The organism is Lysinibacillus sp. RC46 (genome assembly GCF_041262385.1).
Classification (GTDB): domain Bacteria; phylum Bacillota; class Bacilli; order Bacillales_A; family Planococcaceae; genus Lysinibacillus.
This window is the reverse complement of record NZ_JBGCCF010000020.1, coordinates 1-98,039: the sequence shown is the minus strand read 5'-3', so window position 1 is coordinate 98,039 and position 98,039 is coordinate 1. Positions and strand designations below refer to the sequence as shown.

Genomic DNA, 98,039 nt, shown 5'->3' with positions numbered 1-98,039 from the left:
CCTAGTGACGTTAATGACAGAATTGCCAAATTTACCAATTCACCAACAACCAGAGATTTTAAATAATTACATGCCTTGGTCGAAAAAAATCCAAGTCACATGTGCAAAATAGCCATCTATCCGAAAAAATAGGATAGATGGCCATTCGTCGTGCGTACCGAGAAGGTGCGCTTATTTTTTATATTTCGGGCTTACTTTTTAACAAACAATTGAGACCAAATTAACTAATCAGGTTTTCTACAAACAAATAAAACCTTTTTATTTCGCTATATTATATTTCTATTATTGTTTCGGAAACCTTTGTTCCATATGCAAGATTTTCCACCCAAAACATTCGTTGTTCTGCCCCACCGATATTTATACCAAAATAAAAGGATGGGTCTATAAATAATTCTTGGCCATTATTTAAGTTTAATTGAATACTATCACAAATAATTTGTTCCCTATTGCTTACTTCCAAACCATAAATGATAATACTTTTAACAGTATTTTTAGTAGACATAGAATCTGTCAATACTATTTGATTTACTGAGGTTTTACAAGGTTGCATGTCCTCATCAATTTCAAATTTGTATCGTATTGAATCAACTATATTAACACTAAGTTTTGAATATTGATCCATGGATTCAAGTTCTAAAAATTGTTCCCCAACTTCAAAATAATAAAAACGCATATCTGGATAGAAGTTTGCAATACCATCTTCAATATCGACAAAACCAACTAAGTAAATATCTTGAATCGAACTATTCTTAAAGATATCTGTAAGTTTTTCCAACATAATAACTCTCCTTTTATTAAGGACAAATTGAATACCAATATCCATACCCTTACTCGTTTCTCATAGAGTAACAAATTCACCATTCTGTTTGGTCACAACTGTCATAGCATTGCCCCAATATATAACATCAATTCCAATATCCTTTAAAAATTCATCGGATATCTGAAGACAATTCTGTGTATCCTCAGTTCCATTAAAATAGTGTTTCAAATAATTATTCATTGTTATCGCCACGAGCCAAAGATTTTCACTAGTTATTATGATTCTTTTGTAAAAAACTATTTCTCACCCTGCAAGATCAAAATAAGAGCATTTAACAATTCATTTTTCTATTTCTAGTATCAAACTTTCTAAATTTAAAATATCTTTATGAAATTCATTATTTAATACTCTTATTTCCTCGATATATAACTTAGATTTATTCACTACTACTGTTTTGAGGTTCTCATAACTAACTTGTTTATCTTTCCAAAACTGATGAATTAAATTAGGCATTTCTTTCGTCTCTATTGCCCCACTTCCTTCAGGTTTATCAGCAAAAACTTTACTTATTTTCACTATATTTTTTTCTTTTATTAGTTCAATCCAAATCTTAGGCTTTTCAATATCACTTATTAAAACATAGCTTTTAGTTTTCAAAATTAATAACGATTTTAAAAAATAATACAACCACCAATAAATAGAAACTGAAAATTCATCAATATCTTCGGGGATAAAAATACCATAGGTTTCATTATCAATTTCAAATTGAAAATATCCATCTGCCCCATTGAGCTCCATTTCCTCTACGCTATCATTTTTAAATATTTTGAAACTCATGTTGAACATCATTTTCCACCTTATTTAGTCATTTTTCTAATATCCTCAATTGTAAATTTGTATCTTCTATATACACCTACCAAATTGATCATCTTTTGTGTATTTCTTGTTCATATATATCCATTTTTCACTCTAATCACACTTAAATATGAAAGTTCTTTTTTGTACAAACCTGTAAGAAATTCAGAGTCAAGCGCTCATCTTCACTTAGTCAAACAAAGTTATATACCCTTCACTGCTAAGACTATCTATTTAAACTTTTATTTTGTATCCACTCTCTAGCTTTTTCCCCCAGTAAAATTATTGGATTTTCTTGAGTACCGATATTGATGCTTTTAATAAAAGCTTCCTCTAAACCTTTAATACCTACTAATGTTGTCCCTTTTAGCAAAGTCTCTTCAAATGAAGATGAACTAATGTCTACATTTTTTAAATTTGCATTTTGAAAATCTGTAAGATCTAAGGAACAAGAAATTAGCTTTGAATTCTCTAGATTGGTGTTTAAAAAAATTGCTTCAGAACAATCTGTTTTAGCAAATCTTGCATTTTGGGCATTTGCATTTGTAAAATCTGCGTAAGATACATCTGCTTTATAAAAATCAGCATTTACTATATTTGTATTTTTAAATGTTGATGAACATAACAATGATGAGGACATATCACTACTACTTAGATTCATGCCGTCAAATTTGCACGCAGTCAAATATGCTTGATTTAAAGGATATCCTGTTAAATCAAAGTCTTGAAAGTCTATTTCATCGACACCTAGCTTTTTACCTTGTTCACCTATTGTTTCAATCCAAACTCTATGTAATTTTAAACGTTCTATTATCTCTACGTGGTTAAATATCTTCAACTGTTAGCACCGCCTTTGACTACATTGTCTGAAGCTCCTGTATCTTTTTACTTTCTTAAATTATTCCATGTTCTGGAGTTAGATATCTTATATCACATATTACATTAGCTAATTCAAAAATTATTTACCTGTGTTGATATTTATTATAATCAACAGTTTTAGCTATTTTGACAGCTACTTCTAATTGTTTTATCTTTACGTTCTCAACTATTTCATTTGCTTCTTCATCCCAATCAGGTCCATATATTTTTAAATATTCCGCGAAGTCCAATAATATCTTTTCATTATATAGTCTTATTTCAATTAGCCTTTGATATGTCTTAAACATAATTTCAATAGGCAAAATGAAATCTTGTTTATCTTTTTTTATAATTTGTTCTAAAAGTTTACTATCTGTAGTGTTAATTAATTCACTGTTAAAATTTTCAATCGCAGAATTAAATTTTAACTCTGTCTCTCTAGTCTCTCTTTTATTTAAATTTGTCCAATCATAATTTAATAAGTTAATAATTTCCTCAGTACTCTATAATAATCCCATGAAACCTCACCTCTATTTTAAACGGTAATAATTAATATACTAAATGAACCATTATTTAACTTCATACAATTATAGCCGATTTTTTTCGCCGTTACTTTAAATACAAATACAATTACAATTGCTCATACATAGTAATAGAAAGCCCTAATTCACCCATAATTTCATTCCCTATTTCAATAATAATATTTTTATTTGGAAACAATTCTTTAACCCTTTTACCCCAAAAATATATTAATACCTTAGAAAATTCATCAATTATTTTATCATTCTCCATAGACTGATTATAACTACCGATAAAGAAATCACCCAAACTTCTACTATTTACCCATTGTTCGATTTTAATTTTATCGCCATTAAACTGTTCTTCGAGTCTTCTAATTCTCTCAAATGCATTTTCTCCTTCTGCATCTAACAAATCTGAAATGAAAATATACCCATTTATTTCAATTATATCAGGACAGAGTGTATACGCTATTGCTAAAAAATCATCAATACCACAGCAATTTGCTGAATGATTAAATAGACTTACTCCCTTTTGCTCCTCGAATTCCTCAAATATTTGATTATCAACAATACCTTTATTTAATTTATAACTTGCCATTTAGTCACCCTCCAAACTCTTTTTTAATAAAATCGGTCGCAGCCCCATCCAACTTATATTCCTAAAAAAACTCTTTTCCTGCAGGATTTTAAATACTTAACTCGTTGCCTACTTAAATCATTAGCTTTCCATTTTTCCATCATAACCAAACCGAATACATATTTTTCGTTAGCTGTTTTATAAATACTATCTGGTTACTATTTAGAGGTCTATCCATTATCCTTCAAACTCTTAAACGACTTTGAGTTTATTTCATTAGTGTGATTTAAAATTCATGTGAAAGAATTCCCCCATACCCTTAAATTATAAAACCACGCTACTTTAAAGAAATGGTGGCAGTTGAATTTTCCAACTACCACCATTTTATCATTCATTTAATTTAATTTACTTTACACAAATTTATTAACAGATTCCTTGAAATCTCCATTGTTTCAATAGTTACTCATTTAAATTAACATTTTTTCCTTGATGATTCCTACTGATTTCTTGACTATACATGGCAAAGTTCAAATCAAATAATCCGCTTTTTTTAACATTACTACATTTGCAGGCACTAGAAATTCACGACTCTTAGAAACTTTTTCGTCGCCTTCTGTGTATGAACATGTTTCACAATATTTATACAAATTAATACCCTCAATATCAGATAAAATTCTAAGATGATCACTTTTACATTGAAGGCATACTGTTGAAGAGACGAATGTTATAATATCTTTTATTAGATTTGATAACCTGCGACAAATTTCAATTTCTGATTTAGGTGGTAGGTTAATATAACTACTAATAATCAAATCAAAATCATCACCAGTCGCACCAATAACATACATTTCAGGTTCAATTGTCATAACATATTGGAAATATAATTTTTCATCCTCTGTATTAATTTTATTGTTATTTTGGGAATGATTCAGAAAATGCTCAATAGCTTCTTGATCATTTCTTATTATTTCAATTAATCGGAGTAAAAAGGAGGTCAAATCCATCTTCTGTTTTTCTGAAAATAGTCCCAAAGCTTCAGACCATAATATATTCATTCCTCTATTTTTATTCATATTCCACAACCTTCGTTAAAATTTATCTATCAAAAATGAAAATATTATTTTGGTGCAGGCACTGGATATGTAGTAACTAAACTATCGCTTTTATCAGTTATTATTTGTATCCATGTAGTTTCATTATTTCCTACTCCTTGGATATTTGGTTTTACAGTACCTACAACTTGTTCTGTGTTAGCTATATGGGAATGGTACCTTGAAGTTTCTAAAACAGTAAAAGGTGATTGAATAGTTAAGTTGTCCTTGTTAGTAAAATGTCATCTCCCGTATTCCGGCTCTTATTGCTTGATTATAAAAATAGCACTCTTTGATGGTCTAGCCTTTGAATTATTTTTTCAGATACATGATCTGCAAACAAGTCAACCATGGGTTTCATGTTATACATTATATTTATCGCCATAAGCTATGGCGCTCTCGTTAGTTATTGGCTACACTATAAATTTTTTAAATCATTAATACCATATTTCGTAATAGTACAACCTTCATAATTACATCTGTTTGAATTAAGTTATATGAATCATAGATAAAATACCTCTCACAGAAATTTCACGAGTAATTTACAAACTTTAGTATTTCATTATAATCGAAATCACCATATCCTCCATAATTTCTCAGAATTGAAAAAATACAATATTCTATTTGTTCCTTATTTACCATTGTAAAAGCTAAAACCACTTTATTACCGTATTTCTTTATTAATTTATCTCTTATACGATAAAAATTATATAATAAAAATTCATAATCTTCTTGAAATACTAAAATACCTCTATTCTTTAGCAGTTCAAAGAAATCAACTGTCAAATAATCTGTTTCCTTTGAAGTTGTTAAATTAGAGTCTAAGGCATTTAGCCAATCAAGGTTATAACAATTAATTATTAGTGATTATATAGCATACATTAAACAATATTTTTTTATTTTTTAAATCTTGAATAAAATTACTAAGTGATATAGTGCCTTGAATAATCTCATAATCACCACCCTGATATCTAGCTAAAAACATTAAGGTATTACTTGGAGATTGTTTAATTAAAAAATCTAATATTGCTACAAACTCTTCCGAATATTCTTTATGAATAACTAATGGAGTTAAGTTATAAATAACATCCTCATCGTCAATCCAAAAAGGAATAGGTAATTTTTCTGACTCTATTTCAAAATCAGAGGTACAAAGTAAAAATGCATTTTTAATCCCATTATCTTCTTTAACTAATGAGTACCAAATTCCTTTTGTTTGACTCATAAAATTCCATGTACAATCCAACCTCAAAACCATTTTATCGTCCACTTCATTTATTACTTCTATAAAAGAGAGAAATGGAATCGGTAATGGTTTATTTTGATTAACCACTAATATATTTATTTCAAATGACATAGCTATCACCTTTCTTACGGTAGAAAATCGTTTATATTCCAATTAGTATCAAACGAAGTCTTTCCATCTCTAGACATTACTCTGATTGTACCATCTGAACTTAGATGAATATCAGGATTATTACCCACCTTTTTCATAGAGTCTTTATACGGAGAGTTTTTATTGGTAAGGTCTTTAACTATATCCTGTTTCACTTGGTGGAACTCCCCTTTCTTCAAGTCAAACTTCCTCTCTATTTCTTTAGCTGAGTAGTTTTTAAAATCTTTACCCGTACCCTTATCAATTTTCTTTATATATTCTCCAAGTTCTTTTAGATCCTTCTCAGTGACTTCAACTTTTGGAGTCTTTTCATCTATCTTAGAATTACTATTTGGTATATTATTATTATTTGGAACATCATTTTTTTTGTTATTACCTGTATGCGTTTTTTTACTGTCTTCTATTATATTTGTTGTTTTTTTATAATATTTAACTGTGTCATATCCTGCATCCAACGCTTTAAATGGCTTAGATGTGGGCAACATAGATAGTCCTGCTAGTACCCTTTCACCAGTTGTGGATTTAGGGTCAATAAGAGTAACAATATCTTCAAACAACAAGCTGAATATAAATCGTTCTACTATAGTAGGTTTGTTTTGGGGTAATGTATGATGCCCAGCACCCACTACTGATTGTAAATCCTTTAAGGTTGTTATCGGCTCTCCAGCATGTACTGAATTTCTATCTCCGTTTGATACTGACTGTCGTTCTTTTAAGTATTTCTCCAGTTCTGCTTCATCTACGATTTTTTTCCCAGTTTGTTTAGCTTGCCCAGTAATTAAGTCTTTTCCAGTGCCCATTTCATATAAAGCTTTAACGTTTCCAAAAACAGGAATACAATTTAACCCCATAGAAACTAGTTTAAGATTTTGGGCTTTTTCATACTTTTTGACTTGTTTGACAGCAGCTTTTGACGCATTGCTGGCCTTTTTAGTTGCTTTCTTAACAGCTGCTTTCTTCGCTGTAAGTACTGCTTTTTTCGCAGCCCGTTTAAACTTCTTGGCCAATTTTCTCTTAGATAGCCCATTTTTGAGCTTCCTAGCCTTTGTAAAAACCTTTCCTATTGCTTTTTTAACATTCCTAACAGCGGGAATACAGCCAAGGAGGCTGCCTATCGCTCCAAAAAAACCTATACTCTTACTTTTCCCCTTCTTCGCCATTAAGCACCACCCCCACCAACAGGGATACTGCCCATGACGTCTAGGGCAGATTCAAGGTCTGCTCCGTCTTCTGGTGCATTGGACATGGACACAGGTGCTTTGTTCGAGCCTTCCATTGTCACAATCTGCCCCTGCATATCGGTGTTGCCGTCAAGAACGATACTGCTGGAGCTACAGGTTAAATGCATGGATTCTGTAGCACTCATGGAAATGCTTTTCCCTGCAAAGGTGATTGTATCATTGGCTTTTAGTGTAAGCGGATGTTTACTATGTACTTCTACTCCGCTTCCCTGATCAAGCTTTAGGAAAACGGCGCCTTCCTGTGCGGTAAACGTCACCGATTGTGGGTCTAGCTTGATGTCCTTGCCTCAGTATGACGTTTTAGGATCGGCTGTTTTTTTGTTAGGAGTCTCCCTTTCGTTCACTGTAGCGGACAAAGCTACTTCTTATCGGTGAAATAGAAATGGTGGCAGTCAGACCTTCCAACTACCACCACTTTAATTTGTTCAAAATAGATTTCCACTGATTTCTTAATGCTTTACATCTTTAACAATAACTTCATACATCTCTCCAACATTCGCTTCCATCGGCACCAATGCATAATAATTTTGATCATTATTTAATATAAATTGAATCAGCTTTGTTCTTTCTTCATTCCAACAATTTTTCATACCTGAAAAGTATTCTTCCACATCTTCTTTATAATCTAATTGCAATATATATCCTTTTTCTGTCATTGCAAAAACAATTAAACTTCCCAACAGATTTTTTTGCACATTTTCTTTTTCGAATTCTTGTGATAAAAACCAGATTTGATCTAACCCAATAAGTTTTTTATATTTTTCATAAAAACTACTATCATCCATAACCTCATAATCATGTATCAATTCATTGACAAATGAGTGCCATCTTGTTGGAATTATCTCTTCTAATAAAGGATTATTCTTGATTCCTTCTATTATTTCATCTATCTCTTCAATCTCTTGCCCATTGTTGTATTCACTTAGGGAGATTGATTTGAATTTCATTGAATTTTTGTAGTGCGCCAGTTCATATGGATAGTGATTATTATTTATTAGACTTATATCATCAAGTTTTAGTATCTTTGCTAGTGCGGCTGTTTCAAAGCTCCAAAATCCCACATATCCAGGTTCTTTATGCGCATTTTTCCATTCATAATCATAATGGCCTTTAAACCATTCTTTTTCCATATACTTCTGCAATCTTTTAGATGCTTCTTTCTTATCTGTTTGCGCAAGTTCTATAATTTCACTTGTTTTTGCATATGGGTTTTCTTTAAAATAAACATTGGTGATTTTTGTGTATCCAATATCACTAGCACATAATAAATAATCAATCACAGAATCATTAATGTTTTCTTTCTCAACCTGCTTGGCTAATCTTACAATATTCTTTTTATCAGTTTCTAATAAAATTCCTAAAGATATCATCCAAAGTAGATTTATATATCCAACTTCTCTTTCTCCTTTATTCTCTAAATAAGTAATGGCATTCTCAAAATCTTCTACCATTGCATTAATTTTTTCACCTAAGGAATATTTTGCATTTATTTTCTCCGTCTCATATATAAAATTCCTTAAATATCTTGCTTCTATAATACTTTTATTATCATTAGGATTTCTTTGAATACCATTTTTCTCATCTTCTTCCAAACCTTTAATATCCCTTATATTCTTGTCGATAAACTTTTTATTATATTCTATATCTTCTCTACATTTTTCTTCAATACATAGATGATCTCTCATAAAATCTGATTCCTCCTTGCCTTTGACTTAAGGCCATTCTCCAATTATGTCACCCTTTGCATCTATTCTATATGTTTTAACCTTTCCACTACTATCGACTTTTGATAGTACTCGCTCAACTTTACCTTCATCCAATGCATCCGTAATCTTTTGTGCTAATTCTTTATCTCCATCAACAGCTTTCAATATTCTATCTTTTTTGGTTTTCGTACCTTTCAACCAGTCGTCTGACATTTGTGGTCCATCTTTAGGTGTTTTAGATAATTGTGAACTACCAAACTTTTCTTCATCAATAACATATTTGATATTTGATTTTGAATTTGTGTTTTCGTATAATCCGTCAATCCCTTTTACAATTTTATCATTTACACTTGATGGGGCACCCTTACCCATTGGCTTTAAGTCATATCCAGCATCTTTTAAACTTTGATTGTTTAATAAATTGTCACTTGACTTTATTTCTCCATAATTACCTTTTTGCTTGTTTGTAGCCGTCCCCAAATTAAAGTCATCTACAGGTATATTTTTCGATGAATTTGCAGCTGTTTCGGCTACATTAGTCGCGTTCTTACTTTCAGATAATAACTCATATCCAAATTTCACGCCTTTTCCGCCATATTTACCAATACCACCAAGAATGATACCTGCTGCCGATAATCCTTGATCTACAGAATCCAATTTTTCCTTTGTAATAGGATTGTATCCTTCGGTCACCTCAAAACCAGCTTTAGCATTTCCGAGGTATGGAACAAAATCGGCAATAATAGATAGCGCAGTTAAAAATAATCCTGGTTTCTTTGCTGGCTCTCCAGAATTAGCTGATACAGGACAGGAGTTTTCTAAATTTATATACTTTGATTTTTGTACTATTGATGCTGCAGCTTTATTTGCTTTATTAGATTTAGCATTTGGGGATTGTTTGACAGCTGCTTTTACGTTTGTCTTGCCCTTCTTAACAGCTGCTTTTGCGTACGTCTTGGCCTTTTTAACCGTTGCTTTTACATACTTCTTAGCCTTTTTAACAGCTTTTTTCACTGCAAGTACTGCTTTTTTCACAGCCCGTTTAAACCTCTTGACCAGTTTGCTCTTGGATAAATTATTTTTTAGCTTCCTGGCTTTTGTCAAGACCTTACCTAACTTTTTCTTGAGCTTTTTCTTCGCTTTTTTTAAGGCTTTCTTTAGTTTCTTTTTGGCCTTTTTGAGCTTCTTTTTAGCCGCTTTTTTAACTTTCCCTACAACAGGAATACTGCTTAAAGCACTACCTAGTGCTCCGAAGAATCCTTTCCCCTTCTTCGCCATTAAGCACCACCCCCACCAATAGGGATCATGCCCATGACGTCTAATGCGGATTCAAGGTCAGCGCCTTCTCCCGATGTATTAGACACGGTTACAGGTGCTTTGTTCGAGCCTTCCATTGTCACAATCTGCCCCTGCATATCCGTGTTGCCGTCAAGAACGAGACTGCTGGAACCACAGGTTAAATGCATGGATTCTGTAGCGCTCATGGAAATGCTTTTCCCTGCAAAGGTAATATCATTGGCTTTTAGTGTAAGCGGATGCTTACTATGTACTTCTACTCCGCTTCCCTGATCCAACTTTAGGAAAACCGCGCCTTCTTGTGCAGTAAATGTGATAGCTTGTGGGTCTAGCTTGATGTCCTTGCCTTTTGGCGTACCCCAGTAGGACGTTTTCGGATCGGCTGTTTTGGGATTGGAGTCGCCGCCCTTTCGTACACTGTGGCGGACAACGGCAGCTTCCTCCCGGTGTGTCGGGAAGGAAAGTTGAACGCTATCGCCTTCTTCTGGCGGGCTGTAAAAACCGATATGTCCTTTATAAAGGGTACACTTTACTTCCACAGAATCATGATTTTAATAATAAAAAAAGCCCGTTTAACCACTGTTATGTATGGTTTATAGGCTTAAGATATTAAGAAATTATTAGTCTTATTAGAAAATAGTTTTTAACTTATTGTCTTTTAGCGATTAAACAACAATAATTTCATTTTAAATTAGATAAAACACTTTTAATTCGATCAGCTAACTTTTCTTGTTCCTCTTCAGTCAATTGCTCATCAGATACATCTTCGATACTGAACGATTGCAACACATGTTTAACATCTTCAATACCATCCACTCCAATTAATCCTTGGTTATACAAATTTTCAGCAAGTGTTGTATAGACAATGAATTTTTCACTTTTTGTATTTTCACAATCTCGATCAAACCGTTGCAACACAGTAGAAACTATTGAATCAGCATTTTCATTTTCTAACTTAAAATTGTTAATAAATTTTTGGACCTCTTCTACCAATTCATCGTAATACCAACAAGCTCTAGGAAAATAATCTAGAGACATGTTTTTTAATTTCTGTAAAACACGTTCCTTTCGCGAAGCTAAATCACTATATTGTTGTGGTGTTAATTTATTTTCTTGTTGAATTATTTTAAAATCCAATTCAGTTAGATTTTTTTCCAAATAATCCTTGAAAGAATGTAGAATTTTAACATGGGAGACTGCTATTTCTGAAAATATCACAAAAATCATTGCTTTATCTGTTTCACTTTTTTTAGCCAACATATCATAGTCATAAAAATTCCTAGTTAACGCTTCTCTCTTACTAATTTTTTCTTCCTCTATTAATTCATTATAATCTTCGTAAATATCCTCTTCATATTCATCATAACTAAAAACCATTTAAAAACCTCCTTGATTATTTTGGTGAAATAGGATTATCACTATTATGAATTACCTCGACTTCAATATTCGGATATTTTTTATTAAATTGTTGATTACCTGTTCAGTAAATAATTTTATTTTATCCTTTGCTTCATAATTAGTTCCTATTCTCTCTGCTAAATAATTTTAAATTTTATACTCTGTATCTACGTCTCTTAAAAAAGTTTTTCCAGCTTTATTAGGTGCTTCAATTGCTTTAAATGTTGGATTTGATGTTTGGAAAGAAAACTCTTCAGTTCCAGGTATTTTTTTTGCAGCATCTTGAATTCCACTATTAGCATAAAAGTCCTTTTTATTAACTCCTGAAATACGAAATTAACGAAAAATAGGTCAATTATGGTTTTGAATAAACCATAATCGACCTTCCAAACTCAGCAGTATTGTGTTAATTAGCATTAATACAAAGAAGTAATAGATTTCATAAGATTAATAGAAAAGAGATTTTAAGCATGTATATTCAACTACTAATAATAATTAATTATTGACTAGTTACTTCTATTATCAATTTCTGATAGTGAATCATCACTAATATCAATCGGCTGGATTTCTAAATTTCTCCAATAACTAAGTGGATAAGCTGATTTCCCTACAATCAATTCACCTTGCCGTATCCAAAAAACACCACCTCTTTCAATAAATTTTATCATCGGTTCATATAAGTCTATATAATCCTTCGCTTCATCTACTCCCTCATCTGCTAGTTGAGAAATTTCTAAGTAACAATAACAGATTGCTTGTATATATAGATTATTAGTCTTAAGTTTTGGGCAAATATCGAAAATTTTACTATCAAAAGACTTCCCAAGAGCCTTAGAAATACTAAATATAGGATACTTATCTACATCAATTTCTAAATTATCCAAAAATATATTAATTCTTCTAAGGTACTCTCTAATTAATACATGGTGTGATTCTTTTATATTATCATCGATACTCTCGAATTGAATTATTGATAAGCGTTTTAAAGCTATACTCAGTAAATCCCCCATAATCTATACCTCGCTTATTTAAACATATTATTGAAGAAATATTCTTCATATCCAGGGAAAGAGGTATTTGGCTGAGGAGGTGCGTTTTCCTGTGCACCAGGTGGAAAACCATCATATATCCCCTTTTCTTTGTTCCAAGATTCAAGAGTCCTGTACTTTTGTCCCTCGGCCATAAATTTTCGTTCTGTAAGTTCATGTTCAGCCAATTGTTTAAACCAAGCTTTTTGCTCTACAGATAGCTCTTTCTTTTGTGCAGTTTTCCATGCGAAAGCAATCTCGTCATCTGCTCCAAATCGTTCAAGTTTATACTCTTTTCCTCCAGGTTGTGGAATTTGATGCTTTCCAAAAAACAAATGTTTTTTCATGGTTCTTATTTCAGCAATACTCATTCCTGTATTTTGAGCCACATCCTCAACATCCTTCATTTTCGCCTTTCTTATCATTTCGTATTCTGCTTCAGCAGCTTTATCATAGTCCTTTATTCCTGCACCTGTAAATATTTTATTTTCTGATTTTGCTGCTGGTTTTGCTGCCGGTTTTGCTGGGGCTGCTGCTGCCTTCTTACCTCCTGTTGTTGGTGCCTTTTTCGGTGCTGCTGCCGCTGTCTTCTTACTTCCAGAGTAGTATTTAACCGCAGCTTTTCCTCCTTTGCCAGCGGCTTTGGCAAATCCACCACCTAAGACACCTGCTGCTGCAATTCCTCGATCCAAGGCACTTAGTTTAGTCTTTGTAATTGGATCAAATCCAAAGGCAGCTTCAAAAGCAGCTTTGGCATTTCCGACGACTGGAATGAAATCTGCAGCCGTAGATATAGCTTGTCTGACATTAACATTTTTTGCAGCTACCGCTACTTTCTTCGCTGTCTTTTTTACTACCTTAACTACTGTTTTTGCGTACTTCTTGGCCTTTTTAACAGCTTTTTTCCCTGCAAGTACTGCTTTTTTCACAGCCTTTTTAAACTTCTTGACCAATTTGCTCTTGGATAAATTTTTAGCTTCCTGGCTTTTGTCAAGACCTTGCCTAGCTTTTTCTTCGCTTTTTTTAAAGCTTTCTTTAGTTTCTTTTTGGCCTTTTTGATTTTCTTTTTAGCCGCTTTTTTAACTTTCCCTACAACGGGGATACTGCCTAAAGCACTACCTAGTGCTCCGAAGAATCCTTTACCCTTCTTCGCCATTAAGCACCACCCCCACCAATAGGGATCATGCCCATGACATCTAGTGCGGATTCAAGGTCAGCGCCTTCTCCCGATGTATTAGACACGGTCACAGGCGTTTTGTTCGAGCCTTCCATTGTGACAACCTGTCCCTGAATATCGGTGATCCCGTCAAAAACAAGACTGCTGGAGCCACAAGTCAAGCGCATGGATTCTGTTGCGCTCATGGAGATGCTTTTACCTGTAAAGGTGATCGTATCATTGGCTGTTAGTGTAAGCGGATACTTACTATGTACTTCTACTCCGCTTCCCTGATCCAACTTTAGGAAAACCGCGCCTTCCTGTGCAGTAAATGTGATAGATTGTGGGTCTAGCTTGATGTCCTTGCCTTTTAGTGTGCCCCAGTAGCGAACAACGGCAGATTCTTCTCGATGTGTCGGGAAGGCAAGGTGAACGCTATTAAAATTAAGGAAAGCCCATTATAACCATTGATATTTGGTTTATGAGCATCTTACACTATTAAAACACAGACTATCCAAATTTCCCCAAACCAAGATATGGATTAGAGATATTCACGCCTACTTCATCTATTGTCCCCTGTATCTCATCTAGGATTGTTTTATCTATATCCTTATACTGTTTCAGTGATTCTTTTATTATATTAAAGCAAATTTCTAGACCGAGATTTACTACAATAGAAAGAATGATATCTACTTCATCATAGGAATCTGTATTCCATAATCTAGAGAGGGTTCTATCAATATCATTTCTTATATCACTTCTTAATAACTCGTATGTCATAACTTGCCTGTCTGTTAGTTGACTAAGTATTAATAAAAAACTATCTTTTTCAATTTTATTATTTTTAAATTGATCTAATACATTTTGAAACATTGATATTAGTGTTTCAGTTGGTATTCTATCAGGTAGATTCTTAATTTCATTTATATCCATATTTTATTTCCCTTCTATTGGAATATGAACCTCATTTAATGATTGATTCTTTATCCATGTTCCGTCTGATTTTAGCTGTTTATTTCCGATTTTCTTCTGTGCAGTCCATCTCGAACCTGATGCTGATCCCGGATATTTGCTTGCTGCTATAGGGTCCGGTGAATACCATCGAATAATAGCCTTTTGTCCATCAGCAAGAGAGAACTCATATTTTGCTCTATCAGTAATAGTATTGGTTGGTTAAAATGAATTTGGAATATTCGAAGGAATCATTGATTCCAAACTAGACATATTAACTTCTCCGTTTTTCAGTTGATTTTGAACTGTTACTACAACTCAGTCATGGAGAATTACTTTGGATTTATGAAATCTGAATTCCTTTACATGAAGGAATTTGAAAGTATAGAGCATTTTAAAATAGAATTAGAAAAATATATAAATTACTATAATACGAAACGGATTAAGGCAAAATTAAAACGAGTCCGGTGCAAAACCGAACTCATTTAACCTAAGCTGGCCTAATGAAATAACCGTGTCTAACTTTTAGGGGTCACTTCAAAAGCCATTTTAGCTAATCAAGGTTTTTTATCTATTAACTCAAAAAAGCTGGCAACTGATTTAACCATTTTTCAAAGTTATCAGCATCCTTTTCGATATTATTCTCTTCATGTGAATAATAATAGACTCCTGTATTGGGGCATTCATTTGAGAGAAGACAAAAGTAGTCTCCATTACCTACACTATAAAATGGAATTAATTCCTTCTTCCACCCTCCAAATTTCATTTCATAGTCATAGGTAAATTCAATAGTGTCATTTCCATTTGTTTTACCATTGGAAACATTTAAAATGTCCCCTGGAAAGGAATATTCAGTCATTAATTCAATAAAAAATTTAAATTCCATTGGTAACTGACACCCATACTTTTTCTCTATCTTTTACCAATCACTAAACGAAGGAATATCTAAATCCCCTAATTCTTTATCTAAAATACTATCTAATAAATTTGCAATCTCATCTCTTGTCACTAACTTTTCCTCCTTTTAAATCCCTTCTCCTGGTAGTATATACTCTTTGCCTCTTTCTTTATAATCTTCTACCAAAATATCGTGTTGTATCAAAGTGTGTCATATTCCTCCGTGTATCTGTCGGTATCACTACTATATTTTCTAACCCCGTTTGTATATCATACGCTACATCACAGCTCACAAATTCTACTCGGTTTGCCCGCTTTCCTATCATCTCTAGTATTTCTCTGAAATGTGAGTAATGCTCTGGCATTGTCTCAATCCTTAGGGTAGTGTCCCTCTATTTCTCTAAAGTTTTTAAAATATAGATGAATGTATACATCGTCACTTTTCCGCATGTGTAGTTCATAGCTGTATGTTCCACTATAAATCTTCATTTTCACTTTATATTTCTGCACTCCGACCATATAAACACGTAAAAATGTCGAATATTGTACATCCTTATAATCTATAACAAACTTATCTATCGAAACCTCTATTTCCATCGCCTGTTCTTCCCCTTGTATTTTCGTACTTGTTTAAAATTTAACACTTAGTACACTAATTAATAATCGTAATCTTTTCAATTTACGTATTTAAACATGAAAAAGCACTTGTCGCCTGTTATAGACAATCAAGTGCTTTAAGTTTATAAATTTTCTAAGTTTATTAATATTTGCAAGTTTTATAAGTTATTTTAGTATTGACAGTATGACATCTTTTTTACCACATGGCAAGTGTAACGTTTAAACCCTTTAGCTTGTTTAATCTCGTGTGTTTCGTCCCTATGACATCCATAAGTGGTCCCTTGTAAGTAATATGTCATATCGCGTATTCTCGCTCTTATTACATTAGCGCTAAAATAGCACTTCTTGATGGCTCTGCCTTCATGAAGTCTCGATTCTCAAACAATTATTGTTCATTGGGTTCATTGGGTTCATTGGGTTCATTGGGTTCATTGGGTCCATTCTGTTCTTCTTCTCGAGAGTGACAATATAGCCAATCAAGGTTTAAAAGGTTACGATTCCCCTCTTAAAATCTGGATCATCTATTTCTTTGACTGAAATTCATAAAATCCGGTGCTCTCCAGGGTCTATTTCAAGTAGACCTCCATATTTTTCATGTTTTTTGGTAGGTTGATAGGTTTAATCAACTCAGTGTGAAATTTTCACAAATTTAAAACAGTCTTTATCTTGTCCATAAGTACATACACTTGGATTTTCTGTTCTTGATTTTCACCAACATATTCCATACACGTTTCTTTCAAACAACCATAGAAATCAGAACTGTTCATAATGATATCGTTATATGATGCTGTGTTAATGAATATCATTATGCCTTCTTTAAATTCAATCTCCTCAGAATGCTCTGGAAGTTCATATCCCATCATATGATCTTGCCACGGCTCTCTCTTGGATAAACACTCTAGTACATTTAGTAAATCACTCTTCAAAAAAGAAAAAAAATCTTGGATGACTGGCTGTTTGTCTATTAACATGATACCCCTCCTAATCACCATGATTTTTCCATTCCAATACTGGGTATACACTTTCTACTTCTCCTGTAGTTGGATTTTTCCATCCTTCGAATTTTAATCCATTTGATGTGCCTTGTATTACCTGTTGCCCACCTCTAGTTAAATATTCAGTACCGTTATCCATTGCCTCTTGACAATATTTATACATTTGTTCTTCAGTAAACACATTTTCATCGTAAACTGTCTTTTTATGAGTTGATGCTTTAAATTCACTTGTATATATGCCACGTTCTTGTTTTCCTATCTTGTAGTACACATCGTATACACCCGGGACAGAAGGATGTGGTTCCTTTTTCTCCACTTTATACGGAATTCCATTGGCATCCAAATAGTTATAAAATTCCTTTTCATTATGACCGCCACTTACACCCATTTTATTAACACCTCATATCTTTCTTACCCTCACTATCGCTGTAGGGTAATCTACAGTTGCGAATAAATTTGAAAAAAACCACAAGAAACGAAGATAACAAAAAACAGGTCAATCATGGTGGTTTCTGACCATAATCAACCTATTCAATGTAACGGAACACCGCTATTTGGGTTATAACAATAAAGCATCTGATGTGCGTACAACCATATTTACGAAAGCTTCATAAGGGTATTACATGGGTTTATATGTGTAATTGGTTAAACAGTGCATTCATACGACACTGGGTATAGGCTAAATCGTCAGTCATCGCTACTTAGATAAATCGTATTCTAAGTATTCCTCATCCCATTCGAGAACATGATCTTCTACCGCCACATACCACTCAGCATTTAAAACAGCACATCTTATTTGTGACAGTAAAGCAGACCAATGTTGAACACCTTCCCAAATAGCATCATTCATGTTATCAGGTAACTGTGTAGAACCTTCAAAAACAATCTCTGTTCCAGACGAATCTTTAAGGTCGTATACTTCAAAACTCGTCCAATTGTATCCTTCTCCTGTAATGTTGAATTTCTCAATTTCCTGCTGAACCGAATACTCAGATATTAATTTCTTTATGAGATCTTTTTCGACATCTGTTAATAATTCCTTTCGTCTTGCTGAGTAATATATTGAAATTCCCATCATATAAACCTCTCAATCATTGTTCATTTGTGCATATATTCTCGTTTAAAATCACCATAAATTAAAAACGCATCAGCTAATATTTCTTTCAATTCTTCGTAATTACGGAATATTGGCTTCCTCACTTTATCATTTTCCAGACCATCCAGTTGTTCTTTTAATATTCCCCATGTCCCACCCATCTTAAGCTCAGAATTTTTCCATACAGACCATATAAATTCTGCTACACCATATTTCAAAGAGATATTAAATTGAAATTTATATTCATCATGTATTTCTGTAATCTTAAAGAATTTTTCCTTCTTATTAAACGAAGCCTCGTACCCTAATTCATTAATAATATTTATTACTCGGTTACTTTCATAATTCTCAAAACTTTCACTAACATTAAATTGATATCTTGCGGCTAGACTCTTATATCTTTCAATAAATTTGATCTTCGCAAAAGCGTGTTCAGTATCTTTATCTAACATGTTTACTCCTCCCTAAACCTGATTTCAATTCCATACTTATTTTTGGCCAAATCAATGTACTCTTGCATTCCTGAAAAGTTCTTATTGGAAGCAGGAATCTCAAGTATCTGTTTCCCTTTAAGTGGTTGTCCATCAATTGGTGGTATAAAATCGGCATATTTATCTGTCCTAATTATCGTACCCGGCTCGTACTTCACTTTCATTTCTTTTAAATAGCTCTCAAAGGTGGATAATTCAATATTTTCTAAATCAGTTGCTTTTCTTGAAACGATCTCACCTTTTATAGGATCATATGAATCTAAACGTTTTCCATTGCTCAAATGCACTTCATTACATGGATACCATTCTTCAACAACTGACTTTTTATTGAATGCGTTACCTCTTGCTACTGGTGAATCATTTAACCAATAATCTCTGGTCTTTTTCCATTCTGAGCGACCTCGAGGTGGCTTATCCTCCTTCGCTTTACGAGCAAGATACTTTTGATAATCTGATTCTAACTTAGAATCCTTAAATTTTCCATTGGAAGACAGTAGATCATCACCCGTACCCTTATCTCCTGTTTTCTCTTCTTCTTTTTTGGCATAATCAAACCTAGGAATACCTCTTACTATATTTTTTGCTTTATCATTTTCTAACTCAACTATACTTACTAAATCAGCTATTTTCGCAGGTTTATAGAATGTTAACAAAGTAGCATAAGCTCGTTCTCCCCAGGTTGAGTGAGGACTTAGTATAGTTTTAATATCTCCAAAAAAGAAATTGGCTAGTTCCTTCCTCTCATTATTCGTTTCTTTTATCATTTCCTCTATTAATTCAAGGTCTTTTTCTTTTTTAGTTTTACCTTCATTCCGGGGTACAGGACAAGAGTTTTCTAAATTTATATACTTTGATCGCGGGGTTTCTAATTTCTGCCCGGTAATCATATCTCTTCCAGTGGCCATTTCATATAAAGTTTTAATATTCCCAAAAACAGGAATACAATTTAACCCCATAGAAACTAGTTTAAGATTTTGGGCTTTTTCATACTTTTTGACTTGTTTGACAGCAGCTTTTGACGCCTTTCCGGCTTTTGTAGTCGCTCTTTTATCAGCTTTTTTCTGTACAAGTACTGCTTTTTTTACAGCCTTTTTAAACTTCTTGGTCAATTTTCTCTTGGATAGCTTATTTTTGAGCTTCCTAGCCTTTGTAAAAACCTTTCCTCTCTTTTTCTTAAAGTTCTTCTTAAGCTTTTTGAAGAGGTTTTTTAATTTTAATTTATTTTTCGCCTTTTTGATTTGCTTTTTAAAGGCCTTTCCTGCTGCTTTTTTTGCACTCTTAACAGCAGGGATACTACCAAGGAGGCTGCATATCGCTCCAAAAAAACCTTTACTCGTACCTTTCCCCTTTTTCGCCATTAAGCACCACCCCCACCAAGAGGGATCATGCCCATGACGTCTAGGGCAGACTCAAGGTCAGCTCCGTCTTCTGATGCATTGGACACGGACACTGGCGCTTTGTTCGAGCCTTCCATTGTGACAACCTGTCCTTGCATATCAGTGTTGCCGTCAAGAACGAGACTGCTGGAGCCACATGTTAAATGCATGGATTCTGTTGCACTCATGGAAATGCTTTTCCCTGCAAAGGTGATAGTATCATTGGCTTTTAGGGTAAGCGGATGCTTAGTATGTACTTCTACACCGCTTCCCTGATCTAACTTTAGGAAAACGGCGCCTTCCTTTGCAGTAAATGTGACAGATTGCGGGTCTAGCTTGATGTCCTTGCCTTTTGGCGTACCCCAATAGGATGTTTTGGGATCGGCTGTTTTTGGATTGGAGTCGCCTCCCTTTCGTACACTATGGCGGACAACGGCTGCTTCCTCCCGGTGTGTCGGGAAGGCAAGATGAACGCTATCACCTTTCTCTGGTGGGCTGTAAAAGCCGCTATGTCCCTCTGCTGTATAAGGACTAGCAAGTGAAAACCATGTGGCTTCTTCCTTTTTTTGCGCCTCATCAATGGATAGGTGCAGGCGTACTTGATCCTTTTTGACCTCTAATACCTTACCCTCAATTGCTGTGCCTGACAGTGAAGGAATGTTTAGTCTTTCTTGGCGAATGCCTGCCTCGGACAGTAAATGATATTCATATGTAAGGACACCTTGTTGCATGCGTGCTATGGATTTGGCCACAATTAGCCTCTTGTTTTGGAGTAGAACACGGTCACCGAGTGTCAATGTTTTTTTAGACTCGATTACATAGGATACTGTATCCCGCTCCTCCAATGGTCGCTCAATGTCATTGTGAAGCGTATGTAAATACTTGGAGCGATCCTTGGTGATTGTATAGCTAATAGCTGACAGTTTTTCTAATCGACCTTCTGGTAGACCAAACCATAGCTTGGGCTTATCGGCATCTACTGCTGGTACGAGCACTGTTCGAAAATGCGAGGCCATGCGCTTTAGAAATTGCCAGTCTGTCTCCCTATATTGTAATATAAATTGCTTTAGAGGAGTAGACTTCGATGCAGTGTCAATAACATCTGCGCCTGGATAATTAGCAAGTACTCGCTTGAGCATGGCATTATACGTCATCTTGTCATGCTGGAAGGAGCGAGCTCTGCGTTTACAATCCAAGGTAAATGTAGATGACACTGCCTCTAACTCAATTTGGTATACGCCTCTCACCATACGAACTGCCACTTCCGATACTTGCCCTTTAAAAAGCGGTCGCACACGCTGTCCATTGCGCTTTTCATAGAGCTCTATCAGATCTGAACTGCTGGCAAGTTGCATACAGCGATCTTTCTTCTCTTCTGGGATGAATCCCGTAATTAATAACCTTGCATGGTCATTCACCGTTTGGGTCAAGCTGAGATCATGCAACGTCTGAACTTCATAGGGGGAAACGAGCTCAAGCTCTCCGTATCCAATCACTTCCTCATACGTGTTCACATGAATTCCCTTCTTTCTTCAGGGGATGATGGCTTATTCTTGACCATCATCTTCTACCTTTATCGTCCCGCAATATATGCACATATTAGTAGATTGATTGATAAGCGCGGGAAAATTCTCAATCAACTGATCCGATTTTCCGTTAATCCATGGCATCGTGACCACTGGTGTACACGGCATCGGTTTCAAGACACCATTATTAGCCGCTGTTGCTGCTGCCACTGTAGGATTAGATAATGTTTTACATAAACCGAAGGGCTGAATGTTGACATTGGGTTTATAATCCATCGTGTTCATCTGTGCCTTGTTTTTTGTATAAACGCCATGGCTTACAGGCATTTTTAAAATGCTTGTTTGATCGCCCTGTGAGCACGATAATTTGGCACCAGCAACTACATAACTGCGCTGCTCATCGCCTTTTGTCTGCATTTCATCTGCCATCGAAAACCACCCTTTCTATAAAAAAAGTCCATTCACGTCAGTTCACTTCGCACACTCGAAAAATGATGGATCTCGTTCCATTTGCCTTCCGTTTGCACTTTGCGTAATCGAATACCTCGAAATGCTCGGCGCAATATACTTTCTGCTAGCTCAATATTGACAATGATATAATCCTCTTTAATGCCCTCAATTTTAAAGAAGGTATAAGGTGCAGCTAAAACCTCGTCAATAACGAGCTTTTTTAACGTTCCATCTAGATGGAACTCGGTTTGTGCTGAGAGACAGGCCACTTTTGGTGGAATGGAGAGCCAATATAACGACTGTTTTAATTTTGGCATATCCACGAGAACAACCGGTTTAAAAGGTAGGCGCGGCTCATATTTTTCTACTAGCTGCTTTACTGGATCAGCTAAAAGAGCAATTGGCTTTTCGATAAAATCGATATAGTCATTTTCACTTTTATCTAATACAGGAAATTGACGATCTAGCTCCTCTAGCTCCTCCATTTTTTCCACTGTTAATAGTTCTTTTTTAATAATTTTTGATAGTCCAACTGGTTCTACAGCATTCGGGATACGCTCATCCTGAGATAAAATAAAATAGTTCATCTTTGAGTCTCCTTTTTCACAACATCTATTTCCAAATGACACTCGCTGTTTGGAATGGATCTAGTTTCAGATGATCCCGTGCTTCCTTCGAGAACACAGCTTTTTCTAAATTAGCTCCTTCAAAATGAGCATTCTTGACGTTAGCCCCGATAAAGCAAGCACCTCGTAAATTAGCTAGCTCAAAATCAGTACCCTCTAAATTAGCACCAGTAAAGTTCACTGGGAGATAGCCTGGCATTTCCCACTTCTGTCGATCAGTTAGTCCGCTTGCTCCCTGAGCTTGTTGGAAGTTAGCACCTTGCAATTGACTATTGCTAAAATTTGCCTCATGAATCGTACTGAAGCTTAAATCAGCGTCCATTAGCTTACTATTCCTAAGATTGGCGCCAATGAGTAAGCAATTACGCATTCGGCTCTGTGCTAAATTCGTTTTCTGGAAAAAGGCATATCGAATATCTAAGTCCTCATAGTTGCCACCAGCTAGATTTAATTTGCTAAATACTTCATAGGGATATTCATCCTCTAATTTTTGATCCAGCCAAGCTTTGATTTCTTCGATATCCTTCGAGGAGAAGTCCTCACTATAGACAACTTCATTGACATCCATAAATTCACCTATACGAATTTCTACAGCAGCCTCTCGAGCAAGTGCTAAATATTCTGGACATCTAATAATGTCTGGCAATGCATATCTAGCGAGGCTAATAACATATTGATGAAAATGAGTTGCTTCCTTTAGCTTGATGTGCTCAATATCCGCTTGGGTAATGGCTCCCATGAATGTTTTGCTGTATAAATATAATTCTTCTACGAATTGCTCTAAAAAGTTTAGAGCCCAGCTTGCATCATAGGTAGTTAAAATAGGTCGAAGGTCAAAGAACCAGTCCTCATCTGTCCCCTCTACTAGATAGTGATGACGTCCCTCCAGTAACTCTGTGCGCAGCATGGAAAACGTGATATGTCCAATTGGTCCTTTCTGTTGAAGGGATTGTTGCTGCTGTAGCTGACGACAAATCGTTTGAAAGGCTTTTCTGAACTCCTCAGCAAGCTCATCCTTTGAGGCTTGGAAAAAATCCTCTAATGCCAAGAGATGGGTCAACCGTCTTTTCTCTACTTCCGTTTCATAAAAATGCTGTAAAACTCCTTCTGCTTGCATATGTGTCTCCTTCTTCCTAATTGGCCTTTACTTCTTTCCCGAAAATTTGCACACTGCCATCCATCGTTATTTTACTTTCCTTGCATTTTAATGAAATTTCTTCCTCAGCAGACATAAGAATTTTCTTGCTTGCATTGACTGAAATATCTGCCTCGGAAATAAGCTTAATTTCCTTTTTACTAAAAATTTCGATACCGCTCGCTTCATTTAAACGGATAAAAACATCGTTATCCTTTGCTGTAATGACAATTTCTGTTGGGCTCATCTTAATTTCTTTGCCAAAGGCTGTTCTATAATATTTCGTCGAAGGATCATCTAGTTTATTGGTCGCGGTGCTGTTTAAATTTTTTCGAATCGAGCTGCTAGCAATTCCCTCTTCCTCTTGATGCGAGGGGAAATACACATGAACAAAGTCGTTAATTTCAGGCATACAATACCAGCCACTATGCCCTTCAGCTGTATAAGGCGTTGAATAAAGGAACCAATGCGCCTTCCCTTTATCCTGTTTTTCATCAATATTTAGATGGACCTTAATATGATCCTTGGCAACTTCTAACACTTTACCTTCAATAGAGACACCCGAAATTTCATCGTTAAATATTTCACTTTTGTTCATGCCATTCTTCGTTGAAAGTGTATAACGATGCTTTAGTAAGCCATCCTTCATCGACATATAGGCTTCACAAACGTAGATTGTTTTCTCATGGAAGGTTACGTAGTCTCCTATGGCAAGTACCTTATCGGTTTCCACTTCATAATACAAAAAGTCATGCTCCCCCATACCTTGATTGCCGTTCTCTGTATAGAGAAGATAGTCTGCTAGTTTTTTTCTTGTCGTATAGTGATAGTCTTCTAGCTTTCCTTGTGCTTTGCCAGCAGGTATACCAAAATGGAACTTTGGCTTATCAAAGGTAGCAGCTGGAACTAGTCCAGTGTTATAGCGGGAGGCAAGGCGTTTTAAAAATTCCCAATCGGTTTCTCGGTACTGTAGGGTAAACTTGCCTAATTTCGCTCCCTTTGTAGCCTCATCGATTACATCGAGACCAGGATAATATGGACTCATGAGCTTGAATAGAGACGAATAGGTTAGCTCTTTATCTTGATAGGAGAGATTTTTCTTCTGAATATCGAGGAAGTAGGTGTTGGAAGCAGCTTCGACTTTGATGTAGTAAATTCCCCGAATTGTATGTACTTTGACACCTAATATAACCCCCTTAAATAATGGGGTAGGTGCACCTAAATGATCGAGTTGATTCACTTTGATCGCTGAATAGGATTCTGTCATTTCGACATACTGATCCCGTACTTCCTCAGGCACGATACCCGTGAAGCGTAATGTCGCGTGCTCGTTCATTTTTTTTGTGAGCGTAAGCTCTTGAATGCTCACTAGCTTAAATGGCAGTACTTGAAGATTATGATAGGCAGTTACTAATCCACTCATCGTACTATCCCTCCTATCCTTCCGTTAGGAGCAAATCGCATTGTTTCCATTATTGCCCTTGCGATAGGACGCCAAGTCTCGGTATCCTCCTCCATACAATTGAACGTCCCGATAAGTGCTTTCCCATCAATCGATATAAAAAACATTAAATTAAAAATCTCACCATCAATAGCAGGTGTAATGACCTCGATAAAGCCAACTGTTTTATCATCTATTTTGATTACATCTGTATCAAACCATTCTGCTGCAGGCTGAGCTTGCTCTAGAACTTCAATCATGTTTTCCTGAAACTCTACTACCCCCTCATCAGGTAAAGAATGTGATGTTTTGTTGAAGGCTAGATTGATCGTCGATGATTCATCCGTAAAAATAATGTTTGGTCTTCGTTCTGAAGGGTATTTTAATGAAGCTAACTCAGCTGGCATAATCGAAAATATCTTCGGCATTCGGAACGAAATTTTTCCATCCATGACATGCTGATCAATGACCGGCACTTCCTGATCATCTATATTGACAAAAACCTGGTAAAGGTCAATTGCATCTAGCTCAGACTGTTCTTCCTGTAAAGGCTCGTCCTGCGGTGCTTGCTCCTCATTTAAAGCTGCTTCCTTTTGAGCTAATTCATGTTGTTCCTGCTCTCGCATTTCGTTTCTAAGAGCAATAATTTTTTCATCTAAAAATTTCAACCCATTCACCTTCCATTTCTTGAACGTTTTTCATCAGCAGGCCATTAGCTAGTCAACAATCATGCGCTTTGGTCGCCCTTGGCTGTGCCCTGTCATACGACCACCACGTTTTGATTCCAATAAAATACGGTTCAAGTATTTATGAATCTGACTATTAGAAAATGTTTGGTAATCAAGCTCTAGTCGATTGCAAATATAGAAATCGATTGCATCTCGTTGAACGCGCTCCTGATTTAAGCACTCTAAAGCAAAAGCGACATCATACGGATTAGCTGGTCGATTTTTTAACAGCTCTCGTGCAAAATATTGCAAAATGATTGGATGATATGTGCTTTTTTGAAAACCTGCATACTGACAGTGAAGATAATTGACCGTATTGTATTCAGTAGCAAAATCAAGAAAATCAATATACTCTGAACGCAGTTTGGCACCCGATTTTAATTTAAAGCGCGCTAACTCTAGCTCATTATGTGCAAGCTCTAGCGAATCATCTAGGACTATCTCTGTCGTATGGTTTCTAAAATCTAATTCATTCACTTCTTCAGCAAAACGTACTTTTATAATCGTTTCGCTTCCTGTTGCCTCATAAGGAAGCTCATAGCTACTATGCAGCATATAGAGCTTTCCATTATGCTTGATAATGCCTTTTGTAATGATGAGGCTTGTATCTGCTACAATAATTCTGGCACCGGAAATAATGCCATTAGAATAATCTTGGAAATATAAATCTAAAAAATCTCTTGGATAATCTCGCAAATTTTCTAGCATTTCTCTCTTTAAAATGCGGCCTTTATGAAAATGTGGATATTGATTGGCAAACAAGCTGTCACCCACCTCTTTTCTTGTTTTTCACTTTTACTTTAATCCATCAAAGAAATCTAGCTCAGACAAATCGGTTTCAAAGGCAAAGAATTCCTTGCTACCGATAAACAGCTGCTCGTCTTTCCTTGCTACTGGAACTACATGGAAGCCCCAATGATCTTCACCTGCAAAGACGAAGAACTTCACTTCCCCATTCGTGATGGAGTCCGTCTCGTCCTGCGGAATTTTATCTTGATAGTGCATTGCGATATTCTCATAAAGAACAGGCACATAATCCTCCTGACGATTAAAGTACGTGTATTTATACGTTGAGTGATTGTCACTACCCGATAAGTAAAACTCCACCTCTTTTACACCCCATGGGCGAGAAATCGTACCGTGAATTTGATTCAGTCTTTCTAAGCTACTAATCAGTAATTTTTCCTGACGATTATGTGTAAAGGCACTGACAGCATAAGGGACAACTGGTGCATGATTCGTCACTTCTGTTTCGATCATGCCGATTTTCTTGGCATTTAAATAACGAAGTGCTCCCCTTAAACAAGCAAGCTTTAACTCTGGAACTTTCCCGATATTTTCAGCCTTTTGTCTAAATTCAATGCTGCGTCCTGGTACAAATTCCTTTAAAGCCTCACGAAATGCGTCTATTTTACAGGACTGTCCCGTTAATTTAATGATAGAATAGTCACTCAGTATGCCAGTCTCATAAAATTCCTCTAAAAACTCTCGTACGATATCATAAATATCTGCCTTTATGAGATGATTGATTTCTTTAATGTTGAAAAAGACATTTGGGAAGTCATAAACTTCCTTAAATTGGTTGTTTTCTACCAACGACAGGCACCAGCGATCTACTGCTGTGACATTTAAATCACTATCGTGTTGCATATCGCTATCCGCATAAAAACGACTTCTTAATATACCTGTTTTGCGGAAAAATTCCTTCTTCATCTCTTCTGCCATTTCCCATAAGAAATAATAATTATTGCGGACACGGAGGTACTCATCACGTGTTCGATTTTCATATTCCTTAAAACGGGTAGGGATAATATATTCGGCATCTAAAAAGGCTTTTTCGAATTGCTCGTACACTGCTTCCACGCCATGGTCGTCTACATAGCGATAAATATCCTTACCTGGAATGTCAATTAATGCATCGATATCATAATCACTTTTTCCTCGACTATAATAGTTTGCAAAGACGATTTTCATAAATTGGAAAATACGATAAGTAATATTGTTGCCACCAAAATTCGTATCTCCATTTTCATAGGTAGTATGAATATCAATTTTGTAAGAAATATGTCCGTCCTCTATGCGAAACTTACAGGAAGAAAGGTCTGTTGTTCCGCCACCACAATCGATTACGAGTGCTTTATATTCCTTGCCATCGAGAAAACTATCATTTTCTATTTGATTGGCGATTGTATTATAAAGAACCGACATCCCTTCATCGAGGGCATGCTCCGTTTCAATTTGATATTCAGGTAAAATCGCACGAAACATATCTAAAAATTGTGTTTTCAACTTAACGGGACTGGAGATATGTAAATGCTTGAAACGACATTTAAATTGGTGCTCCGCCATTTGAATAATATAAAGTATAAATTCTCTTAAAATTTGGCTCCGTGGAACAAGTGCAGTATTCCCGTTGGCATCCATCACCTCTTCCAACTTGGCATAATTACTAACCCAGCGTTTAATACCTTGGAATTTCGTAGCCAATGATGTATAGCTATTTTTTTTCATCATTTTTAACGCTTCATAGCCGTAGTGATAGCTTACTTGATCTGCATTTGAGCAATCTGCTACAGTCATGACCGTCGGCACTACTTCAATCCATTCGTTTTGATGAAGTGGATCTGGAAATTGGACAAAATTGATGCTATTTAGCTGAATTCTGTTATTTAATAAATCATGACTACAAGGAGAGGACACATAATCACTCTCTAAATAGACACCAGCTGTTGTATTTGTTGTTCCAAAATCAATGGCAAGAATGGCATTGGTTGTTTCCAGCTGTTTAATCTCTAAATCTGGTATTGGAACCTTATAGTAATGAAGATTTGTTGGCGGAAGTGGGGTCTCCTGATAGTAAGTCTTAAAGATATACTCGGAATCTTGCTTTCTTAAAAAAATAAAGCTGTAGTTTTTATTATTTGTCTTCCGAATACCTATCGCTTGATCCGCTGCGAAATAATATTGATTTGGGACTTCGTCGTCTTTAAGGATATTAAGAATGCCGCAAAGATCCAGCTGCTCATTGACTAGTAGTACATTGGATTCAACAAGAAAGCCGCCTGTTTCCACGAAATACTGATCGGGTTTATCGATCTTCATCCCGCTATATAAGCTCATTTTGGCAGGAATTTTAATGTCACCATTGTCAGACATCGGTGTTTTTAAATACTCTTGCATGGCCGCTTCTACTCGTTCAAAGCCCCCATCTTTTTTTTCTCTAATAAGAGGGTTTTCTTCAGAGCCACGATATCTTAAAATCTTGTCGATTAACTCGTCTCTTGTCAGTGTATTAATTAGACCAGTTACAAGCTTTTCCTTATAGCAAATATTTCTAAGCTGGAAGGTTGTCATTTCCATTAATTCTACTCGTGTATAGGTCATATATTTCTTTTCTGTATTACGCTTATTGGCATACAGCTTATATGAATATTTAGTTGTCATTGGAATCCCTCCTCTGCTCTGTTTAGTAAAGAGCTATTCGATCTAGCTTCATTGTTTCCTCTGCATCAATAATGCCAAAGTGATATTGCCAATAAACCTCCATATGAAAGCCTATTGGCAGAAAAATTTCTTGTACAAGCTGGACCTTTTGCTGATTTTGTTCTGTCTGCTTTTGACGAATGTATAAAAGCAGCTCATCCTGGTCCTCCGATTTCACATAAATCATGCAATTTTTAAAAAGCCTTTTCAGCGTATCCTTTAATAAGTAAATTTCTTCACCTGTCCGGTACAGTCTTAGCATGTTGAGCGCAACTATTTCTTGCTCCTTTTTCGTAAAGGCATGAATATTGTCACGCACTAATTTACCAAATACATCGGCCTCGATTTCTCTTAAGATAAAACGAATATAGAACTCTCGTTTATTCATGCCCTGCATACGATCAATTTCAGCTAAAAAATGCAATACGGTATCTAAAAGATAATTCCTAAACTCAATATCCGCAAAATTATCTGGATGGAAGAGACCATTAAAAATTCCGTAATAGCGATAATATGGATTTACTTCAACGTGCTGTTCAACATACTGTGCATTTAATAGTTGTGGACTAAGTTCCATATAAGGTGAATAGGTTTCGGCAAGATGAAAATAGATATCCTTTTTAGAAAGGCCTTCATCCTCAGCTTTAATGAGCAAATCCCAAATATAGTTCATAGCCAAACACCTACACATTCATATTCAAAGAAATGCCGTTGCACTTCTGATACGAGGAAGCTTAAAATATCGTTTGCAATAAAGTTTCTCTCCTCATTCGCCTTAAACTTTAGTAGCATCGTTTTTTTATGATTATTTTCGCCTATCATTTCCGTTAAGAAAGTGTTCGCAGAATGAGTAAAGCTTGTTCCAGAATAGGCGTCCACTATTTCGACATCTACAAGTTCAAAGCTGTCAGCAGCCTCGAAAGAATTAATCATACGCGTAATTTCGCCCTTCGTTTTAACATTAGCCGTATACTTGTTAGCGAATTTGTGTATAAAATGCTCAATTCTTCTATTTGATACAAGCTCGTAATTTAATTTCCCGATTTTCTCATCTTCCATTTTTGCAATTTTTATTAACTGCCAAACCCCTGACTTATCTCGGGGTGAAACAATTGTTAATTCATTGTCTGAACGTTTAACGTAACGAACATTATCCTCTTCGGCCTCAACAAGATAGCCATGCTCGTTGCCGATTTTACGTATGGAAAGGACATGTTCATAATTCACCTTATCGATTGCAGGAATGGGAAAACCGACATTTTTGACTTCATGACGTTCAATATTCCATAGTGGAACCATATTCAGTCGTTTTACTTGCTCATACTCCTCTAAGTCAACAATTATTTCTGTAATTTCGGCATCCTCATTTAAAGGTGGACAATCTACTAAATTGATATTAAAAAATTTATAGACGAATGGATGATTAATTGTTTTCCATGGTAAGCCATTTATTTGGAAAAGCGGATAAAGCTTGTTAATCTCTTGTAAATAGTCCGTATTTTGTGTAAGACTGACCTTAATCTCTACTTGTCCTTCTGTCGTTTCTAGCTTTCCACTAAAGAGTCGCTGCTCCGTAAGTAACTGTTGAATTTGCATGGAATCACATTCTAAAAATAATGTGAACAGTTCTGCCGATCCATTGTTTTTAAACGCTTCAAGCATTTTTTTAATACTGATTGAATTACTTTCTAAATCAGCTGGTCGCATCGGGAATAAGCATTCATGAATAGGGTCAACATCCTCCTTAGAACTTAGCGTCACATAAATATCAAACCTATTCTCAACATCATCCATTTCGTTGAATATGCGCTCCTCGAGCCTTTTGTTCATTTCATCCTGATAATCGATTAAATTTACAAAAACGCCACTGACAATATCCTTTAGCAGTTGACGTTGCTCTAAATCTTCTATTTTGCGTAACCGTTCAATCATGAGCTCTTTCATCAATTTATTTTCCCTCTTTCATCACTTCAGCATTAGATGGCTCACTGGCAGCTGTCCCTTCATTCGTAGGCGGTGTTGCATTATCAGCAGTTTGCGGTTGAGGAGGAGGATTTAATTTATCATTGGTATTCATAACCTTTCGCTCAAGACCTAAAACCTTCGACAGTAGCTCTGTTTCCTGATAAATTTCCTGTGCAAGTGTATAATATTCAATCGCTTTCCCAAACTCTTGGCGTGCATAGCTCTGATCTCCGCTTTTTTCTAAGCCCTCAGCCTTTAATTCCTTCTGGGCCTTTTTTAATTCAGCAATTTTAGCCTCTGTATCTTCTATTTTTGTCTTTATTTCAGGTTCCCCAGTATAGGCAATTGTCAGGGCTTTTTTTCTTGCCTTTTGATACGTTTCAAGAGCCCCATTGTAATCCTCTGCCTCAAATCGGAAATCTCCATCTTTCACAGCTTCAGCAATTTGTACAATAGTATCCATATTGGCGATTCTTTGTTCAACTACTCCTTTCCCAAAGTCTTTAATAAGCTTTCCTTCTTTTTTAGCCTTTTCATATGACTCAAGCGCATCGTTAAATTTACCTTCTTCCGCGGATTTATCTCCACTAATAATCAGATCGGTAACTCTTAATTTTCTAGCTAGTATATTTCTATGTATTGGATCCTTCAATTTTTTAGCCGCATTCCTGCCCTCGCTATATTCCAGCAGTGCCTTATCATAAGTTCCATCTTGAAAATACTGGTTTCCGCTCTTTTCATGATCTTTCATCTCTACGGTTAATTCAGCCATTTTTTTAGCTTGTTTTGCCTGATAAAAAATCGTGCCTCCACCTACGACCAAAGCTAGCACTAATGCAGCTGCAATCATTTTGATGTATTTCATTCTTTTCTTATTTGTTTCCTGATAAACCTTGTTAGCAAATATAGCTGCAATTGTGTAATTATTAACAACTTTCTTTTGCCTACTTAACAAAACCTCTTCTAATAAATCAATGTATTGCTCAGGCTCTTTTGCTTCTTCCAACGCATCTGCCATTTCAATTTCATTGACATCTTCCCAAAAGCCGGCTGTACAAAGCACTAGTACATCGTCATCCATTAACTTCATTTTCTTAGAAACAAAAGGCTGAAAATCTTTTGGTTTACCAAGATAATTTAGTAAATTGGTTCTTTCCTCATGCTGGCTAATGTCGAGCGAACGATTCCTATTATTCACGATCTCTTGTGCTAAGCTTTGGTCTGTGCTTTTATACGATAAAGTACCATTACGGAAATGATACAGTCTCGAATTTCCGGCAACTGCCACAATCATCTTTGAGTAATCTGAGACAACCATGACAATACTAGCTTTCAATCTCACCCTTAAGCTTTGAGCTTGAAGTATGTCTTGCGCATTTTTCAAATATTTTTTAATGCTTCTTCTAGACATAGATGGCTTTTCCATAAATTTTTCTAAAATTGCCTTTACAGCAAGCTCTGCACTACTTATTTCCTGATCAGAATCTAACCCTTTTATAGCTACCCAGCAGGCTATATCGTCCAGCTCTGTATAGGCAAAGTAATCTTTATTTTGCAAAAATGAGCCCGCTTCGGATAAAAAGCTTGTTTTAAAGTTGCTATTTTCCTTTCTCATGATTACTCCTCCTTATTTACTGACTCATTTAAAGACGACAAGTAAAATGATTACCATGTTTTTTCTAGAATAACGATGGTTGCATTATCTTGATTTTTTAAGCGTTTATGTTCAACGGCTTTAATAATGTCTTGAGCAATATCATAGGGAGTAGCTTGCTGAGAGAGAATTTTTTCCATTTCAACCTCTGTTAAAGTATCATAGACTCCATCACTAAATAGACATACCTTATCCCCTCTATTTAGTGGAATCGGACTTTTTCCTATATCCATATTTTTAAAGCCTTCATACCCTAAATAATTGATAAGTCTCTTTTTCAAAGGATTTTCCTGCACCTCAAGCTGAGATATTTCACCAGATATATATCGCTCAGTTAACACTGATTCAAAAATATGCTTTTGATTGATTGCCTTAAATTCTCCGTTTCGAAAAATGGTTATGACACTATCTCCAACGGCTCCCCAGTGAAGAAATCCGTTATCATCAATAACGGCTGCCACTAATGTAGTACCACCATTCGAGCCATTTAAATTTTCGACAATCATATGATTACTTGCAAAAGCTGCCTCCTTAAAAAATTTTTCTAGCGTATTTAGACCGCTAAGCTTTTTAAATTCTTCAATAAATGTATTGACAGCAACCGTGCTTGCCATCCTACCATTTGCTAAACCACTGATACCATCTGCCAGGACAGCAATTGTCCCATCATTCGTTTCAGCTGTTGAGAAATAATCATCTTGCTCATCACGTCTGCCAATTGTTTGTCCATTTCCGATTTCTATTTTGTTTTTTTCATTTTGTTGCGCAAGCATGTTTCGAATGATTAATAAGGCAACGAGTACAACGATAAAAATAAGCGAAATTATGTAAGGCAGTAGTTTCGGATCCATTTGTCATCATTCCTCACTGTTGTTGTTTTCCCATTCAAAATGAACACCACATAAGGGAATAAAAAGAAACATACTTCTGCCTAACTGAATAACATCATACGCAGCAAGCTCTGTTGGCGTATAAACCGCTTCATTATTAAGATAAGCTAAGCCTGATGCATCTCCTGGAAGTAGATAAAAGTTTCTTTTTTTAGGATCATAAACAATGACTGCATGGTTACGCTGAGAAATTGAATTATCTCCAACAATACGAATGTGCATATCCTCGGCTCTACCAATAAAGTTTTTTTCCGATAAAATCCGATAGTCTCGACCCATTTGTGGCCCTTCAATACAAACTAACCATCCCGTTACCGGATCAATGCCATCCATTTCTCCGAGATATGGCATTGTTTTATCATCTACCTCAGCTACAGCTACTTGCTGACTGCTTGGTCTTTGCTCTTGTTCCACCATTACATTGCAATATGGACAAACATTTCTATGTCTTCTTGAACTAAACATGTGACCATTTGTACATCTAATCAAACTCATTTTCGCTATCCCCCGTCTATGTTACGAATTTAGTTGTCTCTATTTCACTAAAATTCGCGTATTTGCTATGTATATCATGTCTCCATTACCGATTGGGTAAGGGCTTTCGTGTTGTATTCTATTTTTAACGCGCTTATGAGCTTTTTTTAGTCCAACACCATTTACAGAATCAATATCCTCTATGTACCATACTCCAGAAACATTGTTTAATACGGCATGTTCATAGTTGATAAGCGATTCATATTCTGTACCGCTTAAATCGATATCTGCCTTATTGTCAGCTGAACTTTTCCCAATAAGTAATGATGTTTGGTCATCTATCTCCCATTCATCTATTTCAGCTCCTCGATCATTGAGGAGAACTAATTTTCGAATTTTTTTGTTTGTCACATCATCTTTTTTATCTCTTGCTTCATACTTAACAGAGCCATAAACAATTGCTAGTATGACCAACATAAGTCCAATAATTGTTTTCAACATAAACTCCTGATTCATGACAAATACGTAAAGAATGAAAAAGAAGGCGATTATGACAATAATGATATCCATAACTTTTATAATCATTTGTTTCTTTGCGTTTTCAGTGTATGCATCCATTGAATTTTGACCATACATGGTATCACACTCCTTCATACTAGCTATGGCTTCGTTTTACTTGTTAAAAAAACGTTCAAATAAATCTGTTGTATCTAGTGGATTCTTCTTTGCATTCTTGTTAAGGGTTGATCCCATTTCTTTCGTTTTAGGATTAAAGCCAAAAAAGTGCTCAAAGTTTTTTTCAATATTGCTCATATTAAAATCTGGCTTTTTTTCAGTAGACTGTTGGCGTGTAGACTGTTTTTCATAAGTTTGTCCATTACTCCAACTTTGACCAGCCCCATCTAGTTGAGCATCATATGCTTCTCTTGAAGTTTGATCCTTCAGTACTTTGTATGCCTCTGTCACTGCTAAAAAAATCTTTTCAGATTCTTTGTTTCCACCGCTCACGTCTGGATGATGTTTTTTTGATAGTTTTCGATAAGCGAGTTTTATTTGTTCTGGTGTAGCATCTCTACTGACACCTAAAGTTTCATAATGCGTTTTCATGTTTTTCATCCCCAGTATTAGGATTATTCAAAATTATCTAAGGAACTATGAAAGTCCCTTAGATAATGTGGAGTGTCTATCAAGCAACAATCTTAGACAGCGTAGCCGCCTTCGATTTTCGCCAAGTCTGTTTTGTCTTTCTTTTGCTTAATGAATAAGAAAAATTCACCAATACCTTCTGTGTCACCATATTTTTCTGAATAGTCAACGACAAAAGCATTTGGGAAATTAATTTTTCTTACTACTTGATCAGCAGAAATAACTTCTAATGTTACTTTACGGTAACAGTCAGCTTTTTCAGCTGGTACTAATGACCACAATCCTAATTTCATCGTATCATCAGAATTGTCACCATCAGTTGCAGTAAGGATTTTACCTCTTATTTTTAAAGTTGCTCCTACATCTGTAGAACGTGCGTTAGAGTCATCTGGAGTGTCTGTTTCATACTGAACAGACATAATGCTATCTAACCCTAGTTCAATTGCTTCTGATCCTTCTACTTTTAATACAAAACCCATTTTTAGTACCTCCTAGTATTTGTTGAATCGTCTCAATAAATTGCTTTAGGTGAATTTATAACTAGCTGTATGCATTTCTCCACGCCTAATGCAAACACATTAAACATGAAGAAATATGTAATGTTTTCACCTTGCAAATTTATGGAAGATTCTATTTATGTTAAAAGATTTATGAGTAAATCTTAAACATACTACATCAATTATGCCTCGGCATAATTGCGTCCGGAATCGGCTTTGTGCTTGCACAAAGAATTCCTTTCCGATTCCGTGACATCCGCCGGAGGCTTTAACTTCTTTCAGCGAGTGTTTGGATACTCGCTGAAAAGTAGCTTAAATTCGCATTCATCTCACCACCTATAGAGGTGGGAGACTTCTGTACCTGCCGCTTCGCTTTCGGTACAAAAGAGATATGCTGAAAGAAGTTAAAAAGTTTTTGATTGTCTGTGTAAACTTGTTAGGCCTTAACAGCACTACTTGCCTTTGTAATCATGACTTCAAGATTCTTCACATTACCGTTAAACACTAGGTCAATCTGACATGTGCTTGTTTTTTCATCGATAATGTAGCCGATGTCATCTCCATCGTGAATAATGGAGTTTACATAGCCTTTTTCTTGAAGCCATTTGCTTTTTTGGCTACTTGGATTATTACTAAAGAATCGAACGATATTTTCGTGCTTAAAGTCGCCTGATTGGAATCGTAAAATTCTCTCAATATACGTACTAACTTGTGTTTTGTAGATTGAATCAAATCCATCTTCTTCCATCGCTAGACTTCTAGCTTTATACACAGTAATACGTTTAATATCTTTATCTTGCAGCTGCGCATTTTCCGAAGAGAATACAAAGCCAAAGCTTCTGCTGTTAATAGCATCTTTAATATTATTAGTAAATCCTGAGATTTCTTTTGCCATTGTTGTAACGGCTTTAAGTGAGTTATCACCCGCTTCGATATCGAAGCGTACACCAGGATAATTTCTCTGAACATTTCTGAATGAGTCTTTCAAATATTCTGGACATTGATAAGCTGAAACGATTCCTGCTGCTACATAGCTAGCACCAACATAGACGCCCTCTATCCAAAGCTTTAAAATATCCTCTTTCTCTTTAGATAATCGTGCTCCATTTTCTGTTGTCTGCATTCTTGTATCAATGATTACACCTGATTTATCTTTAGGAATAATAGTGAAGTTCGGTAAACATGGTATCGCAAACTCACTATAATCTTTTCGAACAAGCACTGAGCATTTATCGATTAGGCGATCAATACCTGCAGTAGCAATTCCACTGAAAGTCGTTTCTTCTTCCGCCATGAAGTTGAAGAAGATCTGTACTTTATAATCTTTCACAGTATCTAAAAGAATAGATAACGATTCCATTGTATTGCCTTCTTGCTTGGCAACCTTATCGTTCCCTTTAAATCTAGCTCTGCTTACTTTCATTTTTCCAGATGCCTCTAGTTCCAGAGCAGGAACAATTCCATACCACACCGTATCTGTAAAGTCATTTTTCGAGTTAACTGTATTTAAATACGTGCGTAATCGTGGTAGATTATTACTTTTAACGAGCATATCTAACTTTGTGTTCGTTACAAGTAACGAAGGCTGCATACCTTTGTTTTTAGTTGCATACTGGTCGAAGTACATTTTTACGCCCAATAGCTTTTCCATTAATGGCTTTACAGTTTTTACAAATTCATCCTTAGCATCCTTATAGAATTCTAAGTATGTATTGTAATTTTGTACTTCAGTCTCTACATCAAATTCTGCCTTCACAGCTGGTAACGGAGAGAAAGTTCTAACGACTAAATCTTTGACATAGGAGGATGGTGATTCTGTAATCGCCTCATAATCCTCTTCAAAAACTGTGCTTAAACCATAGTTACTATTTTCTTCAATAACCATCAGTTCTGAGCTATTATTTTGCGGTGCCTCTATGATTTTTAATTCACCATTATCACCGATAGAAAGTGTCCCAATTTGTAATTTTTCGGATTCATCTTCATCCTGATTAACACCTAACAATAGTCTTGTTTTAATATCCTCAATTGCTAAAGGAAGCATCGCCATGACATTGTTGTAATTTCTACTTGCTACTTCAAACATCAAGTTTAGCTTGTCTCCTGTATCCAATTTTTTTGGATCACCGTCATCTAATTTGTCATATTCACCGTATAGGTAATGGATTTCTTTTCTGACTTGTCGAATGTCGTCCATAACCTTTTTAGGAGAGATCATATCTAGCAAATTTTCAAATTTAAAATCAACATTCGCAATACCCTGACTTCTTTTCGTATCAATTAGAGTAAAGAGCATTTTCAAAAAATCATTATTTTGGTCAATTGCTATTTCAGAAATACAGTCATCTTGAATTCCTTCTGGTTTCTTTAATGTATACATAACCTTTTGGTTAGCAGCATTGTAGAATGAATAAACCGTTGGAGAAAACTTGTCTAAAAATTCATCGAAGCTTTTGACAAGAAGGTATTCATTCATTTCTTTGATCTTTTCATCACTAAGGCTGTCAATTCCTTTTACATCTCCAACAAGCGTAATTAAATCCATTTTTTCCGGATTAATTTCCTCAAAGAGCATGGTTCTGTTTGTTTGACTAATAATCTCCATTCAGTCGGCCGTATGATTATACAGCCATCCCTCCCTTTTGTAACGAATTTCGAGTAAGCATAATCATCAGTGAGCACTAAATAAAAATTGACTATTAAGTAATAAAATGGTAACGCAAGATAAAGAATATACAGTTAGAATTGTATTCTTAACCACCTACTTCTACATCACTGATGACAATATGTATCACAAAGTAACTATACAACATCTAATTATATTGTCAATATTTACATTTGAATATTTTGTAAAATAAATGTATTTAATTGGGTGCATGGTAAAAAATAAGCATTGAGAAATTTATGATATTTTAACGAATAAAGTGTATGTATTCATTTTTTTTTATTAAAAAACAGCTTATAGCGTATTTTTTTTACACCATAAGCTGCTTCGTAAGCACCTACCTTTAATTGTAAAATGATAACATAGAATCACATTACCTAAATTATTGGTCAGTTTGAATTATTTTCCTTAAAATGGTTCATTATCCTATTGACAATATCTTCAATAGTAATGACCAATTTCATATATTTTAATGAAGAGCACCTCTTCTTCGCTTGCACGGCCAGCCCCCACATTATAGTTTGAGATAAAAGAGTACTCACCTTATTATTGTATATTCTTACATTCTTAATATTATCCTCTATCAACCGCTGCGATATATCAGGTGGAATAACATCAGTCAAAGAATAATAAAATGTTGCTGCTAAACTATAAACATCTGTATATACACCTTGCTCAGATATAGTCGAATATTGCTCAAGAGGAGAATATCCTGGGCTAGTAAATATTTGATAATTTTCATCTATTTTGTAAAAAGTCGCTGAACCGAAATCTAGTAAATATGGATTACCTTCAGAATCAATCAAAATATTATTTGGTTTAATGTCACGATGGAGTATGCCTTTCTTATGTAAATAGCATAAAGCATCAATAAGAGGGAGAAAAATATTAGTGTATAAATGAACTCTATCATTAATAGGATAATCCTTTAAATATTGATCCAATAACGTTCCTTCATAATACTCCATGATGATATAAATCGACTCATTTTCTTCAAAGTGGTCAATATATTTGACCATATTACGATGATTTATTTGCTGCATAATTAACGCTTCATTTAGAAAAATAGCTTTTAAATCCTCGAATTTCTGCTTTGTTGAAGGCAAACGATTAATGACTGTTTTATTATCCAAATCCCGTAAAGCAATGTCATTCGGAAAGAACTCCTTAATAATTAGCTGATTCCCTTCTTGAGTATTTTCTGCAATATAAACAAAGGACAATTTACTAGTAGCAATAACTTCTTTTATTTTATATGTATCATTCAGAACGCTGTTTGCCGGTAAGCCCAATTCAACTTCAGTCGCTTGCATTTTCGATCGATCATCCCTTTCAACACATGAATTACGAACAATTTATTACATCATCACCATAACGTGTGGTTGATTTCGCCTGTCATTTAGTAGGTGTTAGGACACCCACTGATAGGGGACCGCATCCGCACACTTCACCACCTTAGAGATAGGAGTCTTCTACTAGTGAAAGATAAATGGCATACGTTTTAACAACTGTCACCCGCAACTTTTGGTTGCGACCATTATTTTAACTAAAATATAAATTAATGTAAGTATATCAACGTACACCCTTATATTAAATAGTTCTCTTATAGTAGTTCTACATCGTATGGTGGTGTTAGGCACAATGTGAAGCTGTTGCTTTGTTTTTTCCCGGCACTTTGCTGGTGTTTTAAGTCATTTCGCCGGTTCTAACCATCTTTTTGATAGTTCTATTATAAACGCTAAAATAAAATCAACAGATTTTGCTCATTTCATTTGAACACTTTTTCACCGATAAAGCCAATTCTAGTAAACTAGAATTACTCTTTTACAAGGGGCTGAACCAATATAGGAAAAGCTAATGTTATACCTAGAAATACGTCGGTTACGGGAACAAAAACTTCGAATATCACAGATTGCTAAACAGTTGAAATAGCACGAAAAACAGTTTATAAATATATGGCTATGACATTTGAAGAAGCAGTTGAAGAATTTGGTTCAATTGAACGAAAGAAAAAGTTAGATCTTTAACGCGATTGGATTGTGAACTGGCTTCAAGAATATCCTAGTTTAAGTGGTGCTCAAGTATTTGACTGGCTAATAGACCCACCAATCCCCACATCTATCCAACTATGCTCATCAAAAGGTTTAAATAGTATACTTCATATGCTACTAAACTTCCCATACTATATCCAAGAAGGGCAAATGGTGCATCAGTTAATTTTTCTATAATAGTTATTGCTATATCACTGACCATTTCTTTGAAATTACAATAAAATTCTTTCTCCATGTCCCGAATACTCAAGTGGAATAATTTCAATTACTTCATTGATGTATTTTTCAAGTGAGTTGTACATTACAGCAGATCCACCAGCATAAGGTAAGCAAAACAATTTAATATCTTTCACCATTCATTCCTCGATTCTACTCCACCTTTTGCTTTGTATACATTTACTACTTTTATTTACTCGCTGATACTTTCTGATTGATATCAACTTGTTCAACTGTGCTAAACAATCTTTTTGTCACTAATGCCAATAAGATTGTTATAACTGCTACTGCAAATACTAATGTATATACATAGTCTGCAAATCTATCAATTAATGTACCAAATAATACTTGACCAACAGGTACCGAACAAGTCGAAACCGCTGTTAAAATTGCCATTACCTTTCCTAGCAATAAATTTGGAGTTTGTTGTTGCAGTAATGTAATGATAAATATATTAATAATGGTAATAGCGAACATAATTAGCATTGAACTTAACAAGAAAATAAGGTATTGTAGGGTTATTTCCCCATTATTATTTACAAATTCAGGATAAATGGTAAGTGCCATTGGAATAAATAGAAATCCACTTGCAACAAACCAGAGATACAGATTATTTACTTTAAGTTTTTTTGAAATAATACCAATTGCAATAGCCGCAAATATCATACTCAAAGAAATACCACCTTGGGTTATTCCAAATAAACTATCGCTCATACCTAAAGTGATCTTGATAATATACGGAATCCCTACTAAAAATAGTGGTGTAATAAATAAATTTAATGCTGCAGCTATTAATATTACTTTGGATATAAATGGATTATCCTTTACGATGTATGACACTCCATCCTTAATATCCAGAAGAGTTGTCTTCACTGCCCCATAAGGTTGATCTCTCTTTTCAAATGGGATTTTTATGAACAGCTCTAATACAGCTGAGAGGAAAAAACTGATACAAGTTATAATGACGATCATTTCAATGCCTGAGATACTATATAAAAGTCCTCCCAAAACTGGACCTGCAAAATTAGTTATAGAAGAAACTCCTGACACAACACCATTTGCCCCTAGTAGTTTTTCTTGTTCCACTAATACAGGAATACTTGCCTGTACAGTAGGTTGGTAAAAAGCACTAACTATCATCATTAAAGTCATAACAATCCCAATCATCGGAATAATGGATGTTTCACTAGTAAATAAAAATATTGCCAATCCGCCAACTATGACACTACTAATAACATCAAGTATTACCAACAAATTTCTTCGGTTGGTGCGATCGGCAATAGCACCACCGATAGGCGCTAAAAATATAGTAGGAATTGTTGAAACTGCTAATATTAAGCCAAATATTGTTGCTGATCCAGTTAGATCAAGGATATACAATGATAATGCAAACCTTAGAATGGAGCTTCCAAATAAAGTAATCACCTGACAAATAACTAATACTCCAAAGTTTCTATTTAAAGTAGCCAATTCCAAGAATGCCTCCCAATAATTATTTGTTTAAATTAAGCCATAATTAATAATTGCACTAACAAACGCACAGCATGCAATTATTATCAACCACCAGGCCCACTTGTTGGGTTTCCCGTTCTTCTTACTGACTAATCCAAAAATCCCTACTAACAACACCAATACAGCTACTCCTGTTCCTACTAAAAATGGGATTTCCATGTTTTTTTCTCCTTTATAAAGATGAATTATAATATGTCAAATCAAGTAAAAACTCACTAGACCTTTCTTCTCTTGATACTTACTGAAGTAGCATTCTACTTCAGTTATCACTAGTTGTATTTTAAATTTTTGATATTGAAAAAGAACCGCCTCTAATTTCTGCACTAAATATATTTTTTCCATTTTTGTATATATAAGAATCTCCAGAGTGCACTAAAGAAAAATCACTTTTAAAGTTTCCTGAAAGTTTTTTTAAATGACACGAAAAGCCGTCATTTTCTGGAATCTCTATTTTTACATTTGCTCCTGTAGAAGTCGATTTGATTTCCTGTAACATAGTTGAGGAACTCACTTTAATAGTTCTACCAGTTGAGTTGACATTTATTTCTGAAAATTTCCCCGAAAAGTCTATTTTAGTTGCTGTCGTCTGTAAGTGTACTTTCTGAATTTCCAAAAAATCTCCCGATACATTAGACCCGATGGCATGGAAAGTAAATTCCTCTATTTTCCCTGAAAGTTTAGCAGTGCCAGATGTTAAATGACACTTGCATTTTATTGTATCAAGATAATCAACAAACAAATTAACTCCAGTACAGTCAATAGAAATAGAATCAAATTGTTTTTTAGGGAGATATATTTCCAAATTTGTTTTATGAAGATTGAATCCAATTTGTATCTTCTTTTTCCTACCATCTGTAATGGAAAGCTTTCCGTTTTTTACTGTATGATGAAAAAGTTTATGTTCTGGAAACTTTGTATCTGTGATTTGAACAACTTTTATTTCATCATTCTCATTTTCAAAAATATGAATATCACCTGTGATCCAATCTAGTGCAATATCTGATATCGTATGATCTAAACAAACTTTTTTTCTATCAATTAATTCACTATATCCAACCATTTCGTTTTCTCCTTTTCATTTATTTTTTTCATATTTTAGCTATTCAAAAACAATCTTCAACACGTAATAATCAAAATGTCATTTTTTGCAAAGTCATTCCACTTCGATTCTATTAATTTTCCCCATCAAATTCATTGTGGCAATGATTCCTGCAGCTGTAGAAATCGCTAATATAATCAGGCTTAAAGTACTTTTCTCAAAACTGCCTATAACAGCATTTCCAAAGAGAGCACATAACAAGAGAGCTGACACAATGGTGCTAGGAATTGATTTATTGATAAAACCTATTCTCATGGCAATTAAGGTAATTCCATTCATACCTATAGACAAAATAATGATTGTTTTAATGACTGAAAACAGTAATTCTGAGGATAGCGTATCATTAACAATTGGTGAGAAAGATTCAGTAATACTAAAAATAACGATTGGAGGAATATTACTGATAATCATTGAAGCAGTTGAAAACACAACAACTACCGCGATTTTAGAAAGTAATATTTTTTTTCGATTGACAGGATAAGAAAATAAAAGTATCATCTTTTTCCCCTTATATTCTTCTATTACAAACCGTGAAAACATAGTTGCGGAGAGGATGGAAAAAAAAACATACTCATGATACTAGTGAACAAAAAGATATTCGAATAATTTTGAAAATCCGGCTCATTTTCTACTTTTGCTACAATAGCTACAAAATAGATAAATCCAATAAGAAACATACATCCAATCATACTTAACCTCATGTAAGTATTAAGATTATTTCGTCTTAGCTCCAGTTTCATTAATTTAAACAATTTTGACACCCCTATTCATCATTTCAAAGTAGAATTCCTCTATTCCACCAGGATACTGCTTTTTGATATCGGACAACGTTGCTTCTCCTTTAATAACTCCGTCAACAATGATGCTTACTGTATCAGCAATTTGCTCAATTTCACTGAGAATATGACTGGAAATCAGAATGGTCATTCCATAATTATCCACAAGATCCAAAAACAATTTTCTCATATCGCGAATCCCAGAAGGATCTAGTCCGTTTATCGGTTCATCTAATATTAACAATTTGGGTTGATGGGCTAATGCTCTTGCAATTCCTAATCGTTGTCGCATCCCTAATGAAAACTTGGAGACTGGCTGTGAACCTGTGTTAACAAGCCCTACCTTTTCTAAAGCTTTAGAAATATCAACCTCTTCTCTGTTCAAATAAGAAAGATGCAAACTTAAGTTTTCTTCTGCTGAAAGATGTTCATAAAAAATAGGCACTTCGATAATACTGCCGATGTTTCTTAAAATCTTATCCCTATTGACAGTAACATCCATACCAAGCACTTCTACTTTTCCTACTGTTGGTGTAAGTAGACCCGTTAAAATTTTAAAAATGGTTGTTTTACCCGCACCGTTCGCTCCCAAAAAACCATAAATAGACCCCTGTCGAACTGTCATATTGCATCCTTTTATTACTTCTACATTAGAAAGTACTTTTACCAGATTTTCTGTTTTTACTACAATTTTATTGTTATTCATTTTGAATGTATCCTCCAATATCAGAATAATGTTCAGATAATTTATTTATCAGTTGATCACTGACAATATCCGCCCCCAATCCCTTCATCATCTGTTGCAAAAACCTTAAACGATTAACTGTATCATCATGTTCTCGTTCAAATAGAATAGGATTAATCCAAATATTTACTAACAGCATAAAAATTTCTGCACATTCAGTTGGAAAATCCGTATTAATTGACCCATCCTCTTTTCCCTCTAACATGATTTTCGCAATACTAGGTGCATCCTTATTCACACCATTTTTAATTCCTGTCACGACAAATTGGGGATTTTTTATCTGCGTGATCAAGATACTGTCTATGGAATGTGCTTTGGGATCTGCTACCATGTGTTCTAAAATCTTCGTAAGTTTTTCTTTAGAATTAGCTGCTTGAGTATTATTAATCAAATTATCAAACATTTGTGTAGCATAACTAAATTGTTTCTCCATCACTGCAAGTAATATTTCTTCTTTTGATCTGAAGTGGTGATAAATCGCTCCCTTCGACATACCTAACTTGTCAATAATATCTTGTATACTAGTCTTTTCATAACCTTTTTCTTTAAAGAGTACTGTTGATACAGATAGTATTTGTTCTAAAGTTTGTTCTGGATATTTATTTCTTGCCATATTTCTTCCCCCTCTTTAATACCGACCGTCGGTATCTATAACTCATAATACACAACAAATTTTCCCTTGTCAATATAAGGTAATAGCCTTTTATAAAAGGTTAACAGCTACTTCGTTAACAAATTTATCAGCTGATTGCAGGTTATCATGAGGATGATTCGGCAGACTGTTTAACACATGATCTGATTTTTACACAATTGCTTGATACACCTTCACTCACTTCTCAACCGTCGTTATCAAGATTCTTCAAGCGCTTTGACATGCAAGCAACTCATCAATTTCAAATGGCGAATCAGGCGTTACTTGATTGAGTTCATCACATCCGACAATATGGAAAATTTCATCAATGAAGCAAGTATGATGATAAGCCTACTTGCCTATAATTTTACGAACTGAGTACGCTTACTCAGTTTCCAGAAAAAATATAAAGCGATTCAAATCCAAACTATTCGCACACGTCTGATCAAAGTAGCGAGCAAATTGGTGAAATCTGAACGCTCGCTCTATTTCAAAATGTCCTCGAGTTTTGTTTATGAACACTTCTTTTGGAACGTACTGACCTGGGTGCAGCAGCTCCAAAGTGTCTCGACCGTTCCGGTGACGCCCCTCCATTTTGGACGTTTAACCGACATTTCCCCTCTCCTATCCGTCGCTCTCGACTTCCCATCCGTCGATTCGCTGGTTTTGTCCATCACTTTGACACTTCCATCCATCACTATGCAAGTTCTATTCTAAATTCGGCTTTATTGAACCGCCTATTTTTGCCTTTAAAATGGCTAGCAAAAATAAATAAAAAAGCGTCCAACAAGTATTTAAATACTTATCGGACGCTTTAAGGCAGTTAATTATGCTTTTTGATAGCGAAGCACTGGTGTACGAGCAGCGCGTGTTTCGTCAAGACGAGTTACGACTGTTGTATGTGGTGCTTCTTGTACGATTGATGGATTTTCTTCTGCTTCTTTTGCAATTTGGATCATAATATCGCAGAATGCATCTAATGTTTCTTTTGATTCTGTTTCTGTTGGCTCGATCATTAGTGCCTCTTCCACATTTAATGGGAAGTAAGTTGTTGGTGGATGGTAGCCAAAGTCTAACAGACGTTTTGCGATATCTAAAGTACGAACGCCAAGTTTCTTTTGACGACGACCTGATAGTACAAACTCATGTTTACAATGACGGTTATATGGTAGATCATAGAATGGCTCTAAGCGACGCATCATATAGTTCGCGTTTAGTACAGCGTATTCTGTTACAGCTTTTAAGCCATCTGGACCCATTGTACGAATATAAGTGTATGCACGTACGTTGATACCAAAGTTACCGTAGTAAGGTTTAACACGTCCGATTGATTGTGGACGGTCGTAATCGAAGTGATATGTTCCTTCCTCTGTTCTTACTAAAACTGGTTTTGGAAGGAATGGAATTAAATCTGCTTTTACACCTACTGGACCTGAACCTGGGCCACCGCCACCGTGAGGACCAGTAAATGTTTTGTGTAAATTTAAGTGTACGCAGTCAAAGCCCATATCACCAGGACGTGCTTTACTCATAACTGCGTTTAAGTTTGCACCGTCATAGTATACTTTACCGCCAACAGAGTGGATAAGCTCTGCCATTTCGATAATGTTTTCTTCAAATAGACCAAGTGTATTTGGATTTGTTAGCATTAATGCAGCTGTATCAGAACCAACTACTTTGCGTAAATCTTCAATATCTACTAAACCATTATCATCTGATTTAACAGTGATAGTTTCAAAGCCTGCAACAGTTGCCGATGCTGGGTTTGTACCGTGAGCAGAGTCAGGAACGATAACTTTATTACGATGGCCTTCACCGTTTGCTTCATGGTAGGCACGAATCATCATTAACGCTGTCCATTCACCGTGAGCACCTGCCGCTGGTTGTAATGTCACTTCATCCATACCTGTAATTTCAACTAATGAAGTTTGTAGATTGTAAAGAAGTTCCATCGCACCTTGAGCTGTTGATTCATCCTGTAATGGGTGAACATTTGCAAAACCAGAAATTCGTGCAACAGCCTCGTTAATTTTAGGATTATATTTCATCGTACAAGAACCAAGAGGGTAGAAGCCAGAGTCTACACCGTGGTTGCGACGAGAAAGTGCTGTATAGTGACGCATAATATCAAGCTCAGATACCTCTGGTAATTCCGCTGCTTCCGAGCGTAATAAGTTTGCTGGCAGTAAATCTGCAAGATCAACCTCTGGTACATCAAGTGCTTCTAAGCTGTAGCCTACGCGATCTTCTTTGGAAATTTCAAAAATGAGTGATTGATTTTCGTTATGCATTAAGAGCCCCCATTTCCGCAACAAGTGCATCAATTTCTTCCTTCGTGCGTAATTCTGTTACTGCGATTAGCACGTGATTTTTAAGAGAGTCATATGTTTGACCTAAAGGATAACCACCAATGATCCCCTTATCAATTAAGCCTTTATTAATTTCTTTCACACATTTATTTGTCTTTACGACGATTTCGTTAAAGTGTGCACCTTGGAATGCTACTGTGAAGCCAGCAGCTTCAAAGGCATTTTTAGCATAACGAGTTTTCGCGATATTCTGCATAGCCATTTCACGAACGCCTTGCTTACCTAGAGCAGTCATTGCTACAGAAGCAGCAAGTGCAAGAAGTGCTTGGTTCGAACAAATATTAGATGTTGCTTTATCACGACGGATATGTTGTTCACGCGCTTGTAATGTTAAAACATAACCACGACGACCTTCACCGTCTACTGTTTCACCAACAAGACGACCTGGAACTTTACGCATTAGCTTCGTTGTTACGGCAAAGAAACCACAGTGCGGACCACCGAATGCTTCAGAAATACCGAAGACCTGTGCGTCCCCTACACAAATATCAGCACCTAGCTTACCAGGAGGTGTTAAAACTCCTAGTGAAAGTGGATTTGAAGATACGACAAATAAACTTTTTGCTTCATGTGCAATATCGCCAATTACTTGTAAGTCCTCTATTTGACCAAAGAAGTTAGGATACTGTGTAATAACAGCTGCCGTATTGTCATCAATTAGTTTTTTTAAAGCTTCTACATCTGTCACACCATCTTTTTGTGGAACAGTAACAATTTCAATGGATTGACCGTATGCATATGTAGCAACGACATCACGATACTCAGGATGAACCGCCTCAGATACTAAAATTTTCTTACGGCGTGTATGTCCAGCTGCCAGCATACCCGCTTCCGCTAATGCTGTTCCTCCGTCATACATAGAAGAGTTTGCAAGATCCATACCTGTAAGCTCTGCAATCATCGTTTGGAATTCAAAAATTGCTTGTAATTCCCCTTGTGAAATTTCTGGTTGATATGGAGTATACGCTGTGTAAAACTCTGAACGAGAAATAACATGGTCCACGATAATTGGTTTATAGTGGTTGTATACGCCTGCACCTAAAAACGATACGTTAGCATTTGTATCTTTATTTTTCGCAGCAAGTGCCGTTAATTCTTTTAATAAAGCTGATTCAGATTTTGCTTCTTTAATATCATATAGGCCTTTAAAACGTACATTTTCTGGAATATCCCCAAATAACTCATCAACTGAGGATACGCCAATTACGTCTAACATTTCTTGTTTATCTTGCTCCGTCATTGGTAAATAACGATGTTTCATAAATGTAGGTCCCTCTTTTCAACTTTTATTTTGAACGTTTGTAAAACGGTGTTTCAACTGTTACTACCTTTAAGTGCTTACCACGAATTTCGATTTCTAATTCAGTTCCGATAGTTGTGAATTGGCTGTCAATTAACGCGTGACCAACATTACGTTTAGAAGAAGGAAGCTGTGTACCAGTTGTTACTTCACCAATTTCCTTACCATCCTTAAACACTTTGTAGCCATGACGAGGAATTCCTTTATCGATCATTTCAATACCTACAATTTTACGTGAAAGTCCATTTTCTTTTTGTTCAGCTAATGCATCATGACCAAGAAAATCCTCTTTATTTAATTTCACAGCAAAACCAATACCAGCTTCTAGAGGTGAAATTGTTGCTGATAGCTCTTGCCCATATAATGGAAGACCTGCTTCAAAACGAAGTGTATCACGGCAGCCTAAACCTGCTGGAACAACGCCTTTGTCTTTTCCAGCCTCTAAAATTTCATTCCATAAAGCTTTAATATCTTCTGGAGAGCCGTATAATTCAAAACCATCTTCTCCTGTGTAACCGCTACGAGATACTAATGCTTTATGACCAGCAACTTCAACGTCTGCTTGGAAACGGAAGTATTTAATTGTTTTTAAATCAGTGTCTGTTAATGTTTGAAGAGCCTCTTCTGCTAATGGTCCTTGCAAGGCAATTTGTGCATAAGCATCTGATTGATTGTCAATCGTCACATCATATTGATGTTGATTTTCCATCATCCAATCATAATCTTTTTCAATATTTGACGCATTTACGCACAATAAATAATGATTGTCTGCTAATTTATACGTTAATAAATCATCAACAACGCCACCATCTTCATAGCACATTGCATTATATTGCGCTTGACCTACTGCAATTTTTGAAATATCATTTGTCAAAAGATTTTGTAAAAAATCTAGTGAATTAGGTCCAGTTACTAAAATTTCACCCATATGTGATACATCAAATAAGCCAGCACGATTACGTACTGCATCATGCTCTTCTTTAATAGAAGAGAATTGCACTGGTAATTCCCATCCACCGAAGTCGATTGTTTTACCACCATACTTTGCATATTCTTCAAATAGAGGTGTACGCTTTAATTCATTCGTCATTATTTTTGCCCCCTTAATGGTAGTTACATTTTTTACTGGTAGTAGTTCGTCTGCTTTTATTAATGCATCATGCTTCCCCTGTTTGTTCATTCAATTAAGAAATAGGAACTAACATCATTAGCAAAACATTTAGACATAAAAAAAAGACAGACGAACCCCTTTTCGGGATTCTCTGTCCTTAAACCTGAAAGTTACACCAGACTGGCTCGCATTACTACAATGCCAATCAGCCGGCTTTCCCCTTTGGTGGCTGTAGTACTACAGCTCTCTCCAGAGTTGCGTCTTGTACGAGTCCTTTTACCTGAGAGATTCATAACATTTTGTTATTTGCTCCTTCGGTGACGTCTACACGTGCTCTCCCCGCACAATCATCCGCCCAAGATTCATCTTGGTACTATTTAGTATTCAATGAACATTTAGTTACTTATTTGTCTATATCCTAACATTAATTGCATTGAAAAGGCAATCATTTTTTAATCTGTATCAAAACACGAACATTCAACTCATTAATTTTTATAAATGTTCGCCTTTTAACCTTTTGACTTGGAATACTAAATACTCAAGAATTTGGCGGAGTGTTCTGCCCTCTGTTAACACTTGTATATGTCCTGTTTCACGATAGAATCTTCTTCTATAATGATACAGCTTCTCTAGCTCCTCTTTCGTTGAACTCTGTACTATTGGTCTGTTCGGATCATGCTGTATTCGTTTGTATATATCTTCGAATGTCGCATCTAAAAAAAACACGAGCCCACTGCGTCTCATTATTTTTCGATTTTCAGCATTGATCGCTACCCCACCACCTGTTGAAATAATACAAGCTTCGTCTCGGAAATTTTTCAAAAATTCTGTTTCTATTTCCCGAAAACGTGCTTCTCCATATTTTTCAAATATCTGTGGAATTGTCATTCCCTGCTGCCGAACAATCTCATGATCCATATCATAATATGGCATCTTTAACAAATAGCTTAAACGTCTTCCTAACGCACTTTTGCCGGAGCCCATAAAACCAACTAAATATATTTTTCGCATTCGAATCACCTTCTTATAACTACGATTCTACACTGTCTGACAAAATTTGTCCTAATAAATTTATCGTAGCTCGAATATTCAGCTTTTCTAGGTCATTATATGTTCGAAACTGAATCTCATAAGACGTACAATACGTAAGAACAAAAGTAGTTACAAAAAATAATAATGCAATTGCGATTAAAAAAATAGCCCCTCTGTCATTTTTCAATAACTGGAACATAGAAAGTTCGCTCCTTTTTGATACCACTTGGAAGTTCAACAGCTACTGTTAACATATCTTTTTCAAATTGGAACCTACATTTATTAATACCAATTAGCATTGGTACATGACCACCATTTACTTGATCACGAATTAAATTGCTATAACAATCAATAGAATGAATAGTAAGTCCTTCCTGGAAGGTTATTCTCTTTTGGTCTTGTCGAATCGTAAATGAAGAAATATCATTTAAATACATATTCAAATCATAAACAAAAAGCTCCCACTTTGATTGTTCATCAGATAGTACTGTTGTTTTCATTTCTGCAAACCAGAGCATAATAAACACAACAAGGTGTGCAATAAGCACAAAAACAACTAATTGAAATAACGCTTCTAATAATGTATAGCCTCGTTCATTCATCGACTTCACCTGTCAGTTGTATACATTTTTTACGTAATTCTCGTGTATTTTGAAAACTTACACATATCCCCTGTCCATTCATAGACCATTGAAAATCTACATTTTCAACGGTGTTAGTGCCTTCCATTTGCTGTAAATAGCGATAACGCTTTAAGCCTTCATAGGCCGTTTCAGCTGCGATAACTTCTAACTTCTTGTTATAAAGAGTCGATTTCATCATATAGCTGATCGGTATTAATGTCGTGCATAATAACATAACAATGACGATTGATAAAATTGTTTCTACAAATGAATAACCAGATTCATTCAACTCTCGATCTCCCTCGCCCTAACGTAATCACAACCTTTTTAGTGCCTTGAGGCGTTTTAAAATAAACTGTCCCTGGGGTCATAACGTTTCCATTGTAATTGTAAATAATCGTGGTAATTGAACTTGAAGAAAGAATGACTTCAACCCCTTTAGGAAAAGGACGTTCATATAATTCTGTATAAAAATCCTTTTTAATGATATATCTTTTTGATGAACTCTCAAACTTCATCGAAATGTATTCCCTTTGGTGCATGCTATACGTTTGTATATATTGCAGATCTAATTGAATTTGTGTAAAAAATCGCTCAAGCTCCCTAGTTTCCTCTGCTTTAACCGAATACTTTACGACAACCGCTGACAAACACATAACGATAAACAAAACAATGATCATTTCAACAAACGTAAAGCCACGCTCACTTTTTATAGTATCCATTAGTTAAGAGCCATTATTGGAAGAAGTCTTCGCCAAACGTACCTCTCCATCATTAGTAATCATTATCTCTTCTTTATTAGGACAAGTCGTTACATTTTTCTTTAAATAGCCTTTTGCTACCAAATCTTCAATTGTTGGATAAGCCATAAAATCTACTCGATAGGCCTCTACCTGCCCCTGCACCATAGAGATATACGCTTTGCAGCCCTTCTCATCGACGGTGGCAAAATGTTTCGTAACATTTGGGATTGTTATTAAAATTAATACAGTAAAAGTATAATTTTAAACTATTTAACGTTTCAATGAATGTATCGTAAATATCGCTTTTCTTCTATATAAAGGAACAATAATTAAGACCACCCTCTTTCAGAGTGGTCTTTTAATAGTTTTTTAGCTAAACCCAAGACATCGATAGACATCCTATCCGTATGTCAATCAACCATAAAAAATAGCCCCCTTATCAAATAAATAAGAGAGCTTTATATAATTCTTAATCTATCACTTATCTCCAACTGGCTTTAGTGAATTCATTGGAAGATAAACAGCATTATCGAGTCTTCCTTCTAATTCATCGGTTACCAATATATAACCATTGATTTCATGTTCATACCTTGAAAAAACAGTACTTCCCTTTTTCATAATTCTTTCAGTTTTAGATTCTTTTAATGGAACGCCCTTCCCCTCTTCATCTCTTGTTAGTTCATAACGTACACCTCTTTCTCTCGATATTGTCTCAGCGATTTTAAGGTCTGTACCAGGATACTCGTAACAAAATTCCTCACTACCATCACCACTTTCGCAATACTGTAGTAGTTGTCCATTATTTGTATCCTTGAAATTAAAACTCCATGGTCCTTCTAGTTTGATGTGAGATCCGTAATATAAGCCATCATTAATACCATCGCGAGTAATAACAATATAAGTTGGTTTGTTATAAAAAGATGAACGAATTTTTATTGGTACTTCTTTGAAAACTACCAAATCCGTTGCTTGTACGCGGTATTGCCCCATTTGATAGAATATTTTTTTATCATATTTTTCAATATCATACGTTCTAAAGAAGTTATTTCGCTTAACCACTAAAGATTCAAACGTACCATCTGAATTTTTCTTGTATACCTTAATGTCTTTTTTAAAGGTCATTTTCCCTGTTTGCCCTTTTACAACTTCTGCTCCATCATACATCACTTTCGCTTCTGATTTTGTTGGATTTACTACTGCAAATACGAATGCTGCTAGTAACACAATAAATAATTTTTTCATTATTCTCCTCCTACTCAGTTATAAAAACATAATTTCTTAGTATTATATACTAGTAATCTTATATTCTACCAACAGATGTTAAAAACCCAACAAAAGTAGAGTGTTTTCCCATATCATTATCTCATTCATCTACCATTCTACCCAATTATCTAAATTATATGGACTATTACTAATTGATTGTGGAAGACCATCACGTTCTTTTAACCAATTGTAGAAAGGCACTGGACGTTCTTTAGATGGAGTTTCTTCTATATAACGTGATTTACTCGACTTTCTATCTAAACGCTCAGTAGCCTTATTAAATGCACCCACAAATACGGCTCTTAGTGTACTAGCAATTGTCAGTACACCTTCTTTAATATCCATTGCAATTTTGAATAGTACGTTCTTAGCTTTTACAAACTCTGGTGCACTTTGAACCTGAGTAGCTAATACAACCTTGTGTAATTCATCTTTTAAGTTATCTGCTAATGGCAAGCTATTCATGAAATCAAATAGCATCACCTGGTACTCATTCATGTATTCCTTTTTCTTTTCAACTTGCAAAGCTAATTCATTTTCTATATCACATAAATTATTATTTGCTTGTTTAGAACTTAAAAGATTAAAAGAGTTTAAAGATAGGTTTTCAGATTGTGGAGGGCAAACGTTACTCTCACAAGGCTTTTCAGCATTTTGACGCTCGGACATTGACGGTGAGACATCGTAAGGCAAAATGATATAAATGCTTGCACCTTGACCACCTTTGCTTTTTACAGTCGCTTCTTTCTTAATGATTCCTAGCGATTCCAATTTTGAAATAGCACGGTAAACTGTCTTTGTGCTGATCTCCAATGATGTAGCAATTGTTGAAGCTTTTAAATGACAAGCCCCTGGATGTTCCAAAGCATGACTAGCAAGTTTGAAAACGATGGCACGCTCTGATTCAGTCAAGTCATAGTAGTGTGCTGCCATGTGGTCCTCAACAGCTGAGTCCATATCTGCTATTGATTCAAATGTTTTGTAAGTTGCTAAGTATTCAAATGCCATCGTTTTCACCTCGCTTTCTAATCCCGAACTTTAACGGATCCATAAAATGAATATCGTTCGTCTTTTAAAAACTCAATCGAGAGCACCAGTTATGATGCTCCCTGTTCAGTTTTTAAATTTCTTTATAATTTGGCTCACAATTTACACAAACATCATCTGAATAATCAACCACATTTACATCTGCCTCATTGAACGTTTTACCGCATAGTGAACATGTGATTATAGAATCAAACCATTCGAGCGCTACTTTACTCTTGGTAATTATTTCGCTAGCTTCATATGCTCTTTTTTGATAGAAGCTATATTCATAAATTTCCTCATTGAATTCTTTTAGTGTTATTTGTCCAGCTTGATACTTTCGCATAGATACAATAGCTGCAGGTTTTAATTGTTCAGCTTTACTTGCATAATCTTTTTCCAAATCGATGTTTAAATCTAATGCTCCTACCCAATATTCTTTTGTGTGAGATTCATATATCTGCATGTTTAATTCCTCATTTTGATAAATTATTTGTTAAATACATAATAAATGATTAAAATGTATATTGCAACTATTTTATGATTTTAATACATATTTATTTTCAAAATGTGCTATAATATGTTTAGGAATAATATTAAATGAGGTGAATACATGGAGATTACAAAGAAGGTAAAAAGATTACTAGTTGAATCTGATATGAACGCAACTCAATTAGCAGAAAAGATTGAAACAACTCAATCCAATCTATCTCGCAAAATGAAAAACGAATCATATTCAATAACAGATTTAATTAAGATCGCTGAGGCTTTGGACGTTAAATTGGAGATTAATTTCATCATGGAAGACGGTACGAAGATTTAAAACAGATAACTAATCACGGTTGTCTGTTTTTTTATATGTACTTTTTCCTCTAAATTTCCTAGAATGGTAATTGGAAATGTAAAGGGAGGATTTAATATATGAAAAAGCTATTTTATGTTGGAGCATTATCAACACTTTTACTCGCTGCATGCGGTGAAGAGACTACTACAATTACCCCAAATGAGTTTAAAAAGTTGGAAAATGGGATGAGTCCTGATGAGGTAAAAGAAATTGTAGGTGGACTATCGAAAAATCCAGATGCAAAAGAAGATGACGATTTATATTTATTTTTAGATTACGATGGAGAAAATGGAGTGGAAAAAGAATCTTCTGTATCACTTGTTTTCAAAGATGGTAAATTAAGTGTAATTACAGAAAATGGTTTAATGGAGAAAAAAGTAGAAACAGCTCCGGAACACAAGGAAGAAACTCCTGTTGCCGTAACTTGGCAAGACAAAGTGAAAGAAATTGTTACAAAGGAAGGAACTCCTACAGAGAAATACGATGCAGTTATGGTTTATGCAAAAGAATACCCTTCTACGGAAGCCGAAATCAAAGAATTTGAAGAATATATCATTGCTGAATATAAAAATAAAAAGTATGTAGCTGATATAAACAATGCAGAATATATGTTAAGTAATGTCTTTAGAGCAAATGTGATCAATAGATTTTATGGGCAAGTCGACACTCCTATAAATAAATTCGCTTTTGATTTTTACCAAAACACGAAATATACATACCGTGGTGAAGATACATTAGACAGTTCTGCTGTGAGATCTAATGAACGCCAAATGGATAAAGCATTAAAACAAATGGAAAAATAAACAGTTAAGTCACTTAAATGAGTGGCTTTTTTCTATGAAAATTTTTAGCAAAAGAGTGAAATTAATGATTGCACGTATAAATAATACGTGTTATAATAAGAGTATAGAAAGGAGATGAAAGACATATCATCAAGAGAAATAATAAAAATTCTTAATAAAGATGGATGGTACTTACATAGGGTTGTTGGAAGTCATAATCACTTTAAACATCCTACTAAAAAAGGAACAGTAACGGTTCCACATCCAAAGAAAGACCTTAAGATAGGTACTACAAACTCAATACTAAAGCAGGCAGGACTTAAATAGTCCTCCTGCAAGGAGGTTTTATATAAATGGCTAAATATTATTTTCCAGCGATTTTCGACCCAGGCACTGACGGAAGTGAAGGCTTCACTGTAACTTTCCCAGACCTACCTGGATGTATTACAGAAGGCTCAGACATGACTGAAGCTCTACACATGGCTAAAGATGTTTCAGCAGGTTTCTTATATGGAATGGAAGAAGATAACGAAGAAATCCCTTCTCCTTCAAATCCTGATAATTCTACACTTCCACCAGGTGCGTTTATCTCTATTATCGAAGTTTGGACTGATTATGTTCGAGAAGAAAATGAGAACAGAGCAATTAAGAAAACTTTAACAATTCCTAAATGGCTTAATGATGCAGCTGAAAAAGAAAGTGTCAACTTCTCTCAGTTACTTCAATATGCCATCAAGGAACGTTTAGGTATTATTAATAAACAATAAATAAACAAAAAAAGCCCAGGCTCAAAATTAATTGAGTACCTGGGCTTTAAAATTATTCGGCTACAATATTTGTTACCTGGGCTAACTTTGCTGTTTTAATTTTATTTGCTCCTGCTTGTGCTGCAGCCATTCCAGTAAATGTTCCTGTTTTAACGCGCCATTTAGATCCGTCAGGCTCAATATACGCAACCCAACCAAAACGGTGCTTAAGTACATCTTGTGCATTTTCTGCATCTTGTTTTGTGCCGTATGTTCCAGTAAGTACGCGGTATTTATTATTGTCGATAGATGGCTTTGGTTGTTGTACATTACCACTTGCATTTTTAACCATAGTAATAAATTGCGACCATGAAATTTTACCTTCTCGCATATTGCGAGGGCAATTTTTACCGCTAAAGTGGTTGTGCTGAACAACATTGTTAATTGGTATGTTTTCATCCTTCATGATTTTAACAACTAACTCTGCAGCATTTTGCATTGCTTTTTGATAGTTACCGTCACCGTTTACGCATACCTCTACTTGTATACCTTGATTATTACCTGTGTTACTTCCTGCAGCCCAACATCTCCAAGCATGTTCAAAAGATTGTGCTGCCTCTTTGTCGTCCACAGTATAATGCCACGATGCGTCACGGCTATTACCATCGTATTGTAAACGCGCGTGTGCGTCTGCATCTGCTCCTGAACGTGTATTATCGGTTTCATGAACAACAATGTATTTTTTAGCGTTCCCTTTGCCATAAGAGACCTTGTTAGCTTGTACATCAGGAACTAATTTTTTACGAATAACAACCATTATTGTCCACCGTCCTTTGGTTTGTCATAATCCATTGCTAGTTGGCTATCTGAAACGCCTTTTGTGGTTGGGTCGATGATAATACCTAGCAAACCTAAAATACTCAAAATCGTCTCTGAAATAGCTGTAATTTGCTCATTGTAAATAGTAATATCGACATTAAAAATGCCCGCTATTTGATTAGCGAGCACGATAAGTAATGCGATTAATGACACCCAAAATTGTTTGTGTTGTAGTCGTACTTTCCAGTTAATTTTCATAGTGAACACTCTCCCCTGTATTTCGTTGAATACCTGCTACTTTTTCTAAAACGACAATACGTACTTCATGATTATTGATACGCTGTGCTGAATCCTTTGCAGTCTCGTCAACTTCGTTTAGATGTTGGTTTAATCTCTCTATGCCATTAGTTAAACTCAGCAACGTTTTATTCAGGTTGTTTGTAATGCGCCAAATAAATAAAAGCCCTGCAATTAATGCTGATACAATCGGCAACCAATTATTGATTGTTTCCACCATTGTTTTCACCTTCATTTCCCCAATATAAAAGCCCTCCACAATTATCTGTGGAAGGCATAAAAAATAACGCTAAGCTTCTGCTTGCGTTTCTAGCATTTATTCACCATTAAAAAACCTATAACCCAAAATAGGTATACAGGTCAATCCTTTCTTACTCATCTTCCATCTTAACTTCTTTTGTTTCAGGTGTATCTAAGATAGGAAATACACCTACTACAACATGTTTAATTACAATAATGCCTCCAAAATTAATAAAACCCACTTGATTACTATTTAAAGCATCAGTGAGTTTTTGTGCATCAATTTCTGTTCCGTTTAATGAATAAATCATTCCGTTATTTAAATGTAATTCGTATTTCATAGTTTTTATCTCCATTTCATTTATTTTTATACTTGTTTTAGTTGTGCCACGTTATTTCCCCATTGGTCACGAATATATACGTATGTGCTGTTATAAGCAATCCACAAACCTCTAACTGTATCGGCATTTCCACCACTCATATTTAGACCTGTAACATGCGTACCTGAGAAATCCACACTGTTTGCTTGAGAGAAAGAAACACTACCTTGTAGATTTGTATACTGACCACCTAACCACAAAGTACCATCGGTTGCCTGTACAAATAAATCACTGTAGTTATTATAAATTTGTGTATATGGATAGAAATGTATCTGATTATTATTACCTCTTCCATAGTCCATATAGATATCGCTACCTACATATAAATCTGTACCAACTGAAATAGTTGTTTGACCTGTTATAGAGCCTCTAGATATTACAGCACCGTCTAATTCGATGTTCTTAGCCTGTATCTTTACCCAGGAAGGTGTCATATTGATTTTTGAAACGAGGTTCTCTCCGCTAGTCTCTAGGGTAATCCTATTATCCGTTTGAGTTATTTTACTATTAGTATCATTAATTCTACTGTTTACTGTAAATTCAAAGCCCGTAAGGTCCTGTCTCATTGTTGAAATTGCACGACCATTGTCATTAATACTAGTTCTAAACTCATTAGAAGTTTGTACAAATTCAGAATTTAGATTGTCAACTTTATTTTCAATTCTAGTTGAAATCTGTTGGGATGTTATTTTAAACTCTGCTAAACTTTTATTCGTTTCATCTACACTAAGTTTAATCTCTTTATCAGTGAGTTCTAACTTACTTATTGATTCTCCAATAGTTTCAACTTCCATAGTGATACGGTCATTTGTCTGTTCAAATTTAGAGCGTGTAATCTTCTTATTCTCATCAATTTCTACCTTTTGTGAGATTAATATATCCGTAGTTGTCTTAGGAAGTGTATTTCCTAACACTACTTTAGTAGTTCTTAATTCGCCATTAACGAATTGTTTAGTCTGGGATAGGATACGTGTTTGAAATTCCATCTCTAATGGTTCATAAATAAGCCATACACGTTCACCTAATTCTTTATCTAACAATTCAATAGAATCTAATTCGAATGTAACTTCTGGATAATCTATTAACTCTGATTTAATGTGTTCTAGTAAACTATTAGCATTAGTAAATCTATCGTCATGTACAGGTTCTGCTTCGCGCTTTCCGTACTTTTGAGCATACGGTGATTCATATGATACGAATAATTGTCCGCCACCTTCACTAGCTGCACCATATCCTTCAATGTACGTTTTCAATCCTGTTGTATCAACATTTTTAGATAACGCTTTGACATTGTGTCCATACCTGTATTGAGCATCACTATCCCCACCAATTTGATTAGAAAAGTGAATACGATTATTTGGCATGATTACATATTCACATTCGTATACCTGACATAATGCTTGTAGTAATGCAATCGCATTGTTTTCACCAAAGTTTTCAATGAATTGACTACCACTCACACTAGATGTAAATGTCCAACCTGTATTTTTTAATACAAAGTTAGCAAATTCATTGAATGTTCTAGTGCCACCATAGATTTCATTTTGTCTTTTATCAACTAAATCATAGAATGTATTTACTGCTACAATTTGTTTACCATGTCTAGTTTCTTTCATTTGTTTGATACGATAATCAAAATCTCCAACAGTAATAATAGATTCTTCTTGTAACAACCTGTGAGCAGGATTGTTATTGGTATTATGAGATGTAAGAGTGATATTGAAATCACCCTTCACCTCTTGAGTTAGTTCAAAATTAGATACTTGTATTAATGGTTCAACTTGATTACCGTTGGTTACATATATCATTTTACCTGTCTCCATTGTCGGTCTTTTTCTTCTTCAATTTCCAAAAGTTCTAATACACATTCTTTAAAATTAAAAAGTTCTGGGATGTCATCTACTGTTCGTTCGCCTTTTTGAATTAAATACACATAACCTTTTACGAGTTGATATTCAATTGTAAATGCCATATTATTTATCTCCTTGAGACATTAACTTTATAAATTCTATTATCTCTGCATTGTTCTTTGAAATTTCCATTCTTAAGAGTTCTAATTCTGTTAAAGGTGCATTTTTATCGAAAGACTCACCATCTTCAAGGGTGAAGTTTGTAAAATCTGTAACACCATTGAAAGAAAATACTTTTGAGTCGTCTATATAACCTTCGATAGAATTTTCTTTCTTAACAATTATTTCTGCCTCATATTCATTGTCAAAGTATTTTAATTTTCTCATTATCGAATTAAACCTCCCTTTTCCGTATATTCTGGTGTATCCCCTGTAGGAACTCTGTTAAATTTAATGATTGTACTACCACTATAGGCTGCTAAACCTATACTATTCCCCGTCCCTTTAGAATTAGCCAAATAAATTTCTGAAAGCAATGAGGCTTCTATTGCAATACTTCTGTTGGATATTTCCACATCATCTATTTGAACTTTTGAACCTTCCTCGATTGCTACACCAACAAGACTAGTGGCACTTTCAGTTATTATTAAGCCCCTTATAGTTGTATATCTGCTGTTAGTTATTTTTAATGTTGTAACGAGACCTATTCTCTGAATCGTTACTTGTACTGAGCAGTTTATAACTTCTATCGATTGAGTTGTGCAATTTTTAGCAAAAGAGTTAGCCTCTATAGTAATACCACCACCACCGTAAAAACCTTCTAAGTTTAACGTTTCTTTATAATCGCCATTATACAAATTAATAGTAACATTGTGATTGATACACTTAGGCAATTTATCTATAGTTGATTGCACAGTTTTAAATGGATTTGATTCCGTTCCATCTCCAGTAGTATCATTTCCTGTTGGTGATATATGCCACGTGATGTCACCTGTAGTTGTTGATGGTATTAGTTCTTTTACATCTTGTATATCCTGCTCTAATTCTTGTACAGATGGTGACCAAGATGACCAAGCATAGCCGGCATAACGTCTAACTTTTATATCTGGCTTTCCTTCATCTATTTTAGTCGCTATTTGTATTCTGTTGGAATACTCTCCAACACGATTCACAAATTTTTGCTCTACCATCCATCTTCGACTATATTCATCGCCACTTTGAACATTTTTGTGATCAGTAATAAACTGCGGTAGGAGAGTTTTATCTGGGTCTAATTGTATTTGTTCTTTCATCACATAACCTGTTTTTGTATCTAATTCAGTTTTCAATTGAGCAATATTATTATTATATTGGTCAAATGTTGCATCAAGAATAGAAGTATCATATGTGTCAACATCAGACGCTGAAAGTGTTACTGATCCATTACTATCTGGTAATTTGTTATTGATTGCTTTAATAGTACCTTCGCCAATATCTAATTCAACATTACCTTGTTCGTCAGGGAAGACGTTGTTTACAGAACTAACAGCACCTGTACCGTCAACACCTCGTTGTGCAAGTAGTATCCAATTTTCATTACTCGTTGAAGGTTTTGAGTTCGTGTTAGGTTTAGTTGCCTGCCATGTAGAGCCATTGTCCGTTACGACATTGTTTTTAATATACTCATCTATAGAGTTCCATACTCTAGCAGTATCCCACCCTTTAATATTTTCAGATGCTTGGATTGCCTCTTGTGTTGCTTTATTAGCGTTAACAGTAGCAGTATTTGCATCAATAACAGATTGACTAACTTCTGATTTCATATTATCAATTGCATCTGTTACCTTTTGAGTGTTCTCAGTAGATATTTTATTTGATTCCGTGATGGCATCTCGGACGTTTTGTAATGCTGTATCAGTTTGTTCGCTCATATTACTAATAGCGTCTTGAATTTCTTTGTTAGCAGTAGTTATCAAATCAATAACTTCTTGGTTATTATCATTTAAACTAGCACTAATAGTATCATTCATATTTTTGATTGTTTTATCTGTTTCTTCTATTGAGTGTTTTGCTGCCTCTTTCGCCTCTGTGGATGCCTGATTAGCACTTACTGTAGCTTCATTAGCATTTTGAGTAGCAGTGATAGTAGCTTGTTTAATTTTGTCTAAATCTGCTAATACTTCTGTAACACCTTGAACAGAATCTAATGCTTTTTGAGCCGCGTTATTTGCATTCTGTGTAGCAATTTCTGCTTCTTTTGCTTTAGTATCTGCGTTATCAGCTGCTTCAATAGTAATAACTAGAGCTTCTTCTGCTTTTAATAATGCTTCATCTGATTTATGTTGTGCTTCTGCAATATCATTTAGTGCTTTTTGTATCGCCTCAAGAATCTTTTGAACGTCCTCTCCGCCTGCCAACATATTGATTTGATATTGCATTTTCGTTAATCCAGAGATAATTCTATCCCAGTTTTCGTTAATCTTTATACGTTCTTCACGAGTAATAGGATTACCAGTACTATTTAAAATGATTGTCAAATTTTATTCTCCTTTCTATAAATATAAGAATCTAAAGTTAAAGTCGACAGACGATACACTTCCTCCAGTAATAGTAAAATTGTTTTCCCCTGCAAATAATCTTATTAATTTCTTGTTTGTATTTCTAAATACGCTTGCCCCATTTTTAAAAGATTGCACACCTTTTAAAACGAGTACGTCATTAGATGTAAGACTACCATTGTAAACATAAACATCCCCTGTAGTTTCATTGTTAATCACTACAGAGGATGCAAATGTACCTTTTAATGTAATTTCTAATTCGCTTTGTCTTGGGTCAATATCAACATTACCTAAATTCTTAATTATGAATGAATTTGAGTTAAACGAATACTTTAAATCATCATCCCATATAATTTGACCATTCCATGCCCATTTATTACTATCCCATTCTTTTAGAGAGCTAGTATCTGCAACAGCTTCACCGAATATATTCACACAAGTAAATTCCACTGTGAACGAGTTCATGTATTGGTTTGGCTCAACTTCAAACGATTGATTTAACCTTACCAAATATCGTTTATATGGTTCATTTTTAAAGATGACATAGAATGATTCTTTACGAGTAAATAAAGCATTGATCTCATCACGCAATAAATAGTAATCATAAATATCATACGATTCATATAATAACTCTACCGATATAACTCTAGATTCTAAGAATGTTTCCATGAACAGCAAACCGTCTCTGCCTTCCACATTCTCAGTGATATGGCTTAAAGAAATTGAAGGGATATGATGAAACAGACGTTTCAAACTATAATCAGCTATATCTAATCTTTTGCCATTAAAAAGTTGAATTATCATTTCATATTTACTCCTTTTGATAGCCCTGCAATATTTGTTTTGTTAAATTGTAATCGATCGACTGTATCAAAAGTGATTTCGCCAACTAATGTGCCATCCATATAAACAGGAGCAGGTTGAACATAAACTACTTGTGGTTGAGAAGTATTCATTTGTTTAGCAATTCCTTCACCGATTCCTGCTAATACTTTAGGTGATAAAGGTATAATTGCCTCTGGTCCTGCTTCGCCTACGCCATGCATACCACCTGCTGTTGGGAATAATGTAGGTGAATCGAAAATACCGCCTTTAGCATGCCATGTTACACCGATACCAGAAGGATAAGTTATAGATTTACCAAAAATTTCTTTTGTACTAGTTTCTAATGCGAAGCTAGGCATTTTAGGCATTTCTGGTTTTGGAATCTTCAATACTAAATTCTTGAAGAACCCTTTAATATTGTCGATTGCTTTACTAAACACATCTTCAATATCTCCCCAGACTTTCTTAGCATCTGTCCAAATTTCTTTTACAGATTTAATGAAACCATCTTTAATTTCTCCGGCTTTCTTAGTAACATCACCTTTGAACTTTTCCCACTTAGATAAAACCTCGCCAGTTTCCCAGTCAACTTCACTGACATGTTCCTTGGCTTGACCTTTAGCTTCACTAACTACTTTAGTATGCATTTCATTAGCATTCTTGATAGTACCATCTTTAGCACGTCCTGCTTCTTTGATTAAGGCATCTGCTTCTTCTGCTGAGATAGATTTATCTTCATCACGCATTTTAGTAATTGCGGCAACACGTTGTTTATAAGTTTCTTCTGCATCCTTGATAGTTTTATCACGTTGTTCCTTAGAATTCTTAACAACATCTGCCGCTTGTTGCGCTGTAATCTGAGATGCATCACGTTTAAGAGTTTCATAGATAACTTTCTGGTCACGCTCTGATTCAGACAGATATTGTACAGCTTTTTCTTTCATACTTAGTTGAATCTGCTCTATTTCTGTAGCTTCTTGTTGAGTAATGCCTCGCTTCTCATTAGATGCAGTTTGATAGATTTCATTAATTTTAGCTTGACCTTCTGTAATAGCTGTTTGTTCTTCTACTTGACGTTGTTTAGTTTGTTCTAAGATTTCAGCCTCACGTTCTGCTGATAATGCTGATGATTCATTAAAGTAGTTAGTTTGTTCTTCTAATTGAGTAGCATGTTTCTCTCTCATATTAGTCAAGATTTGCTCGGTCATTTGATTATTAGTATCAACCATATTAGTAGCCATTTCTTGAGTAATAGTTTCGCCCGACCATTTAAGTTGCAACAATGATTCTGTGGCTTGCTTATCTAAATCCATATAAGCGCCAACTGCTTTAGCTGTACCTTCACTTACATTATTAGACCAATCTTCGACTTCGAATGATGATTGTTTCATATGTCCATTCAATGCAAATAAACCTACACCAATACCTGCAACCGCTGCAATAGCCAAACCTATCGGGCCTGTTAAAGCTGCCATTACTGTACCCATAACACCAGCCGCAGCACTTGCACCACCTAGCATACCAACAAGAGAACCGATAGCCGGCATAAAAACAGCAAATGCTCCACCCAATGTACCAACAGCTGTAACAACTGCAACCAATGTAGCTGTAAGTTTTGGATTTTCTGCCACCCAGTCTGCGATTGATGCAACTACTTCTGCAATATCTGCTAAAACCGGCGCTAAGGATTGCTTAACGTTGTTCATCGCTTCCGCTAATCTATAAGCAGGATCAGCTTTCATCTTGTCAACGTCACCGTTAAGTTTGCTCTGCATATCTCCTGCTGATTTTAAATGGTCTTCCATGTTAAGAATCGTATCAATGATGTTGTCGCCTTGGTCCTCGAATTTCGTTCCAAAAATCTCTACTCCTAGAGCGTTTCTTGCTGTCTGGTCGTCAACTTCGTCCAATGCTTGTGTCATCTCTCTGAAAGCAGCGTTACCATCTTCGCCGCCTTTAGCAATTGCGTTACCCCAATCTTCAAATGCCTTTTGAGATAATCCTGCATCTTTAATAGCATCCTTTTGAGCATTTGATAATCCAGTTCCAAATTCTGTTGCACGAATACGTCCTTCTTTTAAACCGTCCAAAAGGTTATCGATATTCCATGTCCTTGGTACCCTCGGTTTCCCGATATTTATTAGGGGAGTAGACTGTATCATCATCTACTAGAGATGCACCTTGTCAGTCGTTCGAGCGTTTCTTTGATTGACGCTTCGGGATTACCATATGCATAGCACTTAGGCTTCCCCCGATATTCGGTGTTCAATATAGTATTACTACTATAAGGGGCTACTAATTAACCAGTTTCAACGCCTGCTGCCATAAGCGCTTGAATTTCTTCTGCATTAAAGCCTGCACGTTCTAACTGATTTCCGTACTCAGAAATAATATCTAATTGTTCTGGGGGGAATCCAATTCCCAATAATTGGTTTGTTAACGCTAATGCATCTTGTTGAGATATTCCTAATTCTTTACCAATCTCATGTGTTTCTTGAATAAGTTCTTTGAAGTCGATTTCTTTATAAGCACGAGATACCATTCCTGCACCTTGGATAATCTTTTCATTCGTTGCTTGTGACGCATCTTTATTTAACGTCATTTGTCTACGAACACCTTCGTATGCAGCTTCTTCGTCACCAATGGCAGCTGTTACACTATTAATAGAAGATCGTACAGCCTCAACATCTCCACCTTTAACATCCATTGATATTTCAATATTAGTATTAAGAGTAGATACATCTAATGCTTCGTGGATCATAGCGGCTAATCCACCGCCTGCCATTAATGCACCTGCTACAGATTGAAGTTTATTACCAAAGCCGTTTACTTCATCTCCTGCTTTATTTGCTTCTTTAGCAACTTGACCTAATTCTTTTTGAACTTGTTGAATGCCTTTTTGATCAACATTAGCAAGAGCATGTTTCATATTCTCAATATCTGCGCTAGAACCTAATGCAGTCTTACCCATCTTCTCTAACGCTTGTTCTAATTGCTGTGAACTCGCCTTACCTTCTTTGATAGCGTTTGTAAGTTTATTACCTAACACATCTGCAAAAGTATTCACTTGAGTTCCTGTAGCTTGAAAGAACGTTTGCATGTTCTTAGTTGATTCAGCTAATGCATGATGTTCTGCACGAGTTTTATCAATTTGACCTTGATACGATTTAAGCGAAGCTTCTGTAGTAACTAATTCTCGTTGAAAAGCTCTATATTGTTCTTCTCCAATATCTCCACTTTTAAATTGCTGTTCTACTTGTTGTTGCGCTCGTTTTAATACATCTAGCTTTTCAGAAGTACTTTGTACTTGCTTTTGTAATAGTTGTTGTTTCTGCGCATAAAGTTCTGTGCTTGATGGATCAAGTTTAGATGCTCTTTCAACTTCTCGTAATTCTTTTTGAGTTTGAGAGGCTTGTTTATTGACGTCTTTTAATGCATTATCTAAACCTCTTGTATCACCGCCGATATTTATAGTAATACCTTTAATTCCTTTTCCAGCCATTAAATATATTTGCTCCTTTCTATAATTTTTTTCATAGAAAATCACAAACGAATCTTCTGCATATATAAAAAAGGAGAACTACCATTATCGGTAATTCCCCATGAGTTTATTTGATTTTCAGCGCATCAATATCTGCTTGTGTTGCTTTTCTAACTGTAACTTTTCCGTTTTTATCATCTTTAGGACGTTTCATTTCAAAATACAATTCAATGTGTTCTAAGACCATACCGATAGACATTAAATCCATTTCATCAAATGAAAGCCTAGCTTCTTTAGCCATCAATAAATAAATGGCTGTGGAAGGGTCATCATTTACTTCTTTGCTCTTGTTGCCTTTTTTTTAATTTGAGTTGAAATGAAATTTGCCTGAATTAGTGGCAATACATCATTAACAATCTCCATAACTGGGAAGCCATCTTCAAATGTATCTAGCCATACGTTCATTTCTGAAATCTCTGAATCAGCTTTCTTTGCCAAGCAATAAACCATTTGATAGAACTCAATTGATTCAAAAGCATTTCCTTGAGCTTGATTTTTTTCCAAGTTCATAAAGTCTTTCAGGAAGTCTGAACCCGGAAACATCGCTCGATACATCAGAGGTGTTTGCCCTGTAACTTTGAATGTTACATCTTTACCGTAAATATTTATTGTTGTTTCTGCCATAAGGAGTAATTCCTCCTGTTTTAATTTTATTTTTTATTAAGGTTCTGGTGTTGGTGTTACTTCCACAGGCTCGATAACTGCTTTGAAGAAGTCGTTATACATTTCTTCAGGTGTTGCCTCACCTGTATTCCAACGAATAGCCTTGTCGTTAATACGTGGTTTAGCAGTGAATGATAATTCTTGTCCTTCAATTTCAATTGACTCTGCTGTTGTATTAGCTGTTTGAGTCGGACGAGCAACCGTGCAATCGTAGTAAACGAAACGAGAAGCCTCAACGTCTCCGTCAATTTCAAACATAAGAGCAATATCTTTACCTTTAGCATCAGAAGTTTCAAGGAAACCGCCGTTAATCATCTTCTCGCCCAATACATCTGTACGGAACTTGTCAGTAATCATTGCAATTGTTAAAGTACCTTCATAGCCCGTATTTGAGTTACGCGAGAAGAAAATCCCGTTGTCTGCGTAGAAATTCATTGGGTCACCTGTTGGTGCCATTGTTAAAGATACAGCACCTTCAACTCGTACTGGTTCATCATATTTATAAGCACCATCTTCATCACGAGTGTATGTCGCATAATGTACATTTGTTAAACCGTATAATACTTTATTTTTACTCATAGATTTAATAGTCTCCATTTCTTTTATTTAGTAAAACGTAATAGATACGTTGTAATCATTCTGAAATTCTTTTTATAAGTTCTTTTTCGAAATCCTTATTTGTCTCTACTTCCACAGGTTTTATGTGAGGGAATGCTCTAGTACGTCCTCCATCTCTGGTTGCATGGCCTTTTTCGAGCAAATGGGTAAGTTGATAATTTGTAGCATTATGAACTATATATCTGCCTTTTTGCTTTTTTACTTTCCAACCAGAAGCGTATTGACCTCCACCTGCATAATCACCTACAGGAGATGTTTGTTTAAGTTTTGTAACTGCTTTACTCGTTACATCTTCTGCTACTGCATCTAATTCTTCCTCAACAAAGTTGGCGTACAACGCTAATTGCCTATTGATTTCTTTTGCTAAACTGTCAACATTCATCTATACCAACTCTCTTTCATGTGGAAGGCTATAGTTCGCTTTCTTAATCGATAAAAGAAATTGAAAATGTGCATTTAAAAACTCCCTCGGATTGGATGAATATTTCATCATAATCCCAAGGGAGTTTGTTTTCTTTTAACATATCTTTTATTTTCTTCTCGGCAACTAAATCTTTATTGATCACATACAATTCTATATCTACATAAGGGATTTCTAATAAAACTGTATTATCCGCATTGAATGTATCGCCGTCCACAATTAGGTAGCAGATATAAGGAGGATCTTGTCTTGATTTAAAATGTGAATATGCAACTGGATAACCAAGCGCATTTAATTTTTTAGCTAGTTCAGATAACGTCATCCTACGACCGCCCTTCTACTACAATTGTGACGGTAATATTCATATCATCATCATTAGTTGCACTTTTGACATCGTATACAACACCCTTTTGAACCACTTCAAAAGTTGTATGTTCATCATCGATAAAATCATCTAATGATTTTGCATACTTCAATACATAACGTTTCTCAACTTTTGTTTGCTCTCTACTGGCACCCATTATTTCGCTACCTTTTAGCGTTTTGATCATGGCCCAATAGCCTCCGTAGTCCTCAAACGTTTCGATTTCTTGTAGCAATTCATCTGTAGTCAAAGTGCGTTTTCGAATTAAAATCCAATGACGATACATACCCGTTTGATTGTTGTAATTATATTTATTAGGTCTCACTTGTATCGCCCTCCACAGTTGATGGCATTACGGACAGTGCTTTTGAAACGGCTAATTGAGTGATTTTGGATTGAAAATTATTGTCAAAAAACTCTAAAGCGTCATTGTAAGTGTAACGCCCATGCTCGAATACTAGTGTTTTAAAACGTTCACTTGTATGCACGTCATATTCGCCACACATATCGATTAAATCCTCAATCGACCCTTTTAAAATGCGAGTTAAATTTGCGTCTTCATCATCACTCAGCTTCATTCTGTCCTTAAATTCGACTAATAGCTCTGGCGTGATTTCGTTTGGCATTTAACTCACCTACTTTTCTTTTGATGCTTCATTTTTCTTAATAAAAACCTGACCATACGAATTATTTGTGGACGACAATACTTTAAGGCGTGCAGCTGTTTGTTTTCTAGCGTCAAGCGCAGGGAAAACGTCACCCTCTCGATAAAATCGACCATCTTTATCCTTAAAATCTCGAACTACTTTATACACTGTTATCCCTCCTAAAAGTGGAAACCCCTTAAGATTAAGGAGTTACCGGTAATGTGTAAATCGCTGCTACTTTGTTATCGCGTGGTTTACCAAACGCGAATGTTTTCGCAATGTGTAAATTGCAATCTTCCATAGCTAACGTTTCTTTGTATTCTGTAACCTCAATGCCGCCACCACGGTACGCATCGTAACGATCACTTACAAATGCAACTAACTCACCTTTTGTAGCAAATTCTGATTCGATAAGAATGAAATTGTAAGGAAGTTTTGTAATGTAATCACCTAGTGAATTTTGGATAGTAAAGTCACCTTTTAAATCCCAAGCATCAGCAGGGTTAATCACTAATGCGACCTTTCCGCTAACGTTTAAAGGCTTGCCGTTTTCTTTCTCTGATAATTCTTTACCGATTCCTGCAAATTCTTTGATGATTGTCTTTGGATCAGCTAATGTCAATGTACCTACTGCTGCTTTTTTAGCATGACCGTTTGTTGGATCTACCGCTGCTGCTAAATTACGAATTAAACCAATCGGTTCTTCTTTTGTAGGGCCAGCACCGTTAATAATCGCATTTTCCAATGCTACTGCATACGTTTCTGTGATTTGTGTTTGTACATAAGCCGCTACCCATTTAGGACCGAATTTGGCAAGGTCTTTCGGCAATACAACAAACGCTGTTAATTTAGATTGTGCGATTTTTTCTTGCTTGAATGCCGCGTTCAATTGACCTTTGATGTCTCCAAAAATAGGACCCCATACAGCCGCGCCTTCGTATTCCGATGTAATTGTTGTTAATGTAATCGTTCCTAAGTTGCGGAAGTTGATTACAGATAACAGTGGATGGTCGCTTGTTAGGTCATCGTAAATACGTTCTTCAATCGTATATGGGAGAACAATTTCATCTTGAAAACCGTCAGATACAACAACATTGAAGAATTTAGTTTCTTCTGCAGTCATTACATCTACGCCACGGTTAGATAAAATAACTTGATCTAATGTATTATTAGTAACTTCATTCGAGATTTGAGTTGTTAAAGAATTGACTAATGCATCTTGCATGTTTACCCAAGCAGCTTCAACTTGTTCTGGTGTTGATTCTTCATTTTTTACAACTGCCGCATACGCCGTTTTTGCTTCGTTGTATGCATCTGTGTGGTTATTTAATTTCATAGTCATTTATAATGACCTCCTGTTTTTGTATTAAAAAAGGAACCCTTTACGCTTATTAGTCGGTTGTACCGGCTCTTGCGTTGGTTCCTGCTTTTGTTGATTTGTTAAATTTTCGATTTGATTTTTCATGTCTTGCATTTGATTCTTTAAGTTAGCGATTTCCTCGTCTTTGTTGTCTTCCACAGTGGATGAGGTGGCCGTAGCAAAGCCAATTTCGACCGCTTTGTTCGCACTAAACCACGTTTCGGCGTCAACCTTTGTACGAATTTCTTCACGGTCAACATTTGCTTTTGTCATGTAAATATCAATGATACCGTCTTCCAGTTCTTCTAATACATCAGCTTCACTTCTAAAATCACCCTTAGAGCCCCATACAATGTTTGAAGCTTCATGAATCATGAACATGGAACCTAATCCCATAATTAACTCGTCAGCTGCCATAGCAATAACAGAAGCCGCCGAACATGCCCATCCATCAACATAAATCGTGATCTTTGCATTATGCTCTTTTTTGTAACTAACAAGACGATTATAAATCGCAATACCATCAAACGCAGAACCACCTGGTGAATTTAAACGAATGACAACATTATTGCCGTTAGCTTCTTTTAACGCATTGTCTACATCTATTGCCGATGTATATTTATCGCTCCAATAACTTTCGCCTATAATGCCATAAATCGTCATTTCTGTGACTGATTTATTTTCATTATGTTTTACAGCGAAATTATGCGGAATTGACATTAATTGTTCATCATATTGCGTATTTTTGTAGTTAAACAGTCGTTTCACTTTCATTATTGTTCTCACCTCCCTTCGAGTGCTTTGCTTCAGCGTAGTTCTTAGTAATGTAATGTTTGTCCATTGCCGGGTCGTCAGATGGCTCTAAATTCAAGAACTCCACTCGCCCTTCGTTTGGTGTAATAGCTCCGCTTGCGATGCCTTTATCAACTTTATCAAGTCGTTCTAACGGATCATCGATAACGATTCCACGCACTTTAATTTTGCGGCCGTTTTGATAATCTTTTTTCTTGATTGTTTTGTTGTTCAATTCATCAGAAATTTTCTTAAGAAATGGACCATAACAAAACTTGTCATACGCTTTTAAAGCTGTTTCGTACTCAGACATATCACCACGAACTAAAGCGACTGGTATACCTAAAAGTTGCGCTACATGTTCAACCGCTTTGTCAGATATTTTCGTAATATCTTCAATGGAACGACCACCGTTTGTACCATCTGTAATTTCCTCGTAATCGAAACCTTTCAGTTTTGGCACGATTGCAAACACTTTCGTTTTGAAGGCAATAAACATTTTATTGATGAAACTTCCTAATTCGGCCAGGTTTTCATCATCGAGTTTTTGTTGTGCGTCGACGCTAGCTGTTGCCCTAATTTGATTTGAAAACATCGATGTTTGAATCATACGGCTGAATAATTCGGTGTAATCTGCAAATAGCCCCTTCATGAATTTTGTTAATTTCTCATTGTTGTAAGTAATATAAATAACTTCATCCATTTTGAAGGTGCGTTGGAACGTAAATTCCTTTACTGTTACATTAGAAAACGTATCAGGTAATACAGCATACTCTTTACGAGTAAATGAATCAGCGATTAATAAATCACCACTATCACTCATTACCACTAACACTTCATTATTGTGGATGGCTCGATAAGCAAAGTCTTGCCAAAATTCTGCTGCTGATTGGTCTGTATTTGGTCTAACGTTGAGTGAATAATCCCAATCATCATAAACGCGTTTATTATGTTGGGAAATACGAAATGTAGCCATTGCAACTGTGCGAGCGATAAAGCCGATGCAAACCTCTAAAGCCATAGTTTTCAGGTAAGCTCGTTGTTCAACTTCCAAGCCCTCAAAATCAAATTCATACGATGACTTTAAAGTTTGATTGCGTTGAAAGATGTTTGATAAAAATCCCATTTTAACTGTCTCACCTCCTTTGTTTGCCTTCCACAGTTAAAGATGTAGACGTTAGAAATTAATCGAATTCAATGCTTTCAACGTTGTTCCAACATCAAAATCTTCTAAATCACGAGTGGCCCACATTCCATAAAGGAACATCATGAAGCCATCTGTTTTTCGCTTAATTACTTCTTTTTTGCGGTACAATTTATTACCTTTGTTATCAATAACAACGAGCACGTTATTTGTATTCCATCGTAGTACTGGGTTGTCTCCCCAAATAATTCGCCCTTCATCAAATGCTAATTCGATTTTCGGTGCTAGTAATGCGCTTGCTGCATCAGGATTACGAATGACTTCAACTTCAAATCCTTCAGCTTCAAACAAAGGCTGTAAAATTTCCATCCGGAAGTTATCGCCGATTATTTTCTTGATATTCCAACCTTCGTTTCTGCGCTCTACAAACCAATTAACAACCAAGAACGGATCCATTGATTCTTTATCAAGCACAGTTAAAAGACCATCGTTTTCCCATTCGCGAATAGGCGCAAATTTACGATGATCTTTCTTATTGTTATTTTCTGCTTTAGCTTGACTGTAACCATAATGCTTATCAACGAAAGGTTTACATGCAAACTCTTGGAATAGTTCTCGCGGAATAATATAGTTATTACTTTTAAAGAAAAGCAATCCGCACGCTACGAAATCCCTAATAGAAGCGTAATCGACCGAGCCGATACATTCACGGCTTTTTAATTCTTCTAAGTTGTACTTCTGGTCAGTTGCTTTGATTTTCTCCCATGATGTAACATTTTTTTCCAAGTCAATTCTAGGTAAGTTCATACGTTTAGTAATAAAATTTTCATAACCAGATGCATCATTTTCTAACTTTCTATATTGCTTTAATACTTTCTTGAAAAGTGTTTTAGCATATTCTGATAAAGGCTTGTGGAACATCGGATTAGCTTTTTGCCATAAATCCGTATCATTCATTTCGTTTTCATCATCTAAACAACACATAAATGGGAATAACGAATCTTCTTCTAATGACACTTGTCGACTCAATATATTCATAGCTCTTTCTTTTAATTTGTCTATGAATTTATCTCTAACAAATCCATCAGTGCTTATGAAAAACTCTCTCGAATCTTTAACTTTCCCTAAACCACCTGAAAATACATCTACAATTTCGCTGTTATCAAATTCGTGAACCTCGTCATATATGATTACTCCCTGGCGACCACCATCTTTTGTTCTAGCGTTCGATGTATGGAAATGAAATTCCGCTTTTGTTTCGATACATTCAATCATTGATTTCTTATGATTAAAGTAATCTTGTAATTCTTCATTCAAATCGATAGCATTATAAACCTCTTTAAAAGACATAGCTGCTTGATCTTCTGAATTCGCTACTATTGATACACCGTAAAAATTTATGCCGTGAAGGTCGCTAATAAAATAATTTGATAAAGCAGAAATGAATCCATTCTTACCGGCACCACGAGCCATGTAATAGAAAAATTCATCGAATACTAAGGAATCGTCGTCTTTGTAACGCAAGAAAATAAAACAGGATAAAAACTTTTGAAATGGCTCTAACTCAAAATACCATTTAGCAGAAAATCTAATAAAATTTTCGATTTGCTCATCATCAAAATATATATCTTCACGAGTTAATATATCTTCTTTTAGCCATTCAAAAAGCATAATACGTTCTTTGTTCAACATGATATCGCCACTACGCCACTGACGAATATATTCATCAACATAACTATAACTAATCAAATTAAACTACCACGCTTTTGCTTGTCCTCCACAGTTGTAGTAGAAGGGGCTGGTGTTGTCTTTAATTTAAATTTAATCGATTTTTCTAATGCTATCTTTTGAGCGTTGATCTTCATTTTCTCATTCATACTAGGATGACTTTTTATAAACTCTTGTGGACCATTCTTGATGATAATACTTACACCATCGCGTTTAATAACTTTGTCGCATTCTGCATCCAATTCATGCAAGCGAACCAAGTCATGTACCTTCTTCACTTCCAGTAAATCGGTTGTATCAATGCGTGATAATAGTTGCTTTTTCAGTTCTGTGAAACTAGGTTTCTTCATGTAACCCCTCCCCTCTGCTAGCCCCCTAACATGAGCATTCTGTGAGCTTAATTTTCAGACGATTGCCTACCCCTATCACCGGTTTCCCCATACAAAAAATTCTTTGAAACTTTTGACCCGGGGGTATATACTTTCACCACTTTTCATCATCAGCAAATCGATTACGCTTTGGTTGCCATGATGCAAACTTGAAATAACGATCATGTAGTTTGTTGTGACAATGAACGCACAAGCATTCTAAGTTGTCCATGTCTTGAGCTAACTCTGGATGATCTTCAAGCTCTTTGATGTGATGTACGATTAATGCTATCTTCTTACGTGTGCCTTTACGATTAAGCTCGTTTGTATCGATGAACACTCGACCTTCACGTTTGCATTGTTGGCATTCGTTGTTGTCTCGTTCACGTACTGCAGCGCGTAGATGTTTCCATGGTGTACTGTTGTAGAACGTACGCTTTTGCTCAAGCGTTTTGTATTCTTGCATTGTTAATCGCTACCTTCTAATCGTGTTGGTAGTTCAGTATCTTTTTCTGAATATCCACATTTATCGCATTCATGCCATGTGCTTTCACTTATATGAAAATCTGTTATCACAAGTTTTTCTGTTATCTCATATAAACTCATTTCGTTGCACTTTGGACATTCTTCTGCTTTATCAATCCTATCCAACTCATCAGCCAACGCTCCTACATGCTTTGCGATTACTCGTAGCCTCAATTTAGTTTTGTCATCGATACCTACATCAATTGTGATTCCTTCAACCTTCGCCATTGTTCATCCCTCTTTCTTAACAAAGTTGTATTCATTTTTAATCTCGCGCAATGCTATTGTGTGAAATACAGTGGTTCCGATTATTCCAATACATAATCCTAACGAAACAGATAGAAGCGCTACAAAAATTGTCATTCGCTCGCCCTCCACAATTTATAATGATTTGCTCATTAGCTTTTATAGTCTGTTTAGCTTTCGACTTTATATCTTCAAGACTGCATCAAACTCGACCCTATCGGTTACTAGTACATGCCAGTCTCATTCGGTATCTAATGTTCCTGAGATACTTACTCACCCGTAAACTAGTCCTTCGTTATTTAATTGGCTGTTTGATACAGTCTTCAATGCATAATAAAAAGACACCTGTTATTCAGATGCCTTCTCTTTATACTTATCAATTAAGTAAGCTAAATTCGCTCCACTATTCTTTTTTAAATCTCTACCTACAGATCTAAATAATCCTATTGCTATATCACATAGGACCCTATCAGAATGCACATCAACAATAAATGCTTTCTCTCTAAGAATTGGATCTACATGTGCTCCACCACTTTTATTGGCTGAGAACTTAATGAAATTCCGAATTGTAATATCCTGTTTTTTTCCTTGTAGAATTAAAGATAAAACCACCTGATCTAACCAATTCTCTAAAGGTATCGTTGGTTTATCATAGTTAAACATTTCACCTGGAATAAAGCTTCCCATTCCCTCAGACAAATTGCTTAATTCATTAACTTGAAAAAGTTTTGGATTAGGTTGAATTTTTCTTATTAGTGAATTATCAATAATTTCTTTTCCAATTTTAGTTGTATCACAAAGAATTAATCTTAATTGCCCCGCTATTACATTGTTGAATTCTTTTATCTCAAACAATTTTACTAACATAACGCTGTATTCTAAAATTTTCATTGCTTCATTATATTTATTTAATATCCCTCGGTTAGACCTTTCGTAAGTTAGATCCTTTCTTGTCATATATCATCCCTCCATAATTTACTATTATTATCTTATCATGGAGAATTCTTAATGAATACAATCATTATAAAAAGCCACACCTTGTTAGATGTGACTTAGTTACTTAATTTGAACTTGTTAAAATTACCGTAATGCCTGTACTATCTTGATAATCTTCAAATATTAACTCATCTACTAAAAAATATTTACCTTCAGAGCCAACTTTTTTACTCATCAGTAATGCTTGTACCTCTATGTCTGATAAGTTTAATACCTTTGAATTCACATCAAAACCTTCTGGATAAATCAATTGAACTTTCATTAAAACAACACCTCCCATCTACCTATCTATCATAGGATAAATGGAATTGATTGTCATTATAAGAAATATGAAGCATAATAAGAAGCCATTAAATTCATTGCTCTTAAATCATTTGTTTTTGAATCAAATTTATTATCTGCTCTGATAACTTTTCTTGTTGTTTATTATTAAAGTTCATAGAAGCTGATTCATCATTCAATAAATTTGTTAAAGCATCTAAAGGAGATTTTGCATAATTCATATATTCTTCTAGTTCAAATTTACATTTTTTATTTAATAAAAAAGAATACACTTCTATGAAATTGCTAAATTCACTGTAAATTTCCCAGTACTGATTATGTATATCTCTTATTTTTTTCTTTTCTAACAAATCAGCAGTCCCTAATTGACTAAGTATTCTTATTCGTTGTTTTTCAAATTCCTTTAACTTTGTCATTATTAAAAAGCCTTTTTCAGATAAAATATTACCTTTACGGTTCATCTTTTGTAGTACAAAATTAACAATGAATGAAAATACTATACCTGATAAAGCACTTAATGCTATTGTTTTCATCGTGTCACTTAAAAAAATATTAATTAAAATTCCCACTTTAACACTTCCCATAATTGATTAATTTACTTTTCACTTTCATCATAAATGAAAAGGAAACATATGTCACTATTAGAAAACTAAAACATAAAAAAGACTACCAATTTAGCGGTCTCACTAGTTTTTTGTATTTAATTCACATTCAATCGAATGGCATCACCCCATTATGCTAATTGCTTAATAAAATTATATTGGAATGCTTTACCGCAACAAGAAATTTAAAGGCACCCTAATAAAAAGGTGCCTCAAATCTAATTACAATTAATTAAAATATTCATCAACTTCAAACATTAGAATTTTACTGTAGATTACATATTCAGTTCGTTTAGCAAATGGTCCCATATTCCAAGTTTTTAAGAATGGATATTGTTCTAAACCAGTTCCATCGGTTCTAGCATTATACCAATCAATAAAAGCCTTTAACTCTTGAGCAGAAAGATCATATTCTTTAATGACTTCATTAATTAAAGTGACTCTCAAAATTGCTCGTTCTGACTTTAAATCTAAAGAAGGGTCTTTATATAAATCCCATTCTATTACTTTATAATCCTCCCCTTTGCTACTTCCATCAGAATTCCAAATATAAGCTTTTTTTACACCACTTATTCTTTTCGGAAGACTATATATTTGATTATCTCCAGGCACAAGTCTATCTTCTTGTGAATATAAGACAGCTCCTTTTTCATCAAGAAAACAGAGATATACCGACTGACCTTTATAGTTTTCAATATAAACTTTATATTTATCAATAACTTGCGGTGTTTCAAAATCATAGATTAAAAAATCAGATATACCTCCACTAGTACTTTCCTTTTTCAAGAGAAAACCAGTTGTACTATCGCCATTAGTTATAAGCATTGTTGTACCTAATGGATTGTTTGGATTTGTTCCATGTTTGACTGCCTTTCCACCTAATAAAGATTGTAAGTTTTCTTGTTTTAATATGTTTTCCATATCAATTCCTCCTTAATTTAAGAATAAAAAACAGTACTAGTATCTAAGTACCGTTTTTTATTCTTGATAATATCAATTTACATCATTTTTTTGCGAACTTCCCTGGTGTTAACAAGTTCACTTTCTTTCTAATAGTCACTTAATGATTCTAAATCGTACACCCACAGGCTTTTTGTATATGCTTCAACCTCTTTGTCATTCATGGTTCTTACTTCAACATAACCGCATTTTCTACGCTTATATTCAGCTTTGTGAGGATACTTGTTTAATAGTTTAGGGTGAATAAAACTATGTTCACATTTTTTATTTAATAATCTATGAAACACTTAATCACACCCAACCAATCCTTTCAGCAGTTTTATCAATAAGGATGTTCCTTTTGCGAAGAACCTTATGACGTGAAATATACAAACGGTCTGCAATATCCTCCCATTCGTAACAGCCATCCTTGTCCCAGTAACGCATGTCTACGATGGTACGCATATCCTCGTCTAACTCGCTGTATAGGTCTTCCACAGTTTTTATGATGCGTTTTAAGTTTTGATAATAGGCATCGTTAGCTAGTACCATAGCTTTCTTAGCAGTTGTATCTGAAATCGTATTACTACGACCACCGACCATCTCACCGCCTGTATTATGTGGATGCAACAACTCCCACTCACGGTATTGTAATTTCTTCTTATATTGTTCGTATTCAATCCAATATTTCTCGATGTTCTGTATTTCACTACGCGATAACGTAGGCATGTGCAGCACCTACCTTGTTTGTTTATTTCGTCAAAATGTTCAACAACCTAATTCATGAATTAGTTCCAGCTGTACTTTACTTAATCGCTTTTCTGCAATTTTTATATACTCTGGATTTAGTTCAATACCGATAAAATTACGGCCGTGTTTTAGAGAAACCAACCCTGTAGTTCCTGATCCGATAAAAGGGTCTAATACGACGCCATCCAACGGACACCCTGCTAAAACACATGGCTCAATTAAATCCTCTGGATAAACTGCAAAATGAGCTTCCTTTAACGGTTTAGTTGAAACTGTCCAAACTGATCGCTTATTACGTTTATCTCGAATCGCTCTAAAAGCATCATTACCATACTTGCCATCAAAGGAGCCTCTAGGTTTATCAGTTCGCCTTGCTTTTTGTGGTTTTCCGAATGCGCCTTCTGAACCCCTAACATCTAATGTTCCATATACAGCTGGTTCCTTAATTGCTTCGTGATCGTAATAATACTTAGGATGTTTACTTAATAGAAAAATATATTCATGTGATTTAGTTGGCCGATCAGTTACACTTTCAGGCATCGGGTTTGATTTATTCCAAATAATGTCCTGTCGCAAATACCATCCATCAGCTTGTAAAGCAAACGCTACACGCCAGGGCAAACCGATTAAATCTTTTGGCTTTAATCCTTCTACATTTTTAGAGACATTTACAACACCCATTATCGAACCATTGCTCTGCATATGATCTTTACCTGGATTACCTTTACCGTTAGCATTACGTCCTCTACCACTACCTGCGTATGCATCTCCAAGATTCAACCAAACTGTACCATCATCTTTCAGGATCCGTTTAATTTCTCGAAACACATCTACTAGAGCAGATACATATTTTTCAACTGAATTTTCAAGACCTATTTGGCCATCTACACCATAGTCACGTAGCCCCCAATAAGGAGGACTTGTAACAACTGTATTTATGCAGTCGCTGGGTAGTGTTTTGAGTACATCAAGGCAATGCCCTTGATAGATTTTATTTTGCTCCAACTTGTCACCCCCTTACTTGCTGTTTTTGGGCATAAAAAAGAGAGCCTCAAAAAGTAGGCCCTCTATTCAATTTTTATTCAGTCTTAGTCGGTTGTTGTTCGACATCATCCATACTCATTTGATCGTTTGAAGTTTCTTCTTCCTCTTCTTCTTCCTCTTTCTCATAAAATTCATCGATGGACATTTGAGAAGGTTTGATTTCTAATTTGACGTTATTGCCAGCGAATCTATAAAGCTCATAAACCTTTTTAGAATCACGTTTAACATTGAATTTTAGTACCGTCTTTTTATCATCACGTTGGATAGATACGAACTCAGCACCTACACCTTCTTGATCTTGTACTTTTAAAATAGCAATTCTACCTGGTAATTTAAGAAGCTCGTCCGCATGTGGTAGTTCATCACTTAGGATATGGAACATTAAGACCTCTTTCTTGTCGTCCTTTTGCATCTTTTTGAATAATACGTTTAGTTGAATGTTTGTCATTTTGAATATCCCCTTTATTAGTTGTTTTGGAAAAGTTTCATTTGCTCACCATTGTCAGATTCCCATTCTATTGTTACTACAGCTTTAGGACTTTCTCCGTACCATTTACGAGCTATTAACTCCGTAACTTGGCTATCATCTTTCCAAATCACATTCGTTATACCGTCTTTAATCCCTTTGACTAGGTTGTCAATATCGGGTTTCTTTGTTGGGCGTAGTGTGCCATTTATAGCCGCTGTAAGTTTGTTGTGACTTTTGATAATTTCTTGTGTTAACGGTCTGAATACATCGATAGTCAATTTAATCTCTTGTGTTATCAAACCATCAAGTGCATATTTTTCAGCTACAGCCGCAACATATTTCTTGTATTCTTTTGATTCTTTCGGATCGTAGATTGTTACGATTTTCCCTCTAGTTGTCGCTTTAGGCCTTTGCTGTGGTTGTACATTTCCTGGTATTTCAAATGTTAGTTTGTTCATGGTTTCTCCTTCCAAAATCAGAATGGAAGATCATCTTCTGACACCTCGACAGGCCCTTTACTATTTGCAAATGGATCTTCGTCTACCCTTGTATAATTCGGCTGTGCGTTTTGAGGCGTTTTAAAGTCTCCTGAGCTGTTTTGAGGAGTTGCCCCTCTATTTATATCAGAACGCACGTTCGAACCGTTCTGAGTGCCTTCTGAGCCTCTATTCGGCTCTAAGAATTGAATGCTATCGGCAACAACGTCTGTAGTGTACACTCGTTTACCATCTTGGCCCTCATAGCTACCTGTTTGAATACGCCCTTCAACGCCTATTAAATTACCTTTTCGTTGAAAGTTTGCTAGATTCTCAGCTTGCTTTCTCCAAGCAACACAACTAATGAAGTCGGCTTCTGGTTCTCCGTCCTGCCCCCTGAATGTTCGATTAACGGCTACTGCGAAGCGACATGTTGCAACGCCATTTGGTGTGTATCGTAATTCTGGATCTTTTGTTAAGCGACCAACTAGTACTGTGCGGTTAATCATGTTGCTCCTCCAATCCACTAAGGGCGATATTATGGATTTTCTCGTATGCTGGGTTCATATCGATTAAGCCTTTTGTGATTTCTATAATTTCTTGAAGTGCTGTTTGCTGCTTAAGCAACATTTCGTTTGTTTGAGTATTTTCAGACATTCGCCTCTATCCTTTCGTGAAAATCATTGCTGTCGCTGGAAAGATTAATGTTTCATCTTTCACCTGGCGTAATGATTTATTTTTTTGTTGTTCAGGAAACCAAAAGCTCATATCCATCTTGTTTGAAATGTCGTATATCTTTGTTGGGATTCTTCCAAGCTCTGTATAAACATGACCCTTTGCTGATTCTTCGCTTTTAGCGAAAATAATCATGTGCTGCTTGTTACCAAGTGGAACCGAATAAGTCTTGATTGTTTGCAAATTCAATTCATTGCGATCTCTCATTTGCTTCACTTCTTCATGATTTACTAGATTCCAGTTAATATTGTTGGCCCGATCAGTTCCCTTAACGATATTGTTTTTTAAGAGCCAGTAAATTGAGTAGGCAAGTAGTTCATCATCACACCTAATTGCATCAAGTAGTAACTCATTAAACGTCACTTACTACACCTGTCCATCTGTTGAATTTAGAATTTACTGTGCCTACTTCTCCTTCACGATTTTTAGCTATGATGATTTCAAGCGAATCATCTTCATCATTTTTCGTGTAATAAGCATCACGGTATAGGAACACCACAACGTCTGCATCTTCTTCAATACTTCCTGATTCACGTAAATCTGAAAGCATCGGACGTTTGTCAGGGCGTTTCTCTACACTTCGCGATAATTGTGCCAGTGAGATTACAGGGCAATTAAATTCTTTTGCTATTGCTTTTAATGCCTTTGATATTTCGGAGATCGATAAATGCATACTTTTGGATTCATCCGATGGTCTAATAAGTGTTAGGTAATCGATGAAAATAATTAGCTGTTTGTCAGGATTCTGATTCCGTACTTTCCTAATCTTCATTCGCATTTCTGAAATGGTTTGTCCACTCTTATCAAAGATTTCAACATTTGTTTTAGCAACCTGTGCAATTACTTTCATCCAGGATTCTTTTTGGCCCTCAGTTAATCGCTCATACAAGTTTTTCATTTTGTTACGGTTATAGTTACCTGTTGAAGCAATCATTCGATCTCGTAATTTTGCAGCAGACATTTCTAAACTAAATACAATTGGTAAACAGCCTTGCCATCCTGCTTGCTTTACACAATGCAACATGAAATCTGTTTTCCCCATTGAGGGCCTTGCAGCTACAATTATTAAATCTGTATTCTGCCAGCCGTTTGTTGCGGTCTGCAATGCCTCTAAGCCTGTAGGTATTCCCTTTGTTCCTTGCATTGGCTTCCAGGGATCTTCTGCAACCTGCATAACTAGTTCATTAATGCTGTTGTGATCATCTGTGTTGTTCGATACCAGACTGTTTAATTCATTTGTGATCTTTTCTAGATTCCAATTATCATGTTTTGCTACTTCCAAGATATTGAGCTTTTCACGCTCTCGCCATTTCTCTAGTAAGATTTGAACGTAACTATCAAACTTTTCTTCGTTTGCGAGGTTCTGAATTTTATTAAGCTTTCCAGCACCGCCAAAGTCTTCGGGCCTACCTTGCGTTAACATAGTTATTAAATCAACAACCTGGCCCTTAGCATTTAGCTCCTTCATAGCTTGTAATACATTGCGATTCTCGGCGTATTGGAAATAGCTTGTCTTTAAGTCTGTATCTGTTAGTAAGTGAGGAAACTTTAATAGCGTTCCTAATACGGCCTCTTCTGTAAGCATTAACCTTCACCTCTCGATATATCAAAATTAATTGGCTTGTACATTGTTGTTTGTCCTGAGCTTTGATTTTGTAATGGTGTTGTTGGGATCACATTGTTTTGCTCGTTTAAGTATCCTTCGAATTTAGTCCCGAATAATGTCTCAGGACGTAAATACGTGGACATTTTAGAATCTGTTAACCATTGTGCTGTTTTTATATCAATAACTTGTTTGAAATCTTCTAATGTGAATTTCTCTTTAAATCTAGCTTTAATTAATGTTTGTGTTTTCTGTGATGTATGTTTGTATTTCTTATTAGCTTTTTGATTTAGATAATCGATAATTTCTTTGTAAGGAATTGAGTCGGTTTTCTTACCCGACAATATATATTCTTTATCTATATCTTTATCTATATCTGTACCGTCACGTGACGTCACGACAACGTCACTATTTTCGGATGGAATTTCTAAGGCTAATTGCTTCTTTCTTTCCCTATATTCCTTGTTACGCTTTGCGTTTAATTCCCGTACACGTTCCATGCCGTCAATGTTTTGGTGCTTCTCCCAGTTAGCGATTAAAACAACCTCTTGTTCATCTACTTCAAGCATTTTGTAACGCTGCAGTATTTGAATGGCATATCTAACTTTTTCTAATGGCCTGTTAAAAATGATCGCCATTTCTTCAATGTTCATTGGAATGCTTTCACTTAACATGATAAAGCCGTTGTAATTTGCTTTACCTGCATAAGTGAGTAGCTTTATCCAAATGATTAAGATCGTGTCACCTTCGGGCATCCGTTCAATTAGTTTGATTTTCTCGTTATCAAACATATCTGTTTTAATCTTTATCCACGTTATGTCTGCCATTTTGGTATCACCTACTTCAAAAGAAACTCTATTTCAAAAGTATTTTTTAATTGTTTTGTAGTTCTGCAGTATACACATTCCTCACATCGTTTCGGCTCCTTATTGCCTGATTTAGCAGCAATAATGCTTGGTAAATGCTCCTTTGCGTATTCCAATTCAAAACCAAAACGGCTATCGTCAAAATGCAATATAGCTTTATCTGGCGGTGATTCCTTAGTGACTGCCACAATGTAAGGAACATAGTAAGCGCCAGTGTTTTGATATATTATTTCGCGATAAATAGCCATTTGTAGCACGTAATCATAAGCTTCAACGAACGAAACATACTTTCTATACTTATCGCTCCAATAACGCTTGCTAAGGTTCTGAGTTGTCTTTAAATCGGTGAATGTTTTACGTTCATGATTTATTGCGTCAACTTTGATTTTCCAAAGGACACCGAACAATTCACCTGTATAAATTACTTCTTTTTCACCTTCCAAGGCGAACATTGCAAAACGGTCATTTTTGATTGTTTCTATCATGGAATCGGCTTGTTTAAAGTCAGCGTATTTCCCACCTCTGGTATTGAAAATAATGCCTTTGTTATCTTCAACAAACTTATCAAAAACCTGATCGCTTTCAAAGGCTGAATGTGTATATGATCCAACTGTTAATGTTAGAGAGGAAGGGAGTTTAAGCTCGCCCTTTAACTCAGCAATTACACTAGCTTCACACTCTATCGCACTCTTAAATTGCGATACTGACATATAATTCTGATTGGCTTCATTCGAGTGGTAATTCTGGCTGTTCAGCTGGAACATTTGCATCTGACTTCACCTCATCCTTTTCTTTGTTGAAGTCTGCAGTTAGTCCACTTGTTTGTTGTTTGCCAACGTCCTTATTGAACCAATCTTCAACCCTAGATACATTGTCCTTTAATGAATTTCGAATGCTTGTAAGTTGTGCAAGATCGAACTCACTAAAAGAACTAGCATTATATCCAAAGTGTTCTTCAATCATTTCTTGTGTTACACCATAATTTTCTTTAAAGTGGCTTAAAGCACCACTAATTCGATCCTTTAGAGGTTTATCTGATTCTCCAGCTAAAGTTAAACGACATTGTTTTATAGCCATTTCAACTACATCACCGGGAATAACACCCAAAATACAAGCTCTTAATCTTCTAGCTCCATCACTAGCCACACGCTCATAAATATCTCTCGGATCGGTTAATTTAGTTAAATTTCCTCGAGCACTTCGAACATGCTTAACTGTGAATATTTTCTCTTGGCGCACATTCGTTTCAAGATCCCAACAATACGCCTTCGCAACGGATTCACCATCACGTTGTTCTAACTCCTGGATACCATAAGATAGGTTCCCCCAGTTTTGAGCTAAAACCTCAGCTAGCCTAATGGATGGCCCTTCAACTTTGGAAGTACCTCGTTTATATGCATAAGTTGCTGTAGTAGCTAAAGACGGACGTTTACAAGCATCCTGAATACGTTTTTCAGATTCAAAATAGTTACGAGGAAATTGCTTTGCTAAGAATATTGCCCCCTTAACTTCTTCCATTTCTCTTGAAGCATTAGATTGAGCTAATACACTTTGCTGGTCTGGTGACTGAGCATTATTAAACTGAGTTGTTAAGTCGTTTGTCATTTCGCATCCTCCTGTGGTAAACTACCAGTGTCATTTATAAAATTTTCACGCTCGCCATTGGTTGCACCCTTTGACGAGTTTTTTTGTTCCTTGATTTGTGTATTCTGCACATCTTCGATGTCTCTCCAGTAATCCGATTCACGGTCGTATACATCAGCGTGTGTGTAGCCTATACGCATGGAATCACCTACTTAATCAACTTAATAGCACGTTGCAGTACATCAATTGCATTCTGGCTTTTTGCATCAGCTGCTAACTTTTCTAATTCCGCTGTTACTTCTTCTTTCTCAGCATTTGGTTGATATTTTTGGATAACAATTTTGTCGCCATCTGTAAAAATTTCTAATGGATCTTGATTATCAATACCTAAAGTGTTTCTAAGTTCTTTTGGAAGAACTACGCGTCCTAAACCATCTACCTTACGAATCATACCTGTTGATTTCATTTGAAATTACCTCCTAGTTTTTAGCACGTTTACGTGCCAATGTTTTTAGTAATGTTGTATACATTGCATCTTCTAGTGGTTGTCCTTCAATACTGTGGATGCCTAATTTATTTAATTGCTCAATGACTGCATTACGCTTCAATTGCTTCATCATCGACATTTATTAAACACCCCTCTTGAAATGCTTTAACTTCTTCGATAGCGTCGATGATGCCAAATACACGTTGCTCCATAAGTTGGTATTTTCTTTGTTTACTTGACAGATGATTGTCAAATGGTAGTTCTGGAGAGCTTTTCATTGCATCTTGAGCGAAGTCTCTCAAACGTTCACCTTCTGCTTTTTGCATATCCTCTAATTGCTCAATAAGGTTGGCTCGTTCATCCACAATTCTTGCTTCAAGCTCAGGAAATTCGAACAGTTCACCTAAGTTTTCAACCGCCATATGAGGACGTGTATCATATTCACTTTGAGACTTTTCAACAAAAAGTGATTCACGGCCATTTTCATCTGCTGCATAAACTGTGGAAGGCTTCCCTGTTGTTCGATAATGAATTGCTACTACTGATAACTTTGTACCTTTAACATTAATTACTGCTTTCATTTTTATTCCTCCTTATATTTCCTTTCTGTTAAACTATTGGTAGAAAGGTGGTGTTAACATGACTATAGAAACACATGAAAATAAATATTTAAAAAATTGTCTAAACTGCGATAACGAAATTTCAGATTTGAAAGAAGATCATATTTATTGCACTCAATGTGGTTTTCCGATTCGAAATGAATGTACAGGAACTTCGAAATTTTGTTCTGGATATGGTAATGAACCTATCCAACACGATTCTGATGAAGAAGAATATATTCTAGATCCAAATGTTGCATTCTGTCCGAAATGTGCTGCACCTTCACTTTTTAATAAAAAACAGTTAATCGAAGTGAAGCATCCAAAAGTGGAAGTGGTTAAACAAACCGGCTTTAAGTATAGTGAAGATGAAATTCCGTTTTAGTAACTGTATTTTTTAATTCAAGTTTTGTTCCGCAGCGTGTGCAATACATAGCTTCTTCTATGTGAAATTCTTTACTGCACACGTTGCATTTACATTGCATTGTTTCAGCAGGCATAATTTTTGTTCCCACTCAATTAACCTCCAAATAGTTTGATAGTTTTATTTCTGACGTGATGATACAGCTTTCTTTAAAGCTTCACCGACTAATGCAACTGGAACTGGTTTAATGTTCATTGGATTAACCTCTCGCTCGTTTATTTAATGCAACTTGTTTATCCTTATCCGACATTGCATTCCATTCTGCTACTTTGATTTTCATTTTGTTCCTCCTTGATTAAATTCTTGATTTGCTATATCCCATATCTCCCTAAGAGGCTTCGTTCCATTTCCCCAATGTTGTATTAAATCTAATGCAAGTTGGGAATTACTAATTGATAACTTAGCTAATTTCTCCGGAAGATAGGCACGCATTTTAACTACCTCTTGATTAATCAGATTCAAAAGAATCACTCCATTCAAAACTAAATACATAAAATCTTGCGAATGTGTTTTATATGATCCTGTACTTTAGGACCGTCCTTGCGACCATTAATAATGTCAGATAAGTATGCGTTTGAAATACCTACTAATGCAGCGAGTTCTTTTTGACTCATTTTCCGTTTAAATAATTCAGAACGAACTTGTACTCCTAAATCTTCTGGCATAACTTTGCCTCCTTCCAAAAAGCCTTGACGTTGCTACCGTCACATAAGCTATAAATCTGAATAGTTTATACCGTCATTGGCTCGGTACCACAGCGCTTTTACAATATTTAGTGAAAATATAAGCTGAATAATTAGCTAATTGTATTGACACAAAGTATCCAATAGTATACTATTTAAACATAGCTAAATAAGACTTTAAAAAGCCTGTAAACATTACATTTATTCCGTTCCCCAACGTCAAAATGTGTTTAAATAGGTCGTATTTTTTGTACTCTTTTAGCTAATAATTTAGCTTATGTGAATATAATAATACAGTTGGATACTTATTGCAACTAAAAATATCCAAAAGTATACTATATTTTCTCTAAGCAGCCAGAAAGGTTGATATTATGCTGTTCGATAGAGTAAAAGAATTATCTGAACAACGTGGAGAAAACTTAAAAGTCGTAGCTCAAAAACTAGGTTTTAGCGAAAATGCTTTTTATAAATGGAAAACTCAAAGTCCAAAATCAGAAACACTAGAAAAGGTAGCAGACTACTTCAATGTATCTGTAGACTACCTGCTTGGTCGTACAGATGAAAAAAGATTTTATGATTCAACTGAGAAAAATGATGTGCAAACAATTGCTGCGCACCATGACGGAGAAGAGTGGACAGATGAGGAATTGCAGGAAATCCAACGTTTTAAAGAGTTTGTTCGAATGAAACGAAAAAAGTAGGAGTGATTGTATGACATACGAACAACTCGCGTTAGAGGTTTATCAAAATAATATAGAGATTTACGAGGAATGTATGAGTCCACGCTTAAAAGGATTGTATTCGGACAATATAATATGGATCAATGAGCTCATACCAACCGATATAGAAAAAACATGCGTACTTGCTGAGGAATTTGGACATCACCACACTACATCCGGGGATATTCTTGACCAATGTAGTGTGGTAAACCGTAAACAAGAATTTCGAGCACGAACGTGGGCTTACGAAAAACTTGTGCCACTTTCAAAAATTCTACAAGCTCAAAAACTACATTTATCAAATAGTTATGAGTTAGCTGATTTCCTTAATGTTACAGAAGATTTTTTAGATGCTGCACTTGATTGGTATAAAAGCAAATACGGATCATTTGTATTAATCGATAATTTCACACTTTACTTTGAACCATTAGGTGTGCTTGAAATATTTGATTGGTTCGAGACATCATTTTTACAATATGGATCTTAAATAAACTTAAACTTACTAATTTTTTACACAAAAACAGAACGTACATTCCATCTTATAAAAGGAGTATAGCTGGAGATGTTAAATCAATTACTTGTAGCAATCTATATAAGAGTTTCAACCAAATTACAAGAGGATAAATATAGTTTATCAGCCCAATTACACGACTTAACAAAATACGCTGAATCACAAGGATGGATCATTGTTGACACCTTCAAAGACGTAGACAGTGGAGCAAAGTTTGACAAAAAAGGACTACATGCTTTACTTGATTGTGTGGAGGACGGATTAGTTGATGTTGTATTAGTAGTTGATCAAGACAGGCTTTCTCGACTTGATACTGTTGACTGGGAACTTCTAAAAGATGTACTGCGCGATAATAAAGTTAAAATAGCTGAACCAGGATCGATGGTGGACTTAGATAACGAGGACCAGGAATTTATGTCGGATTTAAAAAACTTAATTGCAAAGCGTGAACGTCGTTCAATTAAGCGCAGAACAGGTAGAGGTCTACGACAGTATACTCGGGAAGGAAAACTTTGGGGCCGTCAACCTGACGAGTATAACTACGATAAAAAAGATGAAACAGTCTCTGTTAATAACGAATTTGCTTGGGTTATAGCGTATATTGATAAAATGTTTCTTGAGGATGGATATGGTGTTGGTGCAATTGCGCATCATTTAAACTCTTTTTCTAAAACACCAAACGGCAGACCTTGGCATGCAAATACAATTTACACAAAACTAATATCAAAGGTATATCACGGAGTTTTTGAAAGAACTTTTTCAAATGGTGAGACAATCGCTGTTAAAGATGCTTATCCCGTTCTAAGATCAAGAGAAACATATGAACGTATACTACATCGCATTTCTACAAATTCTGAACAATTTAATCGTTATCGAAATTATAACCATCCATTAGCACAATTGAATATTAAATGTGGTGTTTGCGGACGTAAGATTGCTTTGCAACAAGGACAAGTTGATAAATTTGGTAAACACAAATGGTATCTAGGGCATGGCATTAGACTAGCAGAACCGTGTCCGATTAATCCACGATACAACGCTTTACAAATAGTTAGACCATTGACAAAAGCAGTTAAAGATATTTTATTGAGTGAAGATACGGCAAAGATGTACCTTGATATTGACTTTGTAGAAACCGATAAATTGATTGAATTAGAAAACAAAGTAAATGTTTTGCAGAAGTCTATCGCTGACAATAATCAAAAACTCGATAAGTTGTTAGATTTATACATCGAAGGTAAACGGTCTAAAGAAAAACTCGATGAAAAATCCAATGTCATTGAGTTAGAAAACGGCGAATTGAATCAAAGACTTAAGGAAACTTTAAAAAAGTTAGAACTAATAAAAACTGAACAATATAGCTATGAAATCATAATTGATAATTTAACTTATATTGAAGAGCATTTAGCTTCTATTCACAAACTCGAAGAAGAATACAATGATCAAGATAAAGAAGAACTATTCGGTTCATTATTTGAAAGTGCAATTCTCTTCCCAAACAATAATGAACTTATACTAAAGTTACACACATCAAAAAATCTACCTTTGGAAGCTAAGATTAAAATTGATGAAGTTGTATTAGAATATGAAGAGCAGCTACTCATTTCACAAAAAGCACGATATGATGCTACACAAGAGCTTTTGAACTCTTTACCTGAACCAATACCCTTCATGGAATTAAAACGGCTCACTGGGCTAAATGCACAGACTTTACGAGAAGATGAGAAACGTTTTGGCACTTATTCAAATCTTAAATTAGGTAAAGGAAGTCCTGAGCGAAAAGCACAACAAGTTAAAAGCATTAAAAAGTTACTTGCCAAAGACCCTTCAATAAGTAGTCAAGCAATCGCAAAGGAATTAGGCATGGCACAAAACACTGTTCTGAAATATTTTAAAGAGTTTGATCTTAGAGAAGGTCGTAATTATAAAAATAAATAGTTACTTTTTGCTAGCGAACATTCATCGATATGTTTGTTCGTTAATTTCTATATGTATAATACAGAAATAATTAGCAAAACGATGAGCATTTCGATCAATGTAAATCCAGCTTGCTGCTTTAGACGTTTCATTATTATCCTCCTATACTAGTTCAATCATGTGATATATCGGTAATAATAAACTTACATATGCAGCAACTATGCACATTGCAATAATGATAAAAAAGGTTGGTTGCACAAACGCAAGGATTCTATGCAATAGTTGCTCTTGCTTTTCTGTCAATAATTCGCTGTACAGTACCAGCTCTTTTCCTAGATAACCACTTTGCTCTCCATGTTCAACAAATGTTGAAAAGTCCATCTGCCAAACCGTCATCAAATGAACAGCTTGTGTTAGCGTATCACCAAAAACAACACGCTCCTTTATACATCGTGCCAGATATTGTAGAAACGGTTGAAGTCGCTGTTCCTCTAAAATTTGTAGACTTGCCTGTAAAGAAAAGCCACTTAGGAGTAGACTTCCTAAATAAGCAGCAAATTGTCTCGTCAAAGACATTCGTATATAAATTCGAATCAATGGCGTTTTTAAAATAATATTTAGCCGGTGAGCAATCGGACGGCGTTTGAGATAAAGGTAAAAAAAGAAAATACTACAAATTACGGCTATGCTTACGACAATTAAAGCATCAGGAAAATGCAATAATACTTTTGACAAAGCAATGCTTGTCTCCTCTGTGCCAGCAGTTCGACTTGCCACCATTTTTTCTATATTAGGAAAGAAAATGGTGCGAAACACTAAAAACAACAGCATCAAAAATATAATGAGCACTACTGGATATAAGAGTAGCTTCATTAATTTTTTCTTCGTCGATTCACTTAAAGCCATTTGCTTTGCCACACCTTTTAAGGTCTCAATCATATGTCCATTATTTTCGGCAACTGCAATAGCTACTAAATGCTGCTTTGGAATTTGTAACGCTTCAAAAACTCCTAAAACACCGACACCCTGCCTCAGTCTTTCATTGACTAGCTTTTGTATTTCTTCATGCGCTTCAATATGATGGGGTAATAGAATAGAAATAGCTTGTGGGAATAAGTAGCCTTCCTGCATTAACACGCTTAATCGACTAAAAAAATGAGCTTGCTCCCTTACTCGCCATTTTGTTGCCTTTTTGTAATTTAATCGAACTCTTTCAATAAACTTTCGTATTCGCATAGATCTGACTCTCCATCAATTCTTTTTGACCTGTAAGCGTTAAATCATGTGGTAATTCAAAGCTAGTTTTTTGCATAATTGCTTTGATGGCCATTTGAAGATGAACATCGCTTAATATTTCAAACAATGCACGGCGTTCTTCTTGAACTATTGGTGATTGGAAAAGTGTTTGAGCAACAATACCGACCACAGTTTGACGAAGTTCTTCAACTGAAACGCCTAAGTCAATAAATCGATAAAGGCAGTTTATCGAATCTTTCGCATGAATAGTCGAAACTACTAAATGACCTGTTAAAGCTGCCTCGATTGCGATTTTTGCAGTCTCTTTATCACGTATTTCACCAATCATAATGACGTCAGGTGAGTGGCGCAAAATAGCCTTTAATCCTGTAGCGTATGTAACGCCAGCTCGTTCGTTTACTTGAATCTGCAAAAGGTTAGCTTGATTATTTTCTACAGGGTCCTCCAATGAAATGACATGTCGATTTAGCTCTGTCGAACAGTAATGGATTAGAGAATATAAGGATGTTGACTTACCAGAGCCTGTTGCACCTGTGAAACATAAAAGTCCTTGTTGATGTTTCACTAGTTCCATTAACAACTCTGCTACATATTTGGAATAGGATAAGGAAGTAAGTGGGAATGCATGATTTTGTAAAAGTAGCCGGATAATTAGGCTTTCTTTTAAAAATACTGAGGGAAGTGTAGAAACACGAAAGGCATATTGATCTTGTTCCATAGCTTTTTGGAAGGAGCCGCTTTGGGGTTTGCGTCGCTCGCTAATATCTAATGCCGCTAAAAATTTATAAAAGGAAATCATTCGTTCCGCAAGCCCGTTTGGTAATTCACCTGCTTGGAGTAGCTTATCATATTTTCGAAAATAAATACGATATTGTTCACGTTCTGGAACTAATAATAAATCTGATGCATCGAAATGGTAGGCTTTTAGTAAAAGTTGCTCACATTTTTGCTCAACAACCGTTTCAAAATTTTGCATATTCGCACCCCTCTTCTGGTTCATTCGAATATGACCGCTCTATTCGTTATTTCCTAGTATAGATAGGAAACGATCACGAGAAAAGCCCTTTTCTTAAAATAAAAATTTGCTATAAAATTTCCTGCCAAACATGTTTTTTGCTATAAAAATGTGGATAACATGCAAATTTCCACTAAATATGAACATAATCTTATGAAAAAGTTAATATTTATGTCTAAAGGAACTGTATCTTTTTCAATAATGCAATATAATAGAATTAACATGATTTTTTTCCTACACTTGGTAGAACAGCTAAAATTTCAAAAAATACATAGAGGTGAAGCAAATGATCAATCCATTAAAAATTACTAGTACATTGGCCGATGAAACTAGATACTCTATTTATGAGTACATTCTGCAAGAGAAGAAAACTGTAACGGTCCAAAATATCGCTGATAGATTCGGCATCCATCCAAATGTTGCACGTCTACATTTAACAAAACTCTCAGAAATTAATATAATTACAGCTGATTTTGCCAAAACTGGGAAAGGTGGTAGACCCGGGCGTGTTTATAAGGCCTCAGATAAAGGTGTATCATTAACGTTCCCGAGACGTGATGAAGATCGACTATTAAAATGGACAATCCAATTAATTCAAGAATTCGGACCATCTGCATTAGAAAAATGCAAGGATATAAGCTACCAAGACGGCTACCAACAAATGAAGAATTATGTAAATGCTGAGTTACAATTAAATAATACCCTTTCCTTCGAACAAAAGCTTCAACTATTAACTGACAATGCAGCATTAATTGGCTATATTCCGCATGTACAACAAACAGAGCATGGTAAAAGTGTGACTTTCTCCATTTATAATTGTCCATTCCAGGAGCAGCTTTCTACCCATTCAGAAATTGTTTGTTCTTTACATGAATCCTATTTAAAGGGACAGGTTGATGCTTTATATGCAAGCAATGAATTTGTACAATTTGATAGCATGATACATAATTGCGATTTATGTAAGTATGAAATAAAAGTGACAGAAATTGATAGTTAATTTTTAAATATCCAATTGTTTGTCACAAAGAAGAAGAAGTTCCAGTTTACAGATACCTTTCATATCATTTATAATGAGTAAGAGATTATTGTGTCGTGGGCAAAAGGAGGGGAAATCTTCATGGATAATATGTATAAAGTTATGGCATTCTGGACAGGTATTTTTGCAGTCATGTTCTACCTTGGTGGTATGAACGAAGTATCGCTATTATTCGTAGGTAATACAGGTTTATTCTTATTATTAGGCTTCTTAAACCTTTCAGAACGTATGTACATGTACATTTTCGGAGCATATTTAACTGTGTTCTTTGCTGGCTTCACGTACTATACAACATTTATTCACGTACCTGGTGGCGGTCATTAATACAAAGAAAAACGCGTGTCTCACCAAAAGTGAGACATGCTTTTTTTATGTAAACTTATTCACCAAATGCATGATCATATATCAAGACATAGTAAAATCCCCCTTTGCAATTACATGGTTAGATTTTGGTTATTTTATCTATCCAACGAATTGCAAGGGGGATTTTTGTATTTTATGAAGTTAATTTAGGCTTTAATTTAATCAATTATGCCTCGGCATAATTGCGTCCGGAGGCTTTAAAACGGAAATCAACCCACGCTATGACGAAGAGCCATTTTTAACTATCGCCTAACCTTAAAAACCATTCAAGAAAGGATTTGTCTCCATTTCTGCACCGACCGTTGTATAATTGCCATGCCCAGGGTAGATAATAGTATCCTCAGGTAGTGTCAATAGCTTATCATGAATGGATGTAAGTAATGTTTTTGTCGAGCCTCCAAGTAAATCTGTACGACCTACACTTTGTTCAAATAGTGTATCTCCAACAATAGCGAAGCCATCATTTTCAAATATATATGAAATACTACCTGGTGAATGTCCTGGCGTAAAAGTAGCTTTAAAATAAAAATCACTTATTTCAAATAGCTGTTCTTTTTTAATAATATTATCTTCAGCTGGGGCACCAACAGTATAATCTGGTAATGCTGCGTATTTACTAGAGCCATTTTTTGTTGGATCTCCTAACCAGCTTACTTCTTTTTCATGAATCCATACTGGAACATTAAAAGCCTCTCGGACGGCATCCACGGCACCGATATGGTCGAAATGTGCATGTGTTAAAAAGATGGCTAGTGGTTTTAGATTGTTACTGCGAATAGCCTTGATGATGCGATCTGCTTCTTCTCCTGGATCAAATATTAAGCATTCCTTGTTTTTATTCGATACGATATAACAATTCGTTTGGACGGGTCCAAGTGAATAACTTCGTACGTTTATCATTGTTATCACCTCTATTTCAATTATACAGCCTTTGCCACAATTTGACGATAAATGTTCATAGTTTAGTCTATATTAGTTCTCGACAAAAACAGGTAGAACGTTTACAATTAAGGAGGAATATTGTTTACGACATTCATTTTCTGATGTCGAAAGGAGTGTCAATTTCTAATGAACTTATTAATGGTTATTTTTGGTCTAGTTGCTATTTTAGCTGTAGTTGGTACATTCCAAGCACTTAAAGAAAAGAATCTTTTAAGCGTTGTTTTCAACTTATTAAGTGCTGCAGTATTCGGTTGGTTCGTAATTATGACTGTTATTAATAGCGGATATCCACCAAAATTACACTAAAATTTAGACAGAAAAAAGAGCAGCCTCCATTCGAGGCTGCTCTTTTTCTATCGTTTTAATTTCACTATTCTTCGCTTCTACTTTGTAGCGATTTGCGGCTAATTGCTTAAAAGCTTTTGTATTTTGAAATGCCTCTTGTTCGGCATGTGTATCCGACTTAATTGTGACAGAATACGTTTTACTTTTTGCGCCTTCTTTATAACAGCCCTCTCT

The 98,039-nt window shown here is 35.3% G+C and carries 123 protein-coding genes, 5 pseudogenes and 1 riboswitch; of the genes and pseudogenes, 14 read left to right on the top strand and 114 right to left on the bottom strand.

Annotation, left to right across the window (positions count from 1 at the left end; genetic code table 11):
• Positions 1-271: 271 nt before the first annotated feature.
• From ABH966_RS17900 to ABH966_RS17815, 18 genes are all read right to left on the bottom strand, one after another.
• Positions 272-778, bottom strand: a complete 507-nt coding sequence (locus ABH966_RS17900; RefSeq protein ID WP_370080721.1) for a PCI domain-containing protein — start codon at positions 776-778, stop codon at positions 272-274.
• 321 nt (positions 779-1,099) lie between these two features.
• Entirely contained in the window at positions 1,100-1,606 is a 507-nt protein-coding gene (locus tag ABH966_RS17895) for a hypothetical protein (RefSeq protein WP_370080719.1), read from the bottom strand.
• Between the two features lie 235 nt (positions 1,607-1,841).
• A complete protein-coding gene (locus ABH966_RS17890; protein WP_370080717.1) occupies positions 1,842-2,453 on the bottom strand; it encodes a pentapeptide repeat-containing protein in 612 nt (203 codons plus the stop codon).
• Between the two features lie 650 nt (positions 2,454-3,103).
• Positions 3,104-3,592, bottom strand: a complete 489-nt coding sequence (locus ABH966_RS17885; protein ID WP_370080715.1) for a hypothetical protein — start codon at positions 3,590-3,592, stop codon at positions 3,104-3,106.
• A gap of 506 nt (positions 3,593-4,098) precedes the next feature.
• Positions 4,099-4,644, bottom strand: a complete 546-nt coding sequence (locus ABH966_RS17880; protein ID WP_370080713.1) for a hypothetical protein — start codon at positions 4,642-4,644, stop codon at positions 4,099-4,101.
• A gap of 549 nt (positions 4,645-5,193) precedes the next feature.
• Entirely contained in the window at positions 5,194-5,448 is a 255-nt protein-coding gene (locus ABH966_RS17875) for a hypothetical protein (protein ID WP_370080711.1), read from the bottom strand.
• Between the two features lie 67 nt (positions 5,449-5,515).
• Entirely contained in the window at positions 5,516-6,019 is a 504-nt protein-coding gene (locus ABH966_RS17870) for a hypothetical protein (RefSeq protein ID WP_370080709.1), read from the bottom strand.
• 14 nt (positions 6,020-6,033) lie between these two features.
• Positions 6,034-7,218 (bottom strand): pre-toxin TG domain-containing protein, encoded by a 1,185-nt coding sequence (locus ABH966_RS17865; RefSeq protein ID WP_370080707.1) that lies wholly within the window; start codon positions 7,216-7,218, stop codon positions 6,034-6,036.
• On the bottom strand, positions 7,218-7,340 hold the full coding sequence (locus ABH966_RS17860) for a hypothetical protein (protein WP_370080705.1): 123 nt from the start codon (positions 7,338-7,340) through the stop codon (positions 7,218-7,220). Before ABH966_RS17860 ends, ABH966_RS17865 begins: the two co-directional genes overlap by 1 nt.
• A gap of 408 nt (positions 7,341-7,748) precedes the next feature.
• Complete coding sequence (locus tag ABH966_RS17855; protein WP_370080703.1) at positions 7,749-8,984, bottom strand: PoNi-like cognate immunity protein; 1,236 nt, start codon at positions 8,982-8,984, stop codon at positions 7,749-7,751.
• Positions 8,985-9,011: 27 nt separating this feature from the next.
• On the bottom strand, positions 9,012-10,283 hold the full coding sequence (locus tag ABH966_RS17850) for a pre-toxin TG domain-containing protein (protein WP_370080701.1): 1,272 nt from the start codon (positions 10,281-10,283) through the stop codon (positions 9,012-9,014).
• Positions 10,283-10,840: a hypothetical protein gene (locus ABH966_RS17845; protein WP_370080699.1), complete on the bottom strand. Its 558-nt coding sequence runs from the start codon at positions 10,838-10,840 to the stop codon at positions 10,283-10,285. Before ABH966_RS17845 ends, ABH966_RS17850 begins: the two co-directional genes overlap by 1 nt.
• A gap of 142 nt (positions 10,841-10,982) precedes the next feature.
• The gene (locus ABH966_RS17840; protein ID WP_370080698.1) at positions 10,983-11,678 is read right to left on the bottom strand and encodes an Imm3 family immunity protein; all 696 of its coding nucleotides are present in this window, start codon (positions 11,676-11,678) and stop codon (positions 10,983-10,985) included.
• Between the two features lie 527 nt (positions 11,679-12,205).
• On the bottom strand, positions 12,206-12,709 hold the full coding sequence (locus tag ABH966_RS17835; protein WP_370080696.1) for a hypothetical protein: 504 nt from the start codon (positions 12,707-12,709) through the stop codon (positions 12,206-12,208).
• Between the two features lie 14 nt (positions 12,710-12,723).
• Positions 12,724-13,656, bottom strand: coding sequence for a pre-toxin TG domain-containing protein (locus ABH966_RS17830; protein ID WP_370080694.1), 933 nt, complete (start codon positions 13,654-13,656; stop codon positions 12,724-12,726).
• The gene (locus ABH966_RS17825; protein WP_370080692.1) at positions 13,653-13,883 is read right to left on the bottom strand and encodes a hypothetical protein; all 231 of its coding nucleotides are present in this window, start codon (positions 13,881-13,883) and stop codon (positions 13,653-13,655) included. Before ABH966_RS17825 ends, ABH966_RS17830 begins: the two co-directional genes overlap by 4 nt.
• Positions 13,883-14,182, bottom strand: a complete 300-nt coding sequence (locus ABH966_RS17820; RefSeq protein WP_370080691.1) for a hypothetical protein — start codon at positions 14,180-14,182, stop codon at positions 13,883-13,885. Before ABH966_RS17820 ends, ABH966_RS17825 begins: the two co-directional genes overlap by 1 nt.
• 211 nt (positions 14,183-14,393) lie before the next feature.
• A complete protein-coding gene (locus ABH966_RS17815; protein ID WP_370080689.1) occupies positions 14,394-14,816 on the bottom strand; it encodes a hypothetical protein in 423 nt (140 codons plus the stop codon).
• Positions 14,817-15,137: 321 nt separating this feature from the next.
• Here ABH966_RS17815 and ABH966_RS17810 point away from each other — a divergent pair.
• Positions 15,138-15,328, top strand: a pseudogene (locus tag ABH966_RS17810) (IS3 family transposase); the annotation flags it as partial.
• Positions 15,329-15,408: 80 nt separating this feature from the next.
• On the opposite strand, the pseudogene ABH966_RS17805 reads toward ABH966_RS17810, so the two are convergent.
• The 33 genes and pseudogenes from ABH966_RS17805 to ABH966_RS17645 all read right to left on the bottom strand — a co-directional run bounded on the left by ABH966_RS17805 (position 15,409) and on the right by ABH966_RS17645 (position 45,999).
• Positions 15,409-15,843 (bottom strand): annotated as a pseudogene (locus ABH966_RS17805) (SMI1/KNR4 family protein).
• Positions 15,844-16,100: 257 nt separating this feature from the next.
• Positions 16,101-16,328, bottom strand: a complete 228-nt coding sequence (locus tag ABH966_RS17800; RefSeq protein ID WP_370080687.1) for a hypothetical protein — start codon at positions 16,326-16,328, stop codon at positions 16,101-16,103.
• A 662-nt stretch (positions 16,329-16,990) separates the two neighbouring features.
• A complete protein-coding gene (locus ABH966_RS17795) occupies positions 16,991-17,320 on the bottom strand; it encodes a hypothetical protein (RefSeq protein WP_370080685.1) in 330 nt (109 codons plus the stop codon).
• A gap of 10 nt (positions 17,321-17,330) precedes the next feature.
• Complete coding sequence (locus ABH966_RS17790) at positions 17,331-17,732, bottom strand: CdiA family toxin C-terminal domain-containing protein (RefSeq protein WP_370080683.1); 402 nt, start codon at positions 17,730-17,732, stop codon at positions 17,331-17,333.
• Positions 17,733-18,041: 309 nt separating this feature from the next.
• Complete coding sequence (locus ABH966_RS17785) at positions 18,042-18,419, bottom strand: hypothetical protein (protein ID WP_370080681.1); 378 nt, start codon at positions 18,417-18,419, stop codon at positions 18,042-18,044.
• 23 nt (positions 18,420-18,442) lie between these two features.
• Entirely contained in the window at positions 18,443-18,892 is a 450-nt protein-coding gene (locus ABH966_RS17780; RefSeq protein WP_370080679.1) for a hypothetical protein, read from the bottom strand.
• A 2-nt stretch (positions 18,893-18,894) separates the two neighbouring features.
• Positions 18,895-20,289, bottom strand: a complete 1,395-nt coding sequence (locus ABH966_RS17775; protein WP_370080677.1) for a pre-toxin TG domain-containing protein — start codon at positions 20,287-20,289, stop codon at positions 18,895-18,897.
• Positions 20,289-21,737: a contractile injection system protein, VgrG/Pvc8 family gene (locus ABH966_RS17770; RefSeq protein ID WP_370080675.1), complete on the bottom strand. Its 1,449-nt coding sequence runs from the start codon at positions 21,735-21,737 to the stop codon at positions 20,289-20,291. Before ABH966_RS17770 ends, ABH966_RS17775 begins: the two co-directional genes overlap by 1 nt.
• 117 nt (positions 21,738-21,854) lie before the next feature.
• Positions 21,855-22,262 (bottom strand): DUF4280 domain-containing protein, encoded by a 408-nt coding sequence (locus ABH966_RS17765; RefSeq protein ID WP_370080673.1) that lies wholly within the window; start codon positions 22,260-22,262, stop codon positions 21,855-21,857.
• A gap of 32 nt (positions 22,263-22,294) precedes the next feature.
• The gene (locus ABH966_RS17760; protein WP_370080671.1) at positions 22,295-22,870 is read right to left on the bottom strand and encodes a serine protease; all 576 of its coding nucleotides are present in this window, start codon (positions 22,868-22,870) and stop codon (positions 22,295-22,297) included.
• A 25-nt stretch (positions 22,871-22,895) separates the two neighbouring features.
• The gene (locus ABH966_RS17755) at positions 22,896-24,026 is read right to left on the bottom strand and encodes a pentapeptide repeat-containing protein (RefSeq protein WP_370080669.1); all 1,131 of its coding nucleotides are present in this window, start codon (positions 24,024-24,026) and stop codon (positions 22,896-22,898) included.
• Positions 24,027-24,042: 16 nt separating this feature from the next.
• A complete protein-coding gene (locus ABH966_RS17750) occupies positions 24,043-25,467 on the bottom strand; it encodes a hypothetical protein (RefSeq protein WP_370080667.1) in 1,425 nt (474 codons plus the stop codon).
• Complete coding sequence (locus ABH966_RS17745; RefSeq protein WP_370080665.1) at positions 25,464-26,162, bottom strand: hypothetical protein; 699 nt, start codon at positions 26,160-26,162, stop codon at positions 25,464-25,466. Before ABH966_RS17745 ends, ABH966_RS17750 begins: the two co-directional genes overlap by 4 nt.
• Positions 26,163-26,201: 39 nt before the next feature.
• Positions 26,202-26,975 carry a DNA and RNA helicase gene (locus tag ABH966_RS17740; protein WP_370080663.1) on the bottom strand — a complete coding sequence of 258 codons (774 nt, stop codon included), beginning with the start codon at positions 26,973-26,975 and terminating at the stop codon, positions 26,202-26,204.
• A 33-nt stretch (positions 26,976-27,008) separates the two neighbouring features.
• Positions 27,009-29,657, bottom strand: coding sequence for a molecular chaperone (locus ABH966_RS17735; protein ID WP_370080661.1), 2,649 nt, complete (start codon positions 29,655-29,657; stop codon positions 27,009-27,011).
• Positions 29,658-29,679: 22 nt separating this feature from the next.
• Positions 29,680-30,375 (bottom strand): iron-dependent peroxidase, encoded by a 696-nt coding sequence (locus ABH966_RS17730; protein ID WP_370080659.1) that lies wholly within the window; start codon positions 30,373-30,375, stop codon positions 29,680-29,682.
• The gene (locus ABH966_RS17725) at positions 30,366-31,640 is read right to left on the bottom strand and encodes a normocyte-binding protein (protein WP_370080727.1); all 1,275 of its coding nucleotides are present in this window, start codon (positions 31,638-31,640) and stop codon (positions 30,366-30,368) included. The genes ABH966_RS17730 and ABH966_RS17725 overlap by 10 nt, the downstream gene beginning before the upstream one ends.
• A gap of 4 nt (positions 31,641-31,644) precedes the next feature.
• The gene (locus ABH966_RS17720; RefSeq protein WP_370080657.1) at positions 31,645-33,276 is read right to left on the bottom strand and encodes a serine/threonine protein phosphatase; all 1,632 of its coding nucleotides are present in this window, start codon (positions 33,274-33,276) and stop codon (positions 31,645-31,647) included.
• A gap of 50 nt (positions 33,277-33,326) precedes the next feature.
• A complete protein-coding gene (locus ABH966_RS17715; RefSeq protein ID WP_370080655.1) occupies positions 33,327-34,166 on the bottom strand; it encodes a PP2C family protein-serine/threonine phosphatase in 840 nt (279 codons plus the stop codon).
• 6 nt (positions 34,167-34,172) lie between these two features.
• Entirely contained in the window at positions 34,173-34,700 is a 528-nt protein-coding gene (locus ABH966_RS17710; RefSeq protein ID WP_370080653.1) for an FHA domain-containing protein, read from the bottom strand.
• Between the two features lie 39 nt (positions 34,701-34,739).
• Entirely contained in the window at positions 34,740-35,315 is a 576-nt protein-coding gene (locus ABH966_RS17705) for an FHA domain-containing protein (protein ID WP_370080651.1), read from the bottom strand.
• 36 nt (positions 35,316-35,351) lie between these two features.
• The gene (locus ABH966_RS17700) at positions 35,352-35,786 is read right to left on the bottom strand and encodes a J domain-containing protein (RefSeq protein WP_370080649.1); all 435 of its coding nucleotides are present in this window, start codon (positions 35,784-35,786) and stop codon (positions 35,352-35,354) included.
• 92 nt (positions 35,787-35,878) lie between these two features.
• Positions 35,879-36,304, bottom strand: coding sequence for a membrane-associated protease 1 (locus ABH966_RS17695; RefSeq protein WP_370080647.1), 426 nt, complete (start codon positions 36,302-36,304; stop codon positions 35,879-35,881).
• 454 nt (positions 36,305-36,758) lie between these two features.
• Entirely contained in the window at positions 36,759-38,927 is a 2,169-nt protein-coding gene (locus tag ABH966_RS17690; protein ID WP_370080645.1) for a transcriptional regulator, read from the bottom strand.
• A gap of 449 nt (positions 38,928-39,376) precedes the next feature.
• On the bottom strand, positions 39,377-40,300 hold the full coding sequence (locus tag ABH966_RS17685) for a serine/threonine-protein kinase (RefSeq protein WP_370080643.1): 924 nt from the start codon (positions 40,298-40,300) through the stop codon (positions 39,377-39,379).
• A gap of 805 nt (positions 40,301-41,105) precedes the next feature.
• Complete coding sequence (locus ABH966_RS17680; protein WP_370080641.1) at positions 41,106-41,273, bottom strand: thioesterase domain-containing protein; 168 nt, start codon at positions 41,271-41,273, stop codon at positions 41,106-41,108.
• A complete protein-coding gene (locus ABH966_RS17675) occupies positions 41,251-41,391 on the bottom strand; it encodes a thioesterase domain-containing protein (RefSeq protein ID WP_370080639.1) in 141 nt (46 codons plus the stop codon). Before ABH966_RS17675 ends, ABH966_RS17680 begins: the two co-directional genes overlap by 23 nt.
• Before the next feature lie 52 nt (positions 41,392-41,443).
• Positions 41,444-42,724 carry an MFS transporter gene (locus tag ABH966_RS17670; RefSeq protein ID WP_370080637.1) on the bottom strand — a complete coding sequence of 427 codons (1,281 nt, stop codon included), beginning with the start codon at positions 42,722-42,724 and terminating at the stop codon, positions 41,444-41,446.
• Between the two features lie 30 nt (positions 42,725-42,754).
• A complete protein-coding gene (locus ABH966_RS17665; protein ID WP_370080635.1) occupies positions 42,755-42,925 on the bottom strand; it encodes a hypothetical protein in 171 nt (56 codons plus the stop codon).
• A 121-nt stretch (positions 42,926-43,046) separates the two neighbouring features.
• Positions 43,047-43,826, bottom strand: coding sequence for a DUF4097 family beta strand repeat-containing protein (locus tag ABH966_RS17660; protein WP_370080633.1), 780 nt, complete (start codon positions 43,824-43,826; stop codon positions 43,047-43,049).
• 93 nt (positions 43,827-43,919) lie between these two features.
• A complete protein-coding gene (locus ABH966_RS17655) occupies positions 43,920-44,405 on the bottom strand; it encodes a hypothetical protein (protein ID WP_483308140.1) in 486 nt (161 codons plus the stop codon).
• A 204-nt stretch (positions 44,406-44,609) separates the two neighbouring features.
• Positions 44,610-45,347 carry an ABC transporter ATP-binding protein gene (locus tag ABH966_RS17650; protein WP_370080629.1) on the bottom strand — a complete coding sequence of 246 codons (738 nt, stop codon included), beginning with the start codon at positions 45,345-45,347 and terminating at the stop codon, positions 44,610-44,612.
• The gene (locus ABH966_RS17645) at positions 45,340-45,999 is read right to left on the bottom strand and encodes a TetR/AcrR family transcriptional regulator (RefSeq protein ID WP_370080627.1); all 660 of its coding nucleotides are present in this window, start codon (positions 45,997-45,999) and stop codon (positions 45,340-45,342) included. The genes ABH966_RS17650 and ABH966_RS17645 overlap by 8 nt, the downstream gene beginning before the upstream one ends.
• Before the next feature lie 122 nt (positions 46,000-46,121).
• Here ABH966_RS17645 and ABH966_RS17640 point away from each other — a divergent pair, with 122 nt between their 5' ends.
• A complete protein-coding gene (locus ABH966_RS17640; protein WP_370080725.1) occupies positions 46,122-46,310 on the top strand; it encodes a transposase in 189 nt (62 codons plus the stop codon).
• Positions 46,311-46,341: 31 nt separating this feature from the next.
• Positions 46,342-46,578, top strand: a pseudogene (locus ABH966_RS17635) (transposase); the annotation flags it as partial.
• Between the two features lie 266 nt (positions 46,579-46,844).
• Here ABH966_RS17635 and gcvPB read toward each other — a convergent pair.
• The 11 genes and pseudogenes from gcvPB to ABH966_RS17580 all read right to left on the bottom strand — a co-directional run bounded on the left by gcvPB (position 46,845) and on the right by ABH966_RS17580 (position 55,950).
• Positions 46,845-48,308: an aminomethyl-transferring glycine dehydrogenase subunit GcvPB gene (gcvPB, locus tag ABH966_RS17630; protein ID WP_370080625.1), complete on the bottom strand. Its 1,464-nt coding sequence runs from the start codon at positions 48,306-48,308 to the stop codon at positions 46,845-46,847.
• Positions 48,301-49,647, bottom strand: a complete 1,347-nt coding sequence (gcvPA, locus tag ABH966_RS17625) for an aminomethyl-transferring glycine dehydrogenase subunit GcvPA (protein ID WP_370080623.1) — start codon at positions 49,645-49,647, stop codon at positions 48,301-48,303. Before gcvPA ends, gcvPB begins: the two co-directional genes overlap by 8 nt.
• Before the next feature lie 25 nt (positions 49,648-49,672).
• Positions 49,673-50,776: a glycine cleavage system aminomethyltransferase GcvT gene (gcvT, locus tag ABH966_RS17620; RefSeq protein ID WP_370080621.1), complete on the bottom strand. Its 1,104-nt coding sequence runs from the start codon at positions 50,774-50,776 to the stop codon at positions 49,673-49,675.
• 279 nt (positions 50,777-51,055) lie between these two features.
• Positions 51,056-51,148: riboswitch (glycine riboswitch) on the bottom strand.
• A gap of 141 nt (positions 51,149-51,289) precedes the next feature.
• Complete coding sequence (locus ABH966_RS17615) at positions 51,290-51,808, bottom strand: shikimate kinase (protein ID WP_370080619.1); 519 nt, start codon at positions 51,806-51,808, stop codon at positions 51,290-51,292.
• A 197-nt stretch (positions 51,809-52,005) separates the two neighbouring features.
• On the bottom strand, positions 52,006-52,431 hold the full coding sequence (gene comGF / locus ABH966_RS17610; RefSeq protein WP_370080617.1) for a competence type IV pilus minor pilin ComGF: 426 nt from the start codon (positions 52,429-52,431) through the stop codon (positions 52,006-52,008).
• A complete protein-coding gene (locus ABH966_RS17605; protein WP_370080615.1) occupies positions 52,424-52,741 on the bottom strand; it encodes a hypothetical protein in 318 nt (105 codons plus the stop codon). The genes comGF and ABH966_RS17605 overlap by 8 nt, the downstream gene beginning before the upstream one ends.
• A complete protein-coding gene (gene comGD, locus ABH966_RS17600; RefSeq protein WP_370080614.1) occupies positions 52,734-53,174 on the bottom strand; it encodes a competence type IV pilus minor pilin ComGD in 441 nt (146 codons plus the stop codon). Before comGD ends, ABH966_RS17605 begins: the two co-directional genes overlap by 8 nt.
• 3 nt (positions 53,175-53,177) lie before the next feature.
• Positions 53,178-53,444 (bottom strand): annotated as a pseudogene (locus tag ABH966_RS17595) (competence type IV pilus major pilin ComGC); the annotation flags it as partial.
• Between the two features lie 228 nt (positions 53,445-53,672).
• The gene (locus tag ABH966_RS17590; protein WP_370080610.1) at positions 53,673-54,437 is read right to left on the bottom strand and encodes a hypothetical protein; all 765 of its coding nucleotides are present in this window, start codon (positions 54,435-54,437) and stop codon (positions 53,673-53,675) included.
• A gap of 129 nt (positions 54,438-54,566) precedes the next feature.
• On the bottom strand, positions 54,567-55,466 hold the full coding sequence (locus tag ABH966_RS17585; protein WP_370080608.1) for a helix-turn-helix domain-containing protein: 900 nt from the start codon (positions 55,464-55,466) through the stop codon (positions 54,567-54,569).
• A 112-nt stretch (positions 55,467-55,578) separates the two neighbouring features.
• Positions 55,579-55,950 carry a hypothetical protein gene (locus ABH966_RS17580; protein WP_370080606.1) on the bottom strand — a complete coding sequence of 124 codons (372 nt, stop codon included), beginning with the start codon at positions 55,948-55,950 and terminating at the stop codon, positions 55,579-55,581.
• Between the two features lie 147 nt (positions 55,951-56,097).
• Here ABH966_RS17580 and ABH966_RS17575 point away from each other — a divergent pair, with 147 nt between their 5' ends.
• The 4 genes from ABH966_RS17575 to ABH966_RS17560 all read left to right on the top strand — a co-directional run bounded on the left by ABH966_RS17575 (position 56,098) and on the right by ABH966_RS17560 (position 57,877).
• Positions 56,098-56,307, top strand: coding sequence for a helix-turn-helix domain-containing protein (locus ABH966_RS17575; RefSeq protein ID WP_370080604.1), 210 nt, complete (start codon positions 56,098-56,100; stop codon positions 56,305-56,307).
• 98 nt (positions 56,308-56,405) lie between these two features.
• Positions 56,406-57,131, top strand: a complete 726-nt coding sequence (locus ABH966_RS17570) for a hypothetical protein (protein WP_370080602.1) — start codon at positions 56,406-56,408, stop codon at positions 57,129-57,131.
• Positions 57,132-57,245: 114 nt separating this feature from the next.
• Positions 57,246-57,437 carry a type II toxin-antitoxin system HicA family toxin gene (locus tag ABH966_RS17565; protein WP_370080600.1) on the top strand — a complete coding sequence of 64 codons (192 nt, stop codon included), beginning with the start codon at positions 57,246-57,248 and terminating at the stop codon, positions 57,435-57,437.
• 26 nt (positions 57,438-57,463) lie between these two features.
• The gene (locus ABH966_RS17560; protein ID WP_370080598.1) at positions 57,464-57,877 is read left to right on the top strand and encodes a type II toxin-antitoxin system HicB family antitoxin; all 414 of its coding nucleotides are present in this window, start codon (positions 57,464-57,466) and stop codon (positions 57,875-57,877) included.
• A gap of 52 nt (positions 57,878-57,929) precedes the next feature.
• Here the strand turns inward: ABH966_RS17560 and ABH966_RS17555 are convergent, their stop codons facing one another.
• The 45 genes from ABH966_RS17555 to ABH966_RS17335 form a co-directional block, all read right to left on the bottom strand.
• The gene (locus ABH966_RS17555) at positions 57,930-58,673 is read right to left on the bottom strand and encodes an N-acetylmuramoyl-L-alanine amidase (protein WP_370080596.1); all 744 of its coding nucleotides are present in this window, start codon (positions 58,671-58,673) and stop codon (positions 57,930-57,932) included.
• A complete protein-coding gene (locus ABH966_RS17550; RefSeq protein ID WP_370080594.1) occupies positions 58,673-58,933 on the bottom strand; it encodes a phage holin in 261 nt (86 codons plus the stop codon). The genes ABH966_RS17555 and ABH966_RS17550 overlap by 1 nt, the downstream gene beginning before the upstream one ends.
• Positions 58,923-59,201, bottom strand: coding sequence for a hypothetical protein (locus ABH966_RS17545; RefSeq protein ID WP_370042660.1), 279 nt, complete (start codon positions 59,199-59,201; stop codon positions 58,923-58,925). Before ABH966_RS17545 ends, ABH966_RS17550 begins: the two co-directional genes overlap by 11 nt.
• Before the next feature lie 142 nt (positions 59,202-59,343).
• Complete coding sequence (locus tag ABH966_RS17540; protein ID WP_370042662.1) at positions 59,344-59,553, bottom strand: hypothetical protein; 210 nt, start codon at positions 59,551-59,553, stop codon at positions 59,344-59,346.
• A gap of 26 nt (positions 59,554-59,579) precedes the next feature.
• Positions 59,580-61,415 carry a phage tail protein gene (locus ABH966_RS17535; protein WP_370080592.1) on the bottom strand — a complete coding sequence of 612 codons (1,836 nt, stop codon included), beginning with the start codon at positions 61,413-61,415 and terminating at the stop codon, positions 59,580-59,582.
• Positions 61,397-61,564 (bottom strand): CD1375 family protein, encoded by a 168-nt coding sequence (locus ABH966_RS17530; protein WP_370080590.1) that lies wholly within the window; start codon positions 61,562-61,564, stop codon positions 61,397-61,399. The genes ABH966_RS17535 and ABH966_RS17530 overlap by 19 nt, the downstream gene beginning before the upstream one ends.
• Before the next feature lies 1 nt (position 61,565).
• Positions 61,566-61,829, bottom strand: a complete 264-nt coding sequence (locus ABH966_RS17525; protein ID WP_370080588.1) for a hypothetical protein — start codon at positions 61,827-61,829, stop codon at positions 61,566-61,568.
• Positions 61,829-63,958 (bottom strand): hypothetical protein, encoded by a 2,130-nt coding sequence (locus tag ABH966_RS17520; RefSeq protein ID WP_370080586.1) that lies wholly within the window; start codon positions 63,956-63,958, stop codon positions 61,829-61,831. Before ABH966_RS17520 ends, ABH966_RS17525 begins: the two co-directional genes overlap by 1 nt.
• A gap of 15 nt (positions 63,959-63,973) precedes the next feature.
• Entirely contained in the window at positions 63,974-64,783 is an 810-nt protein-coding gene (locus ABH966_RS17515; RefSeq protein ID WP_370080584.1) for a distal tail protein Dit, read from the bottom strand.
• Entirely contained in the window at positions 64,780-66,969 is a 2,190-nt protein-coding gene (locus tag ABH966_RS17510) for a phage tail tape measure protein (protein ID WP_370080582.1), read from the bottom strand. Before ABH966_RS17510 ends, ABH966_RS17515 begins: the two co-directional genes overlap by 4 nt.
• A 134-nt stretch (positions 66,970-67,103) precedes the next feature.
• Positions 67,104-68,306, bottom strand: a complete 1,203-nt coding sequence (locus ABH966_RS17505; protein ID WP_370080580.1) for a hypothetical protein — start codon at positions 68,304-68,306, stop codon at positions 67,104-67,106.
• 106 nt (positions 68,307-68,412) lie between these two features.
• Positions 68,413-68,586, bottom strand: a complete 174-nt coding sequence (locus tag ABH966_RS17500) for a hypothetical protein (RefSeq protein WP_370080578.1) — start codon at positions 68,584-68,586, stop codon at positions 68,413-68,415.
• A gap of 32 nt (positions 68,587-68,618) precedes the next feature.
• Complete coding sequence (locus tag ABH966_RS17495) at positions 68,619-68,969, bottom strand: hypothetical protein (RefSeq protein ID WP_370080576.1); 351 nt, start codon at positions 68,967-68,969, stop codon at positions 68,619-68,621.
• Positions 68,970-69,005: 36 nt separating this feature from the next.
• Positions 69,006-69,587, bottom strand: coding sequence for a major tail protein (locus ABH966_RS17490; RefSeq protein WP_370080574.1), 582 nt, complete (start codon positions 69,585-69,587; stop codon positions 69,006-69,008).
• Positions 69,588-69,642: 55 nt separating this feature from the next.
• The gene (locus tag ABH966_RS17485) at positions 69,643-70,008 is read right to left on the bottom strand and encodes an HK97 gp10 family phage protein (protein ID WP_370080572.1); all 366 of its coding nucleotides are present in this window, start codon (positions 70,006-70,008) and stop codon (positions 69,643-69,645) included.
• A gap of 43 nt (positions 70,009-70,051) precedes the next feature.
• Complete coding sequence (locus ABH966_RS17480) at positions 70,052-70,369, bottom strand: hypothetical protein (protein ID WP_370080570.1); 318 nt, start codon at positions 70,367-70,369, stop codon at positions 70,052-70,054.
• Position 70,370: 1 nt separating this feature from the next.
• Positions 70,371-70,736 (bottom strand): phage head closure protein, encoded by a 366-nt coding sequence (locus ABH966_RS17475; RefSeq protein ID WP_370080568.1) that lies wholly within the window; start codon positions 70,734-70,736, stop codon positions 70,371-70,373.
• Positions 70,726-71,037 (bottom strand): hypothetical protein, encoded by a 312-nt coding sequence (locus tag ABH966_RS17470; RefSeq protein ID WP_370080566.1) that lies wholly within the window; start codon positions 71,035-71,037, stop codon positions 70,726-70,728. The genes ABH966_RS17475 and ABH966_RS17470 overlap by 11 nt, the downstream gene beginning before the upstream one ends.
• A gap of 9 nt (positions 71,038-71,046) precedes the next feature.
• The gene (locus ABH966_RS17465) at positions 71,047-71,226 is read right to left on the bottom strand and encodes a termination factor Rho (RefSeq protein ID WP_370080564.1); all 180 of its coding nucleotides are present in this window, start codon (positions 71,224-71,226) and stop codon (positions 71,047-71,049) included.
• Between the two features lie 34 nt (positions 71,227-71,260).
• Positions 71,261-72,400, bottom strand: a complete 1,140-nt coding sequence (locus ABH966_RS17460; RefSeq protein ID WP_370080562.1) for a phage major capsid protein — start codon at positions 72,398-72,400, stop codon at positions 71,261-71,263.
• 24 nt (positions 72,401-72,424) lie between these two features.
• Entirely contained in the window at positions 72,425-73,192 is a 768-nt protein-coding gene (locus ABH966_RS17455) for a head maturation protease, ClpP-related (protein ID WP_370080560.1), read from the bottom strand.
• On the bottom strand, positions 73,170-74,336 hold the full coding sequence (locus tag ABH966_RS17450; RefSeq protein ID WP_370080558.1) for a phage portal protein: 1,167 nt from the start codon (positions 74,334-74,336) through the stop codon (positions 73,170-73,172). The genes ABH966_RS17455 and ABH966_RS17450 overlap by 23 nt, the downstream gene beginning before the upstream one ends.
• A 51-nt stretch (positions 74,337-74,387) precedes the next feature.
• The gene (locus tag ABH966_RS17445) at positions 74,388-76,103 is read right to left on the bottom strand and encodes a terminase large subunit domain-containing protein (RefSeq protein ID WP_370080556.1); all 1,716 of its coding nucleotides are present in this window, start codon (positions 76,101-76,103) and stop codon (positions 74,388-74,390) included.
• Positions 76,100-76,432 (bottom strand): terminase, encoded by a 333-nt coding sequence (locus tag ABH966_RS17440; RefSeq protein ID WP_370080554.1) that lies wholly within the window; start codon positions 76,430-76,432, stop codon positions 76,100-76,102. The genes ABH966_RS17445 and ABH966_RS17440 overlap by 4 nt, the downstream gene beginning before the upstream one ends.
• Before the next feature lie 133 nt (positions 76,433-76,565).
• Positions 76,566-76,916, bottom strand: coding sequence for an HNH endonuclease (locus tag ABH966_RS17435; protein WP_370080552.1), 351 nt, complete (start codon positions 76,914-76,916; stop codon positions 76,566-76,568).
• Positions 76,917-76,918: 2 nt separating this feature from the next.
• Complete coding sequence (locus tag ABH966_RS17430; RefSeq protein ID WP_370080550.1) at positions 76,919-77,203, bottom strand: hypothetical protein; 285 nt, start codon at positions 77,201-77,203, stop codon at positions 76,919-76,921.
• 366 nt (positions 77,204-77,569) lie between these two features.
• On the bottom strand, positions 77,570-78,178 hold the full coding sequence (locus ABH966_RS17425; RefSeq protein ID WP_370080548.1) for a hypothetical protein: 609 nt from the start codon (positions 78,176-78,178) through the stop codon (positions 77,570-77,572).
• A gap of 103 nt (positions 78,179-78,281) precedes the next feature.
• Positions 78,282-78,479, bottom strand: a complete 198-nt coding sequence (locus ABH966_RS17420) for a hypothetical protein (RefSeq protein WP_370080546.1) — start codon at positions 78,477-78,479, stop codon at positions 78,282-78,284.
• Between the two features lie 103 nt (positions 78,480-78,582).
• Positions 78,583-79,068, bottom strand: a complete 486-nt coding sequence (locus ABH966_RS17415) for a hypothetical protein (protein WP_370080544.1) — start codon at positions 79,066-79,068, stop codon at positions 78,583-78,585.
• Positions 79,069-79,329: 261 nt separating this feature from the next.
• The gene (locus tag ABH966_RS17410) at positions 79,330-80,022 is read right to left on the bottom strand and encodes a hypothetical protein (protein ID WP_370080542.1); all 693 of its coding nucleotides are present in this window, start codon (positions 80,020-80,022) and stop codon (positions 79,330-79,332) included.
• Positions 80,023-80,352: 330 nt separating this feature from the next.
• The gene (locus tag ABH966_RS17405; protein WP_370080541.1) at positions 80,353-80,769 is read right to left on the bottom strand and encodes a transcriptional regulator; all 417 of its coding nucleotides are present in this window, start codon (positions 80,767-80,769) and stop codon (positions 80,353-80,355) included.
• Positions 80,770-80,808: 39 nt separating this feature from the next.
• Entirely contained in the window at positions 80,809-81,795 is a 987-nt protein-coding gene (locus ABH966_RS17400) for a DNA-methyltransferase (protein ID WP_370080539.1), read from the bottom strand.
• A gap of 73 nt (positions 81,796-81,868) precedes the next feature.
• Positions 81,869-82,282, bottom strand: a complete 414-nt coding sequence (locus tag ABH966_RS17395; protein WP_370080537.1) for a hypothetical protein — start codon at positions 82,280-82,282, stop codon at positions 81,869-81,871.
• Between the two features lie 17 nt (positions 82,283-82,299).
• Positions 82,300-82,761: a RusA family crossover junction endodeoxyribonuclease gene (locus ABH966_RS17390; RefSeq protein ID WP_370080535.1), complete on the bottom strand. Its 462-nt coding sequence runs from the start codon at positions 82,759-82,761 to the stop codon at positions 82,300-82,302.
• A 17-nt stretch (positions 82,762-82,778) separates the two neighbouring features.
• Positions 82,779-83,288, bottom strand: a complete 510-nt coding sequence (gene ssb, locus ABH966_RS17385; RefSeq protein WP_370080533.1) for a single-stranded DNA-binding protein — start codon at positions 83,286-83,288, stop codon at positions 82,779-82,781.
• Positions 83,281-83,436 carry a hypothetical protein gene (locus ABH966_RS17380; protein ID WP_370080531.1) on the bottom strand — a complete coding sequence of 52 codons (156 nt, stop codon included), beginning with the start codon at positions 83,434-83,436 and terminating at the stop codon, positions 83,281-83,283. The genes ssb and ABH966_RS17380 overlap by 8 nt, the downstream gene beginning before the upstream one ends.
• Positions 83,437-83,442: 6 nt before the next feature.
• A complete protein-coding gene (locus ABH966_RS17375; RefSeq protein WP_370080529.1) occupies positions 83,443-83,877 on the bottom strand; it encodes a hypothetical protein in 435 nt (144 codons plus the stop codon).
• A complete protein-coding gene (locus ABH966_RS17370; RefSeq protein WP_370080527.1) occupies positions 83,867-85,099 on the bottom strand; it encodes a replicative DNA helicase in 1,233 nt (410 codons plus the stop codon). Before ABH966_RS17370 ends, ABH966_RS17375 begins: the two co-directional genes overlap by 11 nt.
• Positions 85,099-85,944, bottom strand: coding sequence for a phage replisome organizer N-terminal domain-containing protein (locus ABH966_RS17365; RefSeq protein WP_370080525.1), 846 nt, complete (start codon positions 85,942-85,944; stop codon positions 85,099-85,101). The genes ABH966_RS17370 and ABH966_RS17365 overlap by 1 nt, the downstream gene beginning before the upstream one ends.
• A gap of 11 nt (positions 85,945-85,955) precedes the next feature.
• Positions 85,956-86,753, bottom strand: a complete 798-nt coding sequence (locus ABH966_RS17360; protein WP_370080523.1) for a PD-(D/E)XK nuclease-like domain-containing protein — start codon at positions 86,751-86,753, stop codon at positions 85,956-85,958.
• Positions 86,710-87,588: a hypothetical protein gene (locus tag ABH966_RS17355; protein WP_370080521.1), complete on the bottom strand. Its 879-nt coding sequence runs from the start codon at positions 87,586-87,588 to the stop codon at positions 86,710-86,712. The genes ABH966_RS17360 and ABH966_RS17355 overlap by 44 nt, the downstream gene beginning before the upstream one ends.
• On the bottom strand, positions 87,585-87,767 hold the full coding sequence (locus tag ABH966_RS17350; protein WP_370080519.1) for a hypothetical protein: 183 nt from the start codon (positions 87,765-87,767) through the stop codon (positions 87,585-87,587). The genes ABH966_RS17355 and ABH966_RS17350 overlap by 4 nt, the downstream gene beginning before the upstream one ends.
• A gap of 8 nt (positions 87,768-87,775) precedes the next feature.
• Positions 87,776-88,033, bottom strand: a complete 258-nt coding sequence (locus ABH966_RS17345; RefSeq protein ID WP_370080517.1) for an AbrB/MazE/SpoVT family DNA-binding domain-containing protein — start codon at positions 88,031-88,033, stop codon at positions 87,776-87,778.
• 13 nt (positions 88,034-88,046) lie between these two features.
• Positions 88,047-88,193, bottom strand: coding sequence for a hypothetical protein (locus tag ABH966_RS17340; RefSeq protein WP_370080515.1), 147 nt, complete (start codon positions 88,191-88,193; stop codon positions 88,047-88,049).
• Entirely contained in the window at positions 88,165-88,635 is a 471-nt protein-coding gene (locus tag ABH966_RS17335; RefSeq protein ID WP_370080513.1) for a hypothetical protein, read from the bottom strand. The genes ABH966_RS17340 and ABH966_RS17335 overlap by 29 nt, the downstream gene beginning before the upstream one ends.
• A 58-nt stretch (positions 88,636-88,693) precedes the next feature.
• Between ABH966_RS17335 and ABH966_RS17330 the strand changes: the two genes are divergently transcribed.
• The gene (locus ABH966_RS17330; RefSeq protein WP_370080511.1) at positions 88,694-89,038 is read left to right on the top strand and encodes a hypothetical protein; all 345 of its coding nucleotides are present in this window, start codon (positions 88,694-88,696) and stop codon (positions 89,036-89,038) included.
• A 315-nt stretch (positions 89,039-89,353) separates the two neighbouring features.
• Here the strand turns inward: ABH966_RS17330 and ABH966_RS17325 are convergent, their stop codons facing one another.
• Both ABH966_RS17325 and ABH966_RS17320 read right to left on the bottom strand, forming a co-directional pair.
• Positions 89,354-89,539: a hypothetical protein gene (locus ABH966_RS17325; RefSeq protein WP_370080509.1), complete on the bottom strand. Its 186-nt coding sequence runs from the start codon at positions 89,537-89,539 to the stop codon at positions 89,354-89,356.
• Positions 89,540-89,559: 20 nt separating this feature from the next.
• On the bottom strand, positions 89,560-89,742 hold the full coding sequence (locus ABH966_RS17320) for a helix-turn-helix domain-containing protein (protein WP_370080507.1): 183 nt from the start codon (positions 89,740-89,742) through the stop codon (positions 89,560-89,562).
• A gap of 389 nt (positions 89,743-90,131) precedes the next feature.
• Here ABH966_RS17320 and ABH966_RS17315 point away from each other — a divergent pair, with 389 nt between their 5' ends.
• From ABH966_RS17315 to ABH966_RS17305, 3 genes are all read left to right on the top strand, one after another.
• Positions 90,132-90,461 carry a helix-turn-helix domain-containing protein gene (locus ABH966_RS17315; protein WP_370080505.1) on the top strand — a complete coding sequence of 110 codons (330 nt, stop codon included), beginning with the start codon at positions 90,132-90,134 and terminating at the stop codon, positions 90,459-90,461.
• A gap of 10 nt (positions 90,462-90,471) precedes the next feature.
• Positions 90,472-90,966, top strand: coding sequence for an ImmA/IrrE family metallo-endopeptidase (locus ABH966_RS17310; RefSeq protein ID WP_370080503.1), 495 nt, complete (start codon positions 90,472-90,474; stop codon positions 90,964-90,966).
• Positions 90,967-91,041: 75 nt separating this feature from the next.
• A complete protein-coding gene (locus tag ABH966_RS17305; RefSeq protein ID WP_370080501.1) occupies positions 91,042-92,928 on the top strand; it encodes a recombinase family protein in 1,887 nt (628 codons plus the stop codon).
• A 47-nt stretch (positions 92,929-92,975) separates the two neighbouring features.
• On the opposite strand, the gene ABH966_RS17300 is transcribed toward ABH966_RS17305, so the two are convergent.
• From ABH966_RS17300 to comGA, 3 genes are read right to left on the bottom strand one after another with little or no spacing between them, the layout of a single operon-like run.
• Positions 92,976-93,059 (bottom strand): prepilin-type N-terminal cleavage/methylation domain-containing protein, encoded by an 84-nt coding sequence (locus ABH966_RS17300; protein ID WP_370080723.1) that lies wholly within the window; start codon positions 93,057-93,059, stop codon positions 92,976-92,978.
• A gap of 10 nt (positions 93,060-93,069) precedes the next feature.
• A complete protein-coding gene (gene comGB / locus ABH966_RS17295; RefSeq protein ID WP_370080499.1) occupies positions 93,070-94,143 on the bottom strand; it encodes a competence type IV pilus assembly protein ComGB in 1,074 nt (357 codons plus the stop codon).
• Positions 94,121-95,140, bottom strand: a complete 1,020-nt coding sequence (gene comGA / locus ABH966_RS17290; RefSeq protein WP_370080497.1) for a competence type IV pilus ATPase ComGA — start codon at positions 95,138-95,140, stop codon at positions 94,121-94,123. Before comGA ends, comGB begins: the two co-directional genes overlap by 23 nt.
• Before the next feature lie 325 nt (positions 95,141-95,465).
• Here comGA and ABH966_RS17285 point away from each other — a divergent pair, with 325 nt between their 5' ends.
• Together ABH966_RS17285 and ABH966_RS17280 are read left to right on the top strand one after the other, a co-directional pair.
• Positions 95,466-96,176 carry a helix-turn-helix transcriptional regulator gene (locus tag ABH966_RS17285; protein ID WP_370080495.1) on the top strand — a complete coding sequence of 237 codons (711 nt, stop codon included), beginning with the start codon at positions 95,466-95,468 and terminating at the stop codon, positions 96,174-96,176.
• A 120-nt stretch (positions 96,177-96,296) separates the two neighbouring features.
• Positions 96,297-96,539, top strand: a complete 243-nt coding sequence (locus ABH966_RS17280) for a DUF2626 family protein (RefSeq protein WP_024361272.1) — start codon at positions 96,297-96,299, stop codon at positions 96,537-96,539.
• 294 nt (positions 96,540-96,833) lie between these two features.
• On the opposite strand, the gene ABH966_RS17275 is transcribed toward ABH966_RS17280, so the two are convergent.
• Positions 96,834-97,478, bottom strand: a complete 645-nt coding sequence (locus ABH966_RS17275) for an MBL fold metallo-hydrolase (RefSeq protein WP_370080493.1) — start codon at positions 97,476-97,478, stop codon at positions 96,834-96,836.
• Positions 97,479-97,646: 168 nt separating this feature from the next.
• On the opposite strand from ABH966_RS17275, the gene ABH966_RS17270 reads away from it, so the two are divergent.
• Complete coding sequence (locus ABH966_RS17270) at positions 97,647-97,826, top strand: DUF2759 domain-containing protein (protein WP_132356740.1); 180 nt, start codon at positions 97,647-97,649, stop codon at positions 97,824-97,826.
• A gap of 3 nt (positions 97,827-97,829) precedes the next feature.
• Here the strand turns inward: ABH966_RS17270 and ABH966_RS17265 are convergent.
• Positions 97,830-98,039, bottom strand: a pseudogene (locus ABH966_RS17265) (IS5/IS1182 family transposase); the annotation flags it as partial.

Coding starts and splice junctions, on each gene's coding strand:
- ABH966_RS17900 (WP_370080721.1), bottom strand. CDS start 778: ATGTTGGAAAAACTTACAGATATCTTTAAGAATAGTTCGATTCAAGAT.
- ABH966_RS17895 (WP_370080719.1), bottom strand. CDS start 1,606: ATGTTCAACATGAGTTTCAAAATATTTAAAAATGATAGCGTAGAGGAA.
- ABH966_RS17885 (WP_370080715.1), bottom strand. CDS start 3,592: ATGGCAAGTTATAAATTAAATAAAGGTATTGTTGATAATCAAATATTT.
- ABH966_RS17880 (WP_370080713.1), bottom strand. CDS start 4,644: ATGAATAAAAATAGAGGAATGAATATATTATGGTCTGAAGCTTTGGGA.
- ABH966_RS17870 (WP_370080709.1), bottom strand. CDS start 6,019: ATGTCATTTGAAATAAATATATTAGTGGTTAATCAAAATAAACCATTA.
- ABH966_RS17865 (WP_370080707.1), bottom strand. CDS start 7,218: ATGGCGAAGAAGGGGAAAAGTAAGAGTATAGGTTTTTTTGGAGCGATA.
- ABH966_RS17855 (WP_370080703.1), bottom strand. CDS start 8,984: ATGAGAGATCATCTATGTATTGAAGAAAAATGTAGAGAAGATATAGAA.
- ABH966_RS17850 (WP_370080701.1), bottom strand. CDS start 10,283: ATGGCGAAGAAGGGGAAAGGATTCTTCGGAGCACTAGGTAGTGCTTTA.
- ABH966_RS17840 (WP_370080698.1), bottom strand. CDS start 11,678: ATGGTTTTTAGTTATGATGAATATGAAGAGGATATTTACGAAGATTAT.
- ABH966_RS17835 (WP_370080696.1), bottom strand. CDS start 12,709: ATGGGGGATTTACTGAGTATAGCTTTAAAACGCTTATCAATAATTCAA.
- ABH966_RS17825 (WP_370080692.1), bottom strand. CDS start 13,883: ATGGCGAAGAAGGGTAAAGGATTCTTCGGAGCACTAGGTAGTGCTTTA.
- ABH966_RS17815 (WP_370080689.1), bottom strand. CDS start 14,816: ATGGATATAAATGAAATTAAGAATCTACCTGATAGAATACCAACTGAA.
- ABH966_RS17800 (WP_370080687.1), bottom strand. CDS start 16,328: ATGGAAATAGAGGTTTCGATAGATAAGTTTGTTATAGATTATAAGGAT.
- ABH966_RS17795 (WP_370080685.1), bottom strand. CDS start 17,320: ATGTTAATAGACAAACAGCCAGTCATCCAAGATTTTTTTTCTTTTTTG.
- ABH966_RS17790 (WP_370080683.1), bottom strand. CDS start 17,732: ATGGGTGTAAGTGGCGGTCATAATGAAAAGGAATTTTATAACTATTTG.
- ABH966_RS17785 (WP_370080681.1), bottom strand. CDS start 18,419: ATGGGAATTTCAATATATTACTCAGCAAGACGAAAGGAATTATTAACA.
- ABH966_RS17780 (WP_370080679.1), bottom strand. CDS start 18,892: ATGTTAGATAAAGATACTGAACACGCTTTTGCGAAGATCAAATTTATT.
- ABH966_RS17775 (WP_370080677.1), bottom strand. CDS start 20,289: ATGGCGAAAAAGGGGAAAGGTACGAGTAAAGGTTTTTTTGGAGCGATA.
- ABH966_RS17765 (WP_370080673.1), bottom strand. CDS start 22,262: ATGGCAGATGAAATGCAGACAAAAGGCGATGAGCAGCGCAGTTATGTA.
- ABH966_RS17760 (WP_370080671.1), bottom strand. CDS start 22,870: ATGAACTATTTTATTTTATCTCAGGATGAGCGTATCCCGAATGCTGTA.
- ABH966_RS17755 (WP_370080669.1), bottom strand. CDS start 24,026: ATGCAAGCAGAAGGAGTTTTACAGCATTTTTATGAAACGGAAGTAGAG.
- ABH966_RS17750 (WP_370080667.1), bottom strand. CDS start 25,467: ATGAGTGGATTAGTAACTGCCTATCATAATCTTCAAGTACTGCCATTT.
- ABH966_RS17735 (WP_370080661.1), bottom strand. CDS start 29,657: ATGACAACTAAATATTCATATAAGCTGTATGCCAATAAGCGTAATACA.
- ABH966_RS17725 (WP_370080727.1), bottom strand. CDS start 31,640: ATGAAAGAGCTCATGATTGAACGGTTACGCAAAATAGAAGATTTAGAG.
- ABH966_RS17720 (WP_370080657.1), bottom strand. CDS start 33,276: ATGAGAAAGGAAAATAGCAACTTTAAAACAAGCTTTTTATCCGAAGCG.
- ABH966_RS17715 (WP_370080655.1), bottom strand. CDS start 34,166: ATGGATCCGAAACTACTGCCTTACATAATTTCGCTTATTTTTATCGTT.
- ABH966_RS17710 (WP_370080653.1), bottom strand. CDS start 34,700: ATGAGTTTGATTAGATGTACAAATGGTCACATGTTTAGTTCAAGAAGA.
- ABH966_RS17705 (WP_370080651.1), bottom strand. CDS start 35,315: ATGTATGGTCAAAATTCAATGGATGCATACACTGAAAACGCAAAGAAA.
- ABH966_RS17700 (WP_370080649.1), bottom strand. CDS start 35,786: ATGAAAACGCATTATGAAACTTTAGGTGTCAGTAGAGATGCTACACCA.
- ABH966_RS17695 (WP_370080647.1), bottom strand. CDS start 36,304: ATGGGTTTTGTATTAAAAGTAGAAGGATCAGAAGCAATTGAACTAGGG.
- ABH966_RS17690 (WP_370080645.1), bottom strand. CDS start 38,927: ATGGAGATTATTAGTCAAACAAACAGAACCATGCTCTTTGAGGAAATT.
- ABH966_RS17685 (WP_370080643.1), bottom strand. CDS start 40,300: ATGCAAGCGACTGAAGTTGAATTGGGCTTACCGGCAAACAGCGTTCTG.
- ABH966_RS17680 (WP_370080641.1), bottom strand. CDS start 41,273: ATGGAGAAAGAATTTTATTGTAATTTCAAAGAAATGGTCAGTGATATA.
- ABH966_RS17665 (WP_370080635.1), bottom strand. CDS start 42,925: ATGGAAATCCCATTTTTAGTAGGAACAGGAGTAGCTGTATTGGTGTTG.
- ABH966_RS17660 (WP_370080633.1), bottom strand. CDS start 43,826: ATGGTTGGATATAGTGAATTAATTGATAGAAAAAAAGTTTGTTTAGAT.
- ABH966_RS17655 (WP_483308140.1), bottom strand. CDS start 44,405: ATGTTTTCACGGTTTGTAATAGAAGAATATAAGGGGAAAAAGATGATA.
- ABH966_RS17650 (WP_370080629.1), bottom strand. CDS start 45,347: ATGAATAACAATAAAATTGTAGTAAAAACAGAAAATCTGGTAAAAGTA.
- ABH966_RS17645 (WP_370080627.1), bottom strand. CDS start 45,999: ATGGCAAGAAATAAATATCCAGAACAAACTTTAGAACAAATACTATCT.
- gcvPB (WP_370080625.1), bottom strand. CDS start 48,308: ATGCATAACGAAAATCAATCACTCATTTTTGAAATTTCCAAAGAAGAT.
- gcvPA (WP_370080623.1), bottom strand. CDS start 49,647: ATGAAACATCGTTATTTACCAATGACGGAGCAAGATAAACAAGAAATG.
- gcvT (WP_370080621.1), bottom strand. CDS start 50,776: ATGACGAATGAATTAAAGCGTACACCTCTATTTGAAGAATATGCAAAG.
- ABH966_RS17615 (WP_370080619.1), bottom strand. CDS start 51,808: ATGCGAAAAATATATTTAGTTGGTTTTATGGGCTCCGGCAAAAGTGCG.
- comGF (WP_370080617.1), bottom strand. CDS start 52,431: ATGAATGAACGAGGCTATACATTATTAGAAGCGTTATTTCAATTAGTT.
- comGD (WP_370080614.1), bottom strand. CDS start 53,174: ATGGATACTATAAAAAGTGAGCGTGGCTTTACGTTTGTTGAAATGATC.
- ABH966_RS17590 (WP_370080610.1), bottom strand. CDS start 54,437: ATGAAAAAATTATTTATTGTGTTACTAGCAGCATTCGTATTTGCAGTA.
- ABH966_RS17585 (WP_370080608.1), bottom strand. CDS start 55,466: ATGGCATTTGAATACTTAGCAACTTACAAAACATTTGAATCAATAGCA.
- ABH966_RS17580 (WP_370080606.1), bottom strand. CDS start 55,950: ATGCAGATATATGAATCTCACACAAAAGAATATTGGGTAGGAGCATTA.
- ABH966_RS17575 (WP_370080604.1), top strand. CDS start 56,098: ATGGAGATTACAAAGAAGGTAAAAAGATTACTAGTTGAATCTGATATG.
- ABH966_RS17570 (WP_370080602.1), top strand. CDS start 56,406: ATGAAAAAGCTATTTTATGTTGGAGCATTATCAACACTTTTACTCGCT.
- ABH966_RS17565 (WP_370080600.1), top strand. CDS start 57,246: ATGAAAGACATATCATCAAGAGAAATAATAAAAATTCTTAATAAAGAT.
- ABH966_RS17560 (WP_370080598.1), top strand. CDS start 57,464: ATGGCTAAATATTATTTTCCAGCGATTTTCGACCCAGGCACTGACGGA.
- ABH966_RS17555 (WP_370080596.1), bottom strand. CDS start 58,673: ATGGTTGTTATTCGTAAAAAATTAGTTCCTGATGTACAAGCTAACAAG.
- ABH966_RS17550 (WP_370080594.1), bottom strand. CDS start 58,933: ATGAAAATTAACTGGAAAGTACGACTACAACACAAACAATTTTGGGTG.
- ABH966_RS17540 (WP_370042662.1), bottom strand. CDS start 59,553: ATGAAATACGAATTACATTTAAATAACGGAATGATTTATTCATTAAAC.
- ABH966_RS17535 (WP_370080592.1), bottom strand. CDS start 61,415: ATGGAGACAGGTAAAATGATATATGTAACCAACGGTAATCAAGTTGAA.
- ABH966_RS17530 (WP_370080590.1), bottom strand. CDS start 61,564: ATGGCATTTACAATTGAATATCAACTCGTAAAAGGTTATGTGTATTTA.
- ABH966_RS17525 (WP_370080588.1), bottom strand. CDS start 61,829: ATGAGAAAATTAAAATACTTTGACAATGAATATGAGGCAGAAATAATT.
- ABH966_RS17515 (WP_370080584.1), bottom strand. CDS start 64,783: ATGATAATTCAACTTTTTAATGGCAAAAGATTAGATATAGCTGATTAT.
- ABH966_RS17510 (WP_370080582.1), bottom strand. CDS start 66,969: ATGATGATACAGTCTACTCCCCTAATAAATATCGGGAAACCGAGGGTA.
- ABH966_RS17505 (WP_370080580.1), bottom strand. CDS start 68,306: ATGGCTGGAAAAGGAATTAAAGGTATTACTATAAATATCGGCGGTGAT.
- ABH966_RS17500 (WP_370080578.1), bottom strand. CDS start 68,586: ATGGCTAAAGAAGCTAGGCTTTCATTTGATGAAATGGATTTAATGTCT.
- ABH966_RS17495 (WP_370080576.1), bottom strand. CDS start 68,969: ATGGCAGAAACAACAATAAATATTTACGGTAAAGATGTAACATTCAAA.
- ABH966_RS17490 (WP_370080574.1), bottom strand. CDS start 69,587: ATGAGTAAAAATAAAGTATTATACGGTTTAACAAATGTACATTATGCG.
- ABH966_RS17485 (WP_370080572.1), bottom strand. CDS start 70,008: ATGAATGTTGACAGTTTAGCAAAAGAAATCAATAGGCAATTAGCGTTG.
- ABH966_RS17480 (WP_370080570.1), bottom strand. CDS start 70,369: ATGACGTTATCTGAACTAGCTAAAAAATTAAATGCGCTTGGTTATCCA.
- ABH966_RS17470 (WP_370080566.1), bottom strand. CDS start 71,037: ATGCCAAACGAAATCACGCCAGAGCTATTAGTCGAATTTAAGGACAGA.
- ABH966_RS17460 (WP_370080562.1), bottom strand. CDS start 72,400: ATGACTATGAAATTAAATAACCACACAGATGCATACAACGAAGCAAAA.
- ABH966_RS17455 (WP_370080560.1), bottom strand. CDS start 73,192: ATGAAAGTGAAACGACTGTTTAACTACAAAAATACGCAATATGATGAA.
- ABH966_RS17450 (WP_370080558.1), bottom strand. CDS start 74,336: ATGGGATTTTTATCAAACATCTTTCAACGCAATCAAACTTTAAAGTCA.
- ABH966_RS17440 (WP_370080554.1), bottom strand. CDS start 76,432: ATGAAGAAACCTAGTTTCACAGAACTGAAAAAGCAACTATTATCACGC.
- ABH966_RS17435 (WP_370080552.1), bottom strand. CDS start 76,916: ATGCAAGAATACAAAACGCTTGAGCAAAAGCGTACGTTCTACAACAGT.
- ABH966_RS17430 (WP_370080550.1), bottom strand. CDS start 77,203: ATGGCGAAGGTTGAAGGAATCACAATTGATGTAGGTATCGATGACAAA.
- ABH966_RS17425 (WP_370080548.1), bottom strand. CDS start 78,178: ATGACAAGAAAGGATCTAACTTACGAAAGGTCTAACCGAGGGATATTA.
- ABH966_RS17420 (WP_370080546.1), bottom strand. CDS start 78,479: ATGAAAGTTCAATTGATTTATCCAGAAGGTTTTGATGTGAATTCAAAG.
- ABH966_RS17410 (WP_370080542.1), bottom strand. CDS start 80,022: ATGGAAAACATATTAAAACAAGAAAACTTACAATCTTTATTAGGTGGA.
- ABH966_RS17405 (WP_370080541.1), bottom strand. CDS start 80,769: ATGCCTACGTTATCGCGTAGTGAAATACAGAACATCGAGAAATATTGG.
- ABH966_RS17395 (WP_370080537.1), bottom strand. CDS start 82,282: ATGACAAACATTCAACTAAACGTATTATTCAAAAAGATGCAAAAGGAC.
- ABH966_RS17390 (WP_370080535.1), bottom strand. CDS start 82,761: ATGAACAAACTAACATTTGAAATACCAGGAAATGTACAACCACAGCAA.
- ssb (WP_370080533.1), bottom strand. CDS start 83,288: ATGATTAACCGCACAGTACTAGTTGGTCGCTTAACAAAAGATCCAGAA.
- ABH966_RS17380 (WP_370080531.1), bottom strand. CDS start 83,436: ATGTCTGAAAATACTCAAACAAACGAAATGTTGCTTAAGCAGCAAACA.
- ABH966_RS17370 (WP_370080527.1), bottom strand. CDS start 85,099: ATGCTTACAGAAGAGGCCGTATTAGGAACGCTATTAAAGTTTCCTCAC.
- ABH966_RS17365 (WP_370080525.1), bottom strand. CDS start 85,944: ATGGCAGACATAACGTGGATAAAGATTAAAACAGATATGTTTGATAAC.
- ABH966_RS17360 (WP_370080523.1), bottom strand. CDS start 86,753: ATGCAAATGTTCCAGCTGAACAGCCAGAATTACCACTCGAATGAAGCC.
- ABH966_RS17355 (WP_370080521.1), bottom strand. CDS start 87,588: ATGACAAACGACTTAACAACTCAGTTTAATAATGCTCAGTCACCAGAC.
- ABH966_RS17350 (WP_370080519.1), bottom strand. CDS start 87,767: ATGCGTATAGGCTACACACACGCTGATGTATACGACCGTGAATCGGAT.
- ABH966_RS17345 (WP_370080517.1), bottom strand. CDS start 88,033: ATGAAATCAACAGGTATGATTCGTAAGGTAGATGGTTTAGGACGCGTA.
- ABH966_RS17340 (WP_370080515.1), bottom strand. CDS start 88,193: ATGTCGATGATGAAGCAATTGAAGCGTAATGCAGTCATTGAGCAATTA.
- ABH966_RS17335 (WP_370080513.1), bottom strand. CDS start 88,635: ATGAAAGCAGTAATTAATGTTAAAGGTACAAAGTTATCAGTAGTAGCA.
- ABH966_RS17330 (WP_370080511.1), top strand. CDS start 88,694: ATGACTATAGAAACACATGAAAATAAATATTTAAAAAATTGTCTAAAC.
- ABH966_RS17320 (WP_370080507.1), bottom strand. CDS start 89,742: ATGCCAGAAGATTTAGGAGTACAAGTTCGTTCTGAATTATTTAAACGG.
- ABH966_RS17315 (WP_370080505.1), top strand. CDS start 90,132: ATGCTGTTCGATAGAGTAAAAGAATTATCTGAACAACGTGGAGAAAAC.
- ABH966_RS17310 (WP_370080503.1), top strand. CDS start 90,472: ATGACATACGAACAACTCGCGTTAGAGGTTTATCAAAATAATATAGAG.
- ABH966_RS17305 (WP_370080501.1), top strand. CDS start 91,042: ATGTTAAATCAATTACTTGTAGCAATCTATATAAGAGTTTCAACCAAA.
- ABH966_RS17300 (WP_370080723.1), bottom strand. CDS start 93,059: ATGAAACGTCTAAAGCAGCAAGCTGGATTTACATTGATCGAAATGCTC.
- comGB (WP_370080499.1), bottom strand. CDS start 94,143: ATGCGAATACGAAAGTTTATTGAAAGAGTTCGATTAAATTACAAAAAG.
- comGA (WP_370080497.1), bottom strand. CDS start 95,140: ATGCAAAATTTTGAAACGGTTGTTGAGCAAAAATGTGAGCAACTTTTA.
- ABH966_RS17285 (WP_370080495.1), top strand. CDS start 95,466: ATGATCAATCCATTAAAAATTACTAGTACATTGGCCGATGAAACTAGA.
- ABH966_RS17280 (WP_024361272.1), top strand. CDS start 96,297: ATGGATAATATGTATAAAGTTATGGCATTCTGGACAGGTATTTTTGCA.
- ABH966_RS17275 (WP_370080493.1), bottom strand. CDS start 97,478: ATGATAAACGTACGAAGTTATTCACTTGGACCCGTCCAAACGAATTGT.
- ABH966_RS17270 (WP_132356740.1), top strand. CDS start 97,647: ATGAACTTATTAATGGTTATTTTTGGTCTAGTTGCTATTTTAGCTGTA.